The following is a 110,820-nucleotide window of genomic DNA, read 5'->3' as shown; positions in this document are numbered from 1 at the left end:
GAGACGGTCGCCCACGAGGTGGATGTCGGCCTCGACGCTGCCGAAGCGGTGGTCGAGGGCGTCGAACAGCGGGCGTGGGTGCTCGTAGTCGTTGTGGGCGTGGGCGCGCCACAACGGCCGGGGCCGGTGCGCGCGTTCGCCCGCCGCCGCGGGTGCGGCGGGCAGGGCGATCGAGCCCGCCAGGGCCGCGCCGAGGGTGGTGAGGGCCGTGCGACGGGTGGTGAGGGCCATGCTCTGCCTCCCTGGAGATGCCGTACGGGACCCTGCGAGTATGGGTCCCAACGGGCTCAAGAGGCAGGTTCAGACGGGTAGTTGGCCGGACCGCCGCCCCGCGTTCACGTCACCGCCCGGGGCGCACGGAAAAGACCCGCCCCTGCTGGGACGGGTCCTTCCGGGGTTTCCCGGTGCGCCTCCCGGAGTTGACGGGACGGACGTCAGGGGGCTGGGAGGTCGACCAGTGCGGCCAGGGCCTCCCGGTGGGCGCCGGGCGTGCCGTAGGCGATCGAGTCGGCCTTGGCACGCTTGAGGTAGAGGTGCGCGGGGTGCTCCCAGGTCATGCCGATGCCGGCGTGCAGTTGCACCGCCTCCTCGGCGGCGTGCACGGCGACCGGTGCCGCGTACGCCTGGGCGACGGTGACGGCCACGTCGACGTCCTCGCCGGTCGCCAGGGCGTCGGCGGCGTTGCGGGCGGCCGCGCGGGTGTTGACGACCTCCAGCCACAGCTGGGCCAGCCGGTGCTTGAGGGCCTGGAAGCCGCCTACGGGCCGGTTGAACTGCTTGCGTTCCTTCAGGTAGCGGACGGTCTCCGTCAGCGTCCACTCGGCCAGGCCGAACTGCTCGGAGGCGAGCAGCCCGGCCCCGGCGCGCAGGGCGCGGCGTACGGCGGGTTCGGCGTCGCCCAGCAGCCGGCCCGGCGCACCGTCGAGGGTGACGGTGGCGAGCGGCCGCGTCAGGTCCAGGGAGGTCTGGGGCGTGACGGTCGCGGCGCCGGCGTCGACCGCGTACAGACCGCCGTCGTCGGCCGGCACGAGCAGCACGTCCGCCACGGCCGCGTCCGCGATGCCGGTGAGTTCGCCGTGCAGCAGGCCGTCCTCGTGCCGGACGGCCTTGTAGGCGGCGCCCGGCGCGACGTTGAGGGCGACCGCGAGGGCGCCGATGGCCGTCCCGGCCGCGAGGGCGCGCAGCAGGTCGTCGGCGCCGCAGGCCAGCAGGGCCTCGGTGGCGACGACCGCGCTCGTCAGGTACGGCACGGGCGCGACCGCGCGTCCCAGTTCCTCCAGCACCACGGCGGCTTCGCGGTGGGTGGCGCCCTGGCCGTCGAGTTCCTCGGGCACCAGCAGGCCGGCGAGACCCATGCCGTCGGTGAGGGCCTTCCACAGGGCCAGGTGGTGGGGGGTGTCCGACTCGGTGCGGGCGATGACGCCGGGTGCGTCGCAGTGGTCGGTGAGCAGGTCGCGGACGGCGGCGCGCAGCGCGTCTTCCTCTTCCGAGTACAACAGGTCGCTCATCGGGCGAGGTCCTTCCAGGCGACGTCCTTGTCGGTGCGCGGCTCGGCGGGCAGGCCGAGGACCCGCTCGGCGACGATGTTCAGCAGGACCTCGCTGGTCCCGCCCTCGATGCTGTTGCCCTTGGAGCGCAGATAGCGGTAGCCGGCGTCGCGGCCGGTGAAGTCGACGAGCTCCGGGCGCCGCATGGTCCAGTCGTCGTACAGCAGGCCCTCCTCACCGAGGAGTTCCACCTCCAGGCCGCTGATCTCCTGGTTGAGGCGGGCGAAGGCAAGCTTCATGCCGGCGCCCTCGGGGCCGGGCTGGCCGGCCACGAGCTGCTGGCGCAGCCGCTCCGCGGTGAGGCGGGACACCTCGGACTCCACCCAGAGCTTCAGCAGCCGCTGGTGCAGGTCGTGGGTGCGCAGCCCGGGCCGTTCACGCCAGGTCTTCGAGACCGGGCCGATCATGCCGCCCTCACGGGGCAGCCGCATGCCGCCGATGGCCACGCGCTCGTTGTTCAGGGTGGTCTGCGCGACCTTCCAGCCCTCGCCGACCGCGCCGAGACGACGCGAATCCGGGATGCGGACGTCGGTGAGGAACACCTCGTTGAACTCGGCCTCGCCGGTGATCTGCCGCAGCGGCCGCACCTCGACGCCGGGGTCGGTCATGTCGCACACGAAATAGGTGATGCCCCGGTGCTTGGGCACCTCCGGGTCGGTGCGGGCGATGAGGATCGCCCAGCGAGCCACGTGGGCGCTGGACGTCCAGACCTTCTGCCCGTTGACCAGCCAGCCGTCGCCCTCACGCACGGCGCGGGTGCCCAGCGCGGCGAGGTCGGACCCGGCGCCCGGCTCGCTGAACAGCTGGCACCAGACCTCCTCGCCCGTCCACAGCGGCCGGAGGTAGCGCCGCTTCTGGTCCTCGGTGCCGTACTGCAGGATCGTCGGCGCGGCCATGCCGAGGCCGATGCCGATGCGCCGCGGGTCGTTGTCGGGCGCCCCAGCGGCCTCCAACTCGGCGTCCACGACTGCCTGGAGGGAGCGTGGGGCGCCGAGTCCGCCGAGGCCCTCCGGGTAATGCACCCAGGCGAGCCCGGCGTCGAAGCGGGCCCGCAGGAAGTCCAGACGGTCCGTGGAGGCCGGTGGATGGGCGGCCAGCAACTCGTGGGTGCGGCGACGCAGTTCCTCGATGCCGGTCATGCCGCCTCCTCCATGACGACCGCGATCCGGCCGGTGCTCAGACCGTCCGCCACTTTCTGCACGGCGGCGGCCGCCGAGCCGAGCGGCACGCGCTCGCTGACCAGCGGCTTGATCGCGCCCCGGGCGGCCAGCTCGGTGAGCTGCTCGTGGCAGTGCTGGACCAGCTTGGGGTTCTTGGTGTTGTACAGGCCCCAGTGGAGGCCCAGGATCGAGTAGTTCTTCACCAGGGCGTGGTTCAGGGCCGGGCTGGGGATGGTGCCGCCGGCGAAGCCGACGACCACGATGCGTCCCTCGAAGGCGACGACCTTGGTGGACTGGGTGTAGGCCTCGCCGCCGACCGGGTCGTAGATCACGTCGGCGCCCCGGCCACCGGTGGCCTCCTTGACGGCGGCGACGACGTCCTCGGAGCGCCGGTCGATCACGACGTCGCAGCCCAGCTCGCGGGCGACGGCCGCCTTCGCGGAGCCGCCGACGACACCGATGACGGTGGCGCCGGCGGCCTTCCCGAGCTGCACGGCCGCGCTGCCGACCCCTCCAGCGGCAGCGTGGACGAGCAGGGTCTCGCCGGCCTCCAGACCGGCCCGGCGGTGCAGACCGAACCAGCCGGTCTGGTAGCCGATGTGCAGGGCCGCGGCCTCGGCGTCGTCGAGGGCGTCCGGCGCGGGCAGCAGCGCGGCGGCGTCCGCTACGGCGTACTCGGCGAAGCCGCCGTGCGGCAGGGCCGGGTTGGCGATCACGCGGCGGCCGTCCTCGGTCTCGCCGCAGATCTCCACGCCCGGGGTGAACGGCAGCGGGGGCCTGACCTGGTACTGGCCGCGGCACAGCAGGGCGTCCGGGAAGTTGACGTTGGCCGCGCGCACCTTCAGCAGGACCTGGCCGTCGCCGGGAGCGGGCGGCTCGATGTCCTGGAGCCGCATCACCTCGCCCGGCTCGCCGTTCTCGTGCACTTGCCATGCCTGCATGCGGGGCCTCCACGGGGGACTGCTTCGTCTGACCGGGGTCGCTTCGCATACTAAGCGGTCGCTTGCCGATCAGGGAACAGTCTCCGGGCAAAGTCCCGCCGGGTACGTCACGCGCCCTTCGGCCGCGCCCGCACGTGCATCCGCTCACCCTGCGGCCCGAACAGGCTCAGGAACTCCACCGGCCCCTCCCCCGTCGACCCGAACCAGTGCGGCACCCGGGTGTCGAACTCCGCGGCCTCCCCCGCCGTGAGCACGACGTCGTGTTCGCCCAGCACCAGGCGCAGCCTCCCGGACAGCACGTACAGCCACTCGTAGCCCTCGTGGGTCCGGAGGTCCGGCTCCTGCCTGCGCTTCGGTTCGAGGACCTTGTAGGCCTGCAGGCCGCCGGGCTGACGGGTGAGCGGCCAGTGGGTGCGGCCGCCCATCACGATCGGCTTGGACCGTACTCGCGGATCACCGGCCGACGGGGCGCCGACCAGCTCGTCCAGCGCCACCCGGTGGGCGCGCGCGATGGGCAGCAGCAGTTCGAGACTGGGTTTACGCAGGCCGGACTCCAGCCGCGAGAGGGTGCTGACGGAGATGCCGGTGGTCTCGGAGAGCGCCGCCAGGGTCACCTCCCGGTCCTTTCGCATCTGCCGCAGCCGGGGGCCGACGCCCGCGAGTACCTCGTCCGTCGTCATGGTCGTATTGCAGGTTCGGCAAAGTTGTTTGTCAATACCGCAGGGCCGGGGCGACGCTCGGCAGCGGAGGTGGTCACATGACCGAGAAGTACGCAGTGGTCGTCGTCGGCGGGGGCGCGGCGGGTCTGTCCGCGGCGCTGGTGCTGGGGCGGGCCCGGCACCGCACGCTGGTGGTCGACGCGGGTGAGCCGCGCAACGCGCCCGCCGCCCACATGCAGGGCTATCTGACACGGGACGGCATGCCGCCCGCCGAGTTCCTGAAGGCCGGCCGGGAAGAGATCGCCCGCTACGGCGTGGAGCTCGTGCGGGACCGGGTGGTGGGGGTGGAGAAGGACGGGGACTTCACGGTGGTGCTGGCCGGTGGCCGGACCGTGCGGGCCCGGCGGCTGGTCGTCGCGACCGGGCTGAGGGACGAGCTGCCGGCGGTCGCCGGAGTCGCCGAGCGGTTCGGCCGGGACGTGCTGCACTGCCCGTTCTGCCACGGCTGGGAGGTGCGCGACCGGCCGTTCGGGGTGCTGGCCACCAGTGCGGCGAGTGTGCACCAGGCGCTGATGGTGTCCCAGTGGTCGAAGGACGTGCGGCTCTTCCTGCACACCGTCGCCGAGGAGGAGCTGTCCGACGAGGATCTGCGCCGGCTCGCCGCGGCCGGGGTGGAGGTGGTGCCCGGGGAGGTCGCGGGGCTGGTGGTCGAGGGCGACCGGCTCACCGGTGTCCGGCTCGCCGACGGTACGACGCACCCCCGCTCTGTGCTGTTCCTCGCCCCACGGGCCGTTCCGCAGACCGGCCTGCTGGAGCGGCTGGGTGCCGAGCTGCACGAGACGCCGTTCGGCGCGTACCCGGTGGTCGATCCGACCGGGCTGACGACCGTGCCGGGCGTGTGGGCCGCGGGCAACGCGATCGGCTTCGCCGAGCAGGTGGTGCACGCGGCGAGCGGCGGCTACCGGGCGGCGTCGGCCATCGTCGGGGACCTGCTGATGACCGATCTCGACGCGGCCGCCCGGGCGTAGAGGAGTCGGCATGCGGCTCGGGCGTAGAGGCTTCGGCGTGCCGCCCGGGCATAGAGGTTTTGGCGTGCCGCCCGGCCGTACAGGACCCGGCATACCGCCCGCGGGCCCGCGCGGTCGCCCCGTGGATGCGTCGGCACACCGTCAGGGCCCACCCCGTCGCCCCGCGGGGCAGCGGGACGCCGCCGGGGCCCCTCGACGACCGGCCCCGACACGACCGCCGGGGTGTAGACGCACCGCCTCCGGTGCACCATGGCTGCATGCTGCTGCACCGGCTGGCCCGAGTGTCCCGGGAGGTCGCCGCCACCTCGGCGCGGTCCCGCAAGACGGTTCTGCTCGCGGAGCTCTTCCGGGACGCCGAGGCGGAGGACGTGCCGATCGTCATCCCGTACCTGGCGGGACGGCTGCCGCAGGGACGGATCGGCGTCGGCTGGAAGGTGCTGAGCCGCCCGGTCGCCCCGGCGGCGGAGCCGGGCCTGACCGTGCGGGAGGTCGATGCCCGGCTGGCCGAACTCGCCAAGGTGTCCGGCCCGGGCTCCCAGGCGGAACGGACCCGGCTGGTCGGCGCGTTGATGGGCGCCGCCACCGAGGACGAGCAGCGGTTCCTGCTCGGGCTGCTCACCGGCGAGGTCCGCCAGGGCGCCCTGGACGCGGTGGCGGTGGAGGGGCTGGCCCAGGCGACCGGCGCCCCGCCCGCGGACGTGCGGCGGGCCGTGATGCTCGCCGGCTCCCTCCAGGCTGTGGCCGAGGCGCTGCTCGCGGACGGCCCGGCCGCCCTGGAGCGCTTCCGTCTGACCGTCGGCCGCCCGGTGCTGCCGATGCTGGCGCACAGCGCCTCCTCGGTGGCCGAGGCGGTGGACAAGCTGGGTGCCTGCGCGGTCGAGGAGAAGCTGGACGGCATCCGCGTCCAGGTGCACCGGGACGGCGACACCGTGCGGCTCTACACCCGCACCCTCGACGACATCACCGACCGCCTGCCCGAAGTGGCCTCCGCCGTGCTGGAGTTGCGGGGCGAGCGGTTCATCCTGGACGGTGAGGTGATCTCGTTCGACGAGGGCGGGCGCCCCCGCTCGTTCCAGGAGACCGCCGGCCGCGTCGGCTCCCGCACGGACGTGGCGACGGCCGCCCGCGCGGTGCCGGTCTCCCCCGTCTTCTTCGACGCGCTGTCCGTCGACGGCCATGACCTGCTGGACCTGCCCTTCGCCGAGCGGCACGCCGAGCTGGCCCGGCTGGTGCCCGAGCCGATGCGGGTGCGGCGCACGCCGGTGTCAGGGCCCGGGGACACGCCCACGGCGGAGGAGTTCCTCGCCGAGACGCTGAAGCGCGGCCACGAGGGCGTCGTCGCCAAGGCGCTCGACGCCCCCTACAGCGCGGGCCGGCGCGGGGCCTCCTGGCTGAAGGTGAAGCCCGTCCACACCCTCGACCTGGTCGTCCTGGCCGCCGAGTGGGGGCACGGCCGCCGCACCGGCAAGCTGTCCAATCTCCACCTGGGCGCCCGCGCCGCCGACGGCGGCCTCGCCATGCTCGGCAAGACCTTCAAGGGCATGACCGACGCGATGCTCACCTGGCAGACCGAACGCCTCCAGCAGCTCGCCGTCGAGACCGACGACTACGTGGTGAGGGTCCGCCCGGAACTGGTCGTCGAGATCGCCTACGACGGCTTGCAGCGCTCCACCCGCTACCCGGCCGGTGTCACGCTCCGCTTCGCCCGGGTGGTCCGCTACCGGGAGGACAAACGCCCCGAGGACGCCGACACGGTCGAGACGCTGCTCGCCGCGCACCCGGAGGTGAGGCCGTGAAGCGCAGCGCCGGCCTGCTGCTCTTCCGCACCGCCGACGACGGTGTCGAAGTGCTGCTCGGCCATATGGGCGGCCCCTTCTTCGCCCGTCGCGACGCCGGGGCGTGGACGGTGGTCAAGGGCGAGTACGAGCCGGACGAGCCCGGCTGGGATGCCGCCCGCCGCGAGTTCCAGGAGGAACTGGGGCTGCCCCCGCCGGACGGCGAGCCCATCGACCTCGGCGAGGTCCGGCAGACAGGCGGCAAGGTCGTCACGGCCTGGGCGGTCCGGGCGGACCTCGACCCGGCGACGATCACACCGGGCACCTTCCTGATGGAGTGGCCGCCGAAGTCGGGACGGCTCCAGGAGTTCCCCGAAGTGGACCGGGTGGCCTGGTTCGGCCTCGATGGGGCCCGCGCGGTGATCGTCAAGGCACAGGCGGCGTTTCTCGACCGGCTGGCGGAGCACTCGCTCCGATGAGGAGACACTCCCGCGTTGCGGTCCCCTCCGCCGCGCGGGAAGGTCGAGACACAGCCCGCTCCGAGGGAGGTCGGCCATGCCCATCGCAACGGTGAACCCGGCGAACGGCGAGACGCTCAAGACGTACGAGGCCATGGACGAGCAGGAGATCGAGCGCCGGCTCCAGCTCGCGGAGGCCACGTTCCGCACGTACCGGACGACGGCCTTCGACGAGCGGGCCCGGCTGCTGCACCGGGCCGCCGACCTCCTCGAGGAGGACCAGCAGGACATCGCCCGCGTGATGACCACCGAGATGGGCAAGCCGATCCAGCAGGCCCGGGCCGAGGCGGCGAAGTGCGCCAAGGCGATGCGCTGGTACGCCGACCACGCCGAGGAACTGCTCGCCGACGAGGAGCCCGCCGACTCCGACGTGAAGGACTCCGGCGCCTCCCGCGTACGGGTGCGCTACCGGCCGCTCGGTCCGGTGCTCGCGGTGATGCCGTGGAACTTCCCGCTGTGGCAGGTGGTCCGGTTCGCCGCGCCGGCGCTGATGGCGGGCAACGTGGGCCTGCTCAAGCACGCCTCGAACGTCCCGCAGACCGCCCTCTACCTGGAGGACCTCTTCCACCGCGCGGGCTTCACGGAGGGCACCTTCCAGACCCTGCTGATCGGGTCCGCCGCGGTCGACGAGATCCTGCGCGACGAGCGCGTCAAGGCCGCCACGCTCACCGGCAGCGAGCCCGCCGGCCGTGCGGTCGCCTCCACCGCCGGAGAGATGATCAAGAAGACGGTGCTGGAACTGGGCGGCAGCGACCCGTTCGTCGTCATGCCCTCCGCCGACATCGACCGGGCGGCGAAGGTCGCGGTGACCGCACGGGTGCAGAACACCGGGCAGTCCTGCATCGCCGCGAAGCGGTTCATCGTGCACACGGACGTCTACGACGCCTTCGCCGAACGGTTCGCCGAGGGCATGAAGGCGCTCAAGGTCGGCGACCCCATGGCCGACGACACCGAGGTCGGGCCGCTCTCCAGTGAGCAGGGACTGCGTGACCTGGAGGAACTGGTCGACGACGCGGTGCGCAGCGGCGCACAGGTGCTGTGCGGGGGCGAACGGCCGGACGGGCCCGGCTGGTACTACACGCCCACGATCCTCGCCGGCATCACCCGCGAGATGCGGATCCACCGGGAGGAGGCGTTCGGGCCGGTCGCCACGCTCTACCGGGCGGCCGACCTGGACGAGGCCGTGCTGATCGCGAACGACTCGCCGTTCGGGCTGAGTTCGAACGTGTGGACGCGGGACGAGGCGGAGGTCGACCGCTTCGTACGGGACCTCGAGGCCGGCGGGGTGTTCTTCAACGGCATGACGGCGTCCCACCCGGCGTTCCCGTTCGGCGGCGTGAAGCGGTCCGGCTACGGGCGTGAGCTGTCCGGGCACGGAATCCGCGAGTTCTGCAACATCACCACTGTTTGGCATGGTGCGTGAGTGTTGCGGGGCTACGATCCCGTCTGTGAACCGCGAAGTGACTCTGCCTCTGATCGTCGACGACCGCGGGACCCTGCAGGTGACTGCCGCGGACCTCAGCAAGCTCTTGCGGACGGTGGGGGGCCGATGGGTGCGGCTCGTGGAGGGCGGGGAATCGGGTCTGGACGAGGACACGGTCGCCGAGTTGGCCATCGAGCTGGCGAAGCTGGCCGATCGGATCGACGTGGCCTGCATCGCGCACAGCAGTGGGACCGCGACCTGAGTTCGGAACACGGCGTCCCCGGTACGGAGTAGCTCCGCGCGAAGTCGGCGTACCGGCGGGTGATCGTGAGTGGACCACCCCTTGAGGTGACCCACTTCTGACCGGGGGGCTCAGGGCCTTCCGGGCGGCGAAAGCAGGCGCGGCTCATGGCGACTTTGTGCAGACCCTCGGTGTCCGTTCCGGAGCACGTGATCACGATGGAGGAGACCCTGGAGCTGGCGCGTGAGCGCCACGCCGGGCACCCCCAACTGCCGCTGGCCCTGCGTCTGATCGAGAACACCGGGGTGCGCACGCGGCACATCGTGCAGCCCGTCGAGGAGACGCTGAGGCACCCGGGGTTCGAGGACCGCAACAAGCGGTACGAGGCCGAGGCGAAAGCCCGGGTGCCCGCCGTCGTCCAGCGGGCGCTCGACGACGCCGAGCTGCTCACCACCGAAGTGGACCTGATCGTCTACGTGTCGTGCACGGGCTTCATGATGCCCTCGCTCACGGCCTGGCTGATCAACGAGATGGGCTTCGAGTCGACGACCCGGCAGCTGCCGATGGCCCAGCTCGGCTGTGCGGGCGGCGGCGCGGCCGTCAACCGGGCCCACGACTTCTGCACGGCCTACCCGGAGGCCAACGCGCTGATCGTGGCGTGCGAGTTCTGCTCGTTGTGCTACCAGCCCACCGACATCGGCGTCGGCTCGTTGCTGTCGAACGGCCTGTTCGGCGACGGCATCGCCGCCGCGGTGGTCCGTGGCCGCGGCGGCCAGGGCGTGCGGCTGGAGCGCAACGGCTCGTACCTGATCCCCAAGACCGAGGACTGGATCACGTACGACGTGAAGGCGACCGGCTTCCACTTCCTGCTGGACAAGCGGGTCCCGGGGACGATGGAGCCGCTCGCGCCGGTGCTGAAGGACCTCGCCGGGGAGCACGGGTGGGACGCCTCCGACCTGGACTTCTACATCGTCCACGCGGGCGGCCCCCGTATCCTCGACGACCTCAGCACCTTTCTGCGGGTCGAGCCGCACGCCTTCCGGTTCAGCCGGGCCACCCTCACCGAGTACGGCAACATCGCCAGCGCCGTCGTCCTGGACGCGTTGCGCCGGCTGTTCGACGAGGGCGGCGCCGAGCAGGGGGCGCGCGGGCTGCTCGCCGGGTTCGGGCCCGGTATCACCGCCGAGATGGCTCTGGGCCGCTGGCACAGCGCCGACGAGACGATGTGACATGAGCGAAGAGACCATCACCGAAAGCCCGCCCCCGGTCCGGGGCCCGCAGGGCCCGTCCGGCGCCGGCCTCGGCCCGGAGCTGCACGCGCTGATGGCCGACGGCCCGGTCACCCGCGTCGGGCTGCCCGGCGATGGGGGCCGGGCCTGGCTGGTCACCCGCTCCGACGACGTACGGCTGGTGACCGGAGACCCGTGCTTCCGCCGCGAGGACGACGGGGACAGGCGGGTCACCCGTCCGGGCCCGCGCCCCGCCCCGGCCCGCGGCACCGCCGGGGCCTCCGAGCAGCCGGACCACGCGCGGCTGCGCCGCGCCGTCGCCGCCTTCACGGCGGATGGGGCTGAGCGGGTGCGCGAGCGGTCCCGGTGCATGCTGGCGGAGCTGGTCGACGAGCTGCTCCAGGACGGCCCGCCCGCTGATCTGACCGCGGCCGTGCTCGGCCCGTTCCCGGTCGCCGTGATCTGTGAGCTGATGGGCGGGCCGGCCGCCGACCGGCAGGGCGTGCACGCCTGGACCAGGCAGATCCTGTCCTCCCCGCACGGCGCCGACGCGGGCTTGAAGGCCCGGAGGGAGTTGGGAGCCTACTTCCGCGACCTCGTCGGCCGGCGCGGGGGCGGCACCGGTGAGGACGTCACCTCCCTGCTCGGCGCCGCCGTGGGCCGCGGGGAGGTCACCCTGGAGGAGGCGGTCGGGTTCGCGGTCCTCCTCCAGACCGGCGGCGAGGCGGTCACCGGCCTCTTCGGCCAGATGTTCCACGTCCTGCTGCCCCGGCCCCGACTCGCCGAACGGCTGCGCGCCGAACCGGAGATCCGTCCCCGGGCCGTCGAGGAACTGCTGCGCCGGCTCCCCCACCGCGAACCGGTCGGGCCGGCCCGGGTCGCCAGGGAGGACGTGGAGATCCGGGGCGTGCGGATCCGCGAGGGCGACACGGTCCACGTGTCGTATCCGGCCGCGCACCGCGACCCGGAGACGATCGGCCTCGGCCGCGGCCCCGGCCCGCACGTGCCCTTCGGCTTCGGCCCGGACGCGCACGTCCTCTTCGGCTTCGGCCCGCACCTGAACCCCGGCGGTATGCCGGGCCGGATGGCGGCCGAGCTCCTGGTCGACGCGCTCCTGGACGGCGTGCCGGGCCTTCGGCTCGCCGTCCCGGCCGACGAGGTGCCCTTCCGGACGGGCGTGCCGCTTTGCGTGCCCGAGGCCCTGCCCGTGACCTGGTGAGCCGGCGATGACCGCGACGGAAGGGCTGTTCGTCCCACCCGGCCACGGCCGGATCATGGAGACCTCCGCCCAGCGTGTCACCTTCAAGGTGACCGGCACGCACTCCCGGACGGCCTCCACCTTCGAGGTGGTCGTGCCCCCGGGCTTCGACGTCGGCGCCCATGTGCACACCCGCAGCGAGGAGTTGTTCTACGTGCTGGAGGGCGAGCTGGACGTGCTTGCCTTCGAGCCCCGCATCCGCACACCCGACCACTGGCAGAAGTGGGAGTCCCCCGCGGGCAACCGGGTGGTCCGGGCGACACCGGGGACGGTGATCGCCGTGCCCCCGGGATGCCCGCACGCGTTCGCCAACCCGACCGACACACCGGCGAAGATGTTCTTCCAGGCGAGCCCGCCGCCCGACCACGAGCGATACTTCGAGGAACTGCTGGAGATCCTCGGCAGCGGGGGCCCGCCGGACCAGGCGGCGATCGGGGAGCTACGGGCGCGCTACGACATCGAGCAGCTGACGCCGCTCAGGCACCGTTAGCGGATCGGCACACCGGCGAGGGTCCGGGCGATGACCAGCCGCTGGATCTCGCTCGTGCCCTCGAAGATGGTGTAGATGGCCGCGTCCCGGTGCATCCGCTCCACGGGGTACTCCCGCGTGTAGCCGTTGCCGCCGAGGATCTGGATCGCCTCGGCCGTGACCTTCTTGGCCGTCTCACTGGCGAACAGTTTGGACATCGACCCCTCGGCGGCCGTGAACGGCTTGCCGTTGACCGCCATCCAGGACGCGCGCCACACCAGCAGCCGGGCCGCGTCGATGGAGGTGCGCATGTCCGCGAGCTGGAAGGCGACGCCCTGGTTGTCGATGATCGGCCGGCCGAACTGCTCGCGCGTCTTCGCGTAGTCGAGGGCGACCTCGTAGGCGGCGCGGGCGGTGCCCACCGCCATGGCTCCGACCGCGGGCCGGGACGCCTCGAAGGTGGCCATCGCCGCGTTCTTCACCCGCTCCCCGCCCTGCTTGGCCTTCTCCCGCGCCCGGGCCAGCCGCTCGTCCAGCTTCTCCTTGCCGCCGAGCAGGCACGAGCCGGGAACGCGCACGTTGTCGAGGATGACCTCGGCGGTGTGCGAGGCGCGGATGCCGTGCTTCTTGAACTTCTGGCCCTGGGACAGCCCCGGGGTCCCCGGCGGGACGATGAAGGAGGCGTGTCCCTTGGAACCGAGCTCGGCGTCGACGACCGCGACGACGACGTGGACGTTGGCGATGCCGCCGTTGGTCGCCCAGGTCTTGGTGCCGTTGAGCACCCACTCGTCCTTGGCCTCGTCGTACACGGCCCGGGTGCGCATGGAGGCCACGTCGGAGCCGGCGTCGGGTTCGGAGGAGCAGAAGGCGGCGACCTTGACGTCGTCCGCGTCGCCGTACATCTGGGGAATCCAGGTGCCGATCTGCTCCTCGGTGCCGTTGGCGAGGACGCCGACGGCGGCGAGGCCGGTGCCGACGATGGACAGGGCTATGCCGGCGTCGCCCCAGAACAGCTCCTCCATCGCCATGGGGATGCCGAGACCGGTCGCGTCGAAGTACTGCTGGGCGTAGAAGTCCAGCGAGTAGATGCCGACCTTGGCGGCCTCCTGGATGACCGGCCAGGGAGTCTCCTCACGCTCGTCCCATTCGGCGGCCGCGGGGCGGATGACGTCGGCCGCGAAGCCGTGCAGCCAGTCCCGGACCTCCTTCTGTTCGTCGTTGAGCTCCATGGTGAACTCGGCCATGTCGTCCCCTCCAGCGGCACACATGCATGTTACTTGCGGTAACAGCAGTCTGTTACCGGCGGGTAGTCGAAGTCAACTCCTACCGACCGGTCGGCACCCGTTCGGTGTCGGGGGCACGCTTCAGTGTTAGTTTTCGCAGGCGTCATGGAAACAGCACGGGTGGGGAGAGACCATGGACACCACGCAGCGGACCGATCAGCAACGGTCCGCCGACCGCCGCCGGCGTGAGCTGCTGGAGGCTGCCGACCGGGTGGTGCTGCGCGACGGCCCGCAGGCCTCGATGAACGCGATCGCGGCGGAGGCCGGCATCACCAAGCCGATTCTCTACCGGCACTTCGGCGACAAGGGCGGACTGTACGCCGCTCTCGCCATGCGGCACACGGACGCCCTGCTGGACTCGCTGCGGGCGGCACTCGACGCGCCGGCGGACCGCCGGGAGCGGGTCGAGGCCACGCTGGACACGTACCTCGCGGCGATCGAGGCGCGGCCCCAGGTATACCGGTTCCTGATGCACCCGGCGGAGGGCGGCGGGCCCGGGGACCAGGGGTTCGACGTCGGCAAGCACAGCGCGCCGTTGCTGCGGCGCATGGGCGAGGAGCTGGCGCAGGTCATCGAGGAGCGGCTGGATCTCGGGCCGGGCGGGCAGCAGCTGGCCCGGGTGTGGGGCCACGGGATCGTCGGCATGATGCATGCGGCCGGCGACTGGTGGCTGGGGGAACGGCCCTGTTCCCGCGCGGAGTTGGTACGGAGTCTGGCCGATCTGCTGTGGGGGCGGCTCGCGGCTGTGGCGGACCGGGTCGGCGGTCCGGGGTTCTGACCGTTGCGTTGCGGCTGACGGCCGGTGCGGGTGTTCGCGCACCACACGGCGGAGCCGCACGTCGCACACGGCCCCGCGCTCCCGAACTAAACATCCCGGCGCCAGGAGGACCTGGCCACCTGGCGCATCAGCCGGCGATGGCGCCAGCCGGTCAGACGGTCCGCGTAGATGCGGCCCTCCAGGTGGTCGCACTCGTGCTGCAGGCAGCGGGCGAAGAAGCCCGTGCCGTGGACGGTGACAGGTTCTCCCGTCACCGTGAAGCCCTCGACGACCGCGTGGTCGTGGCGTTCCGTGCCCGCTTCCAGGCCCGGGAGGGACAGACAGCCCTCGGGACCCCGGATCACGACGCCGTCCGCCTCGGTCAGACGAGGGTTGACCACATGGCCGACATGGCGGACATCCTCGTCGTCCGGGCAGTCGTAGACGAAGACCCGCAGCGGTTCGCCGACCTGGCTGGCGGCGAGGCCGACGCCCTGGGCGGCGTACATCGTCGCGAACAAGTCCTCGACGAGCCGGGCCAGTTCGGGGCCGAAGTCGGTGACCTCCGCGCAGGGCGAGTGCAGGAGCGGGTCGCCGTGCAGGGTGAGGGGTCTCACGCGGCCGTGGGCGCCGGGGATGGAGCTGTGTCGCATGGCGGCAAGAGTAAGGTCCTGTCGGTCCGCGTCTCCCACACGAGTTCGCCACAGTGCCACGGTTCGGGAGTGCGAATGGATCTCGATAGGCTGAGGTCCACACCACGTGGCCGTCAGGCTTCAAGGCGCGGCGCGTACGCAAGGAGGATCGAGAACTGATGGCAGGCAACTCGGACCCGCTCTCGCCGCGGGCCAAGCTGGCCGTGACCGCGGGCAAGGCGGTCGCGGCGGCATCGCGCGCCGCAGGGCGCGGCAGCGGTTCGGTGATCGGCGGCCGGGTGGCGCTCAAGCTCGACCCCGAGCTCCTGGCCCGGCTCGCACAGAACCTGGACGTGGTCCTGGTCTCGGCGACGAACGGCAAGACCACCACCACCCGGCTCATCGCCGAGGCCCTGCGCGCGGCGGGACCGGTCGTCTCGAACGCGCTCGGCGCCAACATGCCGGCCGGCATCACCTCCGCGCTCGCGGGCGGCTCGGACGCGCGCTACGGCGTGATCGAGGTCGACGAGAAGTACCTCGCCGGCGTCGCCCGGGACACCGCCCCGAAGTGCATCGCCCTGCTCAACCTCTCGCGCGACCAGCTCGACCGCGCCGCCGAGACCCGCATGCTCGCCGAGAACTGGCGGGAGGGACTCGCGGGTTCCAAGGCCGTGGTCGTGGCCAACTGCGACGACCCGCTGGTGGTGTGGGCGGCGTCGTCCTCCCCCAATGTGATCTGGGTCGCAGCCGGGCAGATGTGGAAGGACGACGCCTGGTCCTGCCCGTCGTGCGGTGGCGTGATGCAGCGCCCCGGCGACGACTGGTTCTGCGGCGAGTGCGGCTTCCGCCGCCCCACCCCGAGCTGGGCGCTCTCCGGTGACCACGTGCTCGACCCGCACGGTTCGGCCTGGCCGATCCATCTCCAGCTGCCCGGCCGTGCCAACAAGGCCAACGCCGCCTCCTCGGCCGCCGTCGCGGCCGTGTTCGGGGTGCCGCCGCAGGTCGCGCTGGAGCGCATGTACCAGGTGCAGGCGGTGGCCGGGCGGTACGACGTCGTCCAGTTCCAGGGCCGCGACCTGCGGCTGCTGCTGGCGAAGAACCCGGCCGGCTGGCTGGAGACGTTCTCCCTGATCGACCCGCCGCCCACCCCGGTCATCCTGTCGGTGAACGCGCGCTCCGCCGACGGCACCGACACCTCCTGGCTGTGGGACGTCGACTACTCGCGTCTGACCGGCCACCCGATCTGCGTCGTCGGCGACCGGCGGCTGGACCTGGCGGTGCGCCTGGAGGTCGCCGACCAGCACTTCCAGGTCTACGAGAACCTCGACCAGGCCGTGGCGGCGTGCCCGCCTGGCCGGATCGAGGTCATCGCCAACTACACGGCGTTCCAGGACCTGCGCCGCCGCGTCGGCAACTGAGCACGAGACGTCAGGGGACTTTTGTGAGCGACAACCAACTGCGGGTCGTCTGGATCTATCCCGACCTGCTCAGCACCTACGGCGACCAGGGCAACGTGCTCGTCGTCGAACGCCGGGCCCAGCAGCGCGGCCTGGACGTGGCCCGGCTGGACGTGCGCAGCGACCAGCCGATCCCGACCTCCGGCGACATCTACCTGATCGGCGGCGGTGAGGACCGGCCGCAGCGGCTCGCCGCCGAGCGGCTGCGCCGGGACGGCGGGCTGACCCGGGCCGTGGAGAACGGCGCCATCGTGTTCTCGGTCTGCGCCGGCTACCAGATCCTCGGCCACGAGTTCATCAACGACCTCGGCCAGCGCGAGCCCGGCCTCGGGCTGCTGGACGTGGTGTCGGTGCGCGGCGAGGGCGCGCGGTGCGTCGGGGACGTGCTGGGCGACATCGACCAGCGCCTCGGCCTGCCCCCGCTGACGGGCTTCGAGAACCACCAGGGCGTCACCCACCTGGGCCCCACCGCCCGCCCGCTCGCCCGGGTGCGCTTCGGCAACGGCAACGGCACGGGCGACGGGACGGAGGGCGCGTACAACGACACCGTCTTCGGCACGTACATGCACGGGCCGGTGCTGGCCCGCAACCCGCTGATCGCGGACCTGCTGCTGAAGCTGGCCCTCGACGTCAACGCGCTGCCGCCGACGGACGACCGCTGGTACGAGGCCCTGCGCAACGAGCGCATCGCCGCTGCTCAGCAGCCCGCCTAGTGACATGGTCTTGAGTTCACGTCTCGCCACGTGAGTTGTGGTTCGTTTCAGATTCTGGCTCGGGCGGTGACAGCGGCTGGCGGCTGCGGTCTGCTTGAGGAATGGGGGACAGCAGGCTGCAACCGCTGGTGTTGACCGAGGACGAGCGGCTGGTGTTGCAGGGGTGGGCCAAACGGCGGACAACCGCACAGGGTCTGGCCAAGCGGGCACGGATCGTGCCGGCCTGCGCGGACGGGCTGAACAACACCGCGGTGGCCGCGCGGCTGGACACCGATCGCGGGACCGTGAGCCGGTGGCGGACCAGATTTCTGCAACGCCGTCTCGATGGCCTGTCCGACGAGCCGCGTCCCGGCGTGCCCCGCACCATCACCGACGCCCAGGTGGAAGAGGTGGTGGTGCGCACGCTGGAAGAGAGTGCCCGAGGTACGCGTCAACCTGCTGGTCAACAGCCCGTATGACGGCCCATCCGCACAGGTGAGCGGGGTCGTCCAGCAGGCGGACGCGTGCTTCGGTCCGGCCCCTCGATGCCGCTAGGGTGGCGGGGATTCCAGCCGGACAACGTGGTCCGGTCCCCGGCCCACGTTGAGAAGGTATTTCGGGCTATGCGCATTGGTGTCCTCACGTCCGGCGGCGACTGCCCCGGCCTGAACGCCGTCATCCGGTCCGTCGTGCACCGTGCCGTCGTCGACCACGGCGACGAGGTCATCGGCTTCCGGGACGGCTGGAAGGGCCTCCTGGAGTGCGACTACCTCAAGCTCGACCTCGACGCGGTGGGCGGCATCCTCGCCCGCGGCGGCACCATTCTCGGGTCCTCCCGGGTCCAGCCCTCCCATCTGCGGGACGGCGTGGAACGGGCCAAGGGCCATGTCGAGGAGCTCGGCCTCGACGCGATCATCCCCATCGGCGGCGAGGGCACGCTCAAGGCCGCCCGGCTGATGTCCGACAGCGGTCTGCCCGTCGTGGGTGTGCCGAAGACGATCGACAACGACATCGCGGTCACGGACGTCACGTTCGGCTTCGACACGGCCGTGGGTGTGGCGACCGAGGCCCTGGACCGGCTGAAGACCACCGCCGAGTCCCACCAGCGTGTCCTGGTGGTGGAGGTCATGGGCCGGCACACCGGCTGGATCGCCCTGCATTCCGGCATGGCGGCCGGTGCACACGCCATCGTCGTGCCTGAGCGGCCCTTCGACATAGAGGAGCTGACCAGGCGGGTCGGCGAGCGGTTCGAGGCCGGCAAGCGCTTCGCGATCGTGGTGGCGGCGGAAGGGGCGAAGCCCCGGGCCGGGTCCATGGAGTTCGACGAGGGCGGCAAGGACATCTACGGGCACGAGCGGTTCGCCGGGATCGCCCGGCAGCTGTCCGTGGAGCTGGAGGGACGGCTGGGGAAGGAAGCCCGGCCGGTGATCCTCGGGCACGTGCAGCGGGGCGGTACGCCGACCGCCTACGACCGGGTGCTGGCCACGCGGTTCGGATGGCATGCGGTGGAGGCCGTACACCGGGGGGAGTTCGGGCAGATGACCGCGCTGCGCGGCACCGACATCGTGATGGTGCCGCTCGCGGAGGCCGTGGAGACGCTGAAGACGGTGCCGGACGAGCGGTACGCCGAGGCGGAGACCGTTCTCTGAGGCTGAGCTGATCTGCCGGGTGCGGGGTGTGCGTGGCCGCTCGCGCGGTTCCCCGCGCCCCTGAGGGACGACGGACCGCCCCCGGTCGTAACCACGACCGGGGGCGGTTCTACTCTTGTGGGCGGACAACTTGCTGCACACCCCCACGAAACAGGAGCCGGCGGAATGGATCACAGCGGGCACGGCATGACCATGGATCTGCCGCCGTTCACGCTGGGGCGAGGTCTGGAGTGGTCGGCGGACCCGTTCTTCCTCGTCGCGTGCCTGGCCGGGCTGGCCCTGTACGGATGGGGCGTCGCGCGGCTCGTCCGGCGCGGGGACAAGTGGCCCGTGGGGCGTACGGTCGCGTTCGTCCTGGGCGTGCTGAGCATCATGCTCATGATGTGCACCGGGCTGAACGACTACGGCATGGTCATGTTCAGCGTGCACATGGTGCAGCACATGGTCATCAGCATGGTGTCGCCCATCCTCATCCTGCTCGGTGCGCCGATCACGCTGGCGCTGCGGGGCCTGCCCACGGCGGGACGGGGCCGCAAGGGGCCGCGTGAGCTGCTGCTGATGTTCCTGCACAGCCGGTACATGCGGATCGTCACGCACCCGGCGTTCACGATCCCCCTGTTCATCGCGAGCCTCTACGGGCTGTACTTCACGCCCCTCTTCGACACCCTGATGGGTTCCAAGGCGGGCCACATCGCGATGATGGTGCACTTCCTCGCCGTCGGCCTGGTGTTCTTCTGGCCGATCATGGGCGTGGACCCGGGCCCGCACCGCCCGGGCTACCTGATGCGGATGCTGGAGCTGTTCGCGGGCATGCCCTTCCACGCGTTCTTCGGGATCGCGCTGATGATGGCGTCCGAGCCGATGGTCGAGACGTTCAAGAACCCGCCCGGCTCGCTCGGCATCGAGGCGCTGTCCGACCAGAACGCGGCGGGCGGCATCGCCTGGGCCTTCAGCGAGATCCCCTCCGTGCTGGTGCTGGTGGCCCTGCTGTTCCAGTGGTACGCCTCGGACCAGCGACAGGCCCGGCGCACCGACCGTGCCGCCGACCGCGACGGGGACAAGGAGCTGGAGGCGTACAACGCCTACCTGGCCTCTCTGAACACGCAGGGGCGCTGAGGACCTTTCGGTACGGGCCGTGCGCGCCGGGCGTCCGCCGGGCACCATGGAGGGACCGGACCCTGAGGAGGGGTGTTGCGATGCCCGGTTCCACGAACGGTTCCAACGCGACGAAGACCATGGGAGCGCTCACGCTGGGCGGGCTGGTCGTGGTGACGGCCTACACGGTGGCGCTCGGGAGCAACGGCTGGCTGTGGTTCGGCTGGGTCGTCCTGGGTCTGATCACCCTGGGACTGGTGGTCACGACGCGCAGCACCTGACACCTCACTCCCGGGCCGGACGGCCCGCCGAGTGCACACCGGGCTGGTACTTCGGGAGCCGGACTGTGATCTTCATGCCGGCGCCGGTGGCCGTCTCGATGACGAGGCCGTAGTCGTCACCGTAGACCTGGCGGAGCCGGTCGTCGACGTTGGACAGGCCGATGCCGCCCGAGGGGCTGACCTCGCGGGCCAGGATGCGGCGGAGCAGGCCGGGGTCCATGCCGGCGCCGTCGTCCTCGATGACGACCAGGGCCTCGGCGCCCGCGTCCTGGGCGGTGATCTGGATGCGGCACCGGCCCGAGGACACGGCCTTGCCCTCCAGGCCGTGCTTGACGGCGTTCTCGACGAGCGGCTGGAGGCACAGGAACGGCAGGCTCACCGGCAGCACCTCCGGCGCTATCTGGAGGGTGACGGACAGGCGGTCGCCGAAGCGCGCCCGGACCAGCGCCAGGTAGTGGTCGATGGCGTGGAGTTCCTCGGCGAGGGTGGTGAAGTCGCCGTGCCGGCGGAACGAGTAACGGGTGAAGTCGGCGAATTCGAGCAGCAGCTCGCGGGCGCGCTCAGGGTCGGTGCGGACGAAGGAGGCGATCACCGCGAGCGAGTTGAAGATGAAATGAGGCGAGATCTGGGCCCGCAGTGCCTTGATCTCGGCTTCGATGAGCCGGGTGCGGGACTGGTCGAGATCGGCCAGCTCCAGCTGGACGGAGACCCACCGGGCGACCTCACCGGCGGCCCGGACGAGCACCGCCGACTCGCGGGGCGCGCAGGCGACCAGCGCGCCGTGCACCCGGTCGTCGACGGTGAGCGGGGCGACGACCGCCCAGCGCACCGAACAGTCGAGGCTGTCGCAGCTGAGCCGGAAGGCCTCACCGCGGCCGGTTTCCAGGGCGCCGGCGAGGCGGTCCATGATCTCGTCACGGTGGTGCGCACCGTCGCCGTCCCACACCAGGACTTCGGTGCGGTCGGTGAGGCACAGGGCGTGCGTGCCGAGCAGGGAGCGCAGTTTGCGGGCGGACTTGCGGGCGGTCTCCTCCGTCAGCCCGGCCCGCAGCGGGGGCGCGGCGAGGGACGCCGTGTGCAGGGTCTCGAACGTGGCGTGCTCGACGGGGGTGCCGAGGCCGGCGAGGCTCTTGGCCCGTGCCGTCCGCCGTCCGAGCCAGACCCCGAGGGCGAGCACCGGGAGCACGCCGACGCACAGACCTGCCAGGAAATCGCTCACGCCGTCACCTCCGAGCGCAGTTCCTCGGGCAGGTGGAACCGGGCCAGGACCGCCGCGGTGCCGGGCGGGACCCGGCCGGGGGTGGCCAGGGACACCATGATCATGGTCAGGAAACCCAGCGGCACCGACCACAGCGCGGGCCAGGCGAGCAGGGCGTGCAGGGCGGCGCCCTCGCCCGGGTAGCCGGCCATGGTCGCGGCGACGGCGAGCAGCGCGGAGCCGCCGCCGACCAGCATCCCGGCGGCCGCGCCGGGCGGGGTCAGCCGCCGCCACCAGATGCCGAGGACGAGCAGCGGACAGAACGAGGACGCCGAGACGGCGAAGGCGAGCCCCACGGCGTCGGCGACCGGCAGCCCGCCGACCAGGACGCTCGCCGCGAGGGGCACGGCCATGGCGAGGACCGTGCCGAGCCGGAAGTACCGTACGCCGCGGGACGGCAGGACGTCCTGGGTGAGGACGCCCGCGACCGCCATGGTCAGGCCCGAGGCCGTGGAGAGGAATGCCGCGAAGGCGCCCCCGGCGACCAGCGCGCCCAGCAGGTCTCCGCCCGCTCCCCCGATCATGCGGTCGGGCAGCAGCAGGACGGCGGCGTCCGGGTCGCCGGTGAGCGTGAGTTCGGGTGCGTAGAGGCGGCCGAGGGCGCCGTAGACGGGGGGCAGCAGGTAGAAGGCGCCGATCAGGCCGAGGACGGCGACGGTGGTGCGGCGGGCGGCGACGCCGTGCGGGCTCGTGTAGAAGCGGACCACGACGTGCGGCAGGCCCATGGTGCCGAGGAAGGTGGCGAGGATCAGCCCGTACGTGGCGTACAGCGGCCGTTCCTCGCGGCTTTCGGCCTGCGACGGGGACAGGTCGCCGCCGCCGCTGCGCCGGGCCTCGGGGACGGCGGCGCCCCGGGGGAAGGTGAGCCGGGTGCCGCGCTCGATGTGGTGGGTTCCGGCGGTGAGTTCCAGGCGCGTGCCGGTGTGGGTGCGGCCGTCGACGGTGCCGGTCACCGTGACGCTCAGCGGCCGTTCCAGCCTCAGGTCGACCGCGTCGGCGACGCGGACGAGGCGCTGCTCGCGGAAGGTGGCCGGTTCGTCGAAGGCGTGCCGGGGCGCTCCGTCGCTCTGCCAGGTGAGGACCAGGAAGAGCGCGGGGACGAGCAGGGCGGTGAGTTTCAGCCAGTACTGGAAGGCCTGTACGAAGGTGATGCTGCGCATGCCGCCGGCGGCGACGGTGGCGGTCACGACGACGGCGACGATCACCCCGCCGAGCCAGTCGGGAGCCCCGGTCAGCACCGTCAGGGTCAGCCCGGCGCCCTGCAGCTGGGGCAGCAGGTACAGCCAGCCGACACCGACGACGAAGGCGCCTGCGAGCCGCCGTACGGCCTGGGAGGCGAGGCGCGCCTCGGCGAAGTCGGGGAGTGTGTAGGCGCCGGAGCGGCGCAGCGGGGCGGCCACGAAGATCAGCAGGACCAGGTAGCCGGCGGTGTAGCCGACCGGGTACCAGAGCATGTCGGGGCCCTGGACCAGGACGAGGCCCGCGATGCCCAGGAAGGAGGCGGCGGAGAGGTACTCGCCGCTGATGGCGGTGGCGTTGAGGCGGGGGCCGACGGTACGGGAGGCGACGTAGAAGTCGGACGTGGTGCGGGAGATGCGCAGGCCGAAGGCGCCGACCAGGACCGTCGCGACGACGACCAGGGCGACGGCGGGTATGGCGTAGCTGGAGTTCATCGAGGGCCGGGGTTCATCGGTGGGGCGTCAGCGGTCTTCGACCAGGCGTACGAAGTCGCGTTCGTTGCGCTCGGCCCGGCGGACGTACCAGCGGGCGAGCAGCACCAGCGGGACGTAGAGGCCGAAGCCCAGGACGGCCCATTCCAGACGACGGGCGCCCGGCATCGCCGCGAAGAGCAGCGGGAGCGGGCCGACGAGCAGGCCGAGGACGGTGAACACGGTGAGGGCGGCACGCAGTTGGGTGCGCATCAGGGAGCGGACGTAGGTGTGGCCGAGGGTGGTCTGCTCGTCGATCTCGGTGCGCGGACGGTAGGAGCGGGAGGAGGTCTGCGGGTATCGCCCGCGCGAGCGGAGCCGGGCGTGCGGGCCGGTCTGCCGGGGCGGGCCGGTGACGACGACACGGCGTTCGGTGTGGTCCTGGGGCACCGTCAGGGCCTCCTCATGAGCAGGTCGCGCAGTTCGCGCGTGTGGCGCCGGCTGACCTGGAGCTCCTCGGAGCCGACGAGGACGCTGACGGTGCCCGCGTCGAGGCGGAGTTCGCCGATGTGGCGCAGTGCGACGAGGTGACGGCGGTGGATGCGGAGGAAGCCGCGGGTGCGCCAGCGCTCCTCCAGGGTGGACAGCGGGATGCGCACCAGGTGACTGCCTTTGTCGGTGTGCAGGCGGGCGTAGTCGCCCTGGGCCTCGACGTGGGTGATGTCGTCGACGGCGACGAAGCGGGTCACGCCGCCGAGTTCGACGGGCATGTGGTCCGGATCGGGTTCGTGGACGGGGATGCGGGGGGCGGCGACACGCAGTTCTGCGGCCCGGCGGACGGCCTCGGCGAGCCGCTCCTTGCGGACCGGCTTGAGGACGTAGTCGACGGCCTTGAGGTCGAAGGCCTGCACGGCGAAGTCCTCGTGGGCGGTGACGAACACGACGAGCGGCGGCCGGGCGAAGCCGGTGAGCAGCCGCGCGAGGTCGAGGCCGTCGAGGCCGGGCATCTGGATGTCCATGAAGACCACGTCGATGGCATCGGGCCCGCCCGGGCCGGACTCCAGGGCGCGGTTCATGCGGCGCAGCGCCTCGGTCGCGTCGCCCACGCCCTGCGCGCTGCCGATGCGCGGGTCGGCGTGCAGGAGGTAGAGCAGTTCCTCCAGCGAGGGGCGTTCGTCGTCGACAGCCAGGGCGCGCAGCATGAACCCGGAGTGTAGGGGGGATCCGAACGTCTGGTACATGTGCCGGGGGGGGACGTTCGCGCCCGATGCGGTGCACGGGCCGACGGGGCGCGGGCCGGGATGCCGGTGGATACAGTGCCCGCATGAACAGCAGGTCCACGCCGTTCGACGAACTCGACCGGAAGATCATCACCGCGTTGATGGCGAACGCGAGGACGTCGTTCGCCGAGATCGGCACGGCGATCGGGCTGTCGGCCACGGCGGTCAAGCGGCGGGTCGACCGCCTGCGCGAGACGGGCGTGATCACTGGGTTCTCGGCGACGGTGAAGCCGTCGGCGCTGGGCTGGCGCACGGAGGCCTACGTCGAGGTGTACTGCGAGGGCGCCGCCCCGCCGCGGCGGCTGGCCGAGGTGGTGCGGGACTACCCGGAGATCGCCGCGGCGATGACCGTGACCGGCGGCGCGGACGCGCTGCTGCACGTGCGGGCGCGGGACGTGGAGCACTTCGAGGAGGTGCTGGAACGGATCCGGCAGGAGCCGTTCATCCGGAAGACGATCAGTGTGATGGTGCTGTCCCACCTGCTGCCGGAGAGCCCGGAGGCGGGGGCGAGTCATCCGGCCCCTGAGGGGGTAGGAGGCAGCGCAGCAGACGTGCGCTGAGCGGCTTCAAGACGCAGCGTTCCTGCGTGAACGCGCAATCTTTGTTTCTTGTCGGCCACGGTCGCCACTTTCTACCGTTGTGTCAATCACCAGTCACACACCGTGAGGAAGCGGAGGGACCCCTCTGTGCCCGAATCCCGTGTGCCGCGCCGGCGGCGCTACCTCGTCTGCGAGCCCAGACACTTCGCCGTGCAGTACGCGATCAACCCGTGGATGCATCCCGACGAACCCGTCGACGTCATCCGTGCCCTGGACCAGTGGCAGGCGCTGGTCGACACCTACCGTGCCCACGGCCATACCGTGGACAGTGTGAAACCCGTTCCCGGTCTGCCGGACATGGTTTTCGCCGCGAACGCGGCGGTCGTCGTCGACGGCCGCGTCTTCGGGGCGCTCTTCCACGCGCCCGAACGCCGTCCCGAGTCCGTGCCGTACGAGGCGTGGTTCAAGACGGAGGGTTACGACGTCTACCACCCCGAGTCGGTGTGCGAGGGTGAGGGCGACCTGGTGCCGGCCGGCCGCTGGATCCTGGCCGGGACGGGCTTCCGTACGGCCCGGGAGGCCCACAGCGAGGTGCAGGAGTACTTCGGGACGCCGGTGATCAGCCTGAAGCTGGTGGATCCGTACTTCTACCACCTGGACACGGCGCTGTTCGTCCTCGACGACGGGCACGACGGGAACATCGTCTACTACCCCGAGGCGTTCTCGCCGGGCAGTCGCGAGGTGCTGGCCCGGCTGTACCCGGACGCGGTGCTCGCCACCCGTGAGGACGCGATGGCGTTCGGGCTCAACTCCGTCTCCGACGGGCGCCACGTGTTCATCTCACCGGGGGCGACGGGCCTGGCCGGGCAACTGGCCGGCCGTGGCTACGTCCCCGTCCCCGTCGACCTGTCCGAGTTCCACAAGGCCGGTGGCGGCATCAAGTGCTGCACCCAGGAGATCCGGGAGATCCGCTCATGACCGCACCCGTCCGCACCGAGGACCCGCAGGGAGGCCGTGCCCCGCGTCAGACGCGTGGCTCCCAGGAGCTGATCCGCGCGGAGGAGCCGGTCCTCGCGCACAACTACCACCCGTTGCCGGTGGTCGTCGCCCGCGCCGAGGGCACGTGGGTGGAGGACGTCGAAGGGCGGCGTTACCTCGACATGCTGGCCGGTTACTCGGCCCTCAACTTCGGCCACCGGCACCCGGCGCTGATCGAGGCGGCCCACCGCCAGCTCGACCGGCTGACCCTCACCTCGCGCGCGTTCCACAACGACCGGCTCGCCGAGTTCGCGGAGCGGCTGGCCGCACTGACCGGCATGGACATGGTGCTGCCCATGAACACCGGTGCGGAGGCGGTGGAGAGCGGGGTGAAGGTGGCCCGCAAGTGGGCCTACGACGTCAAGGGCGTGCCGGCCGACCGGGCGACGATCGTGGTCGCCGCGGACAACTTCCACGGCCGTACGACGACGATCGTCAGCTTCTCCACGGACGAGACGGCCCGGGCGGGCTTCGGGCCGTTCACCCCTGGGTTCCGGGTGGTGCCGTACAACGACCTGGCCGCGATGGAAGAGGCGGTGGACGAGACGACGGCGGCGGTGCTGATCGAGCCGATCCAGGGCGAGGCGGGGGTGATCATCCCGGGCGACGGCTATCTGGCGGGCGTGCGGGAGCTGACCCGCCGCAAGGGCTGTCTGTTCATCGCGGACGAGATCCAGTCCGGTCTGGGCCGCACGGGCCGCACGCTGGCGGTCGAGCACGAGCCGGTGGTGCCGGACGTGCTGCTGCTGGGCAAGGCGCTGGGCGGCGGCATCGTGCCGGTGTCGGCGGTGGTCGGGCGCCGGGAGGTGCTCGGGGTGCTGCACCCGGGTGAGCACGGCTCGACGTTCGGCGGCAACCCGCTGGCGGCGGCGGTCGGCACGGCGGTGGTGGAGCTGCTGGAGACGGGCGAGTACCAGCGCCGGGCGGCAGAACTGGGCGAGATCCTGCGCGACGGTCTGACGGGGCTGGTCGGCAAGGGCGTGGTGGGCTTCCGCTCACGCGGCCTGTGGGCGGGCGTCGACATCGACCCCGCGCTCGGCACGGGCCGCGAGATCAGCGAACGTCTCATGCGGCAGGGGGTCCTGGCGAAGGACACCCACGGCTCCACGATCCGCCTGGCCCCACCGCTCACCATCACGGGTGAGGAGCTGACGGGCGCACTCGGGGCGCTGGAGAAGGCACTGGGGTAAACCACGAGGCCGGGCCAGGGCCGGGCTTCGGGGGGGGGCGGGGCGCGCCGGACGCCGGGATACAGAGCCTGGTCGGGGCGGGTCCGAGACCTCGGGGGGCGGCGCGCTCGGAGCGGCGGCGCACAGGGGCGGTCCGGCCGGACTCCGGGGTGGGGCGGCGCGCTCGGAAGGGCGGGCGCACAGTAGCGGTCGGGCCGTTCACCGGGGTGAGCGGCCCGCTCGGAGCGGCAGCGCACAGGGGCGGTCGGACCGGACACCGAGGTGGGCGACGGCGCTGGGCACCGGGGAGGGGACCGCGGCGCTCGGCACCGGGGTGGACGGCTCGGGCACCAGGGTGGACGGCCGTGCTCGGGCGCCGGGGGCGCAGAGAGCCGGTCGGGGCAGGGGCCGAGGCTCAGGGGCAGGGGCCGAGGCTTGTGCGTGGGGGCGTGCTCGATTCGGGTGCCTCTCCTCCGCCCGGCGGAACGCCTCCCACCGCACCCGCTGTCCCGCCCCGGCCGGCCCTGTACAAGCCGCCCCTCCTGGCCGGAAGGGTGAAGATTGAGGCAAGAGGTGGTAGACCACTCTCAGCGACAGAGAGGTCGGCCGTGGGCGCAGACGAGGTGTACGGCGTTGCCCGGCAACGGTTCGACGTGGCCGACGCGGCGCCCCTGTTGCTCGACCCACAGGGCGTGGTGACGGGCTGGACGAGCGATGCCCGGCGGCTGCTGGCGTACCCGGCTTCCGAGGCGGTCGGCAGGAAGCTGGCCGACCTGCTGGTCGGAGAGGACGCCGAGCGTGTACCCGACCTGGTCGAGCGGTGCCGCAGGGACGGCGGCTGGACGGGGCTGCTGACGGCCCGCCGCAGAAACGGGCAGCCGGTGCGGGTCGCGGCCCGGATCACCGCGGCCGAGGAGGCGCAGGGCGGTGTGCGCTGGCTGATGCTCCTGTCGCAGATGTCCGAGGCCGCCCCCGGCTGGGACATGAGCCGCACGGTCCTGGAACAGATGGCGGCGGACGCCCCGGTCGGTATCGCGATCGTGGACACCGACCTGCGTTTCGTGTGGTCGAACGCCGCCCTGGAGCAGTTCGGCGGCGGTCCGGCGGCGCGCCGGCTCGGGCTGCGCTTCGCGGACGTGCAGCCAGGGACGGACGCCCAGGCGGTCGAGGCGCAGATGCGGCACGTGCTGGAGACCGGCGAGCCGGTGGTCGGCTACGAGCACGTGGGCCACCTGCGCTCGGCCCCGCTGCACGAGACGGCGCACATGCTGTCGTTCACCCGGCTCGAGGACGACCGGGGCCATCCCATCGGCGTGTACTACACAGTCGTGGACATGACCGACCGGCACCGTGCGCGACAGCGGCTGGCGCTGCTCGACCGGGCGGGCGAGAGCATCGGCCGGAGCCTCGACCTCACGCGCACCGCGCAGGAACTGGCGGATGTGGCCGTGCCGGGGCTGGCCGACTTCGTCACCGTCGACCTGCTGGAGTCGGTGCTGCGGGGCGGCGAGCCGGCGCCCGGGCCGCTCGCGGACTCGGAGGAACCGGTGGAGCTGCGCCGCTCCGGCTACCGGTCCGCGCACGCCGACCTCGTGGATGCCGTCATCGAGGTCGGCGAAGGGGTGGCCTTCCGGGCGGGCACGCCGCCGTTCCGCTGTCTGGCCACGGGGCGTTCCTGGCGTTCGGAGCGGCTCGACCCGCTGACCCGTGACTGGACCACGAGCACCCCGAGCGGCCGCCGGGCCACGTTCCTGGAGCTCGGCCTGCACAGCGTGATGACCGTGCCGATCCGCTCGCGCGGCATCACCCTGGGCATCACGACCTTCTACCGGCGCCGGGAGCGGGAGCACTTCGACGAGGAGGACCTGCGGCTGGCCGAGGACCTCGTCGCCCGCGCGGCCGTCTGCGTGGACAACGCCCGCCGTTACACCCGTGAGCGGGACGCCGCGCTGGTTCTGCAGCGCAGCCTGCTCCCCCACCGGCTGCCCGAGCAGGACGCCGTCGAGGTGGCCGCGTGCTACCGGCCGGCCGACGAGCTGACCGGTCTCGGGGGCGACTGGTACGACCTCATCCCGTTGTCGGGGGCGCGGGTGGCGCTGGTCGTGGGCGAGGTGCCCGGGCACGGCATCGACGCCGCCGCGGCCATGGGGCAGCTGCGGACCGCCGTACGGACCCTGGCGGCTCTGGATCTGCCGCCGGAGGAGGTGCTGGCGCACCTCGACGACCTGGTGGCGCGTTCGGCGCGGGAGGAAGGCGCGGAGCCCGGGACGGTGGGCGCTCCGGGCACGCAGTCCGTGGGCTCCGGCTGCCTGTACGTGATCTACGACCCCGTCGACGGCGGCTGTGCCATGGCGGCGGCGGGGCATCCCGCCCCGGCCGTGGTCCGGTCCGACGGCTCGGTCGTGTTCGTCGAACTGCCGCAGGGGCCGCCGCTCGGGGTGGGCGGCCCGCCCTTCGAGGCGGTCGAGCTCTCCCTGGCGGAGGGCAGCACACTGGCGCTGCACACCGACGGGCTGCTGGCGCGGGGCGAGACCTGGGCCGTCGACGCGGGCCGGGACCGGCTGCGCCGGGCGCTGGAGCGAGGCGGTCCGCTCGAGTCGTACTGCCAGTCCGTTGTCGACGCCCTGGTCCCGGCCCATCCGTACGACGACGTGGCCCTGCTGATGGCCCGGACGAGACGTCTCGGCACCGGCCAGGTCGCGGCCTGGGACCTGCCCGCGGATCCGGCCGTGGTCGCCGAAGCCCGCCGCACGGCCACCGGCCAGCTCGCGCACTGGGGCCTGGAGGATCTGGCCTTCACCACGGAACTGGTGGTGAGCGAACTGGTCACCAACGCCATCCGGTACGCCACCGGGTCCATCCGGCTCCGGCTGATCCGGGAACGCGCCCTGGTCTGCGAGGTCCTCGACGGCGGCGCCACCGCGCCCCATCTGCGCCATCCCCGTACGACCGACGAGGGCGGGCGCGGGCTGCTGCTGGTCTCCCAGCTCACCCAGCGGTGGGGGACGCGGTTCGTCCCCGAGGGCAAGGTCATCTGGGCCGAGCAGTCACTGGCAGATCTCCCTGACTGAGGCCGGTCGAGGTTCGCCCATACCGTGCGAAACTGGTGTGACCCCGGCGGCGGTGAGGCGGCAGCCATGGCAGAGACGGCGATCGACTACGGTGCGGTGTTCCAGGCTCTGCCCGGCATGGTGGCGCTCCTGACGCCCGACCTCGTGTACGCGGACGTCAACGAGGAGTTCGTCCGCGTCTCCGGCCGCTCCCGCGAGCAGCTGATCGGCAAGTACCTGTTCGACGTCTTCCCGGACAACCCGAACGACCCGGCCGCGACGGGCATGCGCAACCTGGAGGCCTCGCTGTACCGCGTCCTGGCCACCGGCGAGCGCGACGCCATGGCCCTGCAGCGCTACGACGTCGAGGACACCGCGCGGCCCGGCGAGTGGCACGAGCGCTATTGGAGCCCGGTGAACGCGCCACTGCTCGGCCCGGACGGCAAGGTCGTGCTGATCCTGCACCGCGTGGAGGAGGTCACCGAGCTGATCCGGGCCCGGGGCGGACCTTCGGGGAACCGGGGCCGGGCCCGGGTGCTGGAGGCCGAGCTGTACACGCGCGCCCGTGAGCTGCAGGAGCTCAACGAGCGACTGCGCCAGGCGCACTCCCGGGAGCGGGAGGTGGCACTGGCGCTCCAGGGGGCGATGCTCCCCGCACCCCGGCAGGTCCGCCGCCACCGGACCGCCGTCCGGTACCGGCCCGCCGTGGGCGCTCTCAACGTGTGCGGTGACTGGTACGACCTGGTCGATCTGGTGGGCGGCGACCGGATCGGCGTGGCAGTGGGCGACGTGGTCGGGCACGGGCTGGAGGCCGCCGGGGTGATGGGGCAGCTGCGCAGTGCGCTCAGCGCCGCCTCCCGGGTCGCCGACGGGCCGGCCCAGGCCCTGGACGTGCTGGGGCGCTACGCCCACGTCATCGACGGGGCCGAGTCGGCGACCGCCGCCACGACCTTCATCGATTGCGACCGCCACCTCATCACCTACAGCAGCGCCGGACATCCCCCGCCCGTGCTCATTCACACCGACGGCCGTACGGAGTTCCTCGACCAGGCCACGGACACCCCGCTGGACGCCCGCCCCGACCCGATCCCGAGACCCCAGGCCGAGACCACGTACGCGCCGGGCGCCACGCTCGTGCTCTACACCGACGGCCTGATCGAGCGGCGCCACGAGGACATCGACAAGGGCCTGTACCGGCTCGCCGACGCCCTGCGCGACCATCGGGACCAGGACCCCGAGACGCTCGCCGACACCGTGCTGTCGGAGCTGCTGCCGCACGGTGGCGCCACCGACGACACCGCGTTGATCATCGTGCGCCTGTGACTACATCCGGGCCTTGCCGTGGTCGAGCAGCCGGAGGCGGTCGACGTTCTGCCGGTCCTCGGCGTCCGCGCTGGGCTCACCGGCGAACCAGGCGTCCAGGATCTCCGTCAGCAGCGGCTGCGAGGTCAGGCGCAGGCTGAGCGCGAGCACGTTCGCGTCGTTCCAGCGGCGCGCCCCGTCGGCCGTGTAGGCGTCCGTGCAGAGGGCCGCCCGCACGCCGGGCACCTTGTTCGCCGCGATCGAGGCGCCCGTGCCGGTCCAGCAGCACACCACCGCCTGATCGGCCGTGCCGTCGGCGACCTCGCGGGCCGCGGCCTCGGAGCACACCGCCCACTGCGGATCGTCGCCCGGGCGCAGCGCCCCGTGCAGGCGCACGTCGTGCCCGCGCTCGCGCAGGGCGGCCACCAGGGAGCGGGCGACGGGTTCGTCCATGTCCGAGGAAACAGAGATCCGCATGTGTGGCAGGTTACTCGCCGGGGCGGCCGGGGCCACCGGCCCACAGCCGCCGCCCGTCGGCAAGAGCCACCGGCCCGCCACGCACCCCCGGTATCCCGCCAGGCCACCCGTTCGGCTTGCCCGTCACCCGGGTGGCGCAGCACGCTGTTCCCGCGGTCCTCCCCAGCCGCATGAGCACCACCGTATGCACCTGCCTGACTGACCATCAGTCAATTGGCGAAGGATCTGTGCGGTCCGCCCGCACGAGGTGCCCGGTGGCCGTGCCTGCACCTACACTGGCACCCCACGACATGCCGGTTGACCTGCTGGAACGCGGCGGCTGAGTCCACCGCGAGAGTCGAGGAGCGCCCGCTTTGTTCTACTACCTGCTGAAATACGTGCTTCTGGGCCCGCTGCTGCGACTGGTATTCCGGCCTCGAATAGAGGGCTTGGAGCACGTGCCCGCGGAGGGCGCCGCCATCATCGCCGGCAATCACCTGTCGTTCTCGGACCACTTCCTGATGCCCGCGATCCTCAAACGGCGCATCACCTTCCTCGCCAAGGCCGAGTACTTCACGGGGCCGGGCATCAAGGGCAGGCTGACGGCCTTCTTCTTCCGCAGTGCGGGGCAGATCCCCGTCGACCGCTCCGGCAAGGACGCGGGGCAGGCCGCGATCCGCGAGGGCCTCGGCGTGCTGGCCAAGGACGAGCTGCTCGGCATCTACCCGGAGGGCACCCGCTCGCACGACGGCCGGCTGTACAAGGGCAAGGTGGGGGTGGCGGTGATGGCCCTCAAGGCCGGTGTCCCGGTGATCCCCTGCGCGATGATCGGCACCTTCGAGGCCCAGCCGCCCGGCAAGGTCATCCCCCACCTCCACCCCGTGATGATCCGCTTCGGCAAGCCCCTGGACTTCTCCCGCTACGCGGGCATGGAGAACGAGAAGGCCGTCCTGCGTGCCATCACCGACGAGATCATGTACGCGATCCTCTCCCTCTCCGAGCAGGAGTACGTCGACCGGTACGCGGCCGTGGTGAAGGCCGAGGAGGCCGCCGCCACCAAGGAGCGGAAGTTCCGGCGCATGCCGCTCAGTTGACCTCTGCTGTCGGCAGAAGCCGGTTCCCGGCCGGTGCCCGGCGATCTACGGTCGCGGCATGAGACGTGCTGTGGTGATCGGGGCGGGCGGACAGATCGGCCGGCCGGCGGTGGAGGCCCTGGCGAAGGACGGCTGGGAGGTGACGGCCGTCTCCCGTGGCGGCGGCCGGGACGAGGGCCTGCCCGGCGGGGTGCGGACGCGGCGGCTGGACCGTGAGGACGACACGGCACTCGCCGGGCTGATCGGCGACGGCTGCGACCTCGTGGTCGACCTGGTCGCCTACTCGGCCCGGCACGCACGGCAGCTGACGGATCTGGCCGACCGGATCGGGGCGGCCGTGGTGGTGTCGACGGTGTCGGTGTACGACGACGGCACGGGCCGCGGCTTCGACACCATGAGCGAGCCGGACGGGCTCCCGCGATACCCCGTGCCGATCACGGAGGACCAGGCGACGGTCCCGCCGGGAGACGCCACGTACAGCACCGGCAAGGCGGCCCTGGAGCGCGAACTGCTGGCGGTGGGCGACCGGTTGCCCACAACCGTGCTGCGCCCGGGCGCGATCCACGGGCCGTACAGCCCGCTCCCCCGCGAGCTGTACTTCGTCAAACGCAACCTCGACGGCCGGCGCAGGCGGATCCTCGCCTTCCGCGGCGAGAGCGTCTTCCACCCCTCGGCCGCGCGCAACATCGCCGAACTGATCCGGCTGGCGGCGGCCAGGCCGGGCTCGCGGGTGCTCAACGCCTGCGATCCACGGCCGCCGACCGTGTCGGAGATCGGTGCGGCCGTGGACACGGTCATGGGCGTGGAGACGCGGACCGTTCTCCTGGACGGGCCGGCGCCGGCGTCCGTGGGCAGGTCGCCCTGGTCGGTGGAGTTGCCGGTGGTGTGCGACATGACCGCCGCGGAACGGGAGCTGGGCTACCGGCCGGTGGTGACCTACCCGGACAACCTGCCGGAGACCGTCGAGTGGCTCACCCGCCGGCTGTCGGAGCAGGACTGGCGGGAGGCGTTCCCGACCCTCGCCCGTGCCTACCCGGACCTCTTCGACTACGCGGCGGAGGACGCCTGGTTCGCGGCCCGGCGGACATGAGGAAGGGGCGGCCGGTGTCCCGGCCGCCCCTCACCACCGCCGGACGACGGCTACGGCTTCGGCGTGGCGTGCGGCGTGCACGTCACGTCGGCGCCGTCCAGCTTGCCGGTGAGCAGGTAGCTGTCCACCCGGGGGTTGATGCACGGGTTCACCAGGCTGGTGACGCCGTGGGAGCCCGCGTCCTTCTCCGTGATCATGCGGGAGCCCTTGAACCGCTTGTGCAGCTCCACGGCGCCCTCGTACGGGGTGGCCGCGTCCCGCTCGGACTGGACGATGAGCACACCGGGCAGGCCCTTGCCGGTCTTGACGTTCAGCGGTGTCTGCCGCTTGGTCGGCCAGGTGGCGCACGGCAGGTTCATCCAGGCGTTGGCCCAGGTCATGAAGGGGTGGTCGCGGTGCAGCCGGGTGTTGTCCCGGTCCCAGGTGCGCCAGTTCGTGGGCCACTCGGCGTCGGCGCACTCCACGGCCGTGTAGACGGCGTTGCTGTTCTCCGAGGCCGCGTTGCCCGCCGTGTCGGACAGGTCGGGGGCGGCGGCGTCGACGAGGGCCTGGGTGTCACCGGCGACGTACTTGCTGAAGACCGACGCGACCGGCGCCCAGGCGGAGTCGTAGTACGGGGCGCTCTGGAAGAAGGAGATGAGCTCGGCCGGGCCGACGACCCCGCCGAGGGGGCTCTTCTTCGCGGTGGCGCGCAGCTCCAGCCACTTCGCCTGGACGGCGGCGCGCGTGGTGCCGAGGTGGTAGGTCGCGTCGTTCGCGGCGACCCAGTCCTGCCAGTCCTTCCAGCGGCCCTCGAACGCGACGTCCTGGTTCAGGTTGGCCTGGTACCAGATGTTCTCCCGGGAGGGGTCGACGACGCTGTCGACGACCATGCGGCGCACGTGCCCCGGGAAGAGGGTGCCGTAGACGGCGCCCAGGTAGGTTCCGTAGGAGACGCCGAGGAAGTTGAGCTTCTTCTCGCCGAGGGCGGCGCGGATGACGTCGAGGTCGCGCGCGGTGTTCAGCGTGGTCATGTGCGGCAGCATGGCGCCGCTGCGCTCCTGGCAGCCCTCGGCGTACTCGCGGGCCAGCTTGCGCTGGGCGAGCTTGTCGGCCTCGGAGTCGGGCACCGGGTCGGCCTTGGGGGCCTTGACGAACTCCTGCGGGTCGACGCAGGAGATCGGCGTGGACTTGCCGACGCCTCGCGGGTCGAAGCCCACGAAGTCGTAGGCCTTGGCCACGTTGGCCCAGACGGCGCTCTTGTTGGTGACCCGGGCCGGGAAGCGCAGCCCGGAGCCGCCGGGGCCGCCGGGGTTGTACAGGAGGGCGCCCTGCCGCTCGGCCTGGGTGCCCGTGTTGCCGATGCGGTCGACGGCGAGCTTGATCTGCTTGCCGTGGGGCCTGGCGTAGTCGAGCGGCACGGTGACGTACCCGCACTGGATCGGCTTGGCCAGGTTCCAGTCGGCCGGGCAGTCCTGCCAGTCGATGCCCGCCTTCGCGGCCCGGGCGGCGGCGAGCGCGGTGCCGCGGGCCTCCCGGTCCTGGCCGTGGCCGCTGCCCGCGCTCGCGTTCGCGTTCGCGGTGGGCGCCGCGACGGCACCGGCTATCAGCGTGGCCGTGACGAGCGCGCCGGCCGAACCGAGCACCGCCACCCGCCTCTTCGGTCTCGAACCCCTCAAGGGGGACCTCCCCGTACCTCGTCGAGATCAGTACGGAGGATCCTCCCGGTTGTGCGGTCCCTGACAAAAGGGTCGGGCGTCCTTCTTTGCCAATCCGATAAACGGAGAGGTGATTCTGCTCTACGGACGCCTAGGCCCGCGGGAGCGACGCGAGGGCCTCGTGGAGCAGCCGGCGCAGCCGGAGGGCGTCCGGCGCCACCGCGGTCACCAGCGCGGCGGGCCCGGCGAGCGGCACCAGCGAGGCCCCCTCCCCCAGCACTGCGGCCGTCACCGGCTCGGCGGCGAACTCCGGCCGCACCACCAGCAGTTGACCGACTGCGCGATGCCCGGCCAGCACGGCGGGGCCGTCCCAGCCGCCCGGCGCACCGGGCCCGCAGGCCAGTTCCTGGTCGAGCACGGCCTGTCCGGCGACGCGCACGGTCAGACGGCTCGTGAGCCGGCCGGGTTCCTCACCGACGCGCCCGAGCACCTGTTCCTCGCGCAGCACGAGACGGGCCGTGGCGGCGAGTTCGACGCGTGTGGTGGCATACAGGTCACTGCCCTGGGCGGAGATCAACTGCTCCGGCAGCCAGTGCAGTTCGCCCTGGCCGGCGACGGTGAGCCGGACGTCGTACCGGGCGTCGCCCTTGGTCTGTCCGGGCAGTGCGATGGTGGCCGCGGCCGACCCGACGGACAGGCGCGCACCCTCCTCCACCCGGCCCTCCACGGTGAAACGGTCACCGCCGAGCGGCCCGCTCATCGCGCCCACCAGCATGACCCTCGCCCCGGCGCCGACGGCCCGGGTACGTCGCAGCGCCAGGGGCCCGTCGCTCTCCAGCACGGGCAGGGAGGTCCCGCCCCGCCCGTCGTCCCGGGCGACGATCCGCGCCACGGACCGCACACCGGCACCGGCACCGGCACCGGCACCGGCACGCAGGCTCACGCGGTCCACTCGGCGAGCCGCGACCGCACCCACGCGGCGACGTCCGCCACCCCGGCCTCGCTGCGCAACGACTGGAAGGCCACCGGCAGTTCGGCCCGTTGCGCCTTGGCGTCGGCGGCCATCCGGGCGAGGTCGGAGCCGACGTACGGGGCGAGGTCGGTCTTGTTGACGACAAGCAGGTCGGCGGTGGTCACGCCCGGCCCGCCCTTGCGTGGGATGTCGTCGCCGCCTGCCACGTCGATGACGAAGATCTGCGCGTCGACGAGCCCCCTGGAGAAGGTCGCGGTGAGGTTGTCCCCGCCGGACTCCACGAGCACCAGGTCCAGCGGCCCGGCCGCGTCCTCCAGGTCCTCCACCGCCTCCAGGTTGGCGGAGATGTCGTCCCGGATCGCGGTGTGCGGGCAGGCGCCCGTCTCCACGGCGGTGATCCGCTCGGGCGGCAGCACGGCCTCGCGGAGCAGGAACTCGGCGTCCTCCCGTGTGTAGATGTCGTTGGTGACGACGGCGAGCGACAGCTCGTCCCTGAGCGCCCGGCAGAGCGCGGCGACGGTGGCGGTCTTCCCGGACCCCACGGGGCCGCCGAGCCCGATGCGGAGCGCTCTGCGGGTGCCGTCGGGGCGGTGGGCGTCCGCGCTCACGGTGGTGGGGCCGTCGTGAGTGTGGTCGAGGTGCATGTGCGGCTCCTTGAAGGTGGGTGGTGGGCGCTGGTGTGGAGTGCGGGTGGGTGGGCGCTGGTCGCGCAGTTCCCCGCGCCCCGGGGGGGCGGTCTGCACGGCGTTCGGAGGGCGGCTACGAGGCGAACAGCCGTACCGGCCACCCCGCGTGCGCCTCCGCGCCGATCTCCAGCAGCGGCGCCGACCCGGCCGGCAACGCTTCGGGCCCCTCGGCGACCGCCTTCCGGGCCGCCTCCACCGCCCGGTCCGCGACCCGGTCCACCTCCGGCGCCAGCCGGGCCAGCACCCGCGTCGCGTCGAACGGATCCAGACTCAGCAACCGCACCGTCGCCGAGGCGGGCCCGCTCACACTCTCGTACGCCGCGCAATAGGCCGCGTCAACCGGTCCCAGCCCCGCCGCCCGCGCCGCCAGCCCGAGCACCACGGGCTGATGGGCGCCCTTGGGGAACTCGCGCCCCAGTACGTCCAGTTCGGTGGACGGCCAGGTCGCACGGGCCGCCCGCAGCAGCTGCCGCCCCAGTTTGCGCGCGGCGACCCGCAGGGCGGGCGACGGCGTACGGGCGTCCGCGGCACGGTCGAGCGCGACGGGGTCGATCCCGAGGGCGGCAGCCGCCGCGAGGCCCGCCGCGACCAGCCCCGCCGTGTGCAACCGCCCCCGGCAGAACGCCTCCAGACTCGTCGCGCCCTCGATCCGCCCGGCCTTGACCGCCGCCTCGGCACCCCCGGAATGCGCATGACCCCCGGCGGGAAACCGTCCATCGGCCAGGACGAGCAGCGCTGCACGCGACATCAGACCACCCTCAGAACAGGAAGTACCGCTGAGCCATGGGAAGTTCGGCCGCGGGCGCCGCCTCGACCAGCTCCCCGTCGATGTGCACGGCGAAGCTGTCGGGATCGACCCGCACCTCGGGCCGCGCGTCGTTCTCGCGCATGTCGGCCTTGGTGACCCCGCGCGTCGACTCGATCGCCGCGAACCGCTTCCCCAGCCCCAGCCGCTCCGGCAGCCCGGCCTCGAGGGCCAAGGGCGCGACGAAGTTGACGGAGTTGGACGCCGGTGCCCGCCCGATCGCCCCGTACATGGGCCTCGGCAGGATCGGCTGCGGTGTCGGGATCGAGGCGTTCGCGTCGCCCATCTGCGCGTACGCGATCTGCCCGCCCTTGATGACGAGTTGCGGCTTGACGCCGAAGAACGCCGGCTCCCAGAGCACCAGGTCGGCCAGCTTGCCGCTCTCCACCGATCCGATCTCCCGGGCCAGCCCCTGGGCGAGCGCGGGGTTGATCGTGTACTTGGCGACATAGCGACGGACCCTGCGGTTGTCGGCCCGTCCGTCTCCGGGCAGTGCGCCCCGCCGCCGTTTCATCACGTGGGCGGTCTGCCAGGTCCGCATGACGACCTCGCCGACACGCCCCATGGCCTGGGAGTCGGAGGAGATGATCGAGATCGCGCCCAGGTCGTGCAGCACGTCCTCCGCCCCGATCGTGGACGGCCGGATCCGGGACTCGGCGAAGGCCAGGTCCTCCGGCACCGCGGGGTTGAGGTGGTGGCAGACCATCAGCATGTCGAGGTGTTCCTCGGCGGTGTTGACGGTGAACGGCCGGGTCGGGTTCGTGGAGCTCGGCAGCACGTACGACTCGGAGACCACCGTCATGATGTCCGGCGCGTGCCCGCCGCCCGCGCCTTCGGTGTGGTAGGCGTGGATGCCCCGCCCGGCGATCGCGGCGAGGGTGTCCCCCACGAACCCGGCCTCGTTGAGGGTGTCCGTGTGGATGGCGACCTGGATGCCCGTCTGCTCGGCGACGGTCAGCGAGGCGTCGATGACCGCCGGGGTGGAGCCCCAGTCCTCGTGCAGCTTCAGGCCGAGGGCGCCGCCGCGGATCTGCGACAGCATCGCCTCGTGGGAGACGGTGTTGCCCTTGCCGAGCAGGCCGATGTTGAGCGGGAAGGCCTCCATCGCCTCCAGCATCCGGGCGAGGTGCCAGGGGCCGGGCGTCACGGTGGTGGCCTTGGAGCCCTCCGCGGGGCCCGTGCCGCCGCCCACGAGAGTCGTGATGCCCGAGGAGAGCGCCTCGTCGGCGATCTGCGGGCAGATGAAGTGGACGTGCGCGTCGATCGCACCGGCCGTGAGGATCCGCCCGTTGCCGGCGATGACCTCGGTCTCCGGGCCGATGACCAGATCGGGGTGGACGCCGTCCATGGTGTCCGGGTTGCCGGCCTTGCCGATGCCCGTGATCCGGCCGTCGCGGATACCGACGTCGGCCTTGACGACCCCCCAGTGGTCGATGATCACCGCGCCGGTGATCACGGTGTCCGGGGTGCCCTCCGCGCGGGTGGCCCGGGCCTGGCCCATGGACTCGCGGATGACCTTGCCGCCGCCGAACACGGCCTCGTCACCGGCGAGTCCGGGGCCGCCGGAGCGGTCCTCCTCGATCTCGACCAGCAGATCGGTGTCGGCGAGGCGGATCCGGTCGCCGGTCGTCGGGCCGAACAGGTCGGCGTACGCGGCACGCGAGATCTCAGGCATCGAGGGCACCTCCGGTCTCCCCGCGCAGGCCGGGCACCACACGGGCGCCGGCCAGCGGAACGAGTTCCACGTCGGCGGGGATCCCGGGCTCGAAGCGCACGGCGGTGCCGGCGGCGACGTTCAGCCGTTTGCCGCGCGCGGCGGCGCGGTCGAACTCCAGGCCGGGGTTGGCCTCGGCGAAGTGGTAGTGGGAGCCGACCTGCACGGGCCGGTCGGCGGCGTTGAGGACGGTCAGCCGGGTGACCTCGCGGCCCTCGTTGCAGGCAATCGGGTCGTCGGCGAAGAGGAACTCTCCGGGAATCACGGCTTCTCCCGTCAGACGATCGGCTCGTGGACGGTGACGAGCTTGGTGCCGTCCGGGAAGGTGGCCTCGACCTGGACGTCGTGGATCATCTCCGCGATGCCCTCCATGACGTCGTCCCTGGTCAGGAGCTTGCGCCCGGAGGACATGAGTTCGGCGACGGTACGGCCGTCCCGGGCGCCCTCGAGGATGTGCGAGGTGATGAGCGCGACCGCCTCGGGGTGGTTGAGCTTCAGCCCGCGGGCCCGGCGCTTCTCGGCCACGTCGGCCGCCACGTGGATCAGCAGTCGTTCTTGCTCGTGCGGGGTCAGCTGCACGTCCCACCTCACAGTCGTCGCTCCGGGCCGTGCGGGGCCCGGTTGCCGCGGCCACGGGGCAAAGTGCCAGGTGGCGTGGATCGGCAGGCTAATTGGACCGCGTTTCGGGCACGTTAACCGCGCTGTGATCCATCGGTGTCCTCGTCCCGCATGCCCATCAGGGCCCGCAGGCCGTGCTGGAGGACCTCGACCGGGGCGGGCCCGAAGAGGGACTGCTGCGCGATGAACCCGAGCACGGAGGCGATCATCGTCCGGGCCACGTGGTCCGGCGCCACGTCCGCCCGCATCATGCCCGCCTCCTGATACCCCTCGACGACCCTCCCCCAGGCCGTGCGGACCGAGCCGTAGCCCTCCCGCAGGACCGCCGCCAGCTCTTCGTTGCGCAGGGTCTCGGTCCACACCTGGATGACGAGCCGCGGAAAGGCGGGCCGGCCGTCGACGACCAGGGACTCACGCGCGGCGAGTGTCCTGCCGAGGACCGAGGCGACGAGTTCGTCCGGCGGCGGGGGCGGGCTCTGCCGCGCCGCCTCCTCGAAGGCCTCGCGGACGGAACCGAGCGTCTCGGCGACGATCGCGCCGATCAGCTCCTCCTTGCCGCTGAAGTAGCGGTACACCGCCCCGGCCGAGAGGTCGACCTCCTTCAGCACGTCCTGCATGGACGTGGCGTGGAAGCCATTGCGGGCGAAGCAGAGCGCGGCGCCGTCGAGGATCTGCCGGCGGCGGGCGTCGAGATGTTCCTGGGACACGCGAGCCATGATCCCCAAAGTAAAACGAATATTCATTCTTGACAAGGCGCCGCCCACGGAGCACGGTGAGGGCAGCGCAAAAAACGAACGATCCTTCTTTTTAGCGTTCCCGTTCCGCTCCCCGGTTCCGCTCGCTCAGGAGACCCCTCATGCCTTCCCGCAACCGACATGTGATCGCGGTCGTCGTCCTCGTGCCCGTCCTGGCGGCCCTCGCCCTGTGGGCCTTCGCCTGGCCCGCCTCTCGCATCGCACCCCGCGACCTGCCGCTGGGCGTGGCCGGGCCACCCGCGGCGGTGACCGGGGTCGAGCGGCAGCTGGAGCGGCACGAGGGCGCGTTCGAGATCCACCGCTACGCCGACGAGACCGCCGCCCGGGACGCCATCAAGGACCGGAGCGTGTACGGCGCGGTCGTGGTCACCCCCCAGGGGCCGGAACTGCTCACCGCGTCGGCGGCCGGACCGGCTGTCGCACAGCTCCTCCAGCAGGCCGTGGCCGGGCAGGCCGCCGCCGAGGGCACCCAGGTCCGGACGGTCGACGTCGTGCCCACCCCGGCCGGCGATCCGCGCGGCGCGGTGCTCAACGCCGCCGTCCTGCCCCTCGCCCTGGCCGGTATCGCGGCCGGCGCGGTGGCCACCCTGCTGGGGCTGCGCGGGGGCCGGGCCGTGCTCGCGCTGCTCGGTGCGTCCGCCCTGGTGGGTGTGGTCGCGGCGGGGATCGCGCACAGCTGGCTCGGGGCGCTCGGCGGCGCCTGGTGGACGGAAGCCGGCGTGCTCGCGCTGTCCACGCTGGCCGTCAGCGGCGCCGTCGCCGGACTCGCCGCACTCGTCGGCCCCGCCGGCACGGGCATCGGGGCCGCCCTGGTGATGCTGGTCGGCAACCCCTTCTCCGGCGCCACCTCGGCCCCGCAGATGCTGCCGGAGCCGGCCGGTGCGATCGGGCAGTGGCTGCCGCCCGGCGCGGGCACGTCGCTGCTGCGCTCGGTGTCGTACTTCGACGGCGCGGCGGCGTCCGGCCCCGTCATGACCCTGACCTGGTGGGCGGCGCTCGGCCTGGGCGCGGTACTGCTCGGCGGCTCGCTCCGGGCGCGGAACCAGGGCAGCGAACCCGCGGCCGGCCGTCGGGAGCTGTCGCCGGTCGGCTGACCCCGCCCGTCGCGTTTCACGGGCACGGAGCGACCGTGCGTCCCCGCCGCAGCGGGCGGGGACGCACGGTCTTCACGTCGGCCCGGGCTTCTCACATGCCCGGGGCGGCCGGTCTACGCCGGGCCGGCCCTGCGGTGCTCCGCCGCGATGCCGAACCGCTGTGGCTCGCCCGGAGCGGACGCGACCTGACGGACCGTGGACACCGCGCTGATCACCTGCTCCTCCGTGGCCTCCGCGAGCTCCTGACCCTCCTCGAGACGCCGCAGGTCATCGGCCGAGACGAGGGCCACGAGGGGCTTGCCGTGCCGGGTGACGACGACACGTTCCCCGGCGTACACCACGCGGTTGATCAGGTCGGCGAGCTCAGCCCTGGCTTGCGTCACCGGAATCTCGTAGGCCATGTCCCCATCATACCGTCACGTACGTCCTGTACATTTTTTACAGAGACGGCTGTCGCTGGAGACAGCCGCGCCCGCGAGGAGGGGGTTCGCCATGATCCGACCGTCCGCCCGCCATGCACTGCCCGAGTTCACCGAACGCACGGGGTCCGGGCACCGGACGATGGACCCGTACTCGAAGCTCCTCGAGGAGCGGATCGTCTTCCTCGGGGCGCCGGTGGACGAGACCTCGGCGAACGACGTGATGGCCCAGTTCATGCACCTGGAGCACCAGGCCCCGGAGCGCGGCATCTCGCTCTACATCAACTCCCCCGGCGGCACCTTCCACGCGATGACGGCGATCCACGACACCATGCGGTACGTCTCCTGCGACGTGGAGACAATCCTTCTGGGCCAGGCCGGAGCCGTCGCCTCGGTGCTGCTGGCAGCAGGGACACCCGGCAAGCGATTCGCGCTGCCCGACGCGCGCCTGGTGATCCATCAGCCAGAACTGCCCGGGCCGATCCGGGGCCAGGCGAGCGATCTGGCCATCCAGGCGGCGGAGCTGACGCGTGTCCGGGGCCGGATGGAGGAACTGCTCGCGCTGTACACGGGCCGCACCCGCGAGCAGGTGAGCGCGGACATCGAGCGGGACATGGCCCTCACCGCCCAGGAGGCGGTCGCGTACGGACTGGTGGACGGCATCATCCCCGGCCGTAAGGCCACCCTCGTCCCGCCGACCGGGCAGTGAGCCCCGATGCTCCCGCCCGAACTGCCACCGCTGCCCGCCCTGACACGCGCCGAGGCGGAACTGATCGACCGTTACCTCGACGTGGTCGACCTGCTCGGCCGGATCAACCCGGCCCGGGACGGCGACACCTACCGCGGCCTGCGCGCCGCCCAGGCCCTGGTCGGCAAGGCGACGGCGCTGCGTGACGCACTCACCCTGATGCACCAGCGGGGCGAGACGGAACTGCACGCGCAGACCCTGGCCCGGGCGCTGCGGGTGCTGGACGGGGAGCGGCGCACGGCCCGGCTCACCCTGCCTCCGGAGTCCGTCACTTGACGCGGGGTCGTCGGGCCGTTCGCCCGCCGCGTCGGCGGAGCGTCGGGAGGTGAGTTGAAACGGACCAAAAGACGTACCTCTGATCGGAGTAGGCGGGAGACCGATTTCGGGAGCGTTCCGGTTGCGCAACGCGCGGGGGCACAGGGCGCAATGGGGCATTCCGTCGCTGGTCCGGCGGTCCGCGAACCCGTGGACAGCGGCGCGAACGCACACGTGTCCACCCGAACGGGTGAGTGGTGAGTAACAACACAAATCCCCGGTTCCGTTGGGAAATCCGGACAGGCATGCGCCAAGATCCCTGACTGACGACAAGCCCCCGCCGCTGTGGCGGGGCGATCCGGGCGGACGCCGAGTCCTGCCGCCGCCCGGATGACCGGTCGACAGGAGTGGATCGGCAGGAGTGGAGGACCCAAGTACGACGGGTCGCCGGGACGGTCACGCCATGACCGGACCCGAGCAGCCCTTGGGGTGAAGCCGCGTCAGCGGCCGGGCAACTTTGTCAGCCCGAATCCGACAGGTCATCCTTCACAGGCGGCTGACGAAGGGTTGCGCATGACTGCGCTCAATCGTGTCCCGTCGCTCATGGCCCGGGCCGGCACCGCCTCGGCGCTCACCATCGCCGCGGTGGGCGGCTCGATCGTGGCACCCGGCTTCGCCCCCGACGCCGCGGCAGCCACGCCGGCGACCAAGGCACTCCAGATCGCGGCCTCGAAGAAGGGTGCACCTTACAAGTACGGGGCCACCGGTCCGCACCGGTTCGACTGCTCCGGGCTCACGCTCTACTCGTTCAAGAAGGCCGGCAAGAAGCTCCCCCGCACGGCTGCCCAGCAGTACAACAAGACCCGCCACATCTCCGCCAAGAACCGCAAGGCCGGAGACCTGGTGTTCTTCCACTCGGGCAGCAACGTGTACCACGTCGGCATCTACGCGGGTAAGAACAAGCTCTGGCACTCCCCGAAGAGCGGGGACGTGGTGCGGCTCCAGAAGCTCTGGACCAAGAGCGTCTGGTACGGGCGCGTGAAGTGATCCGCCGGCGTGCGGCTGCGTCCTGACGCGCCGCCGCACGCCGGAGCGTGACACGGCCTCGGATGGATACCCGTCACCCCATGGCCGAGCACCGCCCCTGCACCGCGCGCAACGAGACCCCGCTGCAACGCGCCGACCGCAACTTCGTCGAGCTGCTGCAGGAACTGCGCGTCACCCAGACGGGCGTACAGATCCTCTTCGCCTTCCTGCTGTCGCTGGCCTTCACCTCGCGTTTCGAGGACCTCGACACGATCCAGCGCGTCACCTACGTCGTCACGCTGCTGCTGGCGGTCCTGGCCGCCGCTCTCTTCACCGCGCCTGCCGCGCTGCACCGCTCCCTGTTCCAGCAGGGTGCAAAGCCCCGCATCGTGCAGGTCTCGTCGCGCCTGGCCACGACCGGCCTGAGCGTGCTGGTGTTCGCGTTGAGCGGCTCCGTGCTGCTGGTGGTCGACGTGACCACGGGCCGGGCCGGCGGGATCATCGCGGGCGCCGCGACCTTGCTGGTCTGCGTCGGCCTGTGGGGGGTTCTTCCGCGACTGGTGCGACGGGCGGGGCTGCGGCGGGAGGCGGACGGTGCCGGGGAACGGACCGAGGAGGAGCCGGAAGGGGGCGGCGCCGGGGTCCCCGCACCACTTCGGCGCACCGTGGGGCAGCCGTCAGGGCTTCGAGGAGCGCAAGCGCGCCGGGAGACGCCGGTACGGCATCGGTGACGGCCGCGGGCTCCGGCGAGCCGAAGGGTGCGGAGCGGGCGTCGTAGCCGTCGGGGTGGCCCGGATGTGGGTCGCGCGGGCCGAGGTGCGCCGTGCACCCGCCGGGAGGTCTTTCAGGTCCTGCCGGTGAAGGGTCCAGCCCTGCTGGGGGTCTCGTCCTGCCAAGGGTCTTTCATGCCGTGTCGTGACCGGCTACGGCTCCTGCCGGGCCGCCGTCGTCATCGGCTGGACCGGGACGGCCCACGGAAGCTCGATCGAGATGGTCTTGCCTCCCTCACGGGTGCGGCGGATGCGCAGTCTGCCGCCGCACTCGGCGGTCAGCCAGCGGATGATGACCAGGCCCCGGCCGTTGTCCTGCTGGACGGCCGCGGGCAGGCGTCTGGGAAAACGTGGATGACTGTCGGTGACACCGATCCGCAGCCGTTCGTCCCGTTCCAGTTCGACGTCCACGGTGAACGTGGGCGACTGGCCGAAGGTGTGCTGGACTGCGTTGGTGGCGAGTTCCGAGACGATGAGCCGGACGGTGTCGGACACCTCCGTGTCCGCCGGCAGGCCCCACTCCGCCAGCGTGCTCACCACATAGGCACGCGCGGCGGAGACCGAGGCGGGATCGCTCGGCAGAGTGACGGATGCTTCCAAATGGTCTGCCATGGCGACCTTGTCCCTTTCCTGCGGGACCGCAGTCCGACACGGAGCGGATGGTTCGAGTACGGTCCCGGACTGGTGCTTGGTCGCCAGACTGCCACCAGAACACCCGTCAAGGTCGTCGATCCGCCAAGATATGCATATATCTGTCGCTCAAAGCGGTGAACTCTGCGACGCGAGACCGTATTTGGGTGGCTCCGAAGGAGTAAGGAGGAGCCCATGCAGCACGGTCCCGCGGTGCGCCGCCGGAAACTGGGCGCCGAACTGCGTGCGCTGCGCTCCTCGGCGGGGCTCACGAGCGGTGAGGCGGCCCGGCAGGTGGGCTGGCACCAGTCCAAGGTCAGCCGGATCGAGACGGGCACGAGCGGGGTGAAACCGGCCGACGTCCGGTCACTTCTCGACGCCTACGGGGTGGCGGATCCCCAACTCCGCGAACTGCTGATGGTGTTGGCGGGCTCCGACGACAACGGTGGCCGACACCACTGGTCGCACGCCTATCGCGGCGCGCTGCCCCCGACGTACCGGGATTTCATCAGCCTGGAGTCGCAGGCCGGCGCGATGCGCACGCTGGAGACCACCGTCGTACCCGGCCTGCTCCAGACGCCCGAGTACGCGCGTGCGGTGACGAGGGCCGCGGTGGAGGGACTCTCCGAGGACAGGCTCGACACGCTGGTCGAGGTGCGGCTGGCCCGGCAGGACGTGCTGCGCGCGGATCCCCCACTGGAACTGAGCGCCGTTCTCGACGAGGCCGTGCTGCGGCGGGAGGTGGGCGGGCCGGGCGTCATGGCCCGTCAGCGGGAACGACTGATCGAAGCGGCCCGGCTGCCCCAAGTGCGCCTGCAGGTACTGCCGTTCGCCGCCGGGGCGCACATCGGTGTCACTGGACCTTTCGTTATCTTGTCATTTTCGAGCACTTCTGATCTGGACGTGGTTGTTCTCGACCACTTGACGAGTAGCCTCTACCTCGAACGGAAAGAAGACCTCCAGGCCTACACGGAGGCCTTCAACGCCCTTCAGATCCACGCCCTTTCGCCCGAGGACTCGTTGGATTTCATCGCCGGGACAGCCACCGGCGCGTAAGGAGGCACCATGCGTGCACTGCCTCGTCACGTCCCCTCAAGCATCGAACTGGACGGTGTGCGGTGGTTGCGCAGCAGCTACAGCACCGGCGCGAACAACTGCGTCGAGACCGCCTGTCCGGACGGCCCGCCCTGGGCCGGGCTGCTCGCCGTGCGGGACTCCAAGGACCCGGCCGGGCCCGCGCTGCTCTTCTCCGCGAGGAGCTGGGCGGCCTTCGCGGCCGGGGTGGACCGTATGTGACCTCGGTCGATCAGACCGTCGTCGTGCGACGCACGGCCGTGTCACGCCGACTCATGGCCGCGTCTCGCCGATCAGCCGTACAGCGCGTTCGATCTGCTGACCGGTCAGGTCCGCGCGTGCGGTCAGCCTGAGCCGTGAGATGCCGTCCGGCACGGAAGGCGGCCGGAAGCACCCCACGGCCAGGCCCGCCGCGCGGCACTGTGCCGCCCAGCGCACGGCGTCCTCGGGAGAGGCCGCCCGCACCGAGACCACCGCGGCATCCGGACGCACCGCTTCCAGACCCGCGGCGGTCAGGCGTGCGTGCAGTTCGCCCGCCACCGCCCGGGCTCGTGCCGCCCGCTCCGGCTCGCGGCGCAGCAGCCGCAGGGCCGACAGGGCAGCCCCCGCCGCCGCGGGGGCGAGACCGGTGTCGAAGATGAACGTCCGGGCCGCGTTGACCAGGTGCTCGACGACCCGGGCCGGGCCGAGGACGGCTCCGCCCTGGCTGCCGAGCGACTTGGACAGGGTGACCGTCGCCACGACGTCGTCCGCGCCCGCGAGCCCCACGGCGTGCACGGCGCCACGGCCTCCGTCGCCGAGAACGCCCAGCCCGTGGGCGTCGTCCACGACCAGTCCCGCACCGTGCTCCCGGCAGGCCTCGGCCAGGGCGGCGAGGGGGGCCGCGTCGCCGTCGACCGAGAAGACCGTGTCGGACACGGCGATGGCCGTGCCCTCGTGGGTGGCCAGCGCCTTGCGCGCGGCGTCCGGCTCGGCGTGCGCCACGACCTGGGTGGTACCGCGGGCGAGCCGGCAGCCGTCGATGAGCGAGGCGTGGTTGCCCGCGTCGGAGACGATCAAGGAGCCGTGCGGGGCCAGCGCGGTGACCGCCGCGAGGTTGGCGGCGTACCCGGAGGAGAAGACGAGAGCCGCCTCGAAACCGCAGAAATCGGCCAGTTCCCGTTCGAGTTCGGCGTGCAGTTCGGTCGTGCCGGTGACGAGCCGGGAGCCGGTCGCGCCGCCGCCCCAGGTCCGCGCGGCCCGGGCCGCGCCCTCGGCGACCTCCGGGTGGCGGGCCAGTCCGAGGTAGTCGTTGCTCGCCAGGTCCAGGAGCGGTGATTCGGCCGGACGGGGGCGCAGAGTCCGTACGAGTCCGGCGCGGGCGCGCAGCTCCGCCTGCTCGTCGATCCAGCCGAACGCCATGCGTGGTCCTCCGGGGAATTTGTAGGCAGTGCACAGACACTAGCGGGACCACCAGCAGGTCAGTGTGTGGCAATACCCACACCTCGAAGCGACTCTGTTGTGCGAACTCTCCTTTGCCCCGGGCACCTCCTTAGGACAGGATCGGCTTCCATGGACCTGCTGAACACGCTGGTGGACAAGGGGCTTCGGCGCGAGCTGCCGACCCGCGACGAGGCTCTGGCCGTCCTCGCGACGTCCGACGACGACCTGCTCGATGTGGTGGCCGCGGCCGGAAAGGTGCGTCGGCACTGGTTCGGCCGACGGGTGAAACTGAACTATCTCGTCAACCTCAAGTCCGGCCTGTGCCCCGAGGACTGCTCCTACTGTTCGCAGCGGCTCGGCTCGACCGCCGGGATCCTCAAGTACACCTGGCTGAAGCCCGACCAGGCGTCCGACGCCGCGGCTGCCGGGGTGGCCGGCGGGGCCAAGCGGGTGTGCCTGGTGGCGAGCGGACGCGGCCCGACCGACCGGGACGTGGACCGGGTCTCCGAGACCATCAAGGCGATCAAGGACAACAACGAGGGCGTCGAGGTGTGCGCCTGCCTCGGCCTGCTCTCGGACGGCCAGGCGGAGCGGCTGCGCGAGGCCGGTGCCGACGCCTACAACCACAACCTCAACACGTCCGAGGCGACGTACGGCGAGATCACCACCACGCACACCTACGAGGACCGCGTCGACACCGTGCAGAAGGCGCACGCGGCCGGTCTGTCCGCCTGCTCCGGGCTGATCGCGGGCATGGGCGAGACGGACGAGGACCTGGTGGACGTGGTCTTCTCCCTGCGTGAGCTGGACCCCGACTCGGTTCCGGTCAACTTCCTGATCCCGTTCGAGGGCACCCCGCTGGGCAAGGAGTGGAACCTGACCCCGCAGCGGTGCCTCAGGATCCTGGCGATGACCCGCTTCGTCTGCCCGGACGTCGAGGTGCGGATCGCGGGCGGCCGCGAGGTCCATCTGCGCACGATGCAACCGCTCGCCCTGCACCTGGCCAACTCGATCTTCCTCGGCGACTACCTCACCAGTGAGGGCCAGGCCGGCAAGGCCGACCTGGAGATGATCGCGGACGCCGGGTTCGAGGTGGAGGGCACCGACCAGGTGACCCTGCCCGAGCACCGGGCCGCCGGAGGCTGCCACGACGGTGGCGGCGTCTGCGGTTCCGGGGGTGGCGGAGCCTGCGGCTCCGACGCCGCCCCGGAGGCCTCCGAGCCCCGTACGGCCGCCGATGCCCGTACCGACCTGGTCGCCGTGCGCCGCCGGGGCGCCGGAACGGACCTCGCGCCCAATGCCTGAGCTGACCGCCCCCGAGCTGCTGGAGCTCGACCGGCGGCATGTGTGGCATCCGTACGGCCCGATGCCCGGGCGTCAGGAACCGCTCGTCGTGGAGTCGGCGAGCGGGGTGCGGCTGCGGCTCGCCGAGGGCTCGGGACTGCCGGGCGGTCCGGGAGAGCCGGACGGTCCGCGCGAGCTGGTCGACGGGATGTCGTCCTGGTGGTCGGCGATCCACGGCTACAACCACCCCGTGCTGAACGAGGCCGCCCGCGAGCAGCTCGGGCGGATGAGCCACGTGATGTTCGGCGGGCTCACCCACGAGCCCGCCGTCCGGCTGGCGAAGCACCTCGTCGACCTGTCACCCGAGGGCCTGGAGCACGTCTTCCTCGCCGACTCGGGGTCGGTGTCGGTCGAGGTCGCGGTCAAGATGTGCCTGCAGTACTGGCGTTCGCTGGGCCGCCCCGGCAAGCAGCGGCTGCTGACCTGGCGCGGCGGCTACCACGGCGACACCTGGCAGCCCATGTCGGTGTGCGACCCGAAGGGCGGGATGCACGACCTGTGGACCGGGGTGCTGCAGTGTCAGGTGTTCGCCGACCCGCCCCCGGCGGAGTACGACGAGGCGTACGCCGAGCAGCTGCGGTCACTGATCGAGCGGCACGCCGGTGAGCTGGCCGCGGTGATCGTCGAACCGGTGGTGCAGGGCGCGGGCGGGATGCGGTTCCACTCCCCCGCGTATCTGCGGGTGCTGCGCGAGGCGTGCGACGCGCACGACGTGCTGCTGGTGTTCGACGAGATCGCGACCGGATTCGGCCGTACGGGCGCGCTGTTCGCGGCGGAGCACGCGGCCGTCACGCCCGACGTGATGTGCGTGGGCAAGGCGCTGACCGGCGGTTACCTGACGATGGCGGCGACGCTGTGCACCGCGCGCGTGGCCGACGGCATTTCGCGGGGCGAGGTGCCGGTGCTCGCGCACGGCCCGACGTTCATGGGCAATCCGCTGGCGGCTGCGGTGGCCTGCGCCTCGATCGAGCTGCTGCTGGGTCAGGACTGGCTCACGGAGGTCAAGCGGATCGAGTCGGGGCTGCGGGACGGGCTCTCGGCCGCCTCGGACCTGCCGGGGGTGAAGGACGTCCGGGTGCTCGGCGCCATCGGGGTCGTCCAGCTGGACCACGCCGTGGACATGGAGGCGGCGACGGCGGCGGCCGTGCGCGAGGGCGTGTGGCTGCGGCCGTTCCGCGATTTGATCTACACCATGCCGCCGTACGTGACGGGCGACGCGGACCTGGCGCGGATCGCGCGGGCCGTCCGCGCGGCGGCGCGGGAGGGATGACATGCCGGTACTGGTGATCACGGGCACGAACACGGAGGTCGGCAAGACGGTCGTGACCGCGGCCCTCGCGGCGACGGCCCTGGCCGCCGGCCGCTCGGTGGCCGTGCTGAAGGCGGCGCAGACGGGCGTGCGGCCGGACGAGCCCGGGGACGCCGCCGAGGTGGCGCGCCTCGCGGGCGCGGTGACGACGGCCGAACTCGCCCGGTACCCCGAACCGCTGGCCCCGGCCACGGCGGCGCGCCGGGCCGGCCGGGCCCCGGTCCATCCGCACGAGGTCGCGGAGGCCGCCGCCAAACTGGCCACCGAACACGACCTGGTACTGGTCGAGGGCGCCGGCGGACTGCTCGTCCGGTTCGACGCGGCCGGAGGGACGCTGGCGGACGCGGCCCGGCTGCTGTCGGCGCCGGTGCTGGTGGTGGCGCCCGCGGGACTCGGCACCCTCAACGCCACGGAGCTGACGACGCGTGAACTGCGCTCCCGGGGGCTGGACCCGGCCGGGATCGTGATCGGGAGCTGGCCGACGGCCCCGGACCTCGCGGCGCGCTGCAACCTCGCGGACCTGCCGGACGTGGCCGGAGCCCCGCTGCTGGGTTCCGTCCCGGCCGGGTCGGGCGCCCTGTCCCCCACCGCCTTCCGTGCGGCCGCGCCGCACTGGCTGGCGCCCCGGCTGGACGGCTCGTGGGACGCGGAGGCGTTCCGGGTACGGGAGGCACCCGAGGCGTTCTGAGGGGCCGGGGAGGCGGAACCGGCGTGACCGTGATCGCGTGTTGGTGTACGACCGTGATCACCTCCGAAGGGACCACCTTGCACACGAACGGATTACGCCCGTCCCGCCGTACGGCCCTCGTGCTGGGCACGGCCGCCGCTCTCCCGCTGGGCGGTGGCACGGCCCACGCGTCGGCCGGCACCGCCGGTGTCACCGCGCGGCTGCGGGAGCTGGAGCGGGAGCACACCGCGCGGCTGGGCGTGTACGCCCGCAACCTGCGCACGGGCCGGACGGTGGCCTACCGGAGCGACGAGCGCTTCCCGATGGCCTCGCTGTTCAAGACGCTCGCCGCCGCGGCCGTCCTGCGCGACCTCGACCGCGACGGCGAGTTCCTGGCCCGGCGCGTCCACTACACCCAGGGGTACGTCGGGAAGTCGGGCTTCTCCCCCGTCACCAAGGACCACGTCGCGACCGGCATGACCGTCGGAGAACTGTGCGACGCCACCATCCGCTTCAGCGACAACACCGCGGGCAACCTGCTCCTGAAGGAGCTGGGCGGGCCGACCGCCGTGACGCGGTTCTGCCGCTCGACGGGTGACCGCGTCACCCGGCTGGACCGGTGGGAGCCCGAGCTCAACTCCGCGGAGCCGTGGCGCGTGACCGACACGACCTCCCCGCGCGCCATCGGCCTGACCTACGCCCGGCTGGTGCTCGGCGACGTGCTCGAGCCCCGGGACAGGGCCCGGCTCACGGACTGGCTGCTGCGCAACACCACGAGCGTGGAGAGATTCCGCAAAGGTCTGCCGGCCGGCTGGCTGCTCGCCGACAAGACGGGTGGCGGGCAGTACGGCAGCAACAACGACGTGGGCATCACCTGGCCGCCGGACCGCCCGCCGATCGTGCTGTCGGTCCTGACCACGCAGCCGGAGGAGGACGCCGCGGCCGACAACCCGCTGGTGGCCCGGACGGCCGCGCTGCTGGCGGCGGAACTCGGCTAGGGTCTTTCGTTCGGATCACGCCCCCGACGCGAGGACCGGCACGCGCCCGTGCGGCGTTGTCGTCGGTCGCCGGCGCTCCGCGTCGGCTCCGGCCGTCGGGGCCGAAGGCGACGGAACCTCCTTCCGCCGTGCAGCCGCACGCACCGGCGCCGCGCGGGCCCTGCTCACGGCCCGCGCGGGGCCGGGTCCTCCCGCGGTGGGCAGCAGGGGTGCGGCGGGCTCCTGCGGGGGAGAATCACCCCAAGGCGTAAGGCCGGCCTCGTCAGGGAGGTTCCCCATGCCGCTGCGCTCCGGCAAAGTGCCACGGGATGCCGTGCACCATCCGCTGTTCGCCCGCTGCTACGCGAGGATCAGCGTGGCCGCCGAGACCCGGATGGGCATGGGCCGGATACGCGGGAGACTGCTCGACGGGCTGTCCGGGCGGGTGATCGAGATCGGCGCGGGCAACGGGCTGAACTTCGCGCACTACCCGGGCACCGTCGCGGAGGTCGTGGCCATCGAACCGGAGCGGCGGCTGAGGCGCCTGGCCGTGGAGGCCGCGCTGCGTGCCGGGGTACCGGTGGACGTGGTGCCGGGTGCGGCCGAGGCGCTGCCGGTCAAGAGCGAGGGCTTCGACGCGGCCGTGGTGTCCCTGGTGCTGTGCAGTGTGCGGGACGTCCCGCGGGCGCTCGGGGAGCTGCGGCGGGTGCTGCGGCCGGGCGGCGAGGTGCGGTTCTTCGAGCACGGCCGGGGTGGCGGCCGGGCCATGACCCTCACGCAGCAGGCGCTGGACCGGACGGTGTGGCCGGTGCTGAGCGGAGGCTGCCATGTGGCGCGGGAGCCGGTGCGGGCGCTGCGGGAGGCCGGGTTCGTACTCGGCCCCTACCGGCAGGTGCTCATGCCGGAGGAGGGGCCGAGGCTGCCGACCTCGTACTGCGTGCTCGGCACGGCGTGGCGCCCGGCCGACGGCTAGTCACAGGGTCCACCGGCGCAGCTCCCGCTCGATGTCCCGTACGGACGCCTCGCCGCTCCTGACCGGCCGGGCGAGGTCGCGGGCCTGTTCGGGCGCGGCGACGGCCTCGGCGCCCTGCGTGAACCGGAGTCCGACCCGCGGAGGATACCGAGTGTGGGCCGGGTCACATTACCCTCGGGCAGGGTCGGGGATCCTGACATCCAGCCAGAGGAGGCGGTCTTGTCCACACCTGCTGCGGAGCACGCTCCCGGCCTCGCGCCGGCCGACGGGATCGCGGCCCGCGCCCGCGGTCTCACCAAGGCGTACGGCTCGGGCGAGACGGCCGTGCTCGCACTCGACTCGGTGGACGTGGACGTCGTCCGGGGCCGGTTCACCGCCGTGATGGGCCCGTCGGGCTCCGGGAAGTCCACCCTGATGCACTGTCTGGCGGGGCTCGACACCGTCTCGGCCGGTCAGGTGTGGCTGGGTGACACGGAGACCACCGGGTTGCGGGAGCGCGAGCTGACGCGGCTGCGGCGGGACCGGATCGGGTTCATGTTCCAGTCGTTCAACCTCATCCCGACCCTGAACGCGCTGGAGAACATCACCCTGCCGATGGACATCGCGGGCAGGAAACCGGATGAGAAGTGGCTGGACCAGGTGATCGACACCCTGGGCCTGCGGGACCGGCTGGGGCACCGGCCCTCGCAGCTCTCCGGCGGGCAGCAGCAGCGCGTGGCCTGCGCGCGGGCGCTGGCCTCCCGGCCCGAGCTGATCTTCGCGGACGAACCGACCGGCAACCTCGACTCGCGGGCCGGCCTGGAGGTCCTCGGTTTCCTGCGCGAGGCGGTGGACCAGCTCGGGCAGACCGTCGTCATGGTCACCCACGACCCCGGCGCGGCCGCCCACTCGGACCTGGTGCTCTTCCTCGGGGACGGCCGGATCGTCGACGAGATGCGGCGCCCCACCGCTGAGGCGGTCCTGGAGCGGATGAAGAGGTTCGACGGGATCCGCACCCGCTCCGAGGACGCCGGCGCCCCGGCGTCGCCAGAGGAGAACTGAGCCCGTGCTCAAGGCGACCCTGCGGAGCTTCCTGGCGCACAAGGGGCGGCTGCTGCTCTCGGCGCTCGCCGTCGTGCTGTCCGTCGCGTTCGTCACCGGGAGCCTGATCTTCTCGGACACCGTCAGCCGCACCTTCGACCGGTTGTTCGCGTCCACCGCGGCGGACGTCACGGTCAGTCCGAAGGAGGACCTCGACGAGGCGGTGCCCTCCGGCAGGACGGCCACCCTGCCGGCCGCGCTCGCCGCACGGGTCCGGCAGATCGACGGGGTCGCGGCGGCCCGCGCCGATGTGAAGGTGAACGGCCTCACGGTCGTGAACGAGGACAACGAACCGGTGGGCCCGACCACCGGGGCGCCCACGCTCGGCAACGCCTGGAACCCGAACGAGCGCAGCCCCGTGCGGCTCGCCTCGGGCCACGCCCCGCGCGGCCCCGGCCAGGCGTTGCTCGACGCGGAGACCGCCGATCGCAAGGACGTGCGCATCGGCGACACCCTCACCGTCATCGCACCCCCCGGGTCGTTCAAGGTCCGGGTGGTCGGCATCGTCACGTTCAGGACGACGAATCCCGGCTCCGCGCTGCTCTACTTCGACCCGCCCACGGCGCAGACCAAGTTGCTCGGCCGGCCGGGGACGGCGACCAGCATCTCGGTCGACGCGGCTCAGGGGGTCGGCGACGACCGGCTCAAACAGCGTGTGGCCGGTGCGCTCGGCGCGCACACCTACGACTTCAGGACGGCCGGCGAGCAGGCCGAGTCGGACGTCGAGCAGCTGGGCGGGTTCCTCGACGTCATCAAGTACGTGATGCTCGGCTTCGCCGGGGTCGCCGTGCTGGTCGGCGTGTTCCTGATCGTCAACACCTTCTCCATGCTCATCGCCCAGCGCACCCGTGAGCTGGGCCTGCTGCGCGCGCTGGGCGCCGACCGGCGTCAGGTCCGGGACTCGGTGCTGACCGAGGCCCTGCTGCTCGGGCTGGTCGGCTCCACCCTGGGGCTCGCCGCGGGCATCGGTCTGGCGGCCGGGCTGATCGGGCTGATGGGCCTGCTGGGCATGAACATCGACGCCGACGAGATGGAGATCGGCTGGGTGACCCCGGTGGCGGCGTACGTCGTCGGGCTCGGCGTCACCTTCGTCGCCGCGTACCTCCCGGCCCGCCGTGCCGCGGGCGTCTCCCCGATGGCCGCCCTCTCGGACGCCGAGGTCGCCGGGGCGGGCCGGCCGCTGCGGGTGCGTGCGGTGGCGGGCGCGGTCGCCGGGGCGGCCGGGGCGGCGGCGCTCGCGGGCTGCGCGGTGTCGGAGCAGACGTCGTCGGCGGCTTCTCTCCTGGGTCTCGGCGTGGTGCTCACCCTGATCGCGACGGTGATCGCCGGGCCGCTGCTGGTGCGGCCGGTGATCCGGGTGCTCGGCGGGGCCTTCCCCGCCCTGTTCGGCTCGATCGGCCGGATGAGCCAGCGCAACGCCCTGCGCAACCCCCGCCGCACCGGAGCCACCGCGGCGGCTCTGATGGTGGGGATCGCGCTGGTCGGTGGGATGTCGGTGGCGAGCGAGTCGATGACCGCCTCGTTCGACCGGCAGATCGACAAGACGCTCGGCGCCGATTTCGTCGTCCAGAACAGCAACTTCCAGACGTTCCCCCGGGAGGTCACCGACAAGGTGCGCGGCACCGACGGTGTGGGCCTGGTCGTGCGCGGCAGGTTCACACCGGTTGCGGTGCGCCTCCCCGACGGCGACCGCGTGGAGACCACGGCGGCGGGTTACGGCCCGCGGCTCGACGAGGTCGCCAACATCACGTACGCGCAGGGCGACTCGGCGGCCGCGCTGGCGAGCGGGCACCTGGCCATGGACCGGGACTTCGCACGCGACCACGACGTCCGCGTGGGGAGCACCCTCCCCGTGGAGTTCCCGGGCGGACGCTCGGCCCGGCTGACGGTCGGCGCGCTCACCGACCAGGACGCCGCCGAGGGCTTCGGCACCCAGGGCGGGCTGTTCTTCGGCCTGGGCACCCTGGAGCGGTACGCGCCGGGCGGACAGGACTCCGCGCTGTACGTCAACGCCGCCGCCGGCACGCGCGACGACGCGCTGCGCGCGGGCCTGGAGAAGACCCTCGATCCGTATCCGCAGGTGCAGGTGCGGGACCAGGCCGACTACAAGCGGCTCGTGCACGACCAGATCGCCGTCCTGCTGTACCTGGTGTACGCCCTGCTCGGGCTGGCGATCATCATCGCGGTGCTGGGCGTGGTCAACACGCTCGCCCTGTCGGTCGTGGAACGCACCAGGGAGATCGGCCTGCTGCGGGCGATCGGGCTGGCCCGGCGCCAGCTGCGGCGGATGATCCGGCTGGAGTCGGTGGTGATCGCGGTGTTCGGCGCCGTGCTCGGGCTCGCGCTGGGGCTGGTGTGGGGTGTGTGCATGCACCAGGTGCTGGCGCTCCAGGGCATGACCGCCCTCGCGATCCCGTGGCTCACGATCGTCCTGGTGGTGGTCGGCTCGGCGGTGGTCGGGGTGGTGGCGGCGCTGCTGCCGGCGTTGCGCGCCTCCCGCATGAACGTCCTGGCGGCCATCGCGCACGAGTGACGTCCGGATGGTGAAACGGTCTGCCGCGGGCAGGTGCCGATGCTGTGATCATGCGATGACCGACTTGCGCATCCGGGCCGCGACGCCCGAGGACATCGACGCCGTGCTGGCCTTCTGGAAGGTCGCCGCCGAGGGCACGAGCATCAGTGACGACCGCGGCGGAGTGGAGCGGCTCGTCGCGCGTGACCCCGAGGCGCTGATCCTCGCCGAACGGGGCGGCGTACCGGCCGGCACGGTGATCGCCGGGTTCGACGGCTGGCGCTGCCACCTGTACCGGCTGGCCGTGCACCCGGACCAGCGCCGCCGGGGCATCGCGACCGCCCTGCTCGCCGCCGCGGAGGAGCGGTTCGTACGGCTCGGCGGGCGCCGTGCGGACGCGATGGTGCTCACGCGCAACGAGAGGGCGCACCGGACGTGGGGAGCGGCGGGTTACGGGGCAGAGGAGCAGTGGCGACGCTGGGTGAAGCCGCTCACCGAGTAGGCGCGGCCACGAGGGGGTGATCGCGCCCGGAAGAGGACTTTGCCCATCCTTTACCCTTGAATGGCCACTCGGTCCGGCATGAAAGGTTGTGAGCCTCCGCCCATGGGCGAGCCTCCCCGTGCGCGACACCGCGCGTTCCGCCCCGTCCTGGAGAACCATGGAACGGGGGTGAACCGATGACCGAAGTGCTCCTGCTCCTGGCGGCGATCCTGCTCTCGCTCGCCTGCGGTGCCTTCGTCGCGGCCGAGTTCTCCCTCACCACGGTCGAGCGCGCCGAGCTCGAGCAGGCCGTGGAGCGCGGCGAGCGGGGTGCGCACGGCGCACTGAAGGCCGTACGGAGCCTGACGTTCCAGCTCTCCGGGGCGCAGCTCGGCATCACCGTCACGAACCTGGTGGTCGGCATGCTCGCCGAGCCGTCGATCGCCGCCCTGATCGCCGGGCCGCTGGAGGACCTCGGCGTCTCGCGCTCGGCGTCGCACAGCATCGCGCTGGTGATCGGCACCGCCCTGTCCACGGTGTTCCTGATGGTCGTCGGCGAGCTGGTGCCCAAGAACTGGGCGATCTCCTCGCCGCTGACGGTCGCCAAGACCGTGGGCAACGCCCAGCGCTGGTTCAGCGCCGCGTTCAGGCCCTTCATCACGCACCTGAACAACACTGCGAACCGGGTGGTGCGCCGGATCGGAGTGGAACCGGCCGAGGAGCTGGCCTCGGCGCGCGGGCCGCAGGAACTGGCCGCCCTCGCCCGGCACTCCGCCAAGGAGGGCGTCCTGGAGGCGGACACCGCCGAGTTGTTCGTGCGGACCCTGAACCTCGCCGACCTGACCGCGGAGAACGTCATGACACCCCGCGTGCAGGTCGTCGCGCTGGAGGTGCAGGCGACCCTGGAGGACGTGGCGAACGCGACCCGGGCGACGGGTCTGTCCCGGTTCCCCGTCTACCGCGGGACCCTCGACTCGGTGGTCGGAACGGCACACGTGAAGGACGTGCTGGCGGTGCCCGCCGAGCGCCGGACCCGGATCTACGTCTCCGAGCTGATGCGCGAACCCCTGCTGGTCCCGGAGACGCTCACCGTCGACCGGCTCCTGGACCGGCTCTCCGGCAAGCGCACGATGGCCGTCGTGATCGACGAGTACGGCGGCACGGCGGGCGTGGCCACGCTGGAGGACATCGTCGAGGAGGTCGTCGGCGATGTGCGCGACGAACACGACCCGCACGAGACGCCCGACCTGGCCGCGGCCGGCACCGACGAGTCCGGGCACGCGCTGTACTCGGCCGACGGCTCCGCGCGCGTGGACCAGCTGGAACGGATCGGGCTGCGCGCGCCGGACGGGCCCTACGAGACGCTCGCCGGGCTGGTGGCGACGGTGCTCGGCCGGATACCGGCCGCCGGTGACACCCTCGAGGTCGCCGACTGGCACCTGGAGGTCCTGGACGCGACAGGGCGCCGGGCGGCCCGGGTGCGGCTGCGCGCCCCCCTCGACGACCGTCGGCCCCACGAGAAGGGGGTGGAGCTGTGACCGCCGTCCAGCTGCTGATCGGACTGGCGACGCTCGTCGTCAACGCGTTCTTCGTGGGTGCCGAGTTCGCGCTGATCTCCGTGCGCCGCAGCCAGATCGAGCCCTACGCCGACCAGGGCGACCGGCGCGCCAAGAGCGTGCTGTGGGGCCTGGAGCACGTGTCCGCCCTGATGGCGGCCGCCCAGCTCGGCATCACGCTGTGCACGCTGGTCCTGGGTGTGGTGGCCGAGCCCGCGATCGCGCACCTGCTGGAGCCGGTCTTCCACGCGGTGGGCGTGCCCGCGGGGGCGGGACACGTGGTGTCCTTCGTGATCGCGCTGTCCCTCGCGACCTATCTGCACATGCTGCTCGGCGAGATGGTGCCGAAGAACATCGCGCTCGCCGAGCCGGTGCGCAGCGCACTGGCGCTCGGACCGCCGCTGGTGGCGCTGTCCCGCGCCCTGCGCCCGGTGATCTTCACGGTGAACGCGTTCGCCAACGCCCTGCTGACGCTGCTGCGCGTGGAGGCCCGGGAGGAGGTCGCCGCCTCCTACTCGGACGCCGAGATAGCGCGGATCGTGAAGGACTCCAGCGAGGCCGGCCTGATCGACGACCGCGCCCAGGAACGCCTGCGCGACGCGCTGGAACTGGGCCGCCGCCCGGTGCGGGACGTGGTGCTGCCGCTGGAACGCGTGGTGTACGCGAGCGTGGGGGTGACCCCGGAGGAGCTGGAGCGGCTGTCGGCGGAGTCCGGGTTCTCGCGCTTCCCGGTGGTGGACGACGGGCGGCGGATCGTCGGCTACCTGCATGTGAAGGACGCCTTGGACGCCGCCGGGCGCACCACGCCGTTCCGGCTGCGGGACATGCGCCCCATCGCGCGCGTACGGGAGCACACGCCGCTGGACGACGTCCTCACGGCGATGCGGGGCAGCCGTACCCACCTCGCGGCCGTTCTCGGGGCGGACGGGCGGCTGGCCGGTCTGGTGACCATGGAGGACGTCCTGCGGGAGCTGTTCGGGCAGCGGGCGTGAGGAACCGGGCCCGGCGGGCCGCGGGAGCCGTCCGGTCGGCGGGCCCCGGAGCCGGTCCTGCGGGACCGACCGACTGATGGGTATGTGCACGGGATACCATTTCCGTCGCCATGCAGACGAATCCCACGTACAGCAGCCTGGTCGCCCTCGGCGACTCCTTCACCGAGGGCATGTCGGACCTGATGCCCGACGGCACCTACCGTGGCTGGGCCGACCTGCTCGCCGCGCGGATGGCGGCCCGCACGCCCGGCTTCCGGTACGCCAACCTCGCGGTGCGCGGCAAGCTGATCCAGCAGATCGTCGACGAGCAGGTCGACGTGGCGGCGGCCATGGGGGCCGATGTGATCACCCTGGTCGGCGGGCTCAACGACACACTGCGGCCCAAGTGCGACATGGGCCGGGTCCGCGGGCTCCTGGAGGAGGCCGTGGAGAAGCTGGCCCCCGCCTGCCGGCAGCTCGTCCTGATGCGCAGCCCGGGGCGTCAGGGCCCCGTGCTGCAGCGGTTCCGTCCACGCATGGAGGAGCTGTTCGCCTGCGTCGACGAGCTGGCCGCCCGGCACGGCGCGATCGTCGTCGACCTGTACGGCGCCCCCTCCCTGAGCGACCCGCGGATGTGGGACGTGGACCGGCTGCACCTGACGGCCGAAGGTCACCGCCGGGTCGCCGAGGCGGTCTGGCAGACGCTGGGGCACGACCCGGAGGACGCCGAGTGGCACACGCCGATGCCGGCGACGCTGCCGCCGGGCTGGGTGATGCGGCGGGTGGCGGACGCGCGGTTCGCCCGGCAGCACCTGCTGCCGTGGATAGGCCGCCGCCTGACGGGCCGCTCCTCCGGGGACGGACTGCCCCCGAAGCGGCCGGAGCTGCTGCCCTACGAGGACCCGGCGTAGCCGCAGGTGGACGCGGCCGAGTTGCCCTCGTAGGTTCCGACGAAGACACCCGCGGCGCTGGCCTGCACGAATCGCCAGTAGAATCCGTCCACGTGACTTCCGCTCCCGCCAAGCCCCGCATCCCGAACGTCCTCGCCGGACGCTACGCCTCCGCCGAGCTCGCCACGCTCTGGTCGCCCGAGCAGAAGGTGAAGCTGGAGCGGCAGCTCTGGCTCGCCGTGCTGCGGGCCCAGAAGGACCTCGGCATCGAGGTGCCGGACGCGGCGCTCGCCGATTACGAGCGCGTCCTCGACACCGTCGACCTGGCCTCCATCGCCGAGCGCGAGAAGGTCACCCGGCACGACGTGAAGGCGCGGATCGAGGAGTTCAACGCTCTCGCCGGGCACGAGCACGTGCACAAGGGCATGACCTCCCGCGACCTCACCGAGAACGTCGAGCAGCTGCAGATCCGCCTGTCGCTGGAGCTGGTGCGCGACCGCACGGTCGCCGTCCTGGCCCGGCTCGGCAAGCTGTCCGGCGAGTACGGCGAGCTGGTCATGGCCGGCCGCTCGCACAACGTCGCCGCCCAGGCCACCACCCTCGGCAAGCGCTTCGCCACCGCCACCGACGAGCTGCTCGTCGCGTTCGGCCGGATCGAGGAGCTGCTGGGCCGTTACCCGCTGCGCGGCATCAAGGGCCCGGTCGGCACCGCTCAGGACATGCTGGACCTGCTGGGCGGGGACGCCGCGAAGCTCGCGGACCTGGAGCAGCGGATCGCCACGCACCTGGGCTTCTCGCAGGCGTTCACCTCGGTCGGCCAGGTCTACCCGCGCTCGCTGGACTACGAGGTCGTGACGGCGCTGGTGCAGCTGGCGGCGGCCCCGTCGTCGCTGGCCAAGACGATCCGGCTGATGGCCGGGCACGAGCTGGTCACCGAGGGCTTCAAGCCCGGCCAGGTCGGCTCCTCGGCGATGCCGCACAAGATGAACACCCGCTCCTGCGAGCGCGTCAACGGCCTGATGGTGATCCTGCGCGGCTACGCCTCGATGACCGGCGAGCTGGCGGGCGACCAGTGGAACGAGGGCGACGTGTCCTGCTCGGTGGTGCGCCGGGTCGCGCTGCCGGACGCGTTCTTCGCCCTGGACGGCCTGCTGGAGACGTTCCTGACGGTGCTCGACGAGTTCGGCGCGTTCCCGGCGGTCGTCGCCCGTGAGCTGGACCGCTACCTGCCGTTCCTCGCCACCACCAAGGTGCTCATGGGCGCCGTGCGCGCGGGTGTCGGCCGGGAGCTCGCGCACGAGGCGATCAAGGAGAACGCCGTCGCCTCCGCGCTCGCCATGCGCGAGCAGGGCGCCGAGCGCAACGAGCTGCTCGACAAGCTGGCCGCCGACGCCCGCATCCCGCTGGACCGGGACCAGCTGGACGCGCTGATGGCCGACAAGCTGTCCTTCACCGGTGCCGCGGGCGACCAGGTCGCCGCCGTCGTCGCCCGGGTCGAGGAGATCGTCAAGCAGCACCCCGAGGCCGCGGGCTACACGCCCGGCGCGATCCTCTGACGCGCCGCTCGCGATGGCGCGTTTCACGCCCGAGGAGCTGGAGGCCGCCCGCGGCCGCGTCGTGCCCGACGTGGTCGCGGAGGGCCTGCACGTCCTGTTCTGCGGCATCAACCCCGGCCTGATGACGGCCGCCACGGGCCATCACTTCGCCCGGCCGGGCAACCGGTTCTGGCCGGTGCTGCACCGGTCCGGGTTCACACCGCGGCTGCTGAAGCCGTCCGAGCAGCAGGAGTTGCTGTCGTACGGGCTCGGCATCACCAACGTCGTGGCGCGGGCCTCCGCCCGTGCCGACGAGCTGAGTGCCGAGGAGTACCGGGAGGGCGGGCGGCTGCTCGCGGCGAAGGTGGAGCGGCTGCGGCCGCGCTGGCTGGCCGTGGTCGGCGTGACCGCGTACCGCGCCGCGTTCGACGACCGCACGGCGCGGGTCGGACCGCAGGCGCGGACGATCGGTGACACGCGCGTGTGGGTGCTGCCCAATCCGAGCGGGCTGAACGCGCACTGGACGGTCGCGACGATGGCCGAGGAGTTCGGGCGGCTGCGGGAAGCCGCCGAAGGCTGACCCGGCTGATCGCCTGCAGCGGGTCCGCGACCTGCCTCGACGGGACTCGACCAGCCCTCCCTCAAGCGTCCCTGCGGCGCACCCTCCAGGCTCCCGCCAGCAGGGCGGCGGCCGACCACAGCGCGGTCACCGCGAGCCCCGACCACGGCCCGAGGGTGCCGTCGTACGTCTCCCGGAGGACCAACTGCCCGGCCTTGTCGGGCAGGAAGTCGGCGACGGTGCCCGTCGCGTCGCCGATCACGAACGACACGACGAGGATGAACGGCACCAACAGCGAGAGGGTCGCCACGCCGCTGCGGAGCAGGGCGGCGATCCCTGCGGCGAACAGGGCCATCAGCATCAGGTAGACACCGCAGCCCACGACGCCGCGCACCTGCTCACCGGCGCTGAGCCCGTCGGCCGCCGTGCCGAGTCCCGCCCGCCCCGCGAGGAGGGCGGCGAGGGCCGTCAACAGCCCCACCAGCAGCGCCGGTACGGCGATGACGGCCGCCTTGGCCGCGAACCACCGGCCGCGCTGCGGCACCGCGGCCAGGGAGAGCCGCAGCCCGCCCTGGTGGAACTCCGACGACACGGCCATGGCCCCGAAGGTGACGGCGGCGATCTGTCCCGGCAGGACGCCCGACAGCGCCGTGAACAGCGGATCGAACCCCGGGTCGGAGACGTCGGAGGCGCCGGCGAGCGCGGAGAACGCCGTGGTCGCCGCCAACAGCGCGAGCAGCGCTCCCGGCAGCGAGCGCAGCGTGCGGATCTTCAGCCACTCGGAGCGCAGTACGGGTGCGAATTCCATGGTCAGGCCTCCTGCGGCTGTGCGGTGAACTCGGTCTCGGCCCCGGTGAGGTCGAAGTAGGCCTGCTCCAAAGTGCCTTCCTCGGGGGCGAGTTCCAGGACGGGCACGCCCGCGGCCGAGGCGATGCGGCCGACGTCGTCCACGCGTGCGTCGTGCACGGTCCAGTGCCCGTCCGCGTGTTCCTCGGCGTCGTGGCCGTGCCGGGCGAGGGCCGAGGTGAGGGCGCCCGGTTCGGTCGTGCGAATGCGGACCCGGGGCCGCACCCGTGCGTCGATGAAGTCCCGCATCGGGGTGTCGGCGAGGAGCCGGCCCCGGCCGAGGACGACCAGGTGGTCGGCGAAGGACGCGGTCTCGTTCATCAGATGGCTGGAGACCAGGACCGTGCGTCCCTCCCCCGCGAGTCGGCGCAGCAACCGGCGGATCCACACGATGCCTTCGGGGTCGAGGCCGTTGGACGGCTCGTCCAGCATGACCACCTCGGGGTCGCCCAGCAGGGCGGCGGCGATGCCGAGCCGCTGGCGCATGCCCAGCGAGTACGTCCGTACGCGGCGCCGGGCCACCGATGCCAGGCCCGTCTCCTCCAGGACCTCGTCGACCCGCCGGTCCGGGATGCGGTTGCTCACGGCCAGGACGCGGAGGTGGTCGCGGGCCGTGCGGGAACCGTGCGCGGCCTGCGCGTCGAGCAGGGCGCCCACATGGCGCAGGGGTTCGCGCAGCGCCGGGTAGGGCCGGCCGCCGATCGTGGCGGAGCCGGCGGTGGGCCGGTCGAGGCCCAGCACCAGCCGCATGGTGGTGGACTTCCCGGCGCCGTTCGGGCCGAGGAAGCCGGTGACGCGGCCGGGCAGCACGCGGAAGGTGAGCTGGTCCACGGCTCGCCGGGTGCCGAACTCCTTGGTGAGGTCCTGGACGTCGATGCTGGTCATGGCAGCAGCGTGGCCTTCGGCAGCGGGTGCCGGCCTCCCCCTGCGGTGGAGATCGTCTCCCCCGTGCGGGGGAGGCTCACTGCCGGTGGTGGCTGGCACGATGGCGCGATGGTCCGCATGCTGCGCCCGCTCACGCGGGCCATCACGTACAAGCGGTGGCTGCACATCGTGGTGGCCATCGTGTGGTCGTCGCTGTGGCTGTTCGTCGACGAGGCCTGGTGGACGCAGGTCACGGCCGCCGTACTGCTCGGCCTCGCCGGCCTCGTGCCCGTCACGCGGGTCGTGGAGGGGTTCCAGGCCAGGCTGCTGCTGACGGGGCCCCGGCAGGGCGCCCTCAGCCCGGAGATCGTCACCACCCCGTCGGTCACCTGGGCCGATCGCGGGCGGACGGTGGTGTGGCTGGAGGCGCGGCTGTGCCTCGGCTGGGCGGTGGCCCACGTCTCCGTCCAGATGCCCCTTCTGGCGGTCGACCTGCTGACGGCGGGCCTCGGCCCGGGGCCCGCCGCCGACGGATTCGTGACCGTCGAGGGGAACCACTGGTGGTACGCGGTGCTGGCACCCCTGCCGTTGGTCCTCCTCGGCGTGGTCGTGGTCTGGTCGGGCCACCTGATGACCGCGGTGGCGGGGCGCCTCCTCGGGCCGTCGCACGCCGAGCGGATGGCGGCACTGGAGGAGCGCACCGAACAACTGCTGGAACGCACGCGGATCGCGCGCGAGTTGCACGACTCCATCGGTCACGCGCTCACGGTCGCCGTGGTGCAGGCGGGTGCCGCCCGGGCGGCGGGTGATCCCGCCTTCACCGACCGCGCGCTGGAGGCCATCGAGGAGACCGGCCGGGCCGCCCTGGAGGATCTGGAGCGGGTGCTCGGGGTCCTGCGCGAGTCGGAGAAGCCGGTGAGCGGCAGACCGACGCTGGCGGACGCCGACCGGCTGCTGGAGTCCGCCCGGGCCTCCGGGGCGAAGGTCGACGCCGAGGTGACCGGCCCGGTGGAGACGGTGCCCGGGCCGGTGTCCCGGGAGGGTTACCGGATTCTCCAGGAGTCGCTGACCAACGTGCTGCGGCACGCGGGCGCGGTCCCGGTGCGCGTCCGCGTCCACGTCGCCGACGGCACCGTCGTCCTCGCGGTACGGAACCCGTTGCCGGCCGGCATGTCCGGCGCCCGGCGCGGCAGTGGCCTGCGCGGGATACGGGAACGCGCGGCCCTGCTCGGCGGCCGGGCCCGTACCGGACCGGACGGGGGTGAATGGCAGGTCCATGCCGAATTGCCACTGAGTTGATCTACGCTGTTCCGATGCCGGTCACCGTTCTCCTCGTCGACGACGAACCCCTCGTGCGCGCTGGTCTGCGGGCCGTGCTGGAGGCACAGCACGACATCGAGGTCGTCGGTGAGGCCGCGGACGGGGCGGCGGTGATCCCCCTGGTGCGGCAACTGCGTCCGGACGTGGTCGCCATGGACGTGCGGATGCCGCTGCTGGACGGCATCGAGGCCACCCGGGCGCTGCTGCGGACGGTCGACGATCCGCCCCGGATCCTCGTGGTGACGACCTTCGAGAACGACGAGTACGTGTACGAGGCGCTGCGGGCGGGCGCTGACGGGTTCCTGCTCAAGCGGGCCAGGCCGGCCGAGATCGTGCACGCGGTACGGCTGATCGCCGAGGGCGAGTCCCTGCTGTTCCCGGCGTCGGTGCGGCAGCTCGCCGCCGAGTACGGCGACACCGGCGGGAACCGCGCGGCACGGGCCGTGCTGGAACGGGCCCGGCTCACCGAGCGCGAGGCGGAGGTGCTGCGGCTGATGGCGCGGGGCCTGTCGAACGCGGAGATCGCCGCCCGGCTGGTCGTGGGGACGGAGACGGTGAAGTCGCATGTCAGCGCGGTGCTGGCCAAGTTGGGGGCGCGGGACCGGACCCAGGCGGTGATCGCGGCGTACGAGTCGGGGTTCGTGGCGCCGGGCTGATCGGCGGGCGGGTGCCCGCCCCTCGCCGGGGTGCGCCCTGCCGAAGTACGATCCGGCCATCACGCGCACGACCTGGGAGGACGGACGGTGGGGCGGCTGACCGGCGGGGATCCCTCGCTGCTGCGAAGGATCAACTCCGCGGTGGTGCTGCACGCGCTGCGTGCCACGGACTGCGCGACGCTGACCGAGATCACACGGGTGACAGGGCTGTCCCGGCCCACGGTCGAGGGCGTCGTCGAAGGGCTCATCGAGGCGGGGCTCGTCGTCGAGAAGGCGGCCGAGGAGGGTGCTGCACGGCGGCAGGGGCGTCCGGCGCGGCGGTTCCGGTTCCGGGCGGAGGCCGGGCATCTGCTCGGGCTGGAGATCGGGGCGCACCGGGTGGCGGCGCTGCTGTCCGACCTGGACGGCCGGGTGATCGGTGCGCAGGCCAAGGAGGTGCCCGAGACGGCGGGGGCCGACGAGCGGCTGGAGCGGCTGCGCGGGGCCGTCGCCGAACTGTTGCGGCGGGCCGGGGTGGCGCGCGGTTCGCTGCGGGCCGTGGGCGTGGCGACGCCCGGGATCGTCGAGGCCGACGGCACGGTGCGGCTGGGCACGGCGCTGCCGGGCTGGACGGGTCTGCGGCTGGGCGAGCGGCTGGGCCGATCGTTCAAGTGTCCGGTGCTGGTCGAGAACGACGCCAACGCGGCTGCCGTCGCTGAGCACTGGAAGGGTGCGGCCACCGAGTCGGACGACGTGGTGTTCGTGCTGGCGGGGCTCAGCCCGGGCGCCGGTTCACTGATCGGGGGCCGGCTGCACCGGGGCTACGGCGGGGCGGCCGGCGAGATCGGGGCGCTGCATCTGCTGGGCCGGGGGGTGACGCCGGAGACGCTTCTGTCCACCACGGACGAACCCCTCCACCCGCTCGACGAGCAGGCCGTGGCCGAGGTCTTCGCGCAGGCCCGTGAGGGCGACCGGCGGGCCCGCGAGGCCGTCGACCGCTTCATCCAGCGGCTGGTCCACGACGTGGCGGCCCTCGTCCTCGCCCTGGACCCGGAGCTGGTCGTGATCGGCGGCTGGGCCGCGGGCCTGGACGGCGTCCTGGCCCCCCTCCGCCAGGAACTGGCCCGCTACTGCCTGCGCTCCCCGGCGGTGACCCTCTCCGCGCTGGGAGACGCGGCAGTGGCGACGGGCGCCCTGCGCCTCGCCTTGGACCACGTGGAAGAACAACTCTTCGCCGTGGAGCAACGCCCCCTCTAGGGGCGTGGGGCTGTGCCGGCATGCGGCTCCACCGTGTGGGCGCGACACGCCACGGCGCGCCGGCAGCCCCACGCACCGCACCCCTGCGGCGCCAGGCTCAGGAAGCCCGCCGCTGCATCCCGGCGTGGATCTCCACACCCCCCGAGTCACCGAACGTGAGACGGCAGGTGTCGGCCCGATACGTCGCCATCGACAACGCGGCCACCCGCCCCCCGGCGACGAACCGCGTGGTCACCACCAGCACGGGCGCCCCCGGCAGCCGGTCCAGCTCCTTCGCCTCCTCGGCCCCGGCGGAGCCGAGTTCCACCGCGTTCTCCTGCCGCTCCAGCTCCAGCCGCTGCAGTTCCCGCAGCACCGCACGCGCGCGTGCCGCCCCCGACGGCGCGTCGATGCCGGAGAGGTCGGGCACCGAGCGCTGCGGGATGTACAGCAGCTCCGCGGCCACCGGCCGGCCGTGCGAGACGCGGGAGCGCCGCACGATGTGCACGGGCTCGTCCCGGCCGGTCTCCAGCGCGTCGGCGACGCTCGCCGGCGGGACGGCCGCCGCGCAGTCGACGGGCTGCCAGGCGTCCTCGGGGCCGCCCGGCCAGGCGTGCGGGCCGGTACCGAGGGAGACGCCCACGCGGGGCGGTGCGACGGTCGTGCCGACGCCGCGGCGACGCTGCAGCCTGCCTTCGAGTTCGAGTTGTTCCAGGGCCTGGCGGAGCGTGGCGCGGGCGACTCCGAAGCGGGCCGCGAGGTCGCGCTCGTTGGGCAGGATCTCGCCCACCGAGAACTCCGAGTCGAGCGCTTCACTGAGCACCGTCTTGAGATGCCAGTACTTCGGTTCCTGCACCGATTCCAGCTGCGTGGTCCCCACCCTGTCCTCCGCAATCGCCGTGGTCGGCGGCGTTTTAGCGCCCTTGTTTATTAAAGGTTGTTGCACTTCTCTGCGACCATAGGGCGGCCCTGATCCTTGGTCAAGACCAATGGCCGGGAACGTTCACGGGCCGTTCATGCCAGGCCATGGGCCTCCCGGGCGGCAGGCCTAACAGGCAGTCAGGGACCGCAGTTTGTCGGGGTTGCGGATGATGTAGACGGACTGGACGCGTCCGTCGGCGACATCGACCTGGAAGACGGAGTCGGGCGTGCCGTCGGCCAGGACCAGCGCGGCCGGGCCGCCGTTGAGCTCCAGGAAGCGCACCGACAGGCCGGGAAGGCTCTTCTGCGCCGCGCCGACGAGGAACCGGCCCACCTTGTCGGCGGTCCGCAGGACCCGCAGCGGCGCCCGCGACTTGCCGCCGCTGTCGCCGACGAGCCGGACCTCCGGGGCGAGCAGCGCCATCAGGCCCTCGAGGTCGCCGTCGGCCGCCGCGGCGAGGAAGCGTTCGGTGAGGTCGCGGCGCTGGGCGGGGTCGACCTCGAAGCGCGGGCGTCGTTCCTCGACGTGCTTGCGGGCCCGCCCGGCCAGTTGGCGCACCGCCGGTTCGCCGCGGTCGAGCATGGTGGCGATGTCGGCGTAGGGGAAGCCGAAGGCCTCGCGCAGCACGAACACGGCCCGCTCCAGGGGTGACAGCGACTCCAGTACGACGAGTACGGCGAGGGAGACGGAGTCGGCGAGCACGGCCCGTTCGGCGGTGTCCGGCACCGTGTCGCCGAAGTCGGTGGCGTAGGGCTCGGGAAGCCAGGGGCCGACGTAGGTCTCGCCGCGGGCCTTGATCTGGTGCAGCCGGTCGATGGCGAGGCGGGTGGTGATCCGTACGAGGTAGCCGCGTGGTTCGCGCACATCGCCGCGGTCACTGCCGGACCAGCGCAGCCAGGCCTCCTGGACCACGTCCTCCGCGTCGGCGACGCGGCCCAGCATGCGGTAGGCGACGCCCAGCAGGACGGGTCGGTGGGCTTCGAACACGTCGGTCGGGGTCTCGGTGGTCACGGCTCCATCCCAGCCCACCGGTGCGGCCCTGTCCAGGCGGAACCGGCCGTTCCCGGACAGAATGGCCGACAGGGCGCCGTTGATCGGTGACCACGGCTACGGAGGTGGCGATGCGGTACGCGGTGCTGGGCACGGGACAGGTCGGGCGCACGCTCGGCGGACGGCTGGTGGAGCTGGGGCACGAGGTGCGGCTCGGCTCGCGCACCCCGGACAACACGGCCGCCGTGCAGTGGGCCGCGGCCGCGGGCCCCCGGGCCGGCGCGGGGACGTTCGCACAGGCGGCGGAGTTCGGGGAGGTCGTGGTGAACGCGGTCGGCGGGCGGGTGGCGCTCGCCGCGCTGGAGGCGGCGGGCGCGGAGAACCTCGACGGCAAGGTCCTGGTGGACGTGTCCAACCCGCTGGGGTTCGAGGAGGGCGAGCTGCGGCTGTCCCCCGTCGAATCGGACAGTGTGGGCGAGCAGCTCCAGCGGGCGTTCCCGCACGCGCGCGTGGTGAAGTCGCTGAACACGGTCAACTGCCGGGTGATGGTGGATCCGGCCCGCGTGCCGGGCGAACACAACGTCTTCGTCTGCGGGGACGATCCGGGGGCCAAGGAGCAGGTGACGGCGTTGCTCGGGGAGTTCGGCTGGCCGGCGGAGCGCGTGCTCGACCTCGGCGGCATCCGGGCGGCCCGAGCCGTGGAGATGTGGCTGCCCCTGTGGGCCGGCCTGTTCCGGAAGTTCGGGCATGGTGAGTTCAACCTGGAGGTACGGCGGGCGCGTTGAGCGGCCGGGCACCGTGAAGGTGGTGACACCTTGGGGCTACCCGCGGGTAGCAATTGCTGACAAGCTGTCTACGGCGTCCGTCAGCGAGTACAGCCGAGGAGCACCCCATGTCCGCCACCGTCTCCTTCAAAGTAGCCTCCGCGCGGGGCGAGCAGAGTGTGACCCTGTCCTACACGCGCCGGGGCAGCGGCGAACCGCTGCTCCTGCTGCACGGCATCGGACACCACCGGCAGGTGTGGGACCCGGTGATCCCGGCGCTGGCGGCCGAACGCGACGTGATCGCCGTGGACCTGCCGGGCTGCGGTGAGTCGCCGGCGCTCCCGGACGGCATGGCGCACGACCTGCCCACGATGAGCACGGTCCTGACGGCCCTCTTCGAGGCGCTGGAGATCGAACGGCCGCACGTGGCGGGCAACTCGCTGGGCGGCCTGCTGGCGCTCGACCTGGCCCGGGCCCAGCTCGTCCGCTCGGTCACCGCCCTGTCGCCGGCCGGGTTCTGGAACGAGGCGGAGCGCCGCTACGCCTTCACCGTGCTGAGCGCGATGCGGCAGATCGCCCGGCGGATGCCGCCGCCGCTGGTGGAGCGGCTGGCCCGTCCGGCCCTCGGCCGCACCCTGCTGACGAGCACCATCTACGCCCGGCCGGGCCGCCGTTCAGCCGAGGCGGTGGTCGCCGAGACGCTCGCGCTGGCCCGGGCCCAGGGGTTCTCCGAGACCCTGCGCTCCGGCCGGACCGTGCAGTTCACCGACGACATCGTGGGAACCCCGGTCACCGTGGCGTGGGGCAACCGGGACCGGCTGCTCATCCCCCGCCAGGGCGTGCGTGCCAAGGGCGTCATCCCCGGGGCCCGGCTGGTGCGGCTGCCCGGCTGCGGTCACGTCCCGATGAACGACGACCCGGCGCTGGTGGCCAGGGTCGTCCTCGACGGCAGCCGCTGACCCCTACGGGGCGCAGCCTCTAAGGTCTCCCCTCATGAGGCCACCGCAGAGCGATCAGGGCGGCGGCTCCGCGTCCGCCGCCTGGGAACTGCTGCTCCCCGCCGCGTCGGCACCGGCACGCACGCGTGGCCGTTCCCTCCAGGCGGCGCTGCGCGAGGCGGTCCGCTCGGGCCGCCTCGCGCCGGGCACCCGGCTGCCGTCGAGCCGTGACCTCGCGGCGGACCTGGGGGTGTCGCGCGGGCTGGTCACCGAGGCGTACGAGCAGCTGACGGCCGAGGGATACCTGCGCAGCGGCCGGGGAGCCGGCACGTGGGTGGGCGCGGCCGTACGGGCCGTCCGGCCGCGGGCGCACGATCTCGCTCCGCGTGCGTCCGGCACCCGTGCGGACTTAGTGCCCGGGACGCCGGACCTGGCGCTGTTCCCGCGCGCGGCGTGGGCCGCCGCGCAGCGCGCCGTGCTCGCGGAACTGCCGCACCAGGAGCTGGGGTATCCCGATCCGCGCGGGCTGCCGAGGCTGCGCACCGCACTGGCCGGGCTGCTCGCCCGGCGGCGCGGCGTGGTGGCCGACCCCGAGCGGATCGTGGTCGTCTCGGGCGTGGCCCAGGCGACGACCCTGCTCGGTCACGTGCTGCACGCGCGCGGGTTGAGCACCGTGGGCGTGGAGGACCCGGGCAGCCCCCAGCACGACGCGCTGTACGCGTCGGCCGGGATCACCGCCGTACCCCTGCCGCTGGACGACGAGGGTGTCGCCCTGGAGCCGCTGCGGGCGTCCGGCGTACGGGCCGTGGTGACGACACCGGCCCACCAGTTCCCCACCGGCATCGCCTGTTCGGCCGAGCGCCGGGCCGAACTGCTGGACTGGGCGCGCGCCGTGGACGGCATCGTCCTGGAGGACGACTACGACGGCGACTTCCGTTACGACCGCGCCCCCGTCGGCGCGCTCCAGGGCCTCGACCCGGACCACGTGGCCTACACCGGCTCGGTCAGCAAGTCCCTCGCGCCGGGCCTGCGGCTGGGCTGGCTGCTGGTGCCCGAGTCCTGGACGGAGGAGGTCGTCGAACGCAAGCGCACCATGGATCTCGGCCATCCGGCCCTCGACCAGGCGCTGTTCGCCCGCTTCCTGGAGCGCGGCGACTACGACCGTCAGCTGCGGCGCTGCCAGCGCGCCTACCGTGACCGGCGCGACGCGCTGGTCACCGCCCTGGACGCGCACTTCCCGGGGTCGGAGGTGTCCGGGATCGCCGCGGGTCTGCACGTGATCGCCACTCTGCCCCGGCGGTACGGGCCCGAGGAGCGGTTCCTCGCACGCATGGCGGAGGCGGGGGTGGCGGTGCGCGCGCTCTCGGCCTACACGCACACACCGGCCGGGCCCGCGGCGGCCGAGCCGGCCGGGGAGGTCCGGCTGGTGCTGGGCTACGCCCATGTGCCGCCCGCCCGGATCGCCGAGGGCGTGCGCCTGATGGCGCGGGCCGCGACCGGGTGAGCCGACCGGTTCGCGCGTTCCCTCACCCTGCGGTCAGTTGTTCACTTGGGGTTCGTGTGTGCGCCGCGACGTACCCGTAGGTGTGGCTCTGCACACTTGGCCGGATCCCGTCCCTGGAGGCGTATCCATGTCCCAGTCCCACCGTCCGTCACCCGGGCGCCGTAGCGTCCTGCGCGGCTCCCTCGCCGCGTCGGCCGCCCTGACCCTGCCCACCGCCCTCGGCGCGGCGCCCGCGTTCGCACGCTCCGGGCGCCCGACGGCGCGGTGGGGTGTACAGGCCGGTGACGTGACCTGCGACTCCGGGCTGGTGTGGGTGCGCTCCGACCGCCCGGCCCGGATGATCGTGGAGACGTCGGCGACCGAGTCGTTCCGCAACCCGCACCGATGGCACGGCCCACTGCTGGGCCCGGGCACCGACTTCACCGGTACGACCCGGCTGCACGGCCTGCCGTCCGGCGAGCAGATCCACTACCGCGTACTGCTGGCAGACCCGGACGACCCGCGCCGCGCCGGCGAGCCGGTCACCGGCACGTTCCGCACGGCATCCGCCAAGCGCCGCGACGGCGTGCGGTTCGTCTGGTCCGGCGACCTCGCGGGGCAGGGCTGGGGCATCAACCCGGAGCGCGGCGGCTACCGCATCTACGACGCGATGGGCTCCCTGGACCCGGACTTCTTCCTCTGCAGCGGCGACACCGTCTACGCCGACGGCCCGATCACCGGGACCGTGGCCCTGCCCGACGGGCGGACCTGGCGCAACGTCACGACCGAGGAGAAGGCGAAGGTCGCCGAGACGCTGGCGGAGTTCCGCGGCAACTTCCGCTACAACCTGCTGGACGAGAACCTGCGCGCCTTCAACGCCCGGGTCCCGTCCGTCGTCCAGTGGGACGACCACGAGGTCGTCAACAACTGGTACCCGGGCGAGATCCTCACCGACACCCGCTACACCGAGAAGCGCGTGGACGTGCTCGCCGCCCGCGCACGCCAGGCGTTCTCCGAGTACTTCCCGATCTCCACGCTGCGCCGCCCCGACGGCCGGGTCTACCGCGTGCAGCACCACGGCCCGCTGCTGGACGTGTTCGTCCTGGACATGCGCACCCACCGCAACGCGAACTCGACCGACGACCAGACCACCGACCCGCAGGGCATCCTCGGCAGTGAGCAACTGGCGTGGCTCAAGCGCGAGCTGTCCCGGTCGCGGGCGGTGTGGAAGGTGATCGCCTCCGACATGCCGCTCGGACTGGTCGTCCCGGACGCGCCCCACATCGAGGCCGTCGCGCAGGGCGACCCCGGCGAGCCGCTCGGCCGCGAGCTGCAGGTCGCCGAACTGCTGCGGTTCGTCAAGCACCGGCGGATCACGGGCACGGTGTGGCTCACGGCCGATGTGCACCACACCTCGGCACAGCACTACCAGCCGTCGAAGGCCGCCTTCACCGACTTCGAGCCGTTCTGGGAGTTCGTCTCGGGCCCGCTCAACGCCGGAGCCTTCCCCGCGAACGCACTCGACGGCACCTTCGGCCCGGACCGCGTGTTCGTGAAGGCCCCGACCACCGCCAACGTCTCCCCCGCCGGAGGCTACCAGTTCTTCGGCGAGGTCGGCATCGACGGCCACAGCGGCGAACTGACGGTACGTCTGCGGGAGCAGGACGGCACCGTATTGTTCACGAAGACGCTCCAGCCGGGCCTGGTCGGCCAGTAGGCACGCAGCGCAACGTTTGAAGCGTCGACAAAGAGGGCACAATGCCTCCTTTACCCGCCGGTCACAATGCGTTCGCGATCACGCAACACCGCTCCGTCACAGTGGGTGCATGACGCGAGAAGTGACCCACGTGACGCACACCGACGACAACTGCCGCCCCGCCACCTCGTGGCAGCGGATCACGGCGGCGTTCCACGTCTGGCGGACACGACGCCAGGAACACGAACCGCCGACGAGTGATACCGGGTCCCCGGCGCCGGGAACGGTGCCGGGGGCGCACACCCTGTGGCGGATGCGGACCACGGTCCAGGAGGAACCGGGGGCACTGGCGGCGCTGTGCGGCGCCCTGGCCGGGCGGCGCGTCGACATCGTGAGCCTCCAGACGCACCCGCTCGCCGAGGGCACGGTCGACGAGTTCCTGCTGCGGGGACCGGCGGATCTGCCGGCGTCCACGATCACCACGGCCGTCGAGTCGGCCGGCGGCACCGACACCTGGATCGAGCGGGCCGACGCCCACGACCTGGTGGACGCGCCGACCCGGGTCCTCGGACTCGCTGCCCGCACCGCCCTGGACTCGGCGGAACTCCCCCTCGCGCTGCGGCAGTTGCTGGGCCGCTGCACGATCCGGTCGCGGCCCGCTCCGGCCGGTGCCGCCCGGGCGCCCGAGCCCCTCGCCGTGGAGGGGGCCCTCGACGACACGGTGATGCGGCTGCGCGCTCCGGAAGGCGGCGTGATCATCGTGGAGCGGCCGTATCTGCCGTTCACCCCGACCGAGTTCGCCCGGGCGAGGGCCCTGGTCGAACTGGACGCCCGGCTCGGGCCCCGGCTGCCGCACGGGCGGGACGTGTTCACGCTCGCCGAAGGCAGTGACATCACCGTGCGGCGGGCCGACACACGCGACCTCGAAGCGGCCAGGGCGATGCACGAGCGGTGCTCGCCGCGCACGCTGAAGCAGCGCTATCACGGTCCCGTCAACGACGCCGACCGGTACCTCAACCACCTGCTCAGTCCGCGCTACGGCCGCACGCTCGCGGTGCAGACGGCCTCCGGGCGGATCGTCGGGCTCGGTCACCTCCTGTGGGACGGGGACGAGACGGAGGTGGCGCTGCTCGTCGAGGACACCTGGCAGCGGCGGGGCGTCGGGGCGGAGTTGCTGTCGCGGCTGGTGGCCCTGGCCGTCGAGGCGAGGTGCTCCAGCGTGTACGCCGTGACGCAGGCGTCCAACACCGGAATGGTCGCAGCGATGCGGGGGCTGGGACTGCCTCTGGACTACCAGGTCGAGGAGGGGACGCTGGTGATCACGGCGCGGCTGGGCGAGGCGGTCGTGACGAGCGCGGAGGAGCTGGGGAGCGCCTCCGCGCCGTAGGGGCGTGCGTCAGTGGGCGGGTACGGGTTCGGTGTGGCTCGTCGCGCAGTTCCCCGCACCCCTGCCGGGGCGTCGTCCCAGGGCTGCGTCGAGATCCGACCAGAGGTCCTCGACGTCTTCCAGGCCCACTGACATCCTGAGCAACCGGTCGCTCACGCCGGCTCCCCTGCGGTCGTCCTCGTCGACGATGCGGTGGCTGATGGAGGCCGGGTGCTGGATGAGGGTGTCCACGCTGCCGAGGCTCACCGCCGGGGTGATCAGGCGGACCGCGGCGATCACCTCGTGCGGGTCGCCGTGCACCTCGAAGGCGACCATCGCGCCGCCGATGCGCGGGTAGTGCACCCGCGCGATCCGCGGATCGGCGGCGAGGCGCCCGGCCAGTTCGGCGGCCGTGGCGGAGGCCGCCCGGACCCGGACGGGGAGGGTGGACAGGCCACGCAGCAGCAGGTAGCCGGCCAGTGGGTGCAGGACACCGCCGGTGGCGAAGCGCACCTGGCGCAGCCGGCCCGCGAAATCCTCGTCGCAGGCGACCACGCCGGCGAGGACGTCGCCGTGCCCGCCGAGGTACTTGGTGGCGCTGTGCAGGACCAGCCGGGCACCGTGCTCCGCGGGACGCTGGAGGACCGGCGTGGCGAAGGTGTTGTCCACCAGCAGCGGCACCGAACCGCAGGCGTGTGCGACGGCCCGCAGGTCGACCTCGGCGAGGGTGGGATTGGCCGGGGACTCGACGAGGACGAGGCCGGTGTCCGGGCGCAGGGCGTCGGCGACGCCGGCCGGGTCGGTCCAGGTCACCTCCGAGCCCAGCAGCCCCGCGGTCAGCAGATGGTCGCTGCAGCCGTAGAGGGGGCGTACGGCGACGACGTGCCGCAGGCCCATGGAGCCGCGTACGAGCAGGACGGCGCTGAGCGCGGCCATGCCGCTGGCGAAGGCGACCGCCGCCTCGGTGCCCTCCAGTCGGGCCAGGGCCGTCTCGAAACGGGCCACGGTCGGGTTGCCGAGCCGCCCGTAGACGGGCGGGCCGTCCGGCTCGGCGCCGGTGGTGGCGAAGGCGTCGATCCGGGCCGCCTCGCCGCGGCTGTCGTACGACGGGTAGGTGGTGGACAGGTCGATCGGCGGGGCGTGCAGCCCCTGACGGGCCAGGTCGTCCCGGCCGGCGTGCACGGCCTCGGTGGCGAGGGCTCGCGGTGCGGTGCGTATGTCGTCGTGAGCGCGCGTGCTCGTTGTGTCCATGTCCATGGTGGGCAAGAGTGAACATCGACCGGGCTGCCGGATACGCACCCCGTGTTAAGTTCGGCCAATGGCTGAATCCGTCGTACTGGATCCGGTGGACCTCCATCTGTTGCGGCTGTTGCAGAACGACGCCCGGGCGACCTACCGGGATCTCGCCGCCCAGGTCGGGGTGGCACCGTCCACCTGTCTGGACCGGGTGACCCGGCTGCGGCGCTCGGGCGTGATCCTCGGGCACCGGCTGGAACTGGATCCGGCGAAGCTGGGACGGGGGCTGGAAGCCCTGCTGTCGGTGCAGGTCAGGCCGCACCGGCGGGAGCTGGTGGGGCCGTTCGTGGAGCGGATCCGGGCCCTGCCGGAGTCGCGGACGGTGTTCCACCTGACCGGTCCCGACGACTATCTGGTGCATGTCGCGGTCGCCGACATGGCCGATCTGCAACGGCTGGTGCTGGACGAGTTCACGTCGCAGCGGGAGGTGGCCCGGGTGGAGACGCGGCTGATCTTCCAGCAGTGGGAGTGCGGCCCGCTGCTGCCGCCTTCGCCCTCGGCTCAATCCGCGTGACGTGCGCGGTCCGCCGTACGAGGATGGCCGCATGTCTGAGATCAAGAGCCCGCTGCCCCGTGAGGTCGCCGACGCGTACGTCGACGAGCTCGTCGCCCTCGACCCGATCACCGGCACGTACCTCGGCGACACGGAGAGTTCGAGCAAGTTGCCCGACACCTCGCCCGCGGGGCAGGAGGCACTCGCCGAGCTGGCGCGCCGGACGCTGGCCCGGCTGGACGAGGCCGAGCGGCTGCCCGGCGCGGACAGCGACATCGAGCGCCGGTGCGCGCGACTGCTGCGCGAGCGGCTCGGTGCCGAACTCGCGGTGCACGAGGCCGACGAGAGCCTGCGGTCCGTCAGCAACCTGAGCTCCGTCGCGCACGCGGTGCGGCAGGTGTTCACCGTGACGCCGGCGCAGACGGAGCAGGACTGGACGGCGATCGCCGAGCGACTGCGCGCGGTCCCGGCGGCGCTGGAGGGCTACCGGGAGTCCCTGGCGCTCGGCCTGGAGCGCAAGTTGTACGGCGGGCCCCGCGCCACGGCCACGTTCGTGCAGCAGCTGGGCGAGTGGGCCGACGCGGACGGGGAGGGCCACGGCTGGTTCGAGCAGTACGCGGCCGCCGGCCCCGACTCCCTGCGGTCCGAGCTGGACACCGCCGCCCGCTCGGCCACCGAGGCCGTGGTCCGGCTGCGCGACTGGATGCGGGACGTGTACGCGCCGACCGTCGAGGGCGCGCCGGACGTGGTGGGCCGGGAGCGGTACGCCCGCTGGGTGCGCTACTTCAACGGCACGGACCTCGACCTGGACGAGGCGTACGCCTACGGCTGGTCCGAGTACCACCGCCTCCTCGGCGAGATGAAGACCGAGGCCGAGAAGATCCTGCCGGGCGCCGGCACACCGTGGGAGGCGCTGGCCCACCTCGATGCGCAGGGCACGCACATCGAGGGCGTCGACGAGGTCCGCGACTGGCTGCAGAGCCTCATGGACGAGGCGATGGACGCGCTCGACGGCACCCACTTCGACCTGGCCGAACGGGTGCGCCGGGTGGAGTCGCGCATCGCCCCTCCGGGCAGTGCCGCTGCCCCCTACTACACGCCCCCCTCGGACGACTTCTCGCGCCCGGGCTGCACCTGGCTGCCCACCATGGGCGAGACGCGCTTCCCGGTCTACGACCTGGTGTCGACCTGGTACCACGAGGGCGTGCCCGGCCATCACCTCCAGCTGGCCCAGTGGAAGCACGTGGCGCAGGACCTCTCCCGCTACCAGGCGAGCGTCGGCATGGTGAGCGCCAACGCCGAGGGCTGGGCGCTGTACGCGGAGCGCCTGATGGACGAACTGGGCTTCCTGACCGACCCGGAGCGCCGGCTCGGCTACCTGGACGCGCAGATGATGCGGGCCGTGCGCGTCATCATCGACATCGGCATGCACCTGGAGCTGACGATCCCGGACGACTCGCCCTTCCACCCCGGCGAGCGCTGGACGGCCGAGCTGGCGCAGGAGTTCTTCGGCTCGCACAGCAGCCGGCCGGCCGACTTCGTGGAGAGCGAGCTGACCCGCTACCTGTCCATGCCGGGCCAGGCCATCGGTTACAAGCTCGGCGAGCGGGCGTGGCTGCTGGGCCGCGAGAACGCCCGCGCCCGCCATGGCGACGCCTTCGACCCGAAGGCCTGGCACATGGCGGCGCTGTCGCAGGGCTCACTCGGTCTGGACGACCTGGTGGACGAGTTGTCGGCCCTGTGATCAGCGGCGGAATCCGCCCTCGGAGTTGATGACCTCGCCGGTGATCCAGCCCGCCTCGTCGGTCGCGAGCCAGGCGATGAGACGGGCCGGGTCGTCGGGCATGCCCCACCGGCCCGTGGGGAAGCGGGCGGCGACGGCGTCGTAGACCTCGCCGGTCAGGTAATCCGTGTCCACGGGGCCCGGGTTGACGGTGTTGACCGTGATGCCCCGCTCGGCGAGCGTCGTCGACAGGGAGCGGGTGATCGAGGCGAGGGCGCCCTTCTGGAGGGCGTAGGCGATCTCGCCCGGCATACCGCCCGCGATGTCCTGCCCCGAGGTCATCATCATCACGCGGCCTCCGGGGCCGGGCGGCCTCGACCGGGCGTGTGCCTGGACGAGCAGCAGGACCGCGCGGGTGTCGACCGACCAGTGCCGGTCGAGCATCGCCGCGTCGATCTCGTCCAGCGAGCCGTCGCACCCGCTCTGCGCGTGGTTGGCGACGAGGATGTCGAGCCGACCGCCGAGCGCGTCGGCTGCCCTGCCGACGAGTTCCGCGGGTACGGCCGGGTCGGCCAGGTCGCCCGGGCCCGCGACGATCCGGGCCCCGGGGTCGCCGGCCGCGTCGCGGACGGAAGCGAGGACGTCCTCGGGGCGGTCCGCGCCCCAGGGCTGTTCGGTGTCGTGCGGGACGTGGTGGTGCAGATAGACGCTCGCGCCGTACGCGGCCAGGCGGCGGGCCACGGCGTGCCCGATGCCGCCGCGGCGGCTGGCGCCGGTGACGAGCGCGGTTCGGCCGCGCAGCGGCATGGGGTCGCGGCGCAGTTCCTCGGGGGCGGGGTGGGGAAGGCGGGGCATGGGTTCAGCGTGATCGGAAACGGCCGGTCCGCGCACGCGGTTTTCCCCGGCCGGCCGGGGCGTGCCGCACTACCTCGGTGTGAGCAACCGGAGCCGGACCAGGCCGAGCCAGGTCTCCGGACCCGGCTGGGCCGTTGCCGCTCGGACCGCGTACCTGCCCGGCTCCAGCGGGACCCGCGCATGGTCGGACCCGGAGGGATCCGTGCCGGGCCAGGCGGCGTCGAAGAGCAGGACCGCGCCCGGGACGTCCCAGTACACTTCCGGCTCCCAGTGCGCGGCGTCGACGGCCGGCTCCACGCTCGCCAGCAGTTCCTCCTCGGAGTCGCCGGCCCGCCACCGCACGAACACGCCGTGGCCGGGCAGGTACGCGGTCGCGGCGGGTTCGTCCCCCAGGACCAGCGCGGTGGAGTCGCCGACCGGGAGGAGGCCGACGTGGCCGTCCACCTCACAGGCCCGGTCGTAGTCCGAGGCCGTCTCCTCGCCGTCGGCGCCCGCCCAGAACGGCAGGACGGTCTCCGGTACCGCTATCAGCGGCCCGCCGCCCGACTCCACCCACTGCACCGCGCCCGGCTCCGCGTATCGCACCATGGCGCAAGAACCTACAGGGTCAACTCGCGTCACATGAGCAGGGGTTCAGCAGCCGCAGTCGTCGGCGCCCACGGGGGCCGTCAGGGGGTCCGGCGCCCTGCGCCCGCGCCCCTGCCAGGTCTCGAACTCCAGGCCCTCGCGCACCCAGTACTCGAAGCCGCCGAGCATCTCCTTGACCTGGTAGCCGAGTTCGGCGAGGGCGAGGGCCGAGCGGGCGGCGCCGTTGCAGCCGGGGCCCCAGCAGTACGTCACGACCGGCACCGTCCGGTCGAGGAGCTGTCCGGCCTGCTCGGGGACGAGCGCGGTCGGCAGGTGGAGCGCGCCCGGGACGTGGCCCTGGTCCCAGGCCTCGGTGGAGCGTGAGTCGACGAGGACGAAGCCGGGGTCACCGCCTGCGTCGAGAGCGGCGGCGACGTCGGACACGTCGGTGTGGAAGGCGAGAGCGGCGCGGAAGTGGGCGGCGGCCGCGGCAGGAGCGGCGGGGGCGACGCGCAGCACGGGGTTCACGGTGGTGGTCATGCCGAGAAAACTACGGCCGCCCTGCCCGCCCCAGAAGTGACGATCCCCGGCGGTCCGCTTGATCCGCCGGGGATTCCCCCTGCTATCCCTCGGGAATGACCGCGTATTCCCCGGACGCCATCGATTGGCGCATCCTCGAGGTCCTCCAGCGGGAGGGCCGGGCCAGTTTCGCCGAGCTGGCCCGTGCCGTGTCCATGTCCGCGAGCGCGGTCACCGAGCGGGTGCGCCGCCTGGAGGAGGCCGGGGTCATCCAGGGCTACGCGGCGGTGGTCGACCCGGAGCGGCTGGGCCTGCCGATCCTGGCGTTCGTGCGCCTGCGCTACCCGAACGGCAACTACAAGCCCTTCCACGACCTCGTCTCGGTGACGCCCGAGATCTTGGAGGCGCACCACGTCACGGGCGACGACTGTTTCGTCATCAAGGTCACGGCCCGCTCGATGCGCCATCTGGAGGAGGTGTCGGGCAAGATCGGGGCGCTCGGCTCGGTGACCACGAGCGTGGTGTACTCCTCGCCCCTCCCCCGGCGCCCCCTGGGCCGCTGACCTCAGCCGGCGCCGCGCTGCCGCAGTGTCGACCCGGAGCGGCCCTTGACCACTTCGAGCTGGGCGTGGACCCGGCGCCGCAGATCGGCGACATGGCTGACGATGCCGACGCTGCGGTCGCGTTCACGCAGCGAGTCGAGGACGTCGAGGACCTCGTCCAGGGTCTGGTCGTCGAGGCTGCCGAAGCCCTCGTCGATGAAGAGGGTGTCCAGCCGCACCCCGCCCGCCTCGTCCGTGACGACGTCCGCGAGGCCGAGCGCCAGGGCGAGCGAGGCGAAGAACGTCTCGCCGCCCGACAGCGTCGCCGTGTCGCGTTCACGGCCGGTCCAGGCGTCGACGACGTGCAGTCCGAGCCCGCTGCGGCCGCGCCCGGTGCGGTCGTCGGAGTGGACGAGGGTGTAGCGGCCGGACGACATCCGGCGCAGCCGTACGGTCGCGGCGGCGGCGACCTGCTCCAGCCGGGCCGCCAGGACGTACGACTCCAGGCGCATCCGGCGTTCGTTGTCCGCCGAGGTCCCGGCGGCGAGGCCGGCCATCCGGGCGACGCGGTCGTACTCCTGGCGCAGCGGCGCCAGCCGGCGTACGGAGGCGGCCGCCCGGGCGGAGAGCCGGTCGAGGTCGGCGCAGCGCCGCTGCGCGGCGTCATGGGCGGAGGCGGCGTCGCGCAGCCGCCGGGCCGCCTCGTCGGCGGCCTGCTGCGCCGCGTCCGGGTCGGCCTGCGGTTCGCGGGCGGCCGCGGCCGTGTCGGCCTCCGCGAGCACGGCCCGTACGGCGGCCTCCTCGTGCTGCCAGGCGTCCAGGCGGCGCTGCAGCTCGCGGTGGGCGGCACGGTCGAGGAGGGCGGCTGCCGCGGCCTGCGGCGTCTCGAAGCCGGCCCGGAAGGCGGCGTCGGCGAGCCGGGCGTCGGCGTCCTTCAGCCGCTGGGCGGTGTCCTCGGCGGCGCGGGCGGTGTCGGCGGCGTCCGTCAGCAGCGCGGTGCGCCGCTCCAGCTGTGCGGCCCGCGCGGCGACGCTGTCCAGGGAACCCCGCGCCCGGTCCAGCTCCTTCTCCAGCGCGGCCCGTTCGCGGTCCAGCCGCTCCCGGTGACCGACCCGGGAGGCGGTCCGCACGGCCGTCTCCTGCCGGGCGGCGAGGCGTCGTTCGTGCTCCTGCCCGGCCTGCCGCAGCCGCTCCTGCGCGGCGTGGAGTTCGGCGGCGGCGCTGCGGGCCCGCGCGTACCGCTCCTCCAGCTCCTCGGCTTCCTCGACGAGTTGGCCGGTGGGGGCGTCACCGGCCTCCGCGGTGGCTGCGGCCAGTGCCTCCCGGGCGGCCCCGAGTTCCCGCTCGGCGCCGGCGCGCTGTTCGTCGGCGCGCTGGTAGGCGGTGAGTGCCTGCTCCTCCGCCTCGCGGTCGACGTGCCCGGCGACCTTGCGGGCGGGGGCGGGGTGTTCGGTGGCCCCGCAGACGGCGCAGGGCTCGCCGTCTGCGAGGTGAGCGGCCAGTTCGGCGGCGATGCCGTGCAGGCGCTGCTCCTTGAGTTCGAGCCAGTGCTGCTTGGCCCGCAGGGTCTCGTCCCGGGCGGTGCGCACCCGGTCGACGGCCCGGTCCGTGTCCTGGGCGAGCTGGTCACGCATGCGGGCCGCCCGCAGCCGCTGCTGCGCGGGCTCGCGCCGCACGGCGAGCTGTTCGGCGAGGGCGGCGGCCCGCTGCGCGGACTCGACACCGGCCTGGAGCGCGGTACGCCGCTCCTCCCAGCCGTCGAGCCAGCCCTCCGCGTCCTGCAGCAGGTCGGTGTCCGCGCGGTCCTGGCGGTCCAGGTCGGCGCGCTCGTCGAGGAGTTCGGCGAGCCGCCGCTCGGCACGGCGGGCCGAGTCCAGCCCGCCCAGTTCCTCGGCGGCCCTGCGGGCGGCGGCGGCGAGCCCGGCCGCGCCCGCGTCGGCGAAGGTCTCCGGCAGCAGGGCACGCGCCCGTGCCTCGGCGGCGGCTGCCCGGCGGTGTTCGGCTTCGGCGGCTTCCCGCAGGTCGAGGGCGGGCGCGACGGTTTCGGCCTTGCGGGCCCGCTCCATGAGCGTCTGGGCCTCCCGGTAGGCCTCGGCTCCCTGTTCCAGGTCCGCCGCCCGTTCCCGGGCCTCCGCGTGGCGCAGCTGGAGACGGGCCCGTTCGCGGACCTCGTCCAGGACGCGGCCGGCGGCGGAGTGCGCCGCCTCGGCGGCGGTGAGCGTGCACGCGGTGACGGTGAGCTGTTCGCGGGCGGTGCTGCGGGCCACGGCGGCGGCGCTCAGTACGGCCTCGGCGAGGCCCGGTTCGCCCGGGGCGAGTTCGGGCAGTGCCATGGCGTCGTCCGCGGCCTGCTGCATGCGGTGGGCGTCGGCCAGCAGTTCCGCGTCCCCGTCGCGCACCCGGGCCTCGGTGGTGCGGCGCCGTTCGGCGAGGCGCTTCTCCACGTCGGCGAAGCGGCGGGTGTCGAACAGGCGGCCGAGCAGTTTGCCGCGGGCCTCGGCGTCGGCGCGCAGGAACCGGGCGAAGTCGCCCTGCGGCAGCAGCACGACCTGGCAGAACTGTTCCCGGCTCATGCCGAGCAGCTGGGTGATCTCCTCGCCGATCTCCTGGTGGGAGCGGCTCAGGTCCTTCCAGGCCCCGGCTGTCGCGTCGTACTCGCGCAGCCAGGTCTGGGCCTTGTCCAGGGTCGTGCCGGTGCCGCGTTTCTTGGGGCGCTCCCAGGGCGGCTGGCGGGTGACCTCCAGGCGGCGCCCGGCGACGGTGAGGTCGAGGGTGACCTCGGTGCGGGTCATGGGTGCGGCGTGGTCGCTGCGCAGCGCCGTGCCCTGGCCGCCGCCCTGCCGGGCGCCCGGCACCGAGCCGTAGAGGGCGTAGCAGACGGCGTCCAGGACGGAGGTCTTGCCCGCGCCGGTGGGTCCGTGCAGCAGGAACAGCCCGGCGCCCGACAGCTCGTCGAAGTCGACGGTCTGTGTGCCTCCGAAGGGGCCGAAGGCGGTGACCGCGAGCCGGTGGAGCCTCACCGGGCCACCTCCCGTACGGTCTCGTCGGCCCGTACCGCGTCGAACGCGTCCCGCAGCACGCCCTGTTCGTGCGGGTCGGGCCCGGTGCCGCGCACATGGGCGACGAAGTCCTCGGCGATCTGCTGGTCGCTGCGGCCGGCGAGACGCCGGGCGTACGACACCTCGGACTCGTCCTCGTCGCGGTCGGGGTCGAAGACGAGGCTGAGCGTGTGCGGGAAGCGTTCGGCGAGCCGGGCCATCGGATCGGCCGGGCGGACGGGGTCGGTGAGAGTCGCCTCGACCCACGCCTCCTCGTGCCGCGCCAGGGCGGGGTCGGCGAGCAGGTCCTCCAGCGTGCCGCGGATCCGGACCAGGGTGCGGGGCACCGGGCAGTCGACGCGCTCGGCGTCGACGGAGCCGTCCGCGGCCAGGTCGACCAGCCACATGCTCTTGCGGTGGGCGGCTTCCGAGAAGGAGTAGGGCAGCGGGGAGCCGGAGTAGCGGACGCGGTCGGTGAGGGTCTGGCAGCCGTGCAGGTGGCCGAGCGCCACGTAGTCGACGCCGTCGAACACCCCGGCCGGCACCGCGGCGACGCCACCGACGGTGATGTCCCGCTCGCTGTCGCTGGGTTCCCCGCCGGTGACGAAGGCGTGTGCGAGGACGACGGAGCGGGTGCCGGGCGGGCGGGCGGCGAGGTCGGCGCGGACCCGGTCCATGGCTGCGGCGAGCACGGTCTCGTGCGCGGCCTTCTCCACCCCGAACTCGCCCTTGACCAGGGCAGGTTCGAGGTAGGGCAGTCCGTAGAAGGCGACGTCGCCGTGGGCGTCGGCGAGCATGACCGGAGTGCCGGCTGCCGCGGGTTCCGTCCGGAGGTGGATGCCGGCCCGCCCGATGAGACCTGCTCCGACGCCCAGCCGGCGGGCCGAGTCGTGGTTCCCGGAGATCATCACCGTCGGCACGCCGAGGCCGGCGAGGCGGTGCAGGGCATCGTCGAACAGCTCGACCGCGGCGAGCGGCGGCACCGCGCGGTCGTACACGTCCCCCGACACGACCACGGCGTCCACGGCACGCTCCCGCACGGTCGTGACGAGGTGGGCGATGAACTCGGCCTGGGCGCCGAGCATGTTGACCCGGTGGAAGGCCCGGCCGAGATGCCAGTCGGAGGTGTGCAGCAACCTCAAGACGCCGCTCCGACCTGCATGTCTCCCCCTACTGTCCGTTCGTCGGCGACACGAGCCGGTCCGGCCCGCCGTCAGCCCCACCACGCTAACCCGTGCGGGCACCTGGTCCACCACGAACCCCGGACTGTCACCCCTGTCCGGCGGATATTCAGGGGATTTGTCCACAACTGGGTTGTGAAACAGGTCATTCCGGAGCGATGCCGTCAGAGCGGGCCGCATCACAAGCCCAGGAGCGCGAGAGCACGCCGAAACCCGGGAGCGGGGCACCCGGGGACGCGAGCATGCGGGGACTGGGGCAACCGGGGGCGGGGAGGCCGAGCCGCCCTCACACGTCCCCGTACGCCTCCCCGCCCGTTTCGAGACCGGCCGTCCCGGCGGTCACGTCCGCGAGCCAGGAGCGGAAGGCGTCGACATCGGCGTCCGGGAGGGCGATCTCGATCGTCACCGACTCGCCGTAGTGCACGTCCCGGACTTCGCGCCCGGTGGCGCGCAGGTCGTTCTCCAGTTTGCCGGCCCGCTGGTGGTCGACGGTGACCGTGGCCAGCCGGAACCTGCGCCGGGTGCGGGTGCCGAGGGTGTCCAGGGCTTCGCCGACCGCTCCGCCGTACGCCCGGATGAGCCCGCCCGCGCCGAGTTTGACCCCGCCGAAGTAGCGGGTGACGACGGCGACGACGTACCGCATGTCGCGGCGCAGCAGCATCTGCAGCATGGGGACGCCGGCGGTGCCGCCGGGTTCGCCGTCGTCGCTCGCCTTCTGGACGGAGGCGTCGGCGCCGATGACATAGGCCCAGCAGTTGTGCGAGGCGTCGGCGTGCTCCTTGCGGACCGCGGTGATGAAGTCCTGCGCCTCCTGCTCGGTGGCCGCCGGGGCCAGGGCGCACAGGAAGCGGGAGCGGCTGACCTCGGTCTCGTGCACGCCGGCGGCGGCCACCGTGCGGTATTCGTCCTGCATCCGGCCAGCCTAATCCCGCGGCTGGAAGCGTCCCGACGGGGCGCCCGGCCGGAGCCGCGGCGGCCTGCGCTACGAGTGGGCCACGACTTCACCGGCCGTGACCTGGGGCGGGTTCGGAAGCAGTTCGGCGAGCCGGTCCCGGACGAAGTCCCCGGCCCTCCGGGTCGACTCCTCGGCGCCGGAGCTGTCCTGGAAGACACCGGTCGACACCATCGTCCCGCCGCCGGCGTCGACCCAGTAGTAAGCCACGAAACCCGGGACCTGGCGGACGATCGGCAGGAATTCCTCGTTCACCCGGCGTCCCGCCTCAGCCGGGTCGGTCACCCCTTCGTACCGCCGGATCACTGCGTGCATGGCTGCTCTCCTCCTGGATCGGCAAGGCCGTTCGACGCAGACGCCATACCCGCCGCGGGACACGGTCGCAGCGCGGACCGGGCACACATCACCAGAAAGGCCGCAATGCCGGCGCCCGGAACCCAGGGCCCGGGCCAGGTCGCATCCGCAGTCCGTCCCGTACGGGTCTCCGCCCGGCACGCCGAGAGCACGCACCAGACGCCGCGCGGCCCGCCCTCCGGGCGGACGACGGGACTGTGCGGACACGACCTAGTGCTTCGGACCCCGGGGCACGGTCACGGACGTGAGCAGTGCGGCGCCGGGGGCGAGGGCCCGCCAGGTCGTGCCGCGCCAGGACAGTACGGCGATCGCGGAGGTGGGGAATTTGGTGCGGACCTGCTCCAGGGTGTCGTCGAGGCCGTCCCCGGCGAGGGCCAGGACGAGTTCCTCCAGGCCCGGGTTGTGCCCGATCAGCAGCAGCGTCTCCACTTCGGCCGGTACCTCGTGCACGACGGCCAGCAGACCCGGCGGCCCGGCGGCGTACAGCCGCCGGTCGTGCCGGACCGGAGGGGGTGTGCCCCACTGCGCCGCCACCAGGTCCCAGGTCAGGCGGGCGCGGACCGCGGTGGAGCACAGGGCGAGGTCCGGCAGGAGGTCGGCGTCGGCCAGGGCCCGCCCCGCCGCGGGGGCGTCCCGTCGGCCGCGTGGGGTGAGGGGGCGCTCGTGGTCGGCGACGTCCAGGGGCCAGGCGGACTTGGCGTGCCGCAGCAGGACCAGGCGGCGCAGCGGGCCGGCTCCGGCGCGTTCGATCATGACGGGGATCCCAGGTCGCGGGTGAGGTCGAGGGCCAGGAGCCGGTCGGCGTAGGAGTAGGTCTCGAAACGGGCGCCGTCCGCGAGGCCCGGCTCGGTCTCGACCTGACGCAGGACGTCCAGCACCCGGGGCACGTCCAGGTCGTCCTCCCAGGCCTCGCGCAGCCGCTCCCGTACGGCGTCGGGAACCGGCCGCGAGGGCCGGCGCGCCCAGCGGGCCACCGCGGTGCGCCAGCGGGCGAGGGTGGCGCGGGCGTCGTCGAGTCCGGCCGTCTCCAGCCGGAGGGGGGCGCTGTGGTGCCGGGTGAGCAGGGCGAGGCGCAGGACGGCGGGGTCGGAGGGGTCCGGCGGGCCCGGCTCGACGGGCGCGACGGCGATCCGCACCCCGTCGGGTGCCGCCCCACCCTCGGCGGCGACGTGGACCACCTGGGACTCGCCCAGGCCGGCACCGACGTCCGGGCTGTCCTCGAAGGGGCGGATGCCGAGCGTCGTGGCGCCCGCGCGCAGCTCCGCCTGCCGGTTGCCGCCGGTCAGCAGGGCCCACACCGGTGTGCCGCCGAGTTCCAGGGTCCGCACGAGCAGGTCCCCGACGAGCAGCACGCGCAAGTTCGTCGTGTCGGAGTCCGACGCGTGCACCTGGACGCGGGTCAGGCCCCGGCGGGCCGGAGCGGCGTCGACCGGCTCACGGGTTCGGGCGTCGATGATGCGCAGCACGAGGCGAGCGTAGGCGGGTGGGCGGGCCCGCGCAGGCAGACCCGGCCTTTTCCGGCCACTGTGGCGCGATCGGACCAGTCTCGGGTGCCGTCGGTGCCGGCTCCCGCAGGCCGGCATGCCGAGGTACCACGCGTGGGGGACGCCCCCGTCGGCCCTTCCCGGCACGCTCTGTCAGGCCAGCGTGCCGAGGTACCGCACATGGGGCCGCCCGTCGGGCCCTTCCCGGCTGACGGCGGCCCGCACCCCGTACACCTCGGCGATGAGCTCCGCGGTGAGGACGTCGTCCGGAGTGCCTCCCGCCACGACCCGCCCCGCGCTCAGCACCAGGACCCGATCGCAGTACATCGCCGCGAGGTTGAGGTCGTGCAGGGCGACGACGGCCGTGACCGGCAGGGCCGTGATCAGGGCGAGCAGGTCGAGCTGGTGGTGGATGTCGAGGTGGTTGGTGGGTTCGTCGAGGAGGAGTTCACGGGGTTCCTGGGCGAGCGCGCGGGCGATCTGCACCCGCTGGCGTTCGCCGCCCGAGAGGGTGTGCCAGAGCCGGCCGGCCCGGTCGGCGAGGCCCGTGCGCTCCAGGGCTGCGCGCACCGCCCGTTCATCGTCGGCCGAGACGGGCGTCCAGGCCCGGCGGTGCGGGACGCGGCCGAGCCGTACGACGTCCTCCACCGTCAACTCGACCTGGGTGTACGACTGTTGCTCGACGACGGCGAGGCGGCGCGCGACCGTGCGGCGGGGCAGCTCGGCCAGCGGTGTGCCGTCGAGGGTGACAACGCCGGAGGTCGGCGTGAGCAGCCCGGCCAGCAACCGCAGCAGCGTGGACTTGCCGGAGCCGTTGGGTCCGAGCACGCCGACCGTGGAGCCGGTCTCCGGTGCGAGGGCGACGCCGTCCAGGATGAGACGCCCGTCGGCTCGGCGGCTGAGCCGGTCGGCCCGCAGTCCCGCCCCCGCCGGTGCTTCAGCGCCGCTCACCGCGCCCTCCTGGTCCGGTACAGCACCGCCACGAACGCCGGCACCCCGATCAGCGACGTCACGACACCCACCGGAACCTCCTGCGGGTCGAGCACGGTACGGGCCAGGGTGTCCACCCACACCAGGAAGACCGCTCCCGCGAGGGCGGTGACCGGCAGCAGCCGCCCGTGCCCGGGACCGGTCAGGGCCCGGGCCGCGTGCGGCAGGACCAGTCCGACGAAGGCGATCGCCCCGGCCGAGCTGACCAGCGCGGCCGTGAGCAGGGCTGTGACGCACAGCAGCACCAGGCGGGTGCGGGCGACGGACACGCCGAGCGCGGCGGCGGCGTCCTGCCCGAAGGCGAAGGCGTCGAGAGTACGGGCGTACGGCAGACACACCACCAGCGCCACCGCCAGCGCGGCCAGGCACAGCCGGACATCGGTCCAGCCTGCGCCGCCGAGCGAGCCGAGCAGCCAGAACAGCACACCGCGGGTGGTCTCGGCGTCGGCGGAGGTCAGCACGATGAAGGAGGTGAGCGCGGAGAAGAGCTGCATGGCGGCGACGCCCGCGAGGACGACCCGGTCGGTGGTGCCGCCGAGGGTGTGACTGAGCAGCAGCACCAGCGCGAACGACAGCAGGGCGCCCAGGAACGCCCCGGCGGACACCGGGAGGGCACCGCCGCCCACGCCGAGTACGACGACGAGCACCGCTCCGGTGGAGGCGCCCGAGGACACCCCGAGCACGAAGGGGTCGGCCAGCGGGTTGCGCAGCAGCGACTGCATCACCGCCCCGCAGACGGCGAGTCCGGCCCCGCACACGGCCGCGAGCAGGGTGCGCGGCAGCCGCAGCTGCCAGACGATGCCGTCCCGGATCGGTGTCAGCTCCGAGCTGCCCAGGCCGAGATGGGCGGCCACGACGGACCACACGTCCGCGACGCCGATGTCGGCGGGGCCGATGGTGATGGCCACGGCGAGGGAGACGACGAGCGCGACGGTCCCGGCCGCGCCCAGCGCGAGTCCCGCCCGGCGCCGGGGCCTGGTCCCGGCGGCCGGAAGCCCCTGGGCGGTCACTTCACCGGTCCGAACCGGCGCAGCCCGGCGGCCACCTGTTCCACACCCTCGACGGTGCGGATGGTCGGGTTCATGGCCTGCCCGCTCAGCAGCACGTACCGCTTGTGCCGGACGGCGTCCATGTTCCTGGTGACCGGGTTGGACTCCAGGAAGGCGATCTTCTTCGCGGCCGACTCGGCCGTCTGGGACTTGCGGGTCAGGTCGCCGATGACGAGGACGTCGGGGTCACGGTCGGCGACCGTCTCCCAGTTGACCTGCGGCCACTCCTCGTGGGTGTCGTCGAAGACGTTCTTCGCGCCGAGGGCACGGGTGATGATGCCGGGCGCTCCGCAACAGCCCGCCATGTAGGGCGACTCGGAGTTCGCGAACCAGTACAGGAGGGTGATGTCGGAGGCGTCGACGCCCGCCGTCGCCCTCTTCATCCGCTGCCGGAGGGAGGCCACGAGCTCGTCGCCGCGCTCCCGCACACCGAAGACGGTCGCGAGGTCGTGCACTTCGCCGTAGACGGTGTCGATGCCCAGGGCCTTGTCGCGTGCGCCGTCACCGCCGCCCGCATTGTCCTTGCCGACGCAGTCGGACGGCGAGACGTAGGTGGGGACGCCGAGCTTCTCGAACTGCTCGCGGGTGGCGACGCCGCCCTTGCCGAGAGTGGAGACGAAGGACGCGGTGACGAAGTCGGGCTCGGTGTCCAGGACGCGTTCGAAGGACGGGGTGTCGTCGGCGATGCGCGGCACCGTCGCGTTCGCCTTCTCCAGCCCCTTCATCACGGGGTCGGTCCAGGTGGCCGTGCCCGCGAGGCGGTCGGCCAGACCCAGGGAGAGCAGGATCTCGGTGGTGCCCTGGTTCAGGGACACGGCGTGCCGTGGCGGGGCGGTGACGCGGACCTCGTGTCCGCAGTCGGTGAGCGTGACGGCGGCCTTCGCGTCGGTGGACGTGCCGCCGCCGCAGCCGGTCAGGAGCAGGGAGCCGGCCGCGAGCAGTGCGGCGGCACGGGCGGGTCGGGCGAGGGGCACGAGAACCAGTCCTCAGTCGTCGAGGGCTCGATCGCGGAGCCCGGTCGTACGGTGCTCCCCCGCCGCGCGCGGCCGCGGGGGCCGCCAGCAGGTCTTCGGACTCGGGTTCAGCCGGATCGGGGCGCCTTCCCGGACGTCCGCGAGGGAGTCCAGTGGCCGAGGCCCCGCCCGTCCCCCTCACCGCTGCGCGTCAGTTCCGGATTCGCACCGGATTCCCTGACCCACGTACATGGGTTCGACTGGCCCCGGCAAGCTATCACGGGGGCCGTCCGGGGAATCACCGTGCGCCCGCCGCCGTTGAAAGGGAGAGCAGTTCGTCCACGACTTCCAAGGAGGCCGCCGGTGTACGGCGACGAGGCAACGGTCCGCAGGATCCTCACCGAGCTCGGCGACACCTGGGCCGTGGTGGGCCTGTCGTCGAACCGGCAGCGCGCGGCGTACGGCGTCGCCGCCGTCCTCCAGCGCTTCGGCAAGCGCGTCGTGCCGGTGCATCCGAAGGCGGAGACGGTGCACGGGGAGAAGGGATACGCAAGCTTGGCGGACATCCCCTTCGACGTGGACGTCGTGGACGTGTTCGTGAACAGCGACCTCGCCGGGGCCGTCGCGGACGAGGCGGTCGCCAAGGGCGCGAAGGGCGTCTGGTTCCAGCTCGGTGTGATCGACGAGGCGGCGTACGACCGGACCCGTGCGGCGGGCCTGGAGATGGTGATGGACCGCTGCCCGGCCATCGAGATCCCACGGCTGCCTCATCACCGCGCACAGGAATCCTGAAGCGTTTCCCCGGAAACACCCGCAGCCGGTCAAGGCGTGCCGCGTCCGGTCAAGACTGGCCGACTCGTCTTCTGCCGCCGGGCGTCCCGTTCCTGATCTGAGGCCGCTTGCTCACTGAACTCTCGGAGTTCGTTCGGCGTCCCTGTCCGGGGAGATCGAGCGGAGCATCGAGGAGGCGGCCGTCACGGAGGTGCCGGGTCCACTGAGACCGGCCTCCATAATGGGCGCATGCCCCACGCCTCTCCGTCCCTCGACTCCGGCGCCCCGCATGGTTTCCCGGTCGTCGTCGTGGGCGCCGGTCCGGCCGGTCTGACCGTCGGCAACATCCTGCGGGCCGCGTCCGTGGACTGCCTGGTGCTGGAGACGGAGACCCGCGAGTTCATCGAACAGCGGCCCCGCGCCGGGGTCGTCGAGGAATGGGCCGTGCGGGGCCTGGAGAAGCGGGGCCTCGCCCGGAACCTCCTGGATCGCGCGGAACTGCACACCGCGTGCGAGTTCCGCTTCGACGGGGAGCGCTACCGGTTCCCCTACGGAAAACTGACGGGCAGTCACCACTTCGTCTATCCGCAGCCGTTGCTGGTGACGGACCTGGTGCGCGAGTACGCCGAAGTCCGCGGCGGCGAGATCCGCTTCGGCGTCCGGGACGTGGAGCTGCACGACATCGACAGCGACCGGCCCTCGGTGTCGTACACCTGCTCCGAGACGGGTGAACGCCGGTTCGTGCACTGCGACTTCATTGCCGGGTGCGACGGTCCACGCGGAGCGACGCGGGCCGCGCTCCCTCCCGAGCGGGTGCGGATCGCGCGGCACGACTACGGGATCGGCTGGCTGGCCCTGCTCGCCGAGGCGCCGCCGTCCTGCGACTGCGTACTGTTCGGCTGCCACGCGCGCGGGTTCGCCGGCCAGATGCCCCGCAGCCCGGAGGTGACCCGCTACTACCTCCAGTGCCCGCCGGGCGACGACCCGGACAACTGGCCGCACGAACGCGTCTGGTCGGAGCTCCGGCAGCGGCTGGGGGCGGCCGGCGCGCCCCCGCTGACCGAGGGGCGGCTGATCGAGAAGCGCGTGCTCGACCTGCACGACCACGTGGTCGAGCCGATGGTGCACGGCCGGCTCCATCTCGCCGGAGACGCGGCCCATCTGGTCGCCCCCATCGCGGCGAAGGGCATGAATCTCGCCCTGCACGACGCCTTCCTGCTCGGGGACGCCCTGGTGGCCCGGCTGACCACCGGTGACGACAGCGGCCTCGGCGGCTACGCGGAGGCATGTCTGCGACGCGTGTGGGACTACCAGGAGTTCTCGCAGTGGCTGTCCGAGGTGTACCACGGTACGGCGGCGGGCGACCCGTTCCGTGCGGGCACGGCGCTCGCCCGGATGCGCCGCCTGTTCACCTCGCCCGCCGCGGCCGCCGCCTTCGCCGAGCAGTACCTCGGGACCGCGGCGCGCTACTGACTCAGTCGTGCGGCGGGCGGTCGCTGAGCCGATGGTCGGCCACGTTCAGCGCCTCGTCGACCAGGCGGCGCAGATGGCCGTCGCGCAGTGAGTAGATCACCCGGCGGCCCTCCTTGCGCGTGTCCACCAGGCCCGCGAGGCGCAGTCGCGCCAGGTGCTGGCTGACGGCCGGCCGGGCCGCCCCGCACACCTCCGTGAGGGTCGTGACGTCGGCCTCTCCCCGGGTCAGCGCGTGCAGCAGGGCGAGCCGGGTGCGGTCCCCCAGCAGGGCCAGCAGTTCGGCGGCGAGCGCGAACTGCTCCTCGCCGGGACTGCGCGGATGCGCATCATGCGCAGATGACAGGTGCATGCGTGCGCTCATACGCACATAATGGCGCCACGGCACGGGTACGTCCACTCCCGCGCGCACCGGAAGGGGATCCACGTGAGCGAACGGCACGAGCACACCCACTCCCACCAGCTCGGCCACGGGCACGGGCATGACCACGGACACCGCCACGGACTGCTTCACCGGGTGGGTCACCTCCTCACGCCGCACTCCCACGAGTCGGCCGACAAGGTCGACTCCGCCCTGGAGTCCTCGGCCCGCGGGATGCGGGCACTGTGGGTCTCGCTCGCCGTGCTCGGCGCGACGGCACTGGCCCAAGCGGTCGTCGTGGCCGTGTCGGGATCGGTGGCGCTGCTCGGGGACACGGTGCACAACGCCGCCGACGCGCTGACCGCCGTCCCGCTCGGCATCGCCTTCGTGCTGGGCCGGCGCGCGGCCACGCGCCGCTTCACCTACGGCTACGGCCGGGCCGAGGACCTGGCCGGTCTCGTGATCGTGCTGACCATCGCCGCGTCCGCCGCCTTCGCGGGCTGGACGGCTGTGGACCGGCTGCTGGATCCGCGCCCGGTGCAGCACGTCCCGGCGGTCGCCGTGGCCGCGCTCGTCGGCTTCGCCGGCAACGAGTGGGTGGCCCGTTACCGCATCCGCGTCGGCCGCTCGATCGGCTCGGCCGCGCTGGTCGCCGACGGTCTGCACGCCCGGACCGACGGTTTCACCTCACTGGCGGTGCTCCTGGGCGCCGGCGGCTCGGCCCTGGGGTGGGAACTGGCGGACCCGATCGTCGGACTGGCGATCACGGCAGCCATCGCCCTGGTGCTGCGGGACGCGGCCCGGGAGGTGTTCCGCCGGGTGATGGACGCCGTCGATCCCGCCCTGGTGGACCGGGCCGAGCGAGCCCTGACCGAGGTGCCCGGGGTGCGCGGGGTGGGTGAACTGCGGCTGCGCTGGATCGGCCACCGGCTGCGCGCCGAGGTGGCGGTCGTGGTGGACGGCGACGTGTCGGTACGCGAGGCCCATCGCATCGGCGTGGACGCCGAGCACGCGCTGCTGCACGCGGTACCGCGCCTGACCGCGGCCCTGGTGCACGCGGACCCGGAGCCGGTCCCGGGCGAGAGCGACCCGCATCTGCCGCTGGCCCACCACGTGGCGGCGTGAGCCGGGAAACCCCGCAACGGCCGCCGGATCCACCCCCGGCCGGCTCATCGCGGCGTCACGTCAGGAGACCCCGAGCCCCTCCAGCACCACGGCCCCGGGCAGTTCCGCGAACGCTTTGCCCGGGACCAGCAGCTTGCCGCGCCGCCGGCCGCTGCCGACCAGCACGTACGGCAGGTCGACGACGGCCGCGTCCACCAGCAGCGGCCAGCCGTCCGGCAGCCCGAGCGGGGTGATGCCGCCGTACTCCATGCCGGTCTCGCCGGTCGCCGTGTCCATGGAGGCGAAGGAGGCCTTGCGGGCGCCCAGCCTGCGGCGTACGGCACCGTTCACGTCGACCCGGGTGGTGGACAGCACGACGCATGCGGCGAGCGTGGAGTCGCCGCCCCGCTTGCCGGAGACCACCACGCAGTTCGCCGACCGCTCCAGCAGATCCTGCCCGTAATGCTCCACGAAGGTGGCGGTGTCGGCCCACTCCGGGTCGGTGTCGACGTAGACGATCTGCTCGGCCGGGACGCTGCCACGCCAGTGGCGTACGGCGTCGGCGACCGGGGCGGTCAGTTCGTCGAGGCAGGCGGGGGCCGGGCGGGCGTCGTCGAAGTGTCCGATGGGTGCGCGCATGGCCGCACGCTAACAACAGCGGGCCGGTGCGGAAACGGGCGTCTCAGGTCACGGGCGGCACCGAGACGGCCATGACCATCTCCATGGGCGCGTCGCCGGTGTTGCCGTAGGTGTGCGGGACGTTCGCCTCGAAGTGGACGCTGGCGCCCGCGGGCACGCGGTGCTCGACGCCGTCGACCGTGAGGGTCAGTTCGCCCGCCGTGACGTGGAGCAGTTCGGTCGTGCCGGCGGGGTGCGGGTCCGACGGGCTGCTCTCGCCGGGCATGAGCCGCCAGTCCCACATCTCCAGCGGGCCGGGCGCCTCGGTGCCCGCGAGGAGCCGGTTGTAGCTGCCGGCGTCGGTGTGCCACAGCCGTACGGCCTGCTCGGCCGGGACGATGCGGACGTTCGGGCCCTGCTCGTAGTCGAGCAGGGTGGTGATGCTGACGCCGAGCGCGTCGCCGATCTTCACGACGGTACCGAGGCTGGGGTTGGTGCGGGCCTGCTCGATCTGGATGAGCATGCCGCGGCTGACACCCGCCCGGGCGGCGAGCACGTCCAGGGTGAAGCCGCGTACCGCGCGCCAGTGCTTGACGCTCCGCGCCAGGGACTGGGTCAGCAGGTCGAGGTCCGACACATTCCGTCCAATATTCTATATGACACAGTGCAGCAGGCTGCACTATGGTGTGGTTCACCTGATCGTTCACTGAACTGTACTGCGAGGTATCCGTCCCATGACAGCGCTCTTCGCCCTGGCCACCAGCCTGCTGTGGGGACTGGCCGACTTCGGCGGCGGTCTGCTGACCCGGCGAATCCCCGCGCTCACGGTGGTCGTGGTCTCGCAGTCGATCGCGGTGGCGGTGCTCGGCGCGGTCGTGGTGGCGACCGGCGGCTGGAGCGAGGCGGGACCGCAGCTGTGGTTCGCCGTGGCGGCCGGACTGGTCGGACCGGTGGCGATGCTCGCCTTCTACAAGGCGCTCGCGCTCGGCCCGATGGGCGTGGTCTCGCCGCTGGGGTCGATCGGCGTGGCCGTGCCGGTCGGAGTGGGCCTGGTGCTGGGAGAGCGTCCCGGCCTGCTGCAGTTCCTCGGCATTCTCGTGGCGGTCGCCGGGGTGTGCCTCGCCGGAGGCCCCCAGTTCCGCGGCGCCCCCGTCCAGCGCCAGGCCATCGCCCTGACCCTGCTCGCGGCGTTCGGCTTCGGCGCGGTGATGGCGCTGATCGCCGAGGCGTCGACGACGCTGACCGGTCTGTTCCTCGCCCTGTTCGTCCAGCGGGTCACGAACGTCGCCGCGGGCGGACTGGCCCTCTACGTCTCGGTGCGGCGCGGATCGCCCGCGCTCCCGGCGGACGGCTTCCCCTGGCGCGCCCTGCCCGCTCTCGCCTTCGTCGGACTCGCGGACGTCGCCGCGAACGGCACCTACTCGATCGCCGCGCAGCACGGTCCGGTGACGGTGGCCGCCGTGCTGGCCTCCCTGTACCCGGTGGTGACGGCCATGGCCGCGCGGGGTGTCCTCCGGGAACGGCTGCGGGCGATTCAGGCCGCCGGAGCGGGGCTCGCCCTGGTGGGGACGGTACTGCTGGCGTCGGGCTGAACCGGACCGTTCAGGAACCCGGCTCCAGCTTCGCGAGATCGGCCGCCGTCTCCTCGTCCAGCTCGGCCAGCCGGGCCGCCGTCTCCTCGTCCAGGTCCGACAGCGCCCGGAGCTGCTCGGGGGTGACGCCCTCCGGTATGGGCACCGGTGCCGGTGTGCGCAGCGGTGGCTGCCAGCCGTCGGCCGGGGTCCAGCGTCGTACGACGCGGGCGGGGGCGCCCGCCACCACGGCGTGGTCGGGGACCGTGCCCCGGACGACCGCGCCCGCGGCCACCACCACGTTCCGTCCGATCCGCGCGCCCGGCAGGATGACCGCTCCGGTGCCGATCCAGCAGCCGGGGCCTATCTCGACCGGCTCCATCCGGGGCCACTGCCTGCCGATCGGCTCGTGCGGATCGTCGTAGGAGTGGTTCGTGGACGTGACGTAGACGTACGGACCGAAGTAGCAGTCGCTGCCGATCGTCACCGTCGTGTCCGCGATGACGTGGCTGCCGCGGCCCAGGACGACCCCGTCACCGATGCGCAGGATCGGGTCCGGGCCGAGATCGAGGTCGGGCATCAGACCCGCGGTGAGGGTGACCTGCTCGCCGATGATGCAGTGGGAGCCCACCTGGATCCAGGGTTCGCCGAAGACCGTGCCGAGCGGGAAGGCCAGTCTGGTACCTGTTCCCATGGCGCCGAAGCGGTAGCGGCCGGGGTGCTCGGCGGTGACCGAGCCCGTGCGCTGCACCCAGGCCCAGCCCGCGTGGACGGCCCGCTGGGTGAGGCTCCGCCGCCAGGATGAGAACGTGTTCTTGCGCTTCGGCACGAGCTCACGGTACTCAGCGGTAGCCCCGGCCGCGGCGTCGGAGGCCTGTGATCTTCACCCCACCGTGTGGCGTACGGTGTGCGCGTTGTCTACGACGTTCCTGGAGGCGGACATGGCGCAGCGGGCGATGATCACGGGGATCGGCGGCAGGGAGCCGGAGATCGACGAGTCGGCGTTCGTGGCGCCGACGGCGTCGGTGATCGGGAGCGTGACGCTGGGCCCGGGAGCGAGCGTCTGGTACGGGGCCGTGGTGCGCGGCGACGTCGAGACGATCTCCGTCGGGGCGAGCAGCAACGTCCAGGACAACTGCACCCTCCACGCCGACCCGGGCTTTCCCGTGAGCGTCGGTGCGCGGGTGAGCATCGGGCACAACGCGGTGGTGCACGGGGCGACGGTCGAGGACGACTGTCTGATCGGCATGGGGGCGACGGTCCTGAACGGCGCCGTGATCGGGGCCGGTTCGCTCGTCGCGGCGCAGGCGCTCGTGCCGCAGGGGATGGTGGTGCCACCCGGGTCACTGGTGGCGGGGGTTCCCGCGAAGGTCCGGCGGGAGCTGTCGGAGGAGGAGCGGCAGGGCGTCACCCTCAACGGCACGATGTACGCCGAGTTGGCGAAGGCGCATCGGGAGGTGCACGCGTAGCCGGAGGGAGCCCTACTCCGCGGCGGCCACGGGCTGGGCCTGCTGGGTCTCCTGGGCCTTCTTCGCCTTGCGCTTGATCACCAGCATGGAGGTCAGGCCCACCAGGACCGCAGCCACCAGGCCCAGCCACGAGAAACGCTTCAGCCAGGACTCCGCGACGATGCCGACGTAGTAGATGACCGCGGTCGTGCCGCCCGCCCAGACGATGCCGCCGAGGACGTTGGCGATGAGGAACTTCCAGTACGGCATGCGCAGCACACCGGCGAGCGGGCCCGCGAAGATCCGGAGCAGGGCGACGAACCGGCCGAAGAAGACGGCCCACATGCCCCACTTCTCGAAGGAGCGCTCGGCGGTGGCGATGTGGCCCTCGCTGAAGTGCCTGGGGAACTTGTTGCCCAGCCAGGCCAGCAGAGGCCGGCCGCCCTTGCGGCCGATCGCGTAGCCGATCGAGTCGCCGATGATCGCGCCGGCCGTGGCGCTGGCGCCGAGGACGACGGGATCGATCTCGCCGTGCTGGGAGGCGAGCAGCGCCGAGGACACCAGGATGATCTCGCCCGGCAGCGGGATGCCCAGGCTTTCCAGGCCGATGACCAGCCCGACCAGCGCGTATACGGCGACCGCGGGTACGGTTTCGAGCCACTCCTGGACGTGCAACGCCGGTTCCTTTCCCTGAGCTTCCCTGCGACCCAGGGAAGCCTACCGGCTTCTAGGACGTCCCCCGGGGCTCAGGCGTTCCAGCTCCACTCGGCGACCTCGGGCAGGTCGGTGCCGTGCCGGCGGATCCAGGCGTGGTGGCGGGTGCGGGCGTCGGCTATTCGCTGGCGTACGGCCGTGGCGCGCACGCGGGAGCAGATCCACCGGTACGGCTGCGCCGCCGTCGAGCCGACCGGAGAGCAGGATCTCGTGCGCGTCACGGGCCTGGTCGAGAAGCCGGCCCGGCGGCACGCGCCCAGCCGCTGTGCGGTCATCGGCCGTTACGTCCTGGACCCGGCCGTCTTCCCCGTCCTGGAACGCACCGGGCCGGGGCGGCGAGGTCCAGCTGACCGACTGGCTTCAGGAGTTGGCGGTGGGCGGCACGGTGCACGGAGTGGTCTTCAAGGGCCTGCGCCACGACACCGGCGACAAGGCCGACCATCTGCGCACGGTGGTCAGGATGGCCTGCGAACGGCCCGATCTGGGTCCGGAGTTCATGACGTGGCTCCGGGCCTTCGTCGCCGAGTCGGACGCCACACTTCCGGGGCACCGGGACGCGGCCGCCCGACCTGCGAAAGCCTCACCGGACCCCGGCCACCCGACCTGCGAAGACCCCGGCACCCGGCCGGGGTCCGCACACGGCCTCCCGGTCAGCCGTTGGGCCGGAGGGTCCAGATGACGGTCATCTCACCGGTGACGGCACCGTCGGCCCGCCGGATGGCGATGGTCACCGGAAACTCGGGGCGCTCCCCGGCGTCCAGCTGCGCGACGACCTCGGAGGCCGGGCGGCCCAGCGTCGCCGTGGCGGTGACGGCGCCCATCGCCAGCTTCTTGTAGGAGATCTCGGCGCTGACGGCGAGCGGTACCGCCCGCGAGAGCTGATCCCCGAACGCGGCCAGCACGATCGCCCCGCTCGCTGACTCGCCGAGCGTGAACATCGCGCCGGCGTGCGGACCGCCCACGTGGTTGTGGTACTCGCCCTGGTCCGGCAGCGACACCACCGCCCGCTCCGGCGAGGTCTCCAGGAACTCGAGGTTCAGGGTCCGGGCCATGGGCACCGTGGCGGCGAGCATCTCGCCGATGGACATCTGGTCTGCACTCATGCCCGAATGTTACTCACGAGTAGAGACGCCTGACCAGGCCGGTGTGACGACCGCCGCACCGATCCGCGTACACGGTCCGCACCGTGCCGTCTCCGGGTTGCTACGCCTCCGTCCACGGGCGGTGACCGAATCGTGTCCGGGGCGCGGCTAGGGTGACTGCCCATGTGGCCAGGACAGCAGCAGCCCGGGGGCGAGCAGAACCCGCAGGCGAACAACCCGTACCAGCAGCCGGGGTACCAGCAGCCGAATCCGTACCAGCAGCCGGGATACCAGCAGCAGCCCAACCCCTATGCACAGCAGCCGCAGTGGGGTGCCCCCGCGCCGGCCGGCGCGCCGCAGCCCCCGCAGGGCGGTGGCGGCGGCAACCGGACCAAGCTGGTCGCGATCGTCGCCGCCACGGCGGTGGTCGTTGCGGCCGGTGTCACCGGCTTCCTGGTGCTCGCCGGCGACAAGGACGACACGGCCGACGGCGGCAAGGACGGCAAGAACGGCAAGACGGCGTCGAGCCCGCCGGCCGAGGCCCCGAGCGCCCCCGCCACCGGCGACAACCCCCGCGGCGGCGAGGAGGCCCAGCCCACGGTGAAGGGCTGGAAGGTCGTCATCAACCCCAAGTGGGGCACGGCCTTCGACGTCCCCGCCGACTGGGAAGTGGCCTCCCCGACCTCGTCCGTCTTCTTCGAGGACGAGAAGTCCGACGACGGCAAGCCGCTGATCACCATGTCGGCACCGGCGTTCTACAAGTCGGAGTGGTGCACGAGCGACGAAGACAAGGACGGCAGGACGGAGACCGAGTCCCTGGCCGGGGCGGGCACCAAGGGAGCCGACGGCGCCAAGGACACGGACGAGGTCGCGGTCAACCAGGTGGCCTGGTGGGTGTACGGCGGTTACACACAGCCGGACAAGAAGAGCGTCAAGACCGACGACAAGGCCAAGCCCTACACCACCGCCTCGGGCGTGAAGGGCAGCGTCGCCTGGGCGCACTCGGAGAACACGCCCGACAAGGGCAAGTGCGCGAGCGACGGCAAGGCGGTCACGTTCGGCTTCAAGAACTCCGCCGGTGACTTCGTAGCGTGGAGCTTCTTCGGTGCCAAGGGCGTCAAGGGCGAGGTGCCGGAGAAGACCATCATGAAGATCCTCAGCACGGTCCGCCTGCACGGCGAGCCGACCGGCGGCTGACCCGGCAAGGGAACGGGCCCGCCCCTGCGACAGGGGCGGGCCCGGCTCACCGGAGCATCGAAACGGGGTCAGCCCCGCAGGTACCCGCGGTACACCCAGCGCCCGCTGATGGAGTCTTCGTCCACGCGGCAGCTGCCGATGCAGACCCAGGGGTTGCCCGAAGAGTTGGTGCAGTCCCAGTAGGCGTGCACGCTGTTGTTCTTGTACACGTAGTCGACCACCCTGGCGTTCGCCGAGAAGCGGGAGTGGACCGCGGCCTTCTCCTTGACGACCACGTAGTCGTGGGACGTCGGCTGGCACTTGAAGGCACCCGCGGCCGAGGCGGGCCCCGCGCCCATGACGGGCAGCGCGGCACCGATGAGCGCCGCCGTGGCCAGAAGCGTCGCAGAACGCTTGCGCATGTGTTGTCCTTCCCCGATTTTCAAGGTCAATCAAGATCAACTTAGCGGCGTGCCGTGATGCCGCGCAACTGGTCCGGCAGCAGCGGCCGTTGGCGGCCGCGGCCATCGCAGGGGCCTCGGCTACTGGGGCGGCTGGGGCGCTTCGCGGGCGCCGGGTGCCGCGTTCTCCAGGCGTTGACGAATGGCAGCGAGATTGCTGCGGCAGGTGACGGTGGCGAAGTGGTCGGCGCCGAGCGCGGCCTCCTTGATCTGCAGCGCGCGCTCGGCCATGGGTTCGGCCTCGCTGTGACGACCCAGCTCGCTGAGGATGAAGCCGAGGTTGTTGAGACGGGTGGCCGTGTCGGGGTGGTCGGGGCCGAGCGCGGCCTCCGTGATCCGCAGCGCCCTTTCCTTCAACGGCAGGGCCTCGTCATGACGCCCCAGCGCACTGAGGGTCGTCGCCAGGTTGTCGAGGCATATGGCGGTGTCCGGATGATCGGCACCGAGCGCGGCCTCGTTGGTCCGCAGCGCCCTTTCCTTCAACGGCAGAGCCTCGTCATGACGCCCCAGCGCACTGTATGTCGTGGCCAGGTTGTTCAGGCGGGTGGCGGTGGAAGGATGCTCGGGGCCGAGCGCGGTCTCGGTGATCTCCAACGCCCGCTGGGCCAGGGGGAGCGCCTCGTCGTGACGCCCCACGTCGCTGAAGGTGGTGGCCAGGCCGCTCAGACGTGCGGCGGTGTCGGGATGCTCGGGGCCGAACGCGCTCTCGGTGATCTGCAACGCCCTTTCCTTCAACGGCAGGGCTTCGTCATGACGCCCCAGCGCGCTGAGGGTGGTGGCCAGGTTGTTCAGGCGGGTCGCCGTGTCCGGGTGGTCGGGACCGAGCGCGGCCTCGGTGATGCGCAACGCCTGCTGGACCAGGGGCAGGGCCTCGGCGTGGCGCCCCAGGTCACCGAAGGTCGTCGACAGGTTGCTCAGGCGGGTCGCCGTGTCCGGGTGGTCGGGGCCCAGCGCCGCCGTGGTGATGCGCAACGCCTGCTGGACCAGGGGAAGGGCCTCGGCGTGACGCCCCAGGGCGCCCAGCACGAAGGCCAGGTTGTTCAGGCAGGTGGCGGTGTCCCGGTGGTCCCGGCCGAGCGCGTCCTCACTGATCTGCAGCGACCGCCGGGCCAGAGGCAGGGCTTCGGCGTGGCGGCCCAGGTCGCTGAAGGTGGTCGCCAGGTTGTTCAGGCGTGTGGCGGTGTCCGGATGGTGGGGGCCGCGCGCGGCTTCGGTGATCCGCAGCGCCCGTTCCTTGAGCGACAGAGCCTCGGCGTGACGTCCCAGGTCGCCGAGGCTCCCGGCCAGGTTGTCCAGGCGCAGGGCGGTGTCCGGGTGGTCGGGGCCGAGCGCGCTCTCGGTGATCCGCAGGGCCCGCTCCTCCAGCGGCGCCGCCTGGTCCGCCTGGCCACGGGCCGACAGGTAGAACCCGGCTTGGCCCAGCAGCGTCGCGAGTTGTGAACTGAACCCCGGCGCGTACGCGTGCGCGCCCACCGCTCGTACGTGGGGCAACAGCGCCTGCCATTCCGGCCAGTACTGGACGTCGTCCGGTCTGCTGGAGGGCAGGGCTGCGTGCAGCAGTCCGAGAGCGGTCTCGCTCGGGTGCGGTGCGGGGGCGGGTGTGGCTCGCCGCAGGAGACGCCGGAACAGCCCCGGGCGTGGTGCCGCGACGGGCTCGGGAGTGCTGAGGCGGAGCACGGCCTGTACGAGACGGTGCACGGTGACCGTGCTGTCGGTGAGCGTGATCATGCTGTAGGCGGCCAGTACGCCCAGGGCATGGTCGACCGCCTGCGGAGTGTGCAGAGCCGGGGCCAGCACCCTGCGGGGCAGGGGTTCGGGCGCGCAGTAGGCCAGGACGGTCAGGAGCCGCACGGCGTGGGGGTCGGCGGTGTGCAGGGTGCTGAGGGTGACGCTCCACAGCTGGGCGATGGTGCGTTGCTGTGGGTCCCCGGGAGGTGCGGCGGCGAGGACGCCGGCGGGATCGGCGTGCAGTTGCGCGAGGTAGCTGCCGGCGCCGGTGCGCGTCTGCGCGAGGTAGGCGCCGGCCTGCTGCAGGGCGAGGGGCAGGTGTCCGAGTTCGCGGGCCAGTTCGGCCAGTGATGCGGCGTCCGCGTCACTGTCGTAGCCGGTGATCTCCTGGAGGACGGCGAGTGAGGCCTCAGGGGCGAGGGTCTCCAGACGCAAGGGCGTTCCGAGGTCCTGCCAGGGCAGGTCCCGGCGTGCGGTGACCAGTACCTGACCTGTGCTCAGACGGCCGAGGTAGGGGCGCACATCGGAGATCTCCTCCGCGTTGTCGAAGACCAACAGCCAGCCCGTACGGCCTTGGAGCCACGTCACGGCCCACGCTGCGGCCTCGTCCAGCGGCAACGCGGCATGTGCCGGGTTCAGAGCCGTGGCCAGAGCGGCCAGTCCAGCCGTGACGGCGGCGGATGAGGACGCCTCGATCCACCACACCGGCCCGTGCCCGGCCGCCAGGTAGGCGTGGGCGTGGTGCAGGACCAGGGTGGTCTTCCCGATGCCGCCCATGCCGCGCACGCTCTGTGCCACGATCCCCGTCCCCGTCGACGGAAGATCCCGCAGAAAGGCGAGGGCGTCCTCGCGCCCTTTGAAGACCCGGCTGTCCGTCGCCGGCAGATTGTTCAGCCGGGCGATTTCCTCGTCGTGGAGGGCTGCTTGCAGTGCCCCCGGAGGCACGACCAGTGTCCGCTGTTCGATGTGCGTCCGGTCCCCGGTGGCGATCACCCCGGAACTGTGGCCCGCCGCGGCGGAACGGCCCCCGGGCACGGGTGGCGTCTGCGCGTCTGTCATCGCTGGACGGTGCCGTTGTCTCCCGTGATGATGATTCCGGAGTTGTCCTGTGTCACCACCGCCCGGTCTCCCGTCGCCGACGGACCGCCCGCGGCCGGTGCCGCGGACGGCGTGGACGCTCCGGCCCACGACGACGCCCACGCACCCAGAACCCCGGCGATCACCGCACCGGCTCCGGCGCCCGTCCCGATCCGCGTTGCCTGGTCCCACGGCAGCAGCAGATTCCCCAGCAGCACACACAGCCCGAACACGGCCAACGACACCACGATGACCAGCAACCAGCGCCCGTTACGGCTCACCTGACGCCCCCTCATACGCGATCAGGTCACCATCTTCCCACCATGGCACCACGAACGACACGCTTCTGCCGAAGTGAAGGTCAGGCCTGTGCGTGGGGGTGCACCGCCGGACCGCGCCGGTCGCCCGGTGGCGGCACCGAGCCCGTGTCAGCCGATGCCGAACGCCCCGTCGGGCGGCTCGGGTGACGGCACGGCGTCCTCGTCCCGCACCGCCCGGGCGTCGCCGATGAACTCCCGCAGGGCGGAGCCGTGTTCGACCCGGGCGGGGAAGGCGTCCGCGGCGGTGAGGCGGGTCAGGGCGGCGACGTCGACCTGCTGGTGCCCGGCCACGAGCACCGCGTTCCCGAACCGCCGCCCCCGCAGCACCCCCGGCTCGGCGATGAGCGCGAGTTCCCCGAAGGCGCCGGCCAGCGTGGCGAGTTGCGACCGCAGGAACGCGAAGGGCGCGGCGTCGGGGAGGTTGGCGAGGTAGACCCCGCTCCCCCGCAGCACCCGCGCGACCTCACGGACGTACGCGACGGACGTGAGGTGGGCCGGCACCCGCGACCCGCTGAAGACGTCCGCGAGGAGAACGTCCGCCGAGTCCGCGGGGGCCTTCTCCAGCCAGGCCCGGGCGTCCGCCGTGTGCAGGGCGACGGTCGCGCCCTCCGGCAGCGGCAGATGTTCCGCCACCAGCTCCAGCAGCCCCCGGTCGGCCTCGACGACGTCCTGCCGCGAGCCCGGCCGGGTCACGGCCACGTACCGCGGCAGCGTGAGCGCACCGCCTCCGAGATGCACCACGTCCAACGCCCGCCCCGGCTCGGCCACGACATCCAGCACGTGCCCGAGCCGCCGGGTGTACTCGAACTCCAGGTGCGCCGGGTCGTCCAAGTCGACGTACGACTGCGGTGCCCCGTCGACGGTCAGCAGCCAGGCGCGTTCCCGGTCGATGTCGGGCATGAGCTTGGCGGTGCCGTGATCGGTGGTCCGGGTCACGGGGATGGGATCCTTCACTCCTCCATTGTGCAGGGGGGGACGATCGCCCTTCGGGGGCGCGGGGAACCGCGCGACCAGCCACGACGGCCCCGCAGCCCCCCACGTCACCAGCCGCCCTCACAGAAGGGACGTCACGGTCCCCGCCCCCACCGTGCGACCACCTTCACGGATGGCGAAACCGAGCCCCGGCTCCAGCGGCACCTCCCGCCCCAGCTCCACGGTCATGGCAACGGTGTCGCCGGGCCGGGCCACCGCCGCCTCACCCAGGTCGACCACCCCGACCACATCAGCGGTCCGGATGTAGAACTGCGGCCGGTACCCGGTGGAGACGGGCGTCGTCCGCCCGCCCTCCCGGGCCGACAGGACGTACACCTGCGCCGAGAACCGCCGTCGCGGCCGCACGCTCCCCGGCGCGGCCACCACGTGCCCCCGCCGCACGGCGTCCCGGGGGACTCCGCGCAGCAGCAAGGCCACGTTGTCCCCGGCCTGCGCCTCCTCCATCGGCTTGCCGAAGGTCTCCAGCCCCGTGACCACCGTCTCGACGGAGGCCCCGAGGACCTCGACCCGGTCGCCGACGCGCACCACGCCGCGCTCGACCGCCCCGGTGACCACGGTCCCGCGCCCGGTGATGGTCAGCACGTTCTCCACCGACAGCAGGAACGGTGCGTCCAGGTACCGCTCCGGCATCGGCACATACGTGTCCACCGCGTCGAGCAGCGCCTCGACCGACGCGGTCCAGCGCGGATCCCCCTCCAGGGCCTTCAGGCCGGAGACGCGTACGACGGGCACGGAGTCACCGCCGTAGCCGTGCGCGGTGAGCAGGTCGCGGACCTCCAGCTCGACCAGGTCGGTCAGCTCCTCGTCCCCCGCGTCGGCCTTGTTGAGGGCGACGACGATGTGGTCGACGCCCACCTGCCGGGCGAGCAGGACGTGTTCGGCGGTCTGCGGCATGATCCCGTCGAGCGCGGAGACGACGAGGATCGCCCCGTCGAGCTGGGCGGCGCCGGTGACCATGTTCTTGACGTAGTCGGCGTGGCCCGGCATGTCGACGTGCGCGTAGTGCCGGGTGTCCGTCTCGTACTCCACGTGCGCGATGTTGATGGTGATGCCGCGCGCCGCCTCCTCGGGCGCCCGGTCGATCCGGTCGAACGGCACGAACGCGCCGCTGCCGCGGTCGGCGAGGACCTTGGTGATGGCGGCTGTCAACGTGGTCTTGCCGTGGTCGACATGACCCATCGTGCCGATGTTGAGGTGTGGTTTCGTGCGGATGTAAGCCGTTTTGGACATGGACGTACCTCGAAGCGTCTGATCGGCGAAGAAGGAGGGGACCCCGAGGACCTGCCCGACCCTCCCCTTGCGGGGTCCGCCGGACGAACCGGAGAGGGTCAGCTTCGGGCACCGTCCATGACGGCCGTGAGATCGACGACGGCAGCCTTCGGGGCATCCGTGACCACGGATGCTGCGAGGGTGAAGGCGTGCCGGAACATACCGTCGATCATTGCCGACGCTTTACCGCACGTCGAATGGTTTTCATCGGCCCTGGGCACAGCCGCGCGGGCCGCGTCCTGTGACGCTGGTGAGACGAACCATACGGCGATCACACACATTTGTCGGTTAGTGTCAGCTGATGCTCGATGCCACCACCCGCTCTGGGGGCACCGCCACGGCCTCTCCCCGGGCCACCACCGCGGAGCTCGCCGTCGCCGTTCCCCCGGCAACGACCGTCCCGCCCGCCGTACCCACCCATTTCGCCGCCCGCTGCACCAGAGTTCTGCTCTCCCCGTATTCACGACTGTCCCTGCTCGCCGTACTGCTCGCCGCGGGCGCGTGCGGGGTGCTCCTGTTCGAGCCGCAGCGGCTGCTGACGGAGGGCTGGCCACCACAGCTCGAAGGTGCCGCCGCGGCGGCGGTGTTCACGGTGGCGTACGGCGTGTGCACGGTCGCGTTCGTGCCGAGACCGCTGCTGAACCTCGCGGCGGGTGCCCTGTTCGGCTCGCAGCTCGGCCTCGGCGTGGCGCTGGCGGGCACGGTGCTCGGTGCCGGGATCTCCTTCTGCCTGGGCCGGGCGCTGGGCCAGGACGCCCTGCGGCCGCTGCTGCGGGGACGCTGGCTGAAGGCCGCGGACGGCCAGCTCAGCCGGCACGGATTCCGCTCGATGCTGATGGTGCGCCTGTTCCCGGGGGTGCCGTTCTGGGCCGCGAACTACTGCGCCTCCGTCTCCCGCATGGGGCTGCTGCCGTTCCTGTTGGCCACGGGCATCGGCTCGATCCCGAACACCGCCGCCTACGCCGTCGCGGGCGCCCGGGCCTCCACTCCGACCTCCCCCGCCTTCCTGATCGCCATGGCGTGCATCGCGCTGCCCGCGCTGGCCGGCGTGGTGGTGGCCTGGCGCAAGCGGCACCAGTTGCGCCGCCTCTGACGCCTTGTCACGCCCGGCTCACACCCGTTCCAGCACCATGGCGTTGGCGAGTCCGCCCGCCTCGCACATGGTCTGGAGCGCGTAGCGGGCGCCGCGTGCGCGCATCGCGTGCACCAGCGTCGTCGTCAGCCGGGTGCCGCTCGCGCCGAGGGGATGCCCGAGCGCGATGGCCCCGCCGTGCACGTTGACCCGGGCGAGGTCGGCGCCGGTCTCCTGCTGCCACGCCAGTACGACACTGGAGAACGCCTCGTTGACCTCGAACAGGTCGATGTCGTCGAGGCTCAGTGAGGCCCTGCGCAGCACCTTCTCGGTCGCCGGGATCACGCCCGTGAGCATCAGCAGCGGGTCGGAGCCGGTGACGGCGAAGCTGTGCAGCCGGGCGAGCGGACGCAGGCCGAGCCGGGCCGCCGTCTCGCTCGACGTGATGAGGACCGCCGAGGCCCCGTCGTTGATCGGGCTGGCGTTGCCCGCCGTGACGTTCCACTCGATCTGCGGGAAGCGCTCGGCGAAGCCGGGGTCATGGTAGGCGGGCTTGAGACCGGCGAGGATCTCGGTAGTGCTGCCCGGGCGTACGCACTCGTCGCGCGTGACGCCCTCCAGGGGCGCGACCTCGGCGTCGAAGAGCCCGTTCTCCCAGGCCTCGGCGGCCTTGTGGTGCGAGGAGACGGCGAAGGCGTCCATCTGCTCGCGGCCGATCGACCACTTGGCGGCGATCAGCTCGGCACTGATCCCCTGCGGGACGAGCCCCTCCGGGTAGCGCCCGGCGACCCCGGGTCCGAAGGGGTCCGCGCCCTCGGGGACGTTCGACCACATCGGCACCCGGCTCATCGACTCCACGCCGCAGGCCACGACCATGTCGTACGCACCCGCGAGCACGCCCTGCGCCGCGAAGTGCACGGCCTGCTGGGAGGAGCCGCACTGCCGGTCCACGGTGGTCGCGGGCACCGACTCGGGGAACCCGGCGGACAGCACGGCGTAGCGGGTGGTGTTCATGGCCTGCTCGCCGACC

111 protein-coding genes, 3 pseudogenes and 2 riboswitches (2 of these 116 only partly in view) are annotated in these 110,820 nt (G+C 72.7%); of the genes and pseudogenes, 61 read left to right on the top strand and 53 right to left on the bottom strand.

Features of this window, described 5'->3' with window-relative positions; translation table 11 throughout:
* The 5 genes from AB0937_RS16685 to AB0937_RS16665 all read right to left on the bottom strand — a co-directional run.
* Window positions 1-231: the beginning of a phosphatidylinositol-specific phospholipase C/glycerophosphodiester phosphodiesterase family protein gene (locus tag AB0937_RS16685; RefSeq protein WP_366712422.1), read on the bottom strand. It extends 633 nt beyond the left edge of the window; only the first 231 of its 864 coding nucleotides appear in the window; the start codon lies at window positions 229-231; the stop codon falls past the left edge of the window.
* A gap of 203 nt (window positions 232-434) precedes the next feature.
* Window positions 435-1,508, bottom strand: a complete 1,074-nt coding sequence (locus tag AB0937_RS16680; protein ID WP_366712420.1) for an acyl-CoA dehydrogenase family protein — start codon at window positions 1,506-1,508, stop codon at window positions 435-437.
* The gene (locus AB0937_RS16675) at window positions 1,505-2,686 is read right to left on the bottom strand and encodes an acyl-CoA dehydrogenase family protein (RefSeq protein WP_366712418.1); all 1,182 of its coding nucleotides are present in this window, start codon (window positions 2,684-2,686) and stop codon (window positions 1,505-1,507) included. Before AB0937_RS16675 ends, AB0937_RS16680 begins: the two co-directional genes overlap by 4 nt.
* Window positions 2,683-3,648: an NADPH:quinone oxidoreductase family protein gene (locus AB0937_RS16670; RefSeq protein WP_366712417.1), complete on the bottom strand. Its 966-nt coding sequence runs from the start codon at window positions 3,646-3,648 to the stop codon at window positions 2,683-2,685. The genes AB0937_RS16675 and AB0937_RS16670 overlap by 4 nt, the downstream gene beginning before the upstream one ends.
* 107 nt (window positions 3,649-3,755) lie before the next feature.
* Window positions 3,756-4,328: an XRE family transcriptional regulator gene (locus AB0937_RS16665; protein WP_366712415.1), complete on the bottom strand. Its 573-nt coding sequence runs from the start codon at window positions 4,326-4,328 to the stop codon at window positions 3,756-3,758.
* Window positions 4,329-4,405: 77 nt separating this feature from the next.
* Here AB0937_RS16665 and AB0937_RS16660 point away from each other — a divergent pair, with 77 nt between their 5' ends.
* The 8 genes and pseudogenes from AB0937_RS16660 (at window position 4,406) to AB0937_RS16625 (ending at window position 12,269) form a co-directional block, all read left to right on the top strand.
* On the top strand, window positions 4,406-5,335 hold the full coding sequence (locus tag AB0937_RS16660) for an NAD(P)/FAD-dependent oxidoreductase (RefSeq protein ID WP_366712414.1): 930 nt from the start codon (window positions 4,406-4,408) through the stop codon (window positions 5,333-5,335).
* 257 nt (window positions 5,336-5,592) lie between these two features.
* Window positions 5,593-7,131 carry an ATP-dependent DNA ligase gene (locus tag AB0937_RS16655; RefSeq protein ID WP_366712412.1) on the top strand — a complete coding sequence of 513 codons (1,539 nt, stop codon included), beginning with the start codon at window positions 5,593-5,595 and terminating at the stop codon, window positions 7,129-7,131.
* Window positions 7,128-7,589 (top strand): NUDIX domain-containing protein, encoded by a 462-nt coding sequence (locus AB0937_RS16650; protein ID WP_366712411.1) that lies wholly within the window; start codon window positions 7,128-7,130, stop codon window positions 7,587-7,589. Before AB0937_RS16655 ends, AB0937_RS16650 begins: the two co-directional genes overlap by 4 nt.
* Window positions 7,590-7,665: 76 nt before the next feature.
* Complete coding sequence (locus AB0937_RS16645) at window positions 7,666-9,051, top strand: NADP-dependent succinic semialdehyde dehydrogenase (RefSeq protein ID WP_366712410.1); 1,386 nt, start codon at window positions 7,666-7,668, stop codon at window positions 9,049-9,051.
* A gap of 25 nt (window positions 9,052-9,076) precedes the next feature.
* Window positions 9,077-9,313 carry a DUF6213 family protein gene (locus AB0937_RS16640; protein WP_366712409.1) on the top strand — a complete coding sequence of 79 codons (237 nt, stop codon included), beginning with the start codon at window positions 9,077-9,079 and terminating at the stop codon, window positions 9,311-9,313.
* 140 nt (window positions 9,314-9,453) lie between these two features.
* Window positions 9,454-10,521, top strand: a pseudogene (locus AB0937_RS16635) (type III polyketide synthase); the annotation flags it as partial.
* Window position 10,522: 1 nt separating this feature from the next.
* Window positions 10,523-11,740, top strand: coding sequence for a cytochrome P450 (locus AB0937_RS16630; protein ID WP_366712407.1), 1,218 nt, complete (start codon window positions 10,523-10,525; stop codon window positions 11,738-11,740).
* A gap of 7 nt (window positions 11,741-11,747) precedes the next feature.
* Complete coding sequence (locus AB0937_RS16625; protein ID WP_366712405.1) at window positions 11,748-12,269, top strand: cupin domain-containing protein; 522 nt, start codon at window positions 11,748-11,750, stop codon at window positions 12,267-12,269.
* Here AB0937_RS16625 and AB0937_RS16620 read toward each other — a convergent pair.
* Complete coding sequence (locus AB0937_RS16620; RefSeq protein WP_366712404.1) at window positions 12,266-13,492, bottom strand: acyl-CoA dehydrogenase family protein; 1,227 nt, start codon at window positions 13,490-13,492, stop codon at window positions 12,266-12,268. The two genes, AB0937_RS16625 and AB0937_RS16620, sit on opposite strands and share 4 nt — an antisense overlap.
* 172 nt (window positions 13,493-13,664) lie before the next feature.
* Between AB0937_RS16620 and AB0937_RS16615 the strand changes: the two genes are divergently transcribed.
* Window positions 13,665-14,309, top strand: coding sequence for a TetR family transcriptional regulator (locus tag AB0937_RS16615; RefSeq protein ID WP_366712402.1), 645 nt, complete (start codon window positions 13,665-13,667; stop codon window positions 14,307-14,309).
* 86 nt (window positions 14,310-14,395) lie between these two features.
* Here AB0937_RS16615 and def read toward each other — a convergent pair whose 3' ends face one another.
* A complete protein-coding gene (gene def / locus AB0937_RS16610; RefSeq protein WP_366712401.1) occupies window positions 14,396-14,941 on the bottom strand; it encodes a peptide deformylase in 546 nt (181 codons plus the stop codon).
* Between the two features lie 158 nt (window positions 14,942-15,099).
* Here def and AB0937_RS16605 point away from each other — a divergent pair, with 158 nt between their 5' ends.
* The 6 genes from AB0937_RS16605 (at window position 15,100) to AB0937_RS16580 (ending at window position 20,094) form a co-directional block, all read left to right on the top strand.
* Entirely contained in the window at window positions 15,100-16,338 is a 1,239-nt protein-coding gene (locus AB0937_RS16605; RefSeq protein ID WP_366712399.1) for a MurT ligase domain-containing protein, read from the top strand.
* 23 nt (window positions 16,339-16,361) lie between these two features.
* Complete coding sequence (locus AB0937_RS16600; RefSeq protein ID WP_234749448.1) at window positions 16,362-17,090, top strand: type 1 glutamine amidotransferase; 729 nt, start codon at window positions 16,362-16,364, stop codon at window positions 17,088-17,090.
* A 101-nt stretch (window positions 17,091-17,191) separates the two neighbouring features.
* Complete coding sequence (locus AB0937_RS16595; protein WP_366712397.1) at window positions 17,192-17,548, top strand: helix-turn-helix domain-containing protein; 357 nt, start codon at window positions 17,192-17,194, stop codon at window positions 17,546-17,548.
* A 144-nt stretch (window positions 17,549-17,692) separates the two neighbouring features.
* Entirely contained in the window at window positions 17,693-18,718 is a 1,026-nt protein-coding gene (locus AB0937_RS16590) for a 6-phosphofructokinase (RefSeq protein WP_366712395.1), read from the top strand.
* Between the two features lie 165 nt (window positions 18,719-18,883).
* A complete protein-coding gene (locus tag AB0937_RS16585; RefSeq protein ID WP_366712393.1) occupies window positions 18,884-19,834 on the top strand; it encodes a cytochrome c oxidase assembly protein in 951 nt (316 codons plus the stop codon).
* Between the two features lie 80 nt (window positions 19,835-19,914).
* Window positions 19,915-20,094, top strand: a complete 180-nt coding sequence (locus tag AB0937_RS16580) for a hypothetical protein (protein ID WP_221758929.1) — start codon at window positions 19,915-19,917, stop codon at window positions 20,092-20,094.
* Between the two features lie 4 nt (window positions 20,095-20,098).
* Here the strand turns inward: AB0937_RS16580 and AB0937_RS16575 are convergent, their stop codons facing one another.
* From AB0937_RS16575 to AB0937_RS16560, 4 genes are read right to left on the bottom strand one after another with little or no spacing between them, the layout of a single operon-like run.
* On the bottom strand, window positions 20,099-21,313 hold the full coding sequence (locus AB0937_RS16575) for a histidine kinase (RefSeq protein ID WP_366712391.1): 1,215 nt from the start codon (window positions 21,311-21,313) through the stop codon (window positions 20,099-20,101).
* The gene (locus AB0937_RS16570; RefSeq protein ID WP_366712390.1) at window positions 21,310-23,025 is read right to left on the bottom strand and encodes a cation acetate symporter; all 1,716 of its coding nucleotides are present in this window, start codon (window positions 23,023-23,025) and stop codon (window positions 21,310-21,312) included. Before AB0937_RS16570 ends, AB0937_RS16575 begins: the two co-directional genes overlap by 4 nt.
* A 27-nt stretch (window positions 23,026-23,052) precedes the next feature.
* Complete coding sequence (locus AB0937_RS16565; protein ID WP_366712389.1) at window positions 23,053-23,451, bottom strand: hypothetical protein; 399 nt, start codon at window positions 23,449-23,451, stop codon at window positions 23,053-23,055.
* A gap of 2 nt (window positions 23,452-23,453) precedes the next feature.
* Entirely contained in the window at window positions 23,454-24,203 is a 750-nt protein-coding gene (locus AB0937_RS16560) for a LytTR family DNA-binding domain-containing protein (RefSeq protein WP_366712387.1), read from the bottom strand.
* 122 nt (window positions 24,204-24,325) lie between these two features.
* Between AB0937_RS16560 and AB0937_RS16555 the strand changes: the two genes are divergently transcribed.
* The 5 genes from AB0937_RS16555 to AB0937_RS16535 all read left to right on the top strand — a co-directional run bounded on the left by AB0937_RS16555 (window position 24,326) and on the right by AB0937_RS16535 (window position 31,400).
* Window positions 24,326-24,841, top strand: a complete 516-nt coding sequence (locus tag AB0937_RS16555; RefSeq protein WP_366712386.1) for an Lrp/AsnC family transcriptional regulator — start codon at window positions 24,326-24,328, stop codon at window positions 24,839-24,841.
* Between the two features lie 126 nt (window positions 24,842-24,967).
* Window positions 24,968-25,798 carry a dimethylargininase gene (ddaH, locus tag AB0937_RS16550; protein WP_366712385.1) on the top strand — a complete coding sequence of 277 codons (831 nt, stop codon included), beginning with the start codon at window positions 24,968-24,970 and terminating at the stop codon, window positions 25,796-25,798.
* Window positions 25,795-27,048, top strand: coding sequence for an ornithine--oxo-acid transaminase (rocD, locus tag AB0937_RS16545; protein ID WP_366712384.1), 1,254 nt, complete (start codon window positions 25,795-25,797; stop codon window positions 27,046-27,048). Before ddaH ends, rocD begins: the two co-directional genes overlap by 4 nt.
* Before the next feature lie 587 nt (window positions 27,049-27,635).
* A complete protein-coding gene (locus AB0937_RS16540) occupies window positions 27,636-30,098 on the top strand; it encodes a SpoIIE family protein phosphatase (protein ID WP_366712382.1) in 2,463 nt (820 codons plus the stop codon).
* A 66-nt stretch (window positions 30,099-30,164) separates the two neighbouring features.
* On the top strand, window positions 30,165-31,400 hold the full coding sequence (locus AB0937_RS16535) for a SpoIIE family protein phosphatase (RefSeq protein WP_366712381.1): 1,236 nt from the start codon (window positions 30,165-30,167) through the stop codon (window positions 31,398-31,400).
* Here AB0937_RS16535 and AB0937_RS16530 read toward each other — a convergent pair whose 3' ends face one another.
* Entirely contained in the window at window positions 31,401-31,856 is a 456-nt protein-coding gene (locus AB0937_RS16530; RefSeq protein WP_366712380.1) for an RpiB/LacA/LacB family sugar-phosphate isomerase, read from the bottom strand. It lies immediately after the preceding gene.
* Between the two features lie 353 nt (window positions 31,857-32,209).
* On the opposite strand from AB0937_RS16530, the gene AB0937_RS16525 reads away from it, so the two are divergent.
* Together AB0937_RS16525 and AB0937_RS16520 are read left to right on the top strand one after the other, a co-directional pair.
* Entirely contained in the window at window positions 32,210-32,929 is a 720-nt protein-coding gene (locus AB0937_RS16525; protein ID WP_366712378.1) for a lysophospholipid acyltransferase family protein, read from the top strand.
* 58 nt (window positions 32,930-32,987) lie between these two features.
* On the top strand, window positions 32,988-34,019 hold the full coding sequence (locus tag AB0937_RS16520) for an NAD(P)-dependent oxidoreductase (protein ID WP_366712377.1): 1,032 nt from the start codon (window positions 32,988-32,990) through the stop codon (window positions 34,017-34,019).
* A gap of 50 nt (window positions 34,020-34,069) precedes the next feature.
* On the opposite strand, the gene AB0937_RS16515 is transcribed toward AB0937_RS16520, so the two are convergent.
* The 8 genes from AB0937_RS16515 to AB0937_RS16480 form a co-directional block, all read right to left on the bottom strand.
* Window positions 34,070-35,677: an alpha/beta hydrolase gene (locus AB0937_RS16515; RefSeq protein WP_366712375.1), complete on the bottom strand. Its 1,608-nt coding sequence runs from the start codon at window positions 35,675-35,677 to the stop codon at window positions 34,070-34,072.
* Window positions 35,678-35,807: 130 nt separating this feature from the next.
* Window positions 35,808-36,599: an urease accessory protein UreD gene (locus AB0937_RS16510; protein WP_366712373.1), complete on the bottom strand. Its 792-nt coding sequence runs from the start codon at window positions 36,597-36,599 to the stop codon at window positions 35,808-35,810.
* Window positions 36,596-37,273: an urease accessory protein UreG gene (gene ureG / locus AB0937_RS16505; protein ID WP_366712371.1), complete on the bottom strand. Its 678-nt coding sequence runs from the start codon at window positions 37,271-37,273 to the stop codon at window positions 36,596-36,598. Before ureG ends, AB0937_RS16510 begins: the two co-directional genes overlap by 4 nt.
* A gap of 115 nt (window positions 37,274-37,388) precedes the next feature.
* On the bottom strand, window positions 37,389-38,063 hold the full coding sequence (locus AB0937_RS16500; RefSeq protein ID WP_366712370.1) for an urease accessory UreF family protein: 675 nt from the start codon (window positions 38,061-38,063) through the stop codon (window positions 37,389-37,391).
* Window positions 38,064-38,073: 10 nt separating this feature from the next.
* Entirely contained in the window at window positions 38,074-39,795 is a 1,722-nt protein-coding gene (locus AB0937_RS16495; protein ID WP_366712368.1) for an urease subunit alpha, read from the bottom strand.
* Window positions 39,788-40,099: an urease subunit beta gene (locus tag AB0937_RS16490; protein WP_366712366.1), complete on the bottom strand. Its 312-nt coding sequence runs from the start codon at window positions 40,097-40,099 to the stop codon at window positions 39,788-39,790. The genes AB0937_RS16495 and AB0937_RS16490 overlap by 8 nt, the downstream gene beginning before the upstream one ends.
* A gap of 11 nt (window positions 40,100-40,110) precedes the next feature.
* A complete protein-coding gene (locus AB0937_RS16485; RefSeq protein WP_366712365.1) occupies window positions 40,111-40,413 on the bottom strand; it encodes an urease subunit gamma in 303 nt (100 codons plus the stop codon).
* A 113-nt stretch (window positions 40,414-40,526) separates the two neighbouring features.
* Window positions 40,527-41,168, bottom strand: coding sequence for a TetR/AcrR family transcriptional regulator (locus AB0937_RS16480; RefSeq protein WP_366712364.1), 642 nt, complete (start codon window positions 41,166-41,168; stop codon window positions 40,527-40,529).
* A gap of 140 nt (window positions 41,169-41,308) precedes the next feature.
* On the opposite strand from AB0937_RS16480, the gene AB0937_RS16475 reads away from it, so the two are divergent.
* The gene (locus AB0937_RS16475; protein WP_366712363.1) at window positions 41,309-42,301 is read left to right on the top strand and encodes an ABC transporter permease; all 993 of its coding nucleotides are present in this window, start codon (window positions 41,309-41,311) and stop codon (window positions 42,299-42,301) included.
* 113 nt (window positions 42,302-42,414) lie between these two features.
* On the opposite strand, the gene AB0937_RS16470 is transcribed toward AB0937_RS16475, so the two are convergent.
* A complete protein-coding gene (locus AB0937_RS16470; RefSeq protein WP_366712362.1) occupies window positions 42,415-42,702 on the bottom strand; it encodes a type II toxin-antitoxin system Phd/YefM family antitoxin in 288 nt (95 codons plus the stop codon).
* Between the two features lie 91 nt (window positions 42,703-42,793).
* Here AB0937_RS16470 and AB0937_RS16465 point away from each other — a divergent pair, with 91 nt between their 5' ends.
* The 4 genes from AB0937_RS16465 to AB0937_RS16450 all read left to right on the top strand — a co-directional run bounded on the left by AB0937_RS16465 (window position 42,794) and on the right by AB0937_RS16450 (window position 45,480).
* A complete protein-coding gene (locus tag AB0937_RS16465) occupies window positions 42,794-43,429 on the top strand; it encodes an ATP-dependent Clp protease proteolytic subunit (RefSeq protein ID WP_366712360.1) in 636 nt (211 codons plus the stop codon).
* Window positions 43,430-43,435: 6 nt separating this feature from the next.
* On the top strand, window positions 43,436-43,744 hold the full coding sequence (locus tag AB0937_RS16460) for a hypothetical protein (protein ID WP_366712359.1): 309 nt from the start codon (window positions 43,436-43,438) through the stop codon (window positions 43,742-43,744).
* A gap of 336 nt (window positions 43,745-44,080) precedes the next feature.
* Window positions 44,081-44,293: riboswitch (cyclic di-AMP (ydaO/yuaA leader) on the top strand.
* A gap of 3 nt (window positions 44,294-44,296) precedes the next feature.
* Window positions 44,297-44,770: a C40 family peptidase gene (locus AB0937_RS16455; RefSeq protein WP_366712358.1), complete on the top strand. Its 474-nt coding sequence runs from the start codon at window positions 44,297-44,299 to the stop codon at window positions 44,768-44,770.
* 80 nt (window positions 44,771-44,850) lie between these two features.
* Entirely contained in the window at window positions 44,851-45,480 is a 630-nt protein-coding gene (locus tag AB0937_RS16450) for a DUF6328 family protein (RefSeq protein ID WP_366712356.1), read from the top strand.
* A gap of 192 nt (window positions 45,481-45,672) precedes the next feature.
* On the opposite strand, the gene AB0937_RS16445 is transcribed toward AB0937_RS16450, so the two are convergent.
* Complete coding sequence (locus AB0937_RS16445) at window positions 45,673-46,131, bottom strand: ATP-binding protein (RefSeq protein ID WP_366712355.1); 459 nt, start codon at window positions 46,129-46,131, stop codon at window positions 45,673-45,675.
* Window positions 46,132-46,344: 213 nt separating this feature from the next.
* On the opposite strand from AB0937_RS16445, the gene AB0937_RS16440 reads away from it, so the two are divergent.
* On the top strand, window positions 46,345-47,205 hold the full coding sequence (locus AB0937_RS16440) for a helix-turn-helix transcriptional regulator (RefSeq protein WP_366712353.1): 861 nt from the start codon (window positions 46,345-46,347) through the stop codon (window positions 47,203-47,205).
* A 9-nt stretch (window positions 47,206-47,214) separates the two neighbouring features.
* Complete coding sequence (locus tag AB0937_RS16435; protein WP_366712352.1) at window positions 47,215-47,445, top strand: DUF397 domain-containing protein; 231 nt, start codon at window positions 47,215-47,217, stop codon at window positions 47,443-47,445.
* 51 nt (window positions 47,446-47,496) lie between these two features.
* Here the strand turns inward: AB0937_RS16435 and AB0937_RS16430 are convergent, their stop codons facing one another.
* Window positions 47,497-48,624 carry an 8-amino-7-oxononanoate synthase gene (locus AB0937_RS16430; RefSeq protein ID WP_366712350.1) on the bottom strand — a complete coding sequence of 376 codons (1,128 nt, stop codon included), beginning with the start codon at window positions 48,622-48,624 and terminating at the stop codon, window positions 47,497-47,499.
* A gap of 150 nt (window positions 48,625-48,774) precedes the next feature.
* Between AB0937_RS16430 and bioB the strand changes: the two genes are divergently transcribed.
* The 5 genes from bioB to AB0937_RS16405 all read left to right on the top strand — a co-directional run bounded on the left by bioB (window position 48,775) and on the right by AB0937_RS16405 (window position 53,915).
* Window positions 48,775-49,950, top strand: coding sequence for a biotin synthase BioB (bioB, locus tag AB0937_RS16425; protein ID WP_366712348.1), 1,176 nt, complete (start codon window positions 48,775-48,777; stop codon window positions 49,948-49,950).
* Entirely contained in the window at window positions 49,943-51,259 is a 1,317-nt protein-coding gene (locus AB0937_RS16420; protein ID WP_366712346.1) for an adenosylmethionine--8-amino-7-oxononanoate transaminase, read from the top strand. Before bioB ends, AB0937_RS16420 begins: the two co-directional genes overlap by 8 nt.
* 1 nt (window position 51,260) lies before the next feature.
* The gene (bioD, locus tag AB0937_RS16415; protein WP_366712344.1) at window positions 51,261-51,986 is read left to right on the top strand and encodes a dethiobiotin synthase; all 726 of its coding nucleotides are present in this window, start codon (window positions 51,261-51,263) and stop codon (window positions 51,984-51,986) included.
* A gap of 53 nt (window positions 51,987-52,039) precedes the next feature.
* Window positions 52,040-52,963, top strand: a complete 924-nt coding sequence (gene bla, locus AB0937_RS16410) for a class A beta-lactamase (protein ID WP_366712343.1) — start codon at window positions 52,040-52,042, stop codon at window positions 52,961-52,963.
* 277 nt (window positions 52,964-53,240) lie between these two features.
* Window positions 53,241-53,915 carry a class I SAM-dependent methyltransferase gene (locus tag AB0937_RS16405; protein ID WP_366712342.1) on the top strand — a complete coding sequence of 225 codons (675 nt, stop codon included), beginning with the start codon at window positions 53,241-53,243 and terminating at the stop codon, window positions 53,913-53,915.
* Here the strand turns inward: AB0937_RS16405 and AB0937_RS16400 are convergent.
* A pseudogene (locus tag AB0937_RS16400) lies at window positions 53,916-54,029 on the bottom strand (fic family toxin-antitoxin system, toxin component); the annotation flags it as partial. It lies immediately after the preceding gene.
* 105 nt (window positions 54,030-54,134) lie between these two features.
* Between AB0937_RS16400 and AB0937_RS16395 the strand changes: the two are divergent.
* The 8 genes from AB0937_RS16395 to mug all read left to right on the top strand — a co-directional run bounded on the left by AB0937_RS16395 (window position 54,135) and on the right by mug (window position 63,520).
* Window positions 54,135-54,956 carry an ABC transporter ATP-binding protein gene (locus tag AB0937_RS16395; RefSeq protein ID WP_366712341.1) on the top strand — a complete coding sequence of 274 codons (822 nt, stop codon included), beginning with the start codon at window positions 54,135-54,137 and terminating at the stop codon, window positions 54,954-54,956.
* 4 nt (window positions 54,957-54,960) lie between these two features.
* Complete coding sequence (locus tag AB0937_RS16390) at window positions 54,961-57,528, top strand: FtsX-like permease family protein (protein ID WP_366712339.1); 2,568 nt, start codon at window positions 54,961-54,963, stop codon at window positions 57,526-57,528.
* A 55-nt stretch (window positions 57,529-57,583) separates the two neighbouring features.
* Window positions 57,584-58,009 (top strand): GNAT family N-acetyltransferase, encoded by a 426-nt coding sequence (locus AB0937_RS16385; protein WP_366712338.1) that lies wholly within the window; start codon window positions 57,584-57,586, stop codon window positions 58,007-58,009.
* 176 nt (window positions 58,010-58,185) lie between these two features.
* Window positions 58,186-59,526, top strand: coding sequence for a hemolysin family protein (locus tag AB0937_RS16380; RefSeq protein ID WP_366712336.1), 1,341 nt, complete (start codon window positions 58,186-58,188; stop codon window positions 59,524-59,526).
* Window positions 59,523-60,536, top strand: a complete 1,014-nt coding sequence (locus AB0937_RS16375) for a hemolysin family protein (RefSeq protein WP_366712334.1) — start codon at window positions 59,523-59,525, stop codon at window positions 60,534-60,536. Before AB0937_RS16380 ends, AB0937_RS16375 begins: the two co-directional genes overlap by 4 nt.
* Window positions 60,537-60,646: 110 nt before the next feature.
* Window positions 60,647-61,426, top strand: a complete 780-nt coding sequence (locus AB0937_RS16370) for an SGNH/GDSL hydrolase family protein (RefSeq protein WP_366712333.1) — start codon at window positions 60,647-60,649, stop codon at window positions 61,424-61,426.
* 92 nt (window positions 61,427-61,518) lie between these two features.
* Entirely contained in the window at window positions 61,519-62,961 is a 1,443-nt protein-coding gene (gene purB, locus AB0937_RS16365) for an adenylosuccinate lyase (RefSeq protein ID WP_366712332.1), read from the top strand.
* Between the two features lie 13 nt (window positions 62,962-62,974).
* Entirely contained in the window at window positions 62,975-63,520 is a 546-nt protein-coding gene (gene mug / locus AB0937_RS16360) for a G/U mismatch-specific DNA glycosylase (protein WP_366712330.1), read from the top strand.
* Window positions 63,521-63,581: 61 nt separating this feature from the next.
* On the opposite strand, the gene AB0937_RS16355 is transcribed toward mug, so the two are convergent.
* Window positions 63,582-64,307: an ABC transporter permease gene (locus AB0937_RS16355; protein WP_366712328.1), complete on the bottom strand. Its 726-nt coding sequence runs from the start codon at window positions 64,305-64,307 to the stop codon at window positions 63,582-63,584.
* Window positions 64,308-64,309: 2 nt separating this feature from the next.
* Window positions 64,310-65,230, bottom strand: coding sequence for an ABC transporter ATP-binding protein (locus AB0937_RS16350; protein WP_366712326.1), 921 nt, complete (start codon window positions 65,228-65,230; stop codon window positions 64,310-64,312).
* A gap of 108 nt (window positions 65,231-65,338) precedes the next feature.
* Between AB0937_RS16350 and AB0937_RS16345 the strand changes: the two genes are divergently transcribed.
* The 3 genes from AB0937_RS16345 (at window position 65,339) to AB0937_RS16335 (ending at window position 68,421) form a co-directional block, all read left to right on the top strand.
* Window positions 65,339-66,508 carry a histidine kinase gene (locus AB0937_RS16345; protein ID WP_366712325.1) on the top strand — a complete coding sequence of 390 codons (1,170 nt, stop codon included), beginning with the start codon at window positions 65,339-65,341 and terminating at the stop codon, window positions 66,506-66,508.
* A gap of 14 nt (window positions 66,509-66,522) precedes the next feature.
* Complete coding sequence (locus tag AB0937_RS16340; RefSeq protein WP_366712324.1) at window positions 66,523-67,185, top strand: response regulator transcription factor; 663 nt, start codon at window positions 66,523-66,525, stop codon at window positions 67,183-67,185.
* A gap of 87 nt (window positions 67,186-67,272) precedes the next feature.
* Window positions 67,273-68,421 carry an ROK family transcriptional regulator gene (locus tag AB0937_RS16335; protein ID WP_366712322.1) on the top strand — a complete coding sequence of 383 codons (1,149 nt, stop codon included), beginning with the start codon at window positions 67,273-67,275 and terminating at the stop codon, window positions 68,419-68,421.
* Between the two features lie 97 nt (window positions 68,422-68,518).
* On the opposite strand, the gene AB0937_RS16330 is transcribed toward AB0937_RS16335, so the two are convergent.
* Window positions 68,519-69,280, bottom strand: coding sequence for a GntR family transcriptional regulator (locus tag AB0937_RS16330; RefSeq protein ID WP_366712321.1), 762 nt, complete (start codon window positions 69,278-69,280; stop codon window positions 68,519-68,521).
* Window positions 69,281-69,448: 168 nt separating this feature from the next.
* A complete protein-coding gene (locus AB0937_RS16325) occupies window positions 69,449-70,333 on the bottom strand; it encodes an RNA polymerase sigma-70 factor (protein WP_366712319.1) in 885 nt (294 codons plus the stop codon).
* A 110-nt stretch (window positions 70,334-70,443) separates the two neighbouring features.
* Here AB0937_RS16325 and AB0937_RS16320 point away from each other — a divergent pair, with 110 nt between their 5' ends.
* The 5 genes from AB0937_RS16320 to AB0937_RS16300 all read left to right on the top strand — a co-directional run bounded on the left by AB0937_RS16320 (window position 70,444) and on the right by AB0937_RS16300 (window position 76,580).
* Window positions 70,444-71,097 carry an NAD(P)-binding domain-containing protein gene (locus tag AB0937_RS16320; protein WP_366712545.1) on the top strand — a complete coding sequence of 218 codons (654 nt, stop codon included), beginning with the start codon at window positions 70,444-70,446 and terminating at the stop codon, window positions 71,095-71,097.
* Window positions 71,098-71,204: 107 nt separating this feature from the next.
* Window positions 71,205-72,035 (top strand): alpha/beta fold hydrolase, encoded by an 831-nt coding sequence (locus AB0937_RS16315; protein WP_366712317.1) that lies wholly within the window; start codon window positions 71,205-71,207, stop codon window positions 72,033-72,035.
* 34 nt (window positions 72,036-72,069) lie between these two features.
* The gene (locus AB0937_RS16310) at window positions 72,070-73,518 is read left to right on the top strand and encodes a PLP-dependent aminotransferase family protein (RefSeq protein WP_366712316.1); all 1,449 of its coding nucleotides are present in this window, start codon (window positions 72,070-72,072) and stop codon (window positions 73,516-73,518) included.
* Window positions 73,519-73,645: 127 nt separating this feature from the next.
* Window positions 73,646-75,214 carry an alkaline phosphatase D family protein gene (locus tag AB0937_RS16305; RefSeq protein WP_366712314.1) on the top strand — a complete coding sequence of 523 codons (1,569 nt, stop codon included), beginning with the start codon at window positions 73,646-73,648 and terminating at the stop codon, window positions 75,212-75,214.
* A 109-nt stretch (window positions 75,215-75,323) separates the two neighbouring features.
* Window positions 75,324-76,580, top strand: coding sequence for a GNAT family N-acetyltransferase (locus AB0937_RS16300; protein ID WP_366712312.1), 1,257 nt, complete (start codon window positions 75,324-75,326; stop codon window positions 76,578-76,580).
* Between the two features lie 9 nt (window positions 76,581-76,589).
* On the opposite strand, the gene AB0937_RS16295 is transcribed toward AB0937_RS16300, so the two are convergent.
* Entirely contained in the window at window positions 76,590-77,810 is a 1,221-nt protein-coding gene (locus AB0937_RS16295) for a PLP-dependent transferase (RefSeq protein WP_366712544.1), read from the bottom strand.
* 67 nt (window positions 77,811-77,877) lie between these two features.
* On the opposite strand from AB0937_RS16295, the gene AB0937_RS16290 reads away from it, so the two are divergent.
* The gene (locus tag AB0937_RS16290; RefSeq protein WP_107457283.1) at window positions 77,878-78,369 is read left to right on the top strand and encodes an Lrp/AsnC family transcriptional regulator; all 492 of its coding nucleotides are present in this window, start codon (window positions 77,878-77,880) and stop codon (window positions 78,367-78,369) included.
* A 31-nt stretch (window positions 78,370-78,400) separates the two neighbouring features.
* Window positions 78,401-80,092 (top strand): DUF885 domain-containing protein, encoded by a 1,692-nt coding sequence (locus AB0937_RS16285; protein ID WP_366712311.1) that lies wholly within the window; start codon window positions 78,401-78,403, stop codon window positions 80,090-80,092.
* Here the strand turns inward: AB0937_RS16285 and AB0937_RS16280 are convergent, their stop codons facing one another.
* The 3 genes from AB0937_RS16280 to AB0937_RS16270 all read right to left on the bottom strand — a co-directional run bounded on the left by AB0937_RS16280 (window position 80,093) and on the right by AB0937_RS16270 (window position 82,033).
* Window positions 80,093-80,926, bottom strand: a complete 834-nt coding sequence (locus tag AB0937_RS16280; protein WP_366712309.1) for an SDR family oxidoreductase — start codon at window positions 80,924-80,926, stop codon at window positions 80,093-80,095.
* Window positions 80,927-80,995: 69 nt separating this feature from the next.
* Window positions 80,996-81,514: an immunity 21 family protein gene (locus AB0937_RS16275; RefSeq protein ID WP_366712308.1), complete on the bottom strand. Its 519-nt coding sequence runs from the start codon at window positions 81,512-81,514 to the stop codon at window positions 80,996-80,998.
* 45 nt (window positions 81,515-81,559) lie between these two features.
* Window positions 81,560-82,033 (bottom strand): rhodanese-like domain-containing protein, encoded by a 474-nt coding sequence (locus AB0937_RS16270; RefSeq protein WP_366712307.1) that lies wholly within the window; start codon window positions 82,031-82,033, stop codon window positions 81,560-81,562.
* 95 nt (window positions 82,034-82,128) lie between these two features.
* Between AB0937_RS16270 and AB0937_RS16265 the strand changes: the two genes are divergently transcribed.
* Window positions 82,129-82,575 (top strand): Lrp/AsnC family transcriptional regulator, encoded by a 447-nt coding sequence (locus AB0937_RS16265; protein WP_366712306.1) that lies wholly within the window; start codon window positions 82,129-82,131, stop codon window positions 82,573-82,575.
* A 2-nt stretch (window positions 82,576-82,577) separates the two neighbouring features.
* Here AB0937_RS16265 and AB0937_RS16260 read toward each other — a convergent pair whose 3' ends face one another.
* From AB0937_RS16260 to AB0937_RS16220, 9 genes are all read right to left on the bottom strand, one after another.
* Window positions 82,578-85,574 (bottom strand): SMC family ATPase, encoded by a 2,997-nt coding sequence (locus tag AB0937_RS16260; protein ID WP_366712304.1) that lies wholly within the window; start codon window positions 85,572-85,574, stop codon window positions 82,578-82,580.
* Window positions 85,571-86,734 carry an exonuclease SbcCD subunit D gene (locus tag AB0937_RS16255; RefSeq protein ID WP_366712303.1) on the bottom strand — a complete coding sequence of 388 codons (1,164 nt, stop codon included), beginning with the start codon at window positions 86,732-86,734 and terminating at the stop codon, window positions 85,571-85,573. The genes AB0937_RS16260 and AB0937_RS16255 overlap by 4 nt, the downstream gene beginning before the upstream one ends.
* A 325-nt stretch (window positions 86,735-87,059) precedes the next feature.
* Window positions 87,060-87,686, bottom strand: a complete 627-nt coding sequence (locus tag AB0937_RS16250; protein WP_366712301.1) for a YigZ family protein — start codon at window positions 87,684-87,686, stop codon at window positions 87,060-87,062.
* A gap of 69 nt (window positions 87,687-87,755) precedes the next feature.
* The gene (locus tag AB0937_RS16245) at window positions 87,756-88,040 is read right to left on the bottom strand and encodes a hypothetical protein (protein ID WP_366712300.1); all 285 of its coding nucleotides are present in this window, start codon (window positions 88,038-88,040) and stop codon (window positions 87,756-87,758) included.
* Window positions 88,041-88,289: 249 nt separating this feature from the next.
* Window positions 88,290-88,832, bottom strand: a complete 543-nt coding sequence (locus AB0937_RS16240; RefSeq protein ID WP_366712299.1) for a histidine phosphatase family protein — start codon at window positions 88,830-88,832, stop codon at window positions 88,290-88,292.
* Window positions 88,829-89,545, bottom strand: coding sequence for a hypothetical protein (locus tag AB0937_RS16235; protein ID WP_366712298.1), 717 nt, complete (start codon window positions 89,543-89,545; stop codon window positions 88,829-88,831). Before AB0937_RS16235 ends, AB0937_RS16240 begins: the two co-directional genes overlap by 4 nt.
* A 171-nt stretch (window positions 89,546-89,716) precedes the next feature.
* Window positions 89,717-90,514 carry an ABC transporter ATP-binding protein gene (locus AB0937_RS16230; protein WP_366712296.1) on the bottom strand — a complete coding sequence of 266 codons (798 nt, stop codon included), beginning with the start codon at window positions 90,512-90,514 and terminating at the stop codon, window positions 89,717-89,719.
* On the bottom strand, window positions 90,511-91,503 hold the full coding sequence (locus AB0937_RS16225) for an iron chelate uptake ABC transporter family permease subunit (protein ID WP_366712542.1): 993 nt from the start codon (window positions 91,501-91,503) through the stop codon (window positions 90,511-90,513). Before AB0937_RS16225 ends, AB0937_RS16230 begins: the two co-directional genes overlap by 4 nt.
* A gap of 56 nt (window positions 91,504-91,559) precedes the next feature.
* Complete coding sequence (locus AB0937_RS16220; protein WP_366712294.1) at window positions 91,560-92,576, bottom strand: ABC transporter substrate-binding protein; 1,017 nt, start codon at window positions 92,574-92,576, stop codon at window positions 91,560-91,562.
* A gap of 68 nt (window positions 92,577-92,644) precedes the next feature.
* Window positions 92,645-92,835: riboswitch (cobalamin riboswitch) on the bottom strand.
* An 83-nt stretch (window positions 92,836-92,918) separates the two neighbouring features.
* Between AB0937_RS16220 and AB0937_RS16215 the strand changes: the two genes are divergently transcribed.
* Window positions 92,919-93,347, top strand: a complete 429-nt coding sequence (locus AB0937_RS16215; RefSeq protein WP_366712293.1) for a CoA-binding protein — start codon at window positions 92,919-92,921, stop codon at window positions 93,345-93,347.
* A gap of 228 nt (window positions 93,348-93,575) precedes the next feature.
* A complete protein-coding gene (locus AB0937_RS16210; protein WP_366712291.1) occupies window positions 93,576-94,799 on the top strand; it encodes a 4-hydroxybenzoate 3-monooxygenase in 1,224 nt (407 codons plus the stop codon).
* Window position 94,800: 1 nt separating this feature from the next.
* Here AB0937_RS16210 and AB0937_RS16205 read toward each other — a convergent pair whose 3' ends face one another.
* The gene (locus AB0937_RS16205; RefSeq protein WP_366712289.1) at window positions 94,801-95,160 is read right to left on the bottom strand and encodes a metalloregulator ArsR/SmtB family transcription factor; all 360 of its coding nucleotides are present in this window, start codon (window positions 95,158-95,160) and stop codon (window positions 94,801-94,803) included.
* 63 nt (window positions 95,161-95,223) lie between these two features.
* On the opposite strand from AB0937_RS16205, the gene AB0937_RS16200 reads away from it, so the two are divergent.
* Window positions 95,224-96,282 carry a cation diffusion facilitator family transporter gene (locus AB0937_RS16200; protein WP_366712287.1) on the top strand — a complete coding sequence of 353 codons (1,059 nt, stop codon included), beginning with the start codon at window positions 95,224-95,226 and terminating at the stop codon, window positions 96,280-96,282.
* Window positions 96,283-96,342: 60 nt separating this feature from the next.
* On the opposite strand, the gene AB0937_RS16195 is transcribed toward AB0937_RS16200, so the two are convergent.
* Window positions 96,343-96,900 carry a YbaK/EbsC family protein gene (locus tag AB0937_RS16195; protein ID WP_366712285.1) on the bottom strand — a complete coding sequence of 186 codons (558 nt, stop codon included), beginning with the start codon at window positions 96,898-96,900 and terminating at the stop codon, window positions 96,343-96,345.
* Between the two features lie 43 nt (window positions 96,901-96,943).
* Window positions 96,944-97,516: an XRE family transcriptional regulator gene (locus tag AB0937_RS16190; protein ID WP_104781916.1), complete on the bottom strand. Its 573-nt coding sequence runs from the start codon at window positions 97,514-97,516 to the stop codon at window positions 96,944-96,946.
* A 97-nt stretch (window positions 97,517-97,613) separates the two neighbouring features.
* On the opposite strand from AB0937_RS16190, the gene AB0937_RS16185 reads away from it, so the two are divergent.
* Entirely contained in the window at window positions 97,614-98,471 is an 858-nt protein-coding gene (locus AB0937_RS16185) for a DMT family transporter (protein WP_366712283.1), read from the top strand.
* Between the two features lie 10 nt (window positions 98,472-98,481).
* Here the strand turns inward: AB0937_RS16185 and AB0937_RS16180 are convergent, their stop codons facing one another.
* A complete protein-coding gene (locus AB0937_RS16180; protein ID WP_366712282.1) occupies window positions 98,482-99,279 on the bottom strand; it encodes an acyltransferase in 798 nt (265 codons plus the stop codon).
* Between the two features lie 112 nt (window positions 99,280-99,391).
* On the opposite strand from AB0937_RS16180, the gene AB0937_RS16175 reads away from it, so the two are divergent.
* Window positions 99,392-99,919, top strand: coding sequence for a gamma carbonic anhydrase family protein (locus AB0937_RS16175; protein WP_366712540.1), 528 nt, complete (start codon window positions 99,392-99,394; stop codon window positions 99,917-99,919).
* A 12-nt stretch (window positions 99,920-99,931) separates the two neighbouring features.
* On the opposite strand, the gene AB0937_RS16170 is transcribed toward AB0937_RS16175, so the two are convergent.
* A complete protein-coding gene (locus tag AB0937_RS16170; RefSeq protein ID WP_366712281.1) occupies window positions 99,932-100,573 on the bottom strand; it encodes a DedA family protein in 642 nt (213 codons plus the stop codon).
* A gap of 192 nt (window positions 100,574-100,765) precedes the next feature.
* On the opposite strand from AB0937_RS16170, the pseudogene AB0937_RS16165 reads away from it, so the two are divergent.
* Window positions 100,766-101,135: pseudogene (locus AB0937_RS16165) on the top strand (sugar phosphate nucleotidyltransferase); the annotation flags it as partial.
* A 127-nt stretch (window positions 101,136-101,262) separates the two neighbouring features.
* Here AB0937_RS16165 and AB0937_RS16160 read toward each other — a convergent pair.
* Window positions 101,263-101,700 carry a DUF4442 domain-containing protein gene (locus AB0937_RS16160; RefSeq protein ID WP_366712538.1) on the bottom strand — a complete coding sequence of 146 codons (438 nt, stop codon included), beginning with the start codon at window positions 101,698-101,700 and terminating at the stop codon, window positions 101,263-101,265.
* A gap of 177 nt (window positions 101,701-101,877) precedes the next feature.
* Between AB0937_RS16160 and AB0937_RS16155 the strand changes: the two genes are divergently transcribed.
* Window positions 101,878-102,891: a hypothetical protein gene (locus AB0937_RS16155; RefSeq protein WP_366712280.1), complete on the top strand. Its 1,014-nt coding sequence runs from the start codon at window positions 101,878-101,880 to the stop codon at window positions 102,889-102,891.
* 68 nt (window positions 102,892-102,959) lie between these two features.
* Here AB0937_RS16155 and AB0937_RS16150 read toward each other — a convergent pair whose 3' ends face one another.
* The 5 genes from AB0937_RS16150 to tuf all read right to left on the bottom strand — a co-directional run bounded on the left by AB0937_RS16150 (window position 102,960) and on the right by tuf (window position 108,679).
* Window positions 102,960-103,292, bottom strand: coding sequence for a hypothetical protein (locus AB0937_RS16150; RefSeq protein WP_366712279.1), 333 nt, complete (start codon window positions 103,290-103,292; stop codon window positions 102,960-102,962).
* Window positions 103,293-103,412: 120 nt separating this feature from the next.
* The gene (gene fxsT / locus AB0937_RS16145) at window positions 103,413-106,118 is read right to left on the bottom strand and encodes an FxSxx-COOH system tetratricopeptide repeat protein (protein WP_366712278.1); all 2,706 of its coding nucleotides are present in this window, start codon (window positions 106,116-106,118) and stop codon (window positions 103,413-103,415) included.
* Window positions 106,115-106,417, bottom strand: coding sequence for a hypothetical protein (locus tag AB0937_RS16140; protein ID WP_366712277.1), 303 nt, complete (start codon window positions 106,415-106,417; stop codon window positions 106,115-106,117). Before AB0937_RS16140 ends, fxsT begins: the two co-directional genes overlap by 4 nt.
* Window positions 106,418-106,564: 147 nt before the next feature.
* Window positions 106,565-107,410 carry a fused MFS/spermidine synthase gene (locus AB0937_RS16135; RefSeq protein WP_366712276.1) on the bottom strand — a complete coding sequence of 282 codons (846 nt, stop codon included), beginning with the start codon at window positions 107,408-107,410 and terminating at the stop codon, window positions 106,565-106,567.
* A 99-nt stretch (window positions 107,411-107,509) separates the two neighbouring features.
* Window positions 107,510-108,679 carry an elongation factor Tu gene (gene tuf / locus AB0937_RS16130; protein WP_366712275.1) on the bottom strand — a complete coding sequence of 390 codons (1,170 nt, stop codon included), beginning with the start codon at window positions 108,677-108,679 and terminating at the stop codon, window positions 107,510-107,512.
* 340 nt (window positions 108,680-109,019) lie between these two features.
* Between tuf and AB0937_RS16125 the strand changes: the two genes are divergently transcribed.
* Entirely contained in the window at window positions 109,020-109,811 is a 792-nt protein-coding gene (locus AB0937_RS16125; protein WP_366712274.1) for a VTT domain-containing protein, read from the top strand.
* 18 nt (window positions 109,812-109,829) lie between these two features.
* Here AB0937_RS16125 and AB0937_RS16120 read toward each other — a convergent pair whose 3' ends face one another.
* On the bottom strand, window positions 109,830-110,820 hold the 3' portion of the coding sequence (locus tag AB0937_RS16120) for a thiolase family protein (RefSeq protein ID WP_366712272.1). The gene runs 179 nt beyond the window's last position; only the last 991 of its 1,170 coding nucleotides appear in the window; its start codon lies off the right edge, out of view — the gene reads right to left on this strand; it ends in the stop codon at window positions 109,830-109,832.

Source organism: Streptomyces sp. NPDC047880, assembly GCF_040706515.1.
Taxonomy (GTDB): domain Bacteria; phylum Actinomycetota; class Actinomycetes; order Streptomycetales; family Streptomycetaceae; genus Streptomyces.
The sequence above is the reverse complement of the archived record's forward strand: the minus strand, read 5'-3'. Positions and strand labels throughout refer to the sequence as shown.

Excerpts from the sequence above, each read along its gene's own strand:
- AB0937_RS16680 (WP_366712420.1), bottom strand. The coding sequence starts at position 1,508 with ATGAGCGACCTGTTGTACTCGGAAGAGGAAGACGCGCTGCGCGCCGCC.
- AB0937_RS16675 (WP_366712418.1), bottom strand. The coding sequence starts at position 2,686 with ATGACCGGCATCGAGGAACTGCGTCGCCGCACCCACGAGTTGCTGGCC.
- AB0937_RS16670 (WP_366712417.1), bottom strand. The coding sequence starts at position 3,648 with ATGCAGGCATGGCAAGTGCACGAGAACGGCGAGCCGGGCGAGGTGATG.
- AB0937_RS16665 (WP_366712415.1), bottom strand. The coding sequence starts at position 4,328 with ATGACGACGGACGAGGTACTCGCGGGCGTCGGCCCCCGGCTGCGGCAG.
- AB0937_RS16660 (WP_366712414.1), top strand. The coding sequence starts at position 4,406 with ATGACCGAGAAGTACGCAGTGGTCGTCGTCGGCGGGGGCGCGGCGGGT.
- AB0937_RS16655 (WP_366712412.1), top strand. The coding sequence starts at position 5,593 with ATGCTGCTGCACCGGCTGGCCCGAGTGTCCCGGGAGGTCGCCGCCACC.
- AB0937_RS16645 (WP_366712410.1), top strand. The coding sequence starts at position 7,666 with ATGCCCATCGCAACGGTGAACCCGGCGAACGGCGAGACGCTCAAGACG.
- AB0937_RS16630 (WP_366712407.1), top strand. The coding sequence starts at position 10,523 with ATGAGCGAAGAGACCATCACCGAAAGCCCGCCCCCGGTCCGGGGCCCG.
- AB0937_RS16625 (WP_366712405.1), top strand. The coding sequence starts at position 11,748 with ATGACCGCGACGGAAGGGCTGTTCGTCCCACCCGGCCACGGCCGGATC.
- AB0937_RS16620 (WP_366712404.1), bottom strand. The coding sequence starts at position 13,492 with ATGGCCGAGTTCACCATGGAGCTCAACGACGAACAGAAGGAGGTCCGG.
- AB0937_RS16615 (WP_366712402.1), top strand. The coding sequence starts at position 13,665 with ATGGACACCACGCAGCGGACCGATCAGCAACGGTCCGCCGACCGCCGC.
- def (WP_366712401.1), bottom strand. The coding sequence starts at position 14,941 with ATGCGACACAGCTCCATCCCCGGCGCCCACGGCCGCGTGAGACCCCTC.
- AB0937_RS16605 (WP_366712399.1), top strand. The coding sequence starts at position 15,100 with ATGGCAGGCAACTCGGACCCGCTCTCGCCGCGGGCCAAGCTGGCCGTG.
- AB0937_RS16595 (WP_366712397.1), top strand. The coding sequence starts at position 17,192 with ATGGGGGACAGCAGGCTGCAACCGCTGGTGTTGACCGAGGACGAGCGG.
- AB0937_RS16590 (WP_366712395.1), top strand. The coding sequence starts at position 17,693 with ATGCGCATTGGTGTCCTCACGTCCGGCGGCGACTGCCCCGGCCTGAAC.
- AB0937_RS16585 (WP_366712393.1), top strand. The coding sequence starts at position 18,884 with ATGGATCACAGCGGGCACGGCATGACCATGGATCTGCCGCCGTTCACG.
- AB0937_RS16580 (WP_221758929.1), top strand. The coding sequence starts at position 19,915 with ATGCCCGGTTCCACGAACGGTTCCAACGCGACGAAGACCATGGGAGCG.
- AB0937_RS16570 (WP_366712390.1), bottom strand. The coding sequence starts at position 23,025 with ATGAACTCCAGCTACGCCATACCCGCCGTCGCCCTGGTCGTCGTCGCG.
- AB0937_RS16560 (WP_366712387.1), bottom strand. The coding sequence starts at position 24,203 with ATGCTGCGCGCCCTGGCTGTCGACGACGAACGCCCCTCGCTGGAGGAA.
- AB0937_RS16555 (WP_366712386.1), top strand. The coding sequence starts at position 24,326 with ATGAACAGCAGGTCCACGCCGTTCGACGAACTCGACCGGAAGATCATC.
- rocD (WP_366712384.1), top strand. The coding sequence starts at position 25,795 with ATGACCGCACCCGTCCGCACCGAGGACCCGCAGGGAGGCCGTGCCCCG.
- AB0937_RS16535 (WP_366712381.1), top strand. The coding sequence starts at position 30,165 with ATGGCAGAGACGGCGATCGACTACGGTGCGGTGTTCCAGGCTCTGCCC.
- AB0937_RS16530 (WP_366712380.1), bottom strand. The coding sequence starts at position 31,856 with ATGCGGATCTCTGTTTCCTCGGACATGGACGAACCCGTCGCCCGCTCC.
- AB0937_RS16520 (WP_366712377.1), top strand. The coding sequence starts at position 32,988 with ATGAGACGTGCTGTGGTGATCGGGGCGGGCGGACAGATCGGCCGGCCG.
- ureG (WP_366712371.1), bottom strand. The coding sequence starts at position 37,273 with ATGCACCTCGACCACACTCACGACGGCCCCACCACCGTGAGCGCGGAC.
- AB0937_RS16500 (WP_366712370.1), bottom strand. The coding sequence starts at position 38,063 with ATGTCGCGTGCAGCGCTGCTCGTCCTGGCCGATGGACGGTTTCCCGCC.
- AB0937_RS16495 (WP_366712368.1), bottom strand. The coding sequence starts at position 39,795 with ATGCCTGAGATCTCGCGTGCCGCGTACGCCGACCTGTTCGGCCCGACG.
- AB0937_RS16480 (WP_366712364.1), bottom strand. The coding sequence starts at position 41,168 with ATGGCTCGCGTGTCCCAGGAACATCTCGACGCCCGCCGCCGGCAGATC.
- AB0937_RS16475 (WP_366712363.1), top strand. The coding sequence starts at position 41,309 with ATGCCTTCCCGCAACCGACATGTGATCGCGGTCGTCGTCCTCGTGCCC.
- AB0937_RS16470 (WP_366712362.1), bottom strand. The coding sequence starts at position 42,702 with ATGGCCTACGAGATTCCGGTGACGCAAGCCAGGGCTGAGCTCGCCGAC.
- AB0937_RS16465 (WP_366712360.1), top strand. The coding sequence starts at position 42,794 with ATGATCCGACCGTCCGCCCGCCATGCACTGCCCGAGTTCACCGAACGC.
- AB0937_RS16460 (WP_366712359.1), top strand. The coding sequence starts at position 43,436 with ATGCTCCCGCCCGAACTGCCACCGCTGCCCGCCCTGACACGCGCCGAG.
- AB0937_RS16455 (WP_366712358.1), top strand. The coding sequence starts at position 44,297 with ATGACTGCGCTCAATCGTGTCCCGTCGCTCATGGCCCGGGCCGGCACC.
- AB0937_RS16450 (WP_366712356.1), top strand. The coding sequence starts at position 44,851 with ATGGCCGAGCACCGCCCCTGCACCGCGCGCAACGAGACCCCGCTGCAA.
- AB0937_RS16445 (WP_366712355.1), bottom strand. The coding sequence starts at position 46,131 with ATGGCAGACCATTTGGAAGCATCCGTCACTCTGCCGAGCGATCCCGCC.
- AB0937_RS16440 (WP_366712353.1), top strand. The coding sequence starts at position 46,345 with ATGCAGCACGGTCCCGCGGTGCGCCGCCGGAAACTGGGCGCCGAACTG.
- AB0937_RS16435 (WP_366712352.1), top strand. The coding sequence starts at position 47,215 with ATGCGTGCACTGCCTCGTCACGTCCCCTCAAGCATCGAACTGGACGGT.
- AB0937_RS16430 (WP_366712350.1), bottom strand. The coding sequence starts at position 48,624 with ATGGCGTTCGGCTGGATCGACGAGCAGGCGGAGCTGCGCGCCCGCGCC.
- bioB (WP_366712348.1), top strand. The coding sequence starts at position 48,775 with ATGGACCTGCTGAACACGCTGGTGGACAAGGGGCTTCGGCGCGAGCTG.
- AB0937_RS16420 (WP_366712346.1), top strand. The coding sequence starts at position 49,943 with ATGCCTGAGCTGACCGCCCCCGAGCTGCTGGAGCTCGACCGGCGGCAT.
- bioD (WP_366712344.1), top strand. The coding sequence starts at position 51,261 with ATGCCGGTACTGGTGATCACGGGCACGAACACGGAGGTCGGCAAGACG.
- AB0937_RS16405 (WP_366712342.1), top strand. The coding sequence starts at position 53,241 with ATGCCGCTGCGCTCCGGCAAAGTGCCACGGGATGCCGTGCACCATCCG.
- AB0937_RS16385 (WP_366712338.1), top strand. The coding sequence starts at position 57,584 with ATGACCGACTTGCGCATCCGGGCCGCGACGCCCGAGGACATCGACGCC.
- AB0937_RS16380 (WP_366712336.1), top strand. The coding sequence starts at position 58,186 with ATGACCGAAGTGCTCCTGCTCCTGGCGGCGATCCTGCTCTCGCTCGCC.
- AB0937_RS16370 (WP_366712333.1), top strand. The coding sequence starts at position 60,647 with ATGCAGACGAATCCCACGTACAGCAGCCTGGTCGCCCTCGGCGACTCC.
- mug (WP_366712330.1), top strand. The coding sequence starts at position 62,975 with ATGGCGCGTTTCACGCCCGAGGAGCTGGAGGCCGCCCGCGGCCGCGTC.
- AB0937_RS16355 (WP_366712328.1), bottom strand. The coding sequence starts at position 64,307 with ATGGAATTCGCACCCGTACTGCGCTCCGAGTGGCTGAAGATCCGCACG.
- AB0937_RS16350 (WP_366712326.1), bottom strand. The coding sequence starts at position 65,230 with ATGACCAGCATCGACGTCCAGGACCTCACCAAGGAGTTCGGCACCCGG.
- AB0937_RS16345 (WP_366712325.1), top strand. The coding sequence starts at position 65,339 with ATGGTCCGCATGCTGCGCCCGCTCACGCGGGCCATCACGTACAAGCGG.
- AB0937_RS16340 (WP_366712324.1), top strand. The coding sequence starts at position 66,523 with ATGCCGGTCACCGTTCTCCTCGTCGACGACGAACCCCTCGTGCGCGCT.
- AB0937_RS16320 (WP_366712545.1), top strand. The coding sequence starts at position 70,444 with ATGCGGTACGCGGTGCTGGGCACGGGACAGGTCGGGCGCACGCTCGGC.
- AB0937_RS16315 (WP_366712317.1), top strand. The coding sequence starts at position 71,205 with ATGTCCGCCACCGTCTCCTTCAAAGTAGCCTCCGCGCGGGGCGAGCAG.
- AB0937_RS16310 (WP_366712316.1), top strand. The coding sequence starts at position 72,070 with ATGAGGCCACCGCAGAGCGATCAGGGCGGCGGCTCCGCGTCCGCCGCC.
- AB0937_RS16305 (WP_366712314.1), top strand. The coding sequence starts at position 73,646 with ATGTCCCAGTCCCACCGTCCGTCACCCGGGCGCCGTAGCGTCCTGCGC.
- AB0937_RS16300 (WP_366712312.1), top strand. The coding sequence starts at position 75,324 with ATGACGCGAGAAGTGACCCACGTGACGCACACCGACGACAACTGCCGC.
- AB0937_RS16295 (WP_366712544.1), bottom strand. The coding sequence starts at position 77,810 with ATGGACACAACGAGCACGCGCGCTCACGACGACATACGCACCGCACCG.
- AB0937_RS16290 (WP_107457283.1), top strand. The coding sequence starts at position 77,878 with ATGGCTGAATCCGTCGTACTGGATCCGGTGGACCTCCATCTGTTGCGG.
- AB0937_RS16285 (WP_366712311.1), top strand. The coding sequence starts at position 78,401 with ATGTCTGAGATCAAGAGCCCGCTGCCCCGTGAGGTCGCCGACGCGTAC.
- AB0937_RS16280 (WP_366712309.1), bottom strand. The coding sequence starts at position 80,926 with ATGCCCCGCCTTCCCCACCCCGCCCCCGAGGAACTGCGCCGCGACCCC.
- AB0937_RS16275 (WP_366712308.1), bottom strand. The coding sequence starts at position 81,514 with ATGGTGCGATACGCGGAGCCGGGCGCGGTGCAGTGGGTGGAGTCGGGC.
- AB0937_RS16270 (WP_366712307.1), bottom strand. The coding sequence starts at position 82,033 with ATGACCACCACCGTGAACCCCGTGCTGCGCGTCGCCCCCGCCGCTCCT.
- AB0937_RS16265 (WP_366712306.1), top strand. The coding sequence starts at position 82,129 with ATGACCGCGTATTCCCCGGACGCCATCGATTGGCGCATCCTCGAGGTC.
- AB0937_RS16250 (WP_366712301.1), bottom strand. The coding sequence starts at position 87,686 with ATGCAGGACGAATACCGCACGGTGGCCGCCGCCGGCGTGCACGAGACC.
- AB0937_RS16245 (WP_366712300.1), bottom strand. The coding sequence starts at position 88,040 with ATGCACGCAGTGATCCGGCGGTACGAAGGGGTGACCGACCCGGCTGAG.
- AB0937_RS16240 (WP_366712299.1), bottom strand. The coding sequence starts at position 88,832 with ATGATCGAACGCGCCGGAGCCGGCCCGCTGCGCCGCCTGGTCCTGCTG.
- AB0937_RS16210 (WP_366712291.1), top strand. The coding sequence starts at position 93,576 with ATGCCCCACGCCTCTCCGTCCCTCGACTCCGGCGCCCCGCATGGTTTC.
- AB0937_RS16205 (WP_366712289.1), bottom strand. The coding sequence starts at position 95,160 with ATGAGCGCACGCATGCACCTGTCATCTGCGCATGATGCGCATCCGCGC.
- AB0937_RS16195 (WP_366712285.1), bottom strand. The coding sequence starts at position 96,900 with ATGCGCGCACCCATCGGACACTTCGACGACGCCCGCCCGGCCCCCGCC.
- AB0937_RS16185 (WP_366712283.1), top strand. The coding sequence starts at position 97,614 with ATGACAGCGCTCTTCGCCCTGGCCACCAGCCTGCTGTGGGGACTGGCC.
- AB0937_RS16175 (WP_366712540.1), top strand. The coding sequence starts at position 99,392 with ATGGCGCAGCGGGCGATGATCACGGGGATCGGCGGCAGGGAGCCGGAG.
- AB0937_RS16160 (WP_366712538.1), bottom strand. The coding sequence starts at position 101,700 with ATGTCCATCGGCGAGATGCTCGCCGCCACGGTGCCCATGGCCCGGACC.
- AB0937_RS16155 (WP_366712280.1), top strand. The coding sequence starts at position 101,878 with ATGTGGCCAGGACAGCAGCAGCCCGGGGGCGAGCAGAACCCGCAGGCG.
- AB0937_RS16150 (WP_366712279.1), bottom strand. The coding sequence starts at position 103,292 with ATGCGCAAGCGTTCTGCGACGCTTCTGGCCACGGCGGCGCTCATCGGT.
- fxsT (WP_366712278.1), bottom strand. The coding sequence starts at position 106,118 with ATGACAGACGCGCAGACGCCACCCGTGCCCGGGGGCCGTTCCGCCGCG.
- tuf (WP_366712275.1), bottom strand. The coding sequence starts at position 108,679 with ATGTCCAAAACGGCTTACATCCGCACGAAACCACACCTCAACATCGGC.
- AB0937_RS16125 (WP_366712274.1), top strand. The coding sequence starts at position 109,020 with ATGCTCGATGCCACCACCCGCTCTGGGGGCACCGCCACGGCCTCTCCC.